General features: G+C 68.7%; 100 protein-coding genes (1 of these 100 only partly in view). 34 read left to right on the forward strand and 66 right to left on the reverse strand.

Translation table 11 applies throughout. The features are described from left to right. Window positions 1-546 precede the first annotated feature (546 nt). A complete protein-coding gene (gene pyc, locus ASG62_RS02185) occupies window positions 547-4,008 on the reverse strand; it encodes a pyruvate carboxylase (RefSeq protein ID WP_056694261.1) in 3,462 nt (1,153 codons plus the stop codon). Window positions 4,009-4,156: 148 nt separating this feature from the next. On the opposite strand from pyc, the gene ASG62_RS02190 reads away from it, so the two are divergent. Beyond that, complete coding sequence (locus tag ASG62_RS02190; RefSeq protein WP_056694260.1) at window positions 4,157-4,450, forward strand: ribbon-helix-helix domain-containing protein; 294 nt, start codon at window positions 4,157-4,159, stop codon at window positions 4,448-4,450. Window positions 4,451-4,519: 69 nt separating this feature from the next. On the opposite strand, the gene ASG62_RS02195 is transcribed toward ASG62_RS02190, so the two are convergent. From ASG62_RS02195 to ASG62_RS02210, 4 genes are all read right to left on the reverse strand, one after another. Next, window positions 4,520-6,091 (reverse strand): GMC family oxidoreductase, encoded by a 1,572-nt coding sequence (locus ASG62_RS02195; protein WP_056694257.1) that lies wholly within the window; start codon window positions 6,089-6,091, stop codon window positions 4,520-4,522. A gap of 97 nt (window positions 6,092-6,188) precedes the next feature. After that, window positions 6,189-6,743, reverse strand: a complete 555-nt coding sequence (locus tag ASG62_RS02200) for a twin-arginine translocation signal domain-containing protein (protein ID WP_056694255.1) — start codon at window positions 6,741-6,743, stop codon at window positions 6,189-6,191. Between the two features lie 70 nt (window positions 6,744-6,813). Next, complete coding sequence (locus ASG62_RS02205) at window positions 6,814-7,206, reverse strand: VOC family protein (RefSeq protein WP_056694937.1); 393 nt, start codon at window positions 7,204-7,206, stop codon at window positions 6,814-6,816. Between the two features lie 173 nt (window positions 7,207-7,379). Then, window positions 7,380-8,267 carry a DMT family transporter gene (locus tag ASG62_RS02210; RefSeq protein ID WP_056694253.1) on the reverse strand — a complete coding sequence of 296 codons (888 nt, stop codon included), beginning with the start codon at window positions 8,265-8,267 and terminating at the stop codon, window positions 7,380-7,382. 107 nt (window positions 8,268-8,374) lie between these two features. Here ASG62_RS02210 and ASG62_RS02215 point away from each other — a divergent pair, with 107 nt between their 5' ends. Then, window positions 8,375-8,908 carry a hypothetical protein gene (locus ASG62_RS02215; protein ID WP_056694251.1) on the forward strand — a complete coding sequence of 178 codons (534 nt, stop codon included), beginning with the start codon at window positions 8,375-8,377 and terminating at the stop codon, window positions 8,906-8,908. A gap of 18 nt (window positions 8,909-8,926) precedes the next feature. On the opposite strand, the gene treY is transcribed toward ASG62_RS02215, so the two are convergent. From treY to ASG62_RS02235, 4 genes are all read right to left on the reverse strand, one after another. Beyond that, window positions 8,927-11,632 carry a malto-oligosyltrehalose synthase gene (gene treY, locus ASG62_RS02220; protein WP_056694250.1) on the reverse strand — a complete coding sequence of 902 codons (2,706 nt, stop codon included), beginning with the start codon at window positions 11,630-11,632 and terminating at the stop codon, window positions 8,927-8,929. Next, window positions 11,629-13,506, reverse strand: a complete 1,878-nt coding sequence (gene malQ, locus ASG62_RS02225) for a 4-alpha-glucanotransferase (protein WP_056694248.1) — start codon at window positions 13,504-13,506, stop codon at window positions 11,629-11,631. Before malQ ends, treY begins: the two co-directional genes overlap by 4 nt. Window position 13,507: 1 nt before the next feature. Continuing rightward, the gene (treZ, locus tag ASG62_RS02230) at window positions 13,508-15,412 is read right to left on the reverse strand and encodes a malto-oligosyltrehalose trehalohydrolase (protein ID WP_056694247.1); all 1,905 of its coding nucleotides are present in this window, start codon (window positions 15,410-15,412) and stop codon (window positions 13,508-13,510) included. A 254-nt stretch (window positions 15,413-15,666) separates the two neighbouring features. Then, window positions 15,667-16,806 (reverse strand): putative zinc-binding metallopeptidase, encoded by a 1,140-nt coding sequence (locus ASG62_RS02235; RefSeq protein ID WP_056694246.1) that lies wholly within the window; start codon window positions 16,804-16,806, stop codon window positions 15,667-15,669. 213 nt (window positions 16,807-17,019) lie between these two features. On the opposite strand from ASG62_RS02235, the gene ASG62_RS02240 reads away from it, so the two are divergent. The 4 genes from ASG62_RS02240 (at window position 17,020) to ASG62_RS02255 (ending at window position 24,944) form a co-directional block, all read left to right on the forward strand. Continuing rightward, window positions 17,020-20,337, forward strand: coding sequence for a DUF2126 domain-containing protein (locus ASG62_RS02240; RefSeq protein ID WP_056694245.1), 3,318 nt, complete (start codon window positions 17,020-17,022; stop codon window positions 20,335-20,337). 47 nt (window positions 20,338-20,384) lie between these two features. Then, entirely contained in the window at window positions 20,385-22,766 is a 2,382-nt protein-coding gene (locus ASG62_RS02245; RefSeq protein WP_156381923.1) for a circularly permuted type 2 ATP-grasp protein, read from the forward strand. After that, window positions 22,763-23,677, forward strand: coding sequence for a transglutaminase family protein (locus ASG62_RS02250; RefSeq protein ID WP_244487558.1), 915 nt, complete (start codon window positions 22,763-22,765; stop codon window positions 23,675-23,677). Before ASG62_RS02245 ends, ASG62_RS02250 begins: the two co-directional genes overlap by 4 nt. A 112-nt stretch (window positions 23,678-23,789) precedes the next feature. Then, entirely contained in the window at window positions 23,790-24,944 is a 1,155-nt protein-coding gene (locus tag ASG62_RS02255) for a sensor domain-containing diguanylate cyclase (protein WP_200944678.1), read from the forward strand. Between the two features lie 15 nt (window positions 24,945-24,959). On the opposite strand, the gene glgB is transcribed toward ASG62_RS02255, so the two are convergent. From glgB to ASG62_RS02275, 4 genes are all read right to left on the reverse strand, one after another. Continuing rightward, window positions 24,960-27,191 carry a 1,4-alpha-glucan branching protein GlgB gene (glgB, locus tag ASG62_RS02260; RefSeq protein WP_082537166.1) on the reverse strand — a complete coding sequence of 744 codons (2,232 nt, stop codon included), beginning with the start codon at window positions 27,189-27,191 and terminating at the stop codon, window positions 24,960-24,962. Further along, complete coding sequence (gene treS / locus ASG62_RS02265; protein WP_244487577.1) at window positions 27,188-30,466, reverse strand: maltose alpha-D-glucosyltransferase; 3,279 nt, start codon at window positions 30,464-30,466, stop codon at window positions 27,188-27,190. Before treS ends, glgB begins: the two co-directional genes overlap by 4 nt. Window positions 30,467-30,590: 124 nt before the next feature. Then, window positions 30,591-32,642, reverse strand: coding sequence for an alpha-1,4-glucan--maltose-1-phosphate maltosyltransferase (locus ASG62_RS02270; RefSeq protein WP_200944676.1), 2,052 nt, complete (start codon window positions 32,640-32,642; stop codon window positions 30,591-30,593). 199 nt (window positions 32,643-32,841) lie between these two features. Then, a complete protein-coding gene (locus tag ASG62_RS02275; protein WP_056694241.1) occupies window positions 32,842-33,687 on the reverse strand; it encodes a fumarylacetoacetate hydrolase family protein in 846 nt (281 codons plus the stop codon). Window positions 33,688-34,098: 411 nt separating this feature from the next. On the opposite strand from ASG62_RS02275, the gene ASG62_RS27110 reads away from it, so the two are divergent. Then, the gene (locus ASG62_RS27110) at window positions 34,099-34,782 is read left to right on the forward strand and encodes a helix-turn-helix transcriptional regulator (RefSeq protein WP_244487557.1); all 684 of its coding nucleotides are present in this window, start codon (window positions 34,099-34,101) and stop codon (window positions 34,780-34,782) included. A gap of 172 nt (window positions 34,783-34,954) precedes the next feature. Next, window positions 34,955-36,685 carry a peptidoglycan D,D-transpeptidase FtsI family protein gene (locus ASG62_RS02285; RefSeq protein ID WP_056694239.1) on the forward strand — a complete coding sequence of 577 codons (1,731 nt, stop codon included), beginning with the start codon at window positions 34,955-34,957 and terminating at the stop codon, window positions 36,683-36,685. Window positions 36,686-36,902: 217 nt separating this feature from the next. On the opposite strand, the gene guaD is transcribed toward ASG62_RS02285, so the two are convergent. The 10 genes from guaD to uraH all read right to left on the reverse strand — a co-directional run bounded on the left by guaD (window position 36,903) and on the right by uraH (window position 49,876). Beyond that, complete coding sequence (guaD, locus tag ASG62_RS02290; RefSeq protein ID WP_082537219.1) at window positions 36,903-38,297, reverse strand: guanine deaminase; 1,395 nt, start codon at window positions 38,295-38,297, stop codon at window positions 36,903-36,905. Between the two features lie 148 nt (window positions 38,298-38,445). Then, entirely contained in the window at window positions 38,446-39,675 is a 1,230-nt protein-coding gene (locus tag ASG62_RS02295) for a urate hydroxylase PuuD (protein WP_056694237.1), read from the reverse strand. A gap of 228 nt (window positions 39,676-39,903) precedes the next feature. Further along, window positions 39,904-40,935 carry a BMP family ABC transporter substrate-binding protein gene (locus ASG62_RS02300; protein WP_056694928.1) on the reverse strand — a complete coding sequence of 344 codons (1,032 nt, stop codon included), beginning with the start codon at window positions 40,933-40,935 and terminating at the stop codon, window positions 39,904-39,906. 98 nt (window positions 40,936-41,033) lie between these two features. After that, window positions 41,034-41,960: an ABC transporter permease gene (locus ASG62_RS02305; RefSeq protein ID WP_056694235.1), complete on the reverse strand. Its 927-nt coding sequence runs from the start codon at window positions 41,958-41,960 to the stop codon at window positions 41,034-41,036. Next, a complete protein-coding gene (locus tag ASG62_RS02310; protein WP_056694233.1) occupies window positions 41,957-43,084 on the reverse strand; it encodes an ABC transporter permease in 1,128 nt (375 codons plus the stop codon). Before ASG62_RS02310 ends, ASG62_RS02305 begins: the two co-directional genes overlap by 4 nt. Beyond that, entirely contained in the window at window positions 43,074-44,615 is a 1,542-nt protein-coding gene (locus tag ASG62_RS02315; protein ID WP_056694232.1) for an ABC transporter ATP-binding protein, read from the reverse strand. Before ASG62_RS02315 ends, ASG62_RS02310 begins: the two co-directional genes overlap by 11 nt. Beyond that, on the reverse strand, window positions 44,605-45,510 hold the full coding sequence (gene xdhC, locus ASG62_RS02320; RefSeq protein ID WP_056694231.1) for a xanthine dehydrogenase accessory protein XdhC: 906 nt from the start codon (window positions 45,508-45,510) through the stop codon (window positions 44,605-44,607). Before xdhC ends, ASG62_RS02315 begins: the two co-directional genes overlap by 11 nt. A gap of 70 nt (window positions 45,511-45,580) precedes the next feature. Beyond that, entirely contained in the window at window positions 45,581-47,983 is a 2,403-nt protein-coding gene (gene xdhB, locus ASG62_RS02325) for a xanthine dehydrogenase molybdopterin binding subunit (RefSeq protein WP_082537163.1), read from the reverse strand. Between the two features lie 43 nt (window positions 47,984-48,026). Then, on the reverse strand, window positions 48,027-49,496 hold the full coding sequence (xdhA, locus tag ASG62_RS02330) for a xanthine dehydrogenase small subunit (RefSeq protein ID WP_056694229.1): 1,470 nt from the start codon (window positions 49,494-49,496) through the stop codon (window positions 48,027-48,029). Continuing rightward, entirely contained in the window at window positions 49,496-49,876 is a 381-nt protein-coding gene (uraH, locus tag ASG62_RS02335; RefSeq protein WP_056694227.1) for a hydroxyisourate hydrolase, read from the reverse strand. Before uraH ends, xdhA begins: the two co-directional genes overlap by 1 nt. 206 nt (window positions 49,877-50,082) lie before the next feature. Here uraH and puuE point away from each other — a divergent pair, with 206 nt between their 5' ends. Then, window positions 50,083-51,552, forward strand: a complete 1,470-nt coding sequence (gene puuE, locus ASG62_RS02340; protein ID WP_056694226.1) for an allantoinase PuuE — start codon at window positions 50,083-50,085, stop codon at window positions 51,550-51,552. Continuing rightward, the gene (locus ASG62_RS02345) at window positions 51,549-52,040 is read left to right on the forward strand and encodes an ureidoglycolate lyase (protein ID WP_056694224.1); all 492 of its coding nucleotides are present in this window, start codon (window positions 51,549-51,551) and stop codon (window positions 52,038-52,040) included. Before puuE ends, ASG62_RS02345 begins: the two co-directional genes overlap by 4 nt. Before the next feature lie 254 nt (window positions 52,041-52,294). Here the strand turns inward: ASG62_RS02345 and ASG62_RS02350 are convergent, their stop codons facing one another. Next, on the reverse strand, window positions 52,295-53,035 hold the full coding sequence (locus tag ASG62_RS02350; RefSeq protein WP_056694223.1) for a DeoR/GlpR family DNA-binding transcription regulator: 741 nt from the start codon (window positions 53,033-53,035) through the stop codon (window positions 52,295-52,297). 102 nt (window positions 53,036-53,137) lie between these two features. Here ASG62_RS02350 and ASG62_RS02355 point away from each other — a divergent pair, with 102 nt between their 5' ends. Beyond that, window positions 53,138-53,725: an NUDIX domain-containing protein gene (locus ASG62_RS02355; RefSeq protein WP_056694221.1), complete on the forward strand. Its 588-nt coding sequence runs from the start codon at window positions 53,138-53,140 to the stop codon at window positions 53,723-53,725. Here ASG62_RS02355 and ASG62_RS27960 read toward each other — a convergent pair. The 11 genes from ASG62_RS27960 to ureC form a co-directional block, all read right to left on the reverse strand. Beyond that, window positions 53,679-53,981: a type II toxin-antitoxin system RelE/ParE family toxin gene (locus tag ASG62_RS27960; RefSeq protein WP_200944687.1), complete on the reverse strand. Its 303-nt coding sequence runs from the start codon at window positions 53,979-53,981 to the stop codon at window positions 53,679-53,681. The genes ASG62_RS02355 and ASG62_RS27960 overlap by 47 nt on opposite strands. Window positions 53,982-54,025: 44 nt before the next feature. Next, complete coding sequence (locus tag ASG62_RS02365; RefSeq protein ID WP_244487556.1) at window positions 54,026-54,250, reverse strand: transcriptional regulator; 225 nt, start codon at window positions 54,248-54,250, stop codon at window positions 54,026-54,028. A gap of 74 nt (window positions 54,251-54,324) precedes the next feature. Then, on the reverse strand, window positions 54,325-54,840 hold the full coding sequence (locus tag ASG62_RS02370; RefSeq protein ID WP_056694215.1) for a GNAT family N-acetyltransferase: 516 nt from the start codon (window positions 54,838-54,840) through the stop codon (window positions 54,325-54,327). Window positions 54,841-54,903: 63 nt separating this feature from the next. Continuing rightward, a complete protein-coding gene (locus ASG62_RS02375) occupies window positions 54,904-56,241 on the reverse strand; it encodes an 8-oxoguanine deaminase (protein WP_056694213.1) in 1,338 nt (445 codons plus the stop codon). A gap of 4 nt (window positions 56,242-56,245) precedes the next feature. Beyond that, window positions 56,246-56,878, reverse strand: coding sequence for an urease accessory protein UreG (gene ureG, locus ASG62_RS02380; RefSeq protein ID WP_056694924.1), 633 nt, complete (start codon window positions 56,876-56,878; stop codon window positions 56,246-56,248). A gap of 8 nt (window positions 56,879-56,886) precedes the next feature. Next, on the reverse strand, window positions 56,887-57,573 hold the full coding sequence (locus tag ASG62_RS02385; RefSeq protein WP_056694212.1) for an urease accessory protein UreF: 687 nt from the start codon (window positions 57,571-57,573) through the stop codon (window positions 56,887-56,889). Continuing rightward, entirely contained in the window at window positions 57,554-58,039 is a 486-nt protein-coding gene (locus tag ASG62_RS02390; protein ID WP_056694211.1) for an urease accessory protein UreE, read from the reverse strand. The genes ASG62_RS02385 and ASG62_RS02390 overlap by 20 nt, the downstream gene beginning before the upstream one ends. Further along, the gene (locus ASG62_RS26930; protein ID WP_056694209.1) at window positions 58,036-58,401 is read right to left on the reverse strand and encodes an MliC family protein; all 366 of its coding nucleotides are present in this window, start codon (window positions 58,399-58,401) and stop codon (window positions 58,036-58,038) included. The genes ASG62_RS02390 and ASG62_RS26930 overlap by 4 nt, the downstream gene beginning before the upstream one ends. An 8-nt stretch (window positions 58,402-58,409) precedes the next feature. Next, window positions 58,410-58,859, reverse strand: coding sequence for a DUF29 domain-containing protein (locus ASG62_RS02400; protein ID WP_056694207.1), 450 nt, complete (start codon window positions 58,857-58,859; stop codon window positions 58,410-58,412). 5 nt (window positions 58,860-58,864) lie between these two features. Beyond that, window positions 58,865-59,338 carry a DUF29 domain-containing protein gene (locus ASG62_RS02405; protein ID WP_056694206.1) on the reverse strand — a complete coding sequence of 158 codons (474 nt, stop codon included), beginning with the start codon at window positions 59,336-59,338 and terminating at the stop codon, window positions 58,865-58,867. A gap of 9 nt (window positions 59,339-59,347) precedes the next feature. Next, window positions 59,348-61,060 (reverse strand): urease subunit alpha, encoded by a 1,713-nt coding sequence (ureC, locus tag ASG62_RS02410; RefSeq protein WP_056694204.1) that lies wholly within the window; start codon window positions 61,058-61,060, stop codon window positions 59,348-59,350. Window positions 61,061-61,264: 204 nt separating this feature from the next. On the opposite strand from ureC, the gene ASG62_RS02415 reads away from it, so the two are divergent. Then, window positions 61,265-61,714, forward strand: a complete 450-nt coding sequence (locus tag ASG62_RS02415; protein ID WP_057180262.1) for a hypothetical protein — start codon at window positions 61,265-61,267, stop codon at window positions 61,712-61,714. Window positions 61,715-61,849: 135 nt separating this feature from the next. Next, window positions 61,850-62,542: a hypothetical protein gene (locus tag ASG62_RS02420; protein ID WP_056694200.1), complete on the forward strand. Its 693-nt coding sequence runs from the start codon at window positions 61,850-61,852 to the stop codon at window positions 62,540-62,542. A gap of 95 nt (window positions 62,543-62,637) precedes the next feature. Here the strand turns inward: ASG62_RS02420 and ASG62_RS02425 are convergent, their stop codons facing one another. From ASG62_RS02425 to ASG62_RS02435, 3 genes are all read right to left on the reverse strand, one after another. Beyond that, window positions 62,638-63,474: a cyclase family protein gene (locus tag ASG62_RS02425; RefSeq protein WP_056694198.1), complete on the reverse strand. Its 837-nt coding sequence runs from the start codon at window positions 63,472-63,474 to the stop codon at window positions 62,638-62,640. 76 nt (window positions 63,475-63,550) lie between these two features. Beyond that, window positions 63,551-63,856, reverse strand: a complete 306-nt coding sequence (locus ASG62_RS02430; protein WP_056694195.1) for an urease subunit beta — start codon at window positions 63,854-63,856, stop codon at window positions 63,551-63,553. Window positions 63,857-63,861: 5 nt separating this feature from the next. Further along, a complete protein-coding gene (locus ASG62_RS02435; RefSeq protein ID WP_056694923.1) occupies window positions 63,862-64,455 on the reverse strand; it encodes a HupE/UreJ family protein in 594 nt (197 codons plus the stop codon). Window positions 64,456-64,772: 317 nt separating this feature from the next. Here ASG62_RS02435 and ASG62_RS02440 point away from each other — a divergent pair, with 317 nt between their 5' ends. Next, window positions 64,773-65,015, forward strand: coding sequence for a hypothetical protein (locus tag ASG62_RS02440; protein WP_056694192.1), 243 nt, complete (start codon window positions 64,773-64,775; stop codon window positions 65,013-65,015). A gap of 52 nt (window positions 65,016-65,067) precedes the next feature. Here ASG62_RS02440 and ASG62_RS02445 read toward each other — a convergent pair whose 3' ends face one another. The 7 genes from ASG62_RS02445 to urtA form a co-directional block, all read right to left on the reverse strand. Beyond that, window positions 65,068-65,370: an urease subunit gamma gene (locus ASG62_RS02445; RefSeq protein ID WP_056694189.1), complete on the reverse strand. Its 303-nt coding sequence runs from the start codon at window positions 65,368-65,370 to the stop codon at window positions 65,068-65,070. 40 nt (window positions 65,371-65,410) lie between these two features. Then, window positions 65,411-66,259: an urease accessory protein UreD gene (locus tag ASG62_RS02450; RefSeq protein ID WP_244487555.1), complete on the reverse strand. Its 849-nt coding sequence runs from the start codon at window positions 66,257-66,259 to the stop codon at window positions 65,411-65,413. A 292-nt stretch (window positions 66,260-66,551) separates the two neighbouring features. Further along, entirely contained in the window at window positions 66,552-67,247 is a 696-nt protein-coding gene (gene urtE, locus ASG62_RS02455) for an urea ABC transporter ATP-binding subunit UrtE (protein ID WP_056694186.1), read from the reverse strand. Window positions 67,248-67,457: 210 nt separating this feature from the next. Beyond that, complete coding sequence (gene urtD, locus ASG62_RS02460; RefSeq protein WP_056694920.1) at window positions 67,458-68,219, reverse strand: urea ABC transporter ATP-binding protein UrtD; 762 nt, start codon at window positions 68,217-68,219, stop codon at window positions 67,458-67,460. 101 nt (window positions 68,220-68,320) lie between these two features. Continuing rightward, window positions 68,321-69,493 (reverse strand): urea ABC transporter permease subunit UrtC, encoded by a 1,173-nt coding sequence (urtC, locus tag ASG62_RS02465; protein ID WP_056694184.1) that lies wholly within the window; start codon window positions 69,491-69,493, stop codon window positions 68,321-68,323. Between the two features lie 56 nt (window positions 69,494-69,549). Beyond that, complete coding sequence (gene urtB, locus ASG62_RS02470; RefSeq protein ID WP_056694181.1) at window positions 69,550-71,172, reverse strand: urea ABC transporter permease subunit UrtB; 1,623 nt, start codon at window positions 71,170-71,172, stop codon at window positions 69,550-69,552. A 237-nt stretch (window positions 71,173-71,409) separates the two neighbouring features. After that, complete coding sequence (gene urtA, locus ASG62_RS02475) at window positions 71,410-72,678, reverse strand: urea ABC transporter substrate-binding protein (protein ID WP_156381936.1); 1,269 nt, start codon at window positions 72,676-72,678, stop codon at window positions 71,410-71,412. Window positions 72,679-72,964: 286 nt separating this feature from the next. Between urtA and ASG62_RS02480 the strand changes: the two genes are divergently transcribed. The 4 genes from ASG62_RS02480 to ASG62_RS02495 all read left to right on the forward strand — a co-directional run bounded on the left by ASG62_RS02480 (window position 72,965) and on the right by ASG62_RS02495 (window position 78,004). Continuing rightward, window positions 72,965-76,354: an ATP-binding protein gene (locus ASG62_RS02480; RefSeq protein WP_056694173.1), complete on the forward strand. Its 3,390-nt coding sequence runs from the start codon at window positions 72,965-72,967 to the stop codon at window positions 76,352-76,354. Continuing rightward, complete coding sequence (locus ASG62_RS02485) at window positions 76,341-77,273, forward strand: response regulator transcription factor (protein WP_056694171.1); 933 nt, start codon at window positions 76,341-76,343, stop codon at window positions 77,271-77,273. The genes ASG62_RS02480 and ASG62_RS02485 overlap by 14 nt, the downstream gene beginning before the upstream one ends. Window positions 77,274-77,360: 87 nt before the next feature. Continuing rightward, window positions 77,361-77,600 carry an AbrB/MazE/SpoVT family DNA-binding domain-containing protein gene (locus ASG62_RS02490; RefSeq protein ID WP_056694167.1) on the forward strand — a complete coding sequence of 80 codons (240 nt, stop codon included), beginning with the start codon at window positions 77,361-77,363 and terminating at the stop codon, window positions 77,598-77,600. After that, window positions 77,597-78,004 carry a type II toxin-antitoxin system VapC family toxin gene (locus ASG62_RS02495; RefSeq protein WP_056694164.1) on the forward strand — a complete coding sequence of 136 codons (408 nt, stop codon included), beginning with the start codon at window positions 77,597-77,599 and terminating at the stop codon, window positions 78,002-78,004. The genes ASG62_RS02490 and ASG62_RS02495 overlap by 4 nt, the downstream gene beginning before the upstream one ends. 7 nt (window positions 78,005-78,011) lie before the next feature. Here ASG62_RS02495 and ASG62_RS02500 read toward each other — a convergent pair whose 3' ends face one another. From ASG62_RS02500 to ASG62_RS02525, 6 genes are all read right to left on the reverse strand, one after another. Continuing rightward, window positions 78,012-78,230, reverse strand: a complete 219-nt coding sequence (locus ASG62_RS02500) for a hypothetical protein (RefSeq protein ID WP_056694161.1) — start codon at window positions 78,228-78,230, stop codon at window positions 78,012-78,014. Between the two features lie 182 nt (window positions 78,231-78,412). Then, window positions 78,413-79,204 carry a formylmethanofuran dehydrogenase subunit C gene (locus ASG62_RS02505; protein ID WP_056694158.1) on the reverse strand — a complete coding sequence of 264 codons (792 nt, stop codon included), beginning with the start codon at window positions 79,202-79,204 and terminating at the stop codon, window positions 78,413-78,415. Continuing rightward, window positions 79,201-80,130: a formylmethanofuran--tetrahydromethanopterin N-formyltransferase gene (fhcD, locus tag ASG62_RS02510; protein WP_244487553.1), complete on the reverse strand. Its 930-nt coding sequence runs from the start codon at window positions 80,128-80,130 to the stop codon at window positions 79,201-79,203. The genes ASG62_RS02505 and fhcD overlap by 4 nt, the downstream gene beginning before the upstream one ends. Beyond that, the gene (locus ASG62_RS02515; protein ID WP_056694155.1) at window positions 80,118-81,755 is read right to left on the reverse strand and encodes a formylmethanofuran dehydrogenase subunit A; all 1,638 of its coding nucleotides are present in this window, start codon (window positions 81,753-81,755) and stop codon (window positions 80,118-80,120) included. Before ASG62_RS02515 ends, fhcD begins: the two co-directional genes overlap by 13 nt. Then, window positions 81,755-82,861, reverse strand: a complete 1,107-nt coding sequence (locus tag ASG62_RS02520) for a hypothetical protein (RefSeq protein WP_056694154.1) — start codon at window positions 82,859-82,861, stop codon at window positions 81,755-81,757. The genes ASG62_RS02515 and ASG62_RS02520 overlap by 1 nt, the downstream gene beginning before the upstream one ends. 137 nt (window positions 82,862-82,998) lie before the next feature. After that, window positions 82,999-83,376 (reverse strand): 4a-hydroxytetrahydrobiopterin dehydratase, encoded by a 378-nt coding sequence (locus ASG62_RS02525; RefSeq protein ID WP_056694151.1) that lies wholly within the window; start codon window positions 83,374-83,376, stop codon window positions 82,999-83,001. A 76-nt stretch (window positions 83,377-83,452) separates the two neighbouring features. On the opposite strand from ASG62_RS02525, the gene ASG62_RS02530 reads away from it, so the two are divergent. From ASG62_RS02530 to fae, 7 genes are all read left to right on the forward strand, one after another. Next, window positions 83,453-84,430, forward strand: coding sequence for a beta-ribofuranosylaminobenzene 5'-phosphate synthase family protein (locus ASG62_RS02530; RefSeq protein ID WP_056694149.1), 978 nt, complete (start codon window positions 83,453-83,455; stop codon window positions 84,428-84,430). Window positions 84,431-84,815: 385 nt separating this feature from the next. Further along, window positions 84,816-85,718, forward strand: coding sequence for an NAD(P)-dependent methylenetetrahydromethanopterin dehydrogenase (locus tag ASG62_RS02535; protein ID WP_056694145.1), 903 nt, complete (start codon window positions 84,816-84,818; stop codon window positions 85,716-85,718). Then, on the forward strand, window positions 85,715-86,875 hold the full coding sequence (locus ASG62_RS02540; protein WP_056694143.1) for an ATP-grasp domain-containing protein: 1,161 nt from the start codon (window positions 85,715-85,717) through the stop codon (window positions 86,873-86,875). The genes ASG62_RS02535 and ASG62_RS02540 overlap by 4 nt, the downstream gene beginning before the upstream one ends. After that, complete coding sequence (gene mch, locus ASG62_RS02545) at window positions 86,872-87,867, forward strand: methenyltetrahydromethanopterin cyclohydrolase (protein ID WP_056694139.1); 996 nt, start codon at window positions 86,872-86,874, stop codon at window positions 87,865-87,867. Before ASG62_RS02540 ends, mch begins: the two co-directional genes overlap by 4 nt. Further along, window positions 87,851-88,804 (forward strand): ATP-grasp domain-containing protein, encoded by a 954-nt coding sequence (locus ASG62_RS02550; protein WP_057180267.1) that lies wholly within the window; start codon window positions 87,851-87,853, stop codon window positions 88,802-88,804. Before mch ends, ASG62_RS02550 begins: the two co-directional genes overlap by 17 nt. 202 nt (window positions 88,805-89,006) lie before the next feature. After that, window positions 89,007-89,861: a triphosphoribosyl-dephospho-CoA synthase gene (locus tag ASG62_RS02555; RefSeq protein WP_056694137.1), complete on the forward strand. Its 855-nt coding sequence runs from the start codon at window positions 89,007-89,009 to the stop codon at window positions 89,859-89,861. 249 nt (window positions 89,862-90,110) lie between these two features. Beyond that, window positions 90,111-90,626, forward strand: coding sequence for a formaldehyde-activating enzyme (gene fae / locus ASG62_RS02560; protein ID WP_056506785.1), 516 nt, complete (start codon window positions 90,111-90,113; stop codon window positions 90,624-90,626). 461 nt (window positions 90,627-91,087) lie between these two features. Here fae and ASG62_RS02565 read toward each other — a convergent pair whose 3' ends face one another. Next, entirely contained in the window at window positions 91,088-91,765 is a 678-nt protein-coding gene (locus ASG62_RS02565) for a HisA/HisF-related TIM barrel protein (RefSeq protein ID WP_056694134.1), read from the reverse strand. A 108-nt stretch (window positions 91,766-91,873) separates the two neighbouring features. Between ASG62_RS02565 and ASG62_RS02570 the strand changes: the two genes are divergently transcribed. Then, window positions 91,874-92,899: a hydantoinase/oxoprolinase family protein gene (locus ASG62_RS02570; protein ID WP_082537162.1), complete on the forward strand. Its 1,026-nt coding sequence runs from the start codon at window positions 91,874-91,876 to the stop codon at window positions 92,897-92,899. A gap of 22 nt (window positions 92,900-92,921) precedes the next feature. Next, window positions 92,922-93,299: a YkvA family protein gene (locus ASG62_RS02575; protein WP_056694129.1), complete on the forward strand. Its 378-nt coding sequence runs from the start codon at window positions 92,922-92,924 to the stop codon at window positions 93,297-93,299. A 6-nt stretch (window positions 93,300-93,305) separates the two neighbouring features. Here the strand turns inward: ASG62_RS02575 and ASG62_RS02580 are convergent, their stop codons facing one another. From ASG62_RS02580 to ASG62_RS02620, 9 genes are all read right to left on the reverse strand, one after another. Then, window positions 93,306-94,136 (reverse strand): hypothetical protein, encoded by an 831-nt coding sequence (locus ASG62_RS02580; RefSeq protein ID WP_057180269.1) that lies wholly within the window; start codon window positions 94,134-94,136, stop codon window positions 93,306-93,308. A gap of 76 nt (window positions 94,137-94,212) precedes the next feature. Beyond that, window positions 94,213-95,055 carry an ABC transporter permease gene (locus ASG62_RS02585; RefSeq protein WP_056694123.1) on the reverse strand — a complete coding sequence of 281 codons (843 nt, stop codon included), beginning with the start codon at window positions 95,053-95,055 and terminating at the stop codon, window positions 94,213-94,215. Next, window positions 95,052-95,858 carry an ABC transporter ATP-binding protein gene (locus ASG62_RS02590; RefSeq protein WP_244487552.1) on the reverse strand — a complete coding sequence of 269 codons (807 nt, stop codon included), beginning with the start codon at window positions 95,856-95,858 and terminating at the stop codon, window positions 95,052-95,054. Before ASG62_RS02590 ends, ASG62_RS02585 begins: the two co-directional genes overlap by 4 nt. A gap of 51 nt (window positions 95,859-95,909) precedes the next feature. After that, window positions 95,910-96,533, reverse strand: coding sequence for a hypothetical protein (locus tag ASG62_RS02595; protein WP_164470478.1), 624 nt, complete (start codon window positions 96,531-96,533; stop codon window positions 95,910-95,912). Between the two features lie 93 nt (window positions 96,534-96,626). Beyond that, on the reverse strand, window positions 96,627-97,607 hold the full coding sequence (locus ASG62_RS02600; RefSeq protein ID WP_056694117.1) for a PQQ-dependent catabolism-associated beta-propeller protein: 981 nt from the start codon (window positions 97,605-97,607) through the stop codon (window positions 96,627-96,629). Window positions 97,608-97,726: 119 nt separating this feature from the next. Next, window positions 97,727-97,990, reverse strand: coding sequence for a PepSY domain-containing protein (locus ASG62_RS02605; protein WP_056694114.1), 264 nt, complete (start codon window positions 97,988-97,990; stop codon window positions 97,727-97,729). Window positions 97,991-98,304: 314 nt separating this feature from the next. Further along, window positions 98,305-98,934 carry a response regulator transcription factor gene (locus ASG62_RS02610; RefSeq protein WP_056694112.1) on the reverse strand — a complete coding sequence of 210 codons (630 nt, stop codon included), beginning with the start codon at window positions 98,932-98,934 and terminating at the stop codon, window positions 98,305-98,307. After that, window positions 98,931-100,277, reverse strand: a complete 1,347-nt coding sequence (locus ASG62_RS02615; RefSeq protein ID WP_056694110.1) for a HAMP domain-containing protein — start codon at window positions 100,275-100,277, stop codon at window positions 98,931-98,933. The genes ASG62_RS02610 and ASG62_RS02615 overlap by 4 nt, the downstream gene beginning before the upstream one ends. A gap of 54 nt (window positions 100,278-100,331) precedes the next feature. Continuing rightward, a complete protein-coding gene (locus ASG62_RS02620; protein WP_056694107.1) occupies window positions 100,332-101,588 on the reverse strand; it encodes an ABC transporter substrate-binding protein in 1,257 nt (418 codons plus the stop codon). A gap of 134 nt (window positions 101,589-101,722) precedes the next feature. Here ASG62_RS02620 and ASG62_RS02625 point away from each other — a divergent pair, with 134 nt between their 5' ends. The 5 genes from ASG62_RS02625 to ASG62_RS02645 all read left to right on the forward strand — a co-directional run bounded on the left by ASG62_RS02625 (window position 101,723) and on the right by ASG62_RS02645 (window position 106,376). Then, entirely contained in the window at window positions 101,723-102,244 is a 522-nt protein-coding gene (locus tag ASG62_RS02625; protein WP_056694105.1) for a DUF3280 domain-containing protein, read from the forward strand. Further along, window positions 102,241-103,314 carry a (5-formylfuran-3-yl)methyl phosphate synthase gene (locus ASG62_RS02630; RefSeq protein WP_244487551.1) on the forward strand — a complete coding sequence of 358 codons (1,074 nt, stop codon included), beginning with the start codon at window positions 102,241-102,243 and terminating at the stop codon, window positions 103,312-103,314. Before ASG62_RS02625 ends, ASG62_RS02630 begins: the two co-directional genes overlap by 4 nt. A 170-nt stretch (window positions 103,315-103,484) precedes the next feature. Next, window positions 103,485-104,123, forward strand: coding sequence for an amino acid kinase (locus ASG62_RS02635; protein ID WP_056694102.1), 639 nt, complete (start codon window positions 103,485-103,487; stop codon window positions 104,121-104,123). A 193-nt stretch (window positions 104,124-104,316) separates the two neighbouring features. Beyond that, window positions 104,317-105,711: a DUF6513 domain-containing protein gene (locus ASG62_RS02640; RefSeq protein WP_056694100.1), complete on the forward strand. Its 1,395-nt coding sequence runs from the start codon at window positions 104,317-104,319 to the stop codon at window positions 105,709-105,711. Between the two features lie 95 nt (window positions 105,712-105,806). Beyond that, a complete protein-coding gene (locus tag ASG62_RS02645) occupies window positions 105,807-106,376 on the forward strand; it encodes a DUF447 domain-containing protein (protein WP_056694098.1) in 570 nt (189 codons plus the stop codon). A 311-nt stretch (window positions 106,377-106,687) separates the two neighbouring features. On the opposite strand, the gene ASG62_RS25225 is transcribed toward ASG62_RS02645, so the two are convergent. The 5 genes from ASG62_RS25225 to ASG62_RS02670 form a co-directional block, all read right to left on the reverse strand. Next, complete coding sequence (locus tag ASG62_RS25225; RefSeq protein ID WP_320409305.1) at window positions 106,688-107,224, reverse strand: endonuclease domain-containing protein; 537 nt, start codon at window positions 107,222-107,224, stop codon at window positions 106,688-106,690. A gap of 87 nt (window positions 107,225-107,311) precedes the next feature. Further along, window positions 107,312-107,872 carry a PQQ-dependent catabolism-associated CXXCW motif protein gene (locus tag ASG62_RS02655; RefSeq protein WP_056694093.1) on the reverse strand — a complete coding sequence of 187 codons (561 nt, stop codon included), beginning with the start codon at window positions 107,870-107,872 and terminating at the stop codon, window positions 107,312-107,314. Between the two features lies 1 nt (window position 107,873). Beyond that, the gene (locus ASG62_RS02660) at window positions 107,874-108,728 is read right to left on the reverse strand and encodes a substrate-binding domain-containing protein (protein WP_056694906.1); all 855 of its coding nucleotides are present in this window, start codon (window positions 108,726-108,728) and stop codon (window positions 107,874-107,876) included. An 8-nt stretch (window positions 108,729-108,736) separates the two neighbouring features. Beyond that, entirely contained in the window at window positions 108,737-109,465 is a 729-nt protein-coding gene (locus ASG62_RS25230) for a c-type cytochrome (RefSeq protein WP_082537159.1), read from the reverse strand. A gap of 211 nt (window positions 109,466-109,676) precedes the next feature. Further along, the gene (locus tag ASG62_RS02670; RefSeq protein WP_056694091.1) at window positions 109,677-111,521 is read right to left on the reverse strand and encodes a methanol/ethanol family PQQ-dependent dehydrogenase; all 1,845 of its coding nucleotides are present in this window, start codon (window positions 111,519-111,521) and stop codon (window positions 109,677-109,679) included. 705 nt (window positions 111,522-112,226) lie between these two features. Between ASG62_RS02670 and ASG62_RS02675 the strand changes: the two genes are divergently transcribed. After that, window positions 112,227-113,192: a quinoprotein relay system zinc metallohydrolase 2 gene (locus ASG62_RS02675; RefSeq protein ID WP_082537158.1), complete on the forward strand. Its 966-nt coding sequence runs from the start codon at window positions 112,227-112,229 to the stop codon at window positions 113,190-113,192. A 109-nt stretch (window positions 113,193-113,301) separates the two neighbouring features. After that, window positions 113,302-113,622, forward strand: partial view of a quinoprotein dehydrogenase-associated SoxYZ-like carrier gene (locus ASG62_RS02680; RefSeq protein ID WP_156381928.1) — the beginning only. It continues 549 nt past the right edge of the window; only the first 321 of its 870 coding nucleotides appear in the window; it begins with the start codon at window positions 113,302-113,304; the stop codon falls past the right edge of the window.

Here is a 113,622-nt window from a genome sequence, read left to right on the forward strand (position 1 = left end):
GCCACCTCTGCCTGCAGGCATCTTCCCCGCAATAGGGGAGATCAGGCCAACCTCCCGGCGGCCGAGGTCCCGTCGCGGCCCAAGGCTCTTCTCGCGAAGGTCGAGACCGCGCAGAACCGCCAAAGCTGCCGATCTCCACCCTTGCGGGGGAGATGTCCGGCAGGACAGAGGGGGGTGCCTCCCGCAAACGCTTCAGTCGGAAACCATAGCGCGAGGCGGCCATCAACGTTCGTGCGAGGCACCCCCCTCTGCCTGCCGGCATCTCCCCCGCAAGGGGAGAGATCAGGCCGACCTCCAAGCGATTGCGATTCGTCGCCGGCGCAAGGGGACTTCGAGACCGAGCGCGTCCGACTCTTCGGACCGAAGGCGCAGCCCCTTGCAGAACCTGGTTCTTCTCCCCTGCGGGGAGAAGTGGCCGGCAGGCCGATGAGGGGCATGCCATCGGGTTGAGGATGCGCCGCCGCCTCGGGCGTCGCTCCCTCATCCCCGAGCCCGCCGAGAGCGCCGGACCTCTTCCGGCGCGAGGTCACGCTCCCCGTATACCCCTCAAGCCGCTTTGAACGACACCAGCAGGTCCTTCGCGTCGATCTGGTCGCCGACCTTGACGTTGACGGCGTCGATCGTGCCGTCGCGGTCGGCGTGGAGGGCGGTTTCCATCTTCATGGCTTCGATGGAAAGGAGCACGTCGCCGGACTTGACGTTCTGGCCGGGCGCGACGGCGAGGGTGGAGACGACGCCGGGCATGGGCGCGCCGACATGGTTCGTGTTGCCCGGCTCGACCTTGGGCTTGGCGGCGGAGGCGCCCGTCCGGTTGCGGTCGGGGACCTTCACCCGGCGCGGCTGGCCGTTCAGCTCGAAGAAGACGGTGCGCAGGCCCTTGTCGTTGGTCTCGCCGAAGCCGAGGCAGCGCACGACCAGCGTCTTGCCGCGCTCAAGATCGATCAACACCTCCTCCTCCTGCTCGATGCCGTAGAAATAGCTGGGCGTCGGCAGGCCGCTGACGGGGCCGTAAAGCTCCTGCGCGGCATGGAAGTCGGTGAAGACCTTCGGATACATGAGGTAGGAGGCGAAGGCCTGGTCGTCGAGCTTGGCGCCGAGCTTCTCCTCGATCTTGGCCCGTTCGGCCGCAAGGTCGGCCTCCGCGATCAGCGAGCCCGGCCGGACCGTGATCGGCGCCTCGCCCTTCAGCACCTTCTTCTGCAGCGCCTGCGGCCAGCCGCCAGCCGGCTGCCCGAGATCGCCGCGCAGCATGGAGACGACGCTTTCGGGGAAGGCGAGATCCTTGGCGGGGTCCTCGACCTCGGCCACGGAAAGATCTTGGCTCACCATCATCAGCGCCATGTCGCCGACGACCTTGGAGGACGGCGTCACCTTCACGATGTCGCCGAACATCTGGTTCACGTCCGCATAGGTCTGCGCGACCGCGTGCCAGCGCGTGTCGAGGCCGAGCGAGCGGGCCTGCTCCTTCAGGTTGGTGAACTGGCCGCCAGGCATCTCGTGGAGATAGACCTCCGAGGCCGGACCCTTGAGATCGCTCTCGAAGGCCGAATACTGGTGGCGCACGGCCTCCCAGTAGAAGCTGATCCGCCGGATCGCGTCCTGGTCGAGGCCGGGATCGCGCTCCGAGCCGCGCAGCGCCTCGTTCAAGGAGCCGAGGCAGGGCTGCGACGTGTTGCCGGAGAAGGCGTCCATCGCCGCGTCGATCGCATCGACCCCGGCATCGACCGCCGCCAGGATCGTCGCCGCCGCGATGCCGGACGTGTCGTGCGTGTGGAAATGGATGGGCAGGCCCACCTCCTCGCGCAGCGCCTTGAAGAGGACGCGCGCGGCGGCGGGCTTCAGGAGGCCCGCCATGTCCTTGACGCCGAGGATATGCGCGCCGGCCGCCTCCATCTCCTTGGCAAGGCCCACATAGTATTTGAGGTCGTATTTCGGCCGCGAAGCGTCAAGGAGATCGGCGGTGTAGCAGATCGCGCCCTCGCAGAGCTTGTCGGCCTCGCGTACCGCGTCGATCGAGACGCGCATGTTCTCGACCCAGTTCAGGCAGTCGAAGACGCGGAAGAGATCGACCCCGCCCTTGGCCGCCTCACGCACGAAGAGCTTCACGACATTGTCGGGATAGTTGGTGTAGCCGACGCCGTTCGAGCCGCGCAGCAGCATCTGGAGAAGGATGTTCGGAGCGCGCTCGCGGATCAGCGCGAGCCGCTCCCACGGGTCCTCCGTGAGGAAGCGCATGGCGACGTCGAAGGTCGCCCCGCCCCAGCATTCGAGGCTCAGAAGCTGCGGCAGCGAGCGCGCATAGGCATCCGCCACGGCGACGATGTCATGGGTGCGCACGCGCGTCGCCAGCAGCGACTGGTGGCCGTCGCGCATCGTCGTGTCGGTGACGAGCACCTGCGGCTGGGCGCGCATCCAGGCGGCGAAGCCGACGGGGCCCAGCTCCTCCAGCTTCTGGCGCGTGCCCGGCAGGATCGGCTGGTGGAAGACCGGCGGCACGGGCAGCGCCAGATCCTTGCTCGGCTTCGGCCGCGAGCGCGTCTCGGGATGGCCGTTGATCGTGACGTCGGCGAGATAGGTCAGGAGCTTCGTCGCGCGGTCGCGGCGCTTCACCTGCGCGAAGAGCTCCGGCGTCGTGTCGATGAACTTCGTCGTGTAGGAATTGTCGCGAAACTTCGGATGCGTGATGATCGCTTCGAGGAAGGTGAGGTTCGTCGCGACGCCGCGGATGCGGAACTCGCGCAGCGCCCGGTCCATGCGCGCGATCGCCTCCTCCGGGCTCGGCGCCCAGGCGGTGATCTTCTCCAGAAGCGGATCGTAGAAGCGCGTGATGACGGCGCCCGAATAGGCCGTGCCGCCGTCGAGCCGGATGCCGAAGCCCGTCGCGCCGCGATAGGCGGTGATGCGGCCGTAGTCGGGAATGAAATTGTGCTCGGGGTCCTCGGTCGTGATGCGGCACTGGAGGGCATGGCCGTTCAGCCGGATGTCCTCCTGGCGCGGCACGCCTGATTCCGGCGTGCCGATCGCGTGTCCGTCGAGGATGTGGATCTGCGCCTTCACGATGTCGATGCCCGTGACGACCTCCGTCACCGTGTGCTCGACCTGGATGCGCGGGTTCACCTCGATGAAGTAGAACGCGCCCGTATCGGCATCCATCAGGAACTCGACGGTGCCCGCGCCGACATAGGCCGTGGCCTCCGCGAGCTTTCGCGCGTAGCCGGCAAGCTCGCGGCGTCGCGTGTCGTCGAGATAGGGCGCGGGCGCGCGCTCCACGACCTTCTGGTTGCGGCGCTGGATGGAGCAGTCGCGCTCGAAGAGATCGACGACGTTGCCATGCGTGTCGCCGAGAATCTGCACCTCGACGTGCCGGGCGCGCTCGACGAGCTTCTCGAGATAGACCTCGTCCTTGCCGAAGGCGGCCTTGGCCTCGCGCTTGCCCTCGATGACCTCGCGCTCAAGGTCCTTCTCCTCGCGCACGGCGCGCATGCCGCGCCCGCCGCCGCCCCAGGAGGCCTTCAGCATGACGGGATAGCCGATCTCGGCGGCCATCCGCCGGACCTCGTCCATGTCGTCCGGCAAGGGATCGGTCGCGGGCACCACGGGCACGCCGACCTCGATGGCGAGATTGCGCGCCTGGACCTTGTTGCCGAGCCGGCGCATCGTGTCGCCGGTCGGGCCGATGAAGGTGAGGCCGGCCTCCTTGCAGGCGTCCACGAATTCCGGGCTCTCCGACAGGAGGCCGTAGCCCGGATGGATCGCGTCGGCGCCCGACAGCTTGGCGACGCGGATGATCTCCTCGATCGAGAGATAGCTCTCGATCGGGCCCAGATCCTTCTTCAGATGCGGCCCCCGCCCGACCTGATAGCTCTCGTCGGCCTTGAACCGGTGCAGCGCGAGCTTGTCCTCCTCCGCCCAGATGGCCACCGTCTTGAGACCGAGCTCGTTGGCGGCACGAAAGACGCGGATCGCGATTTCGGAACGGTTCGCCACGAGAATTTTGCGGATGGTCAAGCTCTAGCCCCCAGAAGATCAATACCCGGCTGCGAGCTAACGCCAAGTCGCAGACGGTTGCAATGCAGCACGGAAAGGAGATTGTCTGGAAGCGGGAATGGCGGAATATGGAATCGTTCCAGACGGGAGGCCGAGAGGGAGGATTGCCATGTGTCACGTATTTTCCGGGATTGCGGTCGCCGAATACGAGAGCGAGACGCGCTCGGTGCGTCTGGCCGGCTATTCCACCTCGATTCGCCTCGAGACCATGTACTGGCGCGTGCTGGAGGATCTGGCGCGGGAGCAGGGCATGACCCTGCCGCGCTTCCTCACCGTCCTCTACGAGGAGGTGCTGGAGATCCACGGCGAAGCGCGCAACTTCGCCTCGCTCCTGCGCTGCGCCTGCCTGCGCTCGGCCGAGATGGAGCGCGCCAAGAGCGTTCCGGTGCGCGTCGCGGCGTAGGCGGAGCCTTCAGCCGGCCGGCACCGGCGGGCGGAAAGGGGCGCCGGTCGAAGCGCCCCTTCCAGGGTCCTACAGCTCTCCGCGGCTCATCCGCGTCGCGATATGGTCGGCCTGGCGCAGCGCCAGCGCCACGATCGTCAGCGTCGGGTTCTCGGCGGCGCCGGAGGTGAACTGCGAGCCGTCGGAGACGAAGAGGTTCGAAACGTCGTGCGTCTGGCCGAAGCGGTTGACGACGCCGTCGGCGGCCTTCTCGCTCATCCGGTTGGTGCCGAGATTGTGGGTCGAGGGATAGGGCGGCGTGTGGATCGTGCGGATCGCGCCGATCGAATCGTAGATCGCCGAGCCCTGCTTGTAGGCGTGGTCGCGCATCGCCGTGTCGTTCTCGTGGTCGTCGAAATGGACGGAGGCGATCGGCATGCCGAAGACGTCCTTGTCGTCGGCGGCGAGCGTGATGCGGTTCTCCTCGCGTGCCATGTCCTCGCCGACGATCCAGAGGCCGGCCAGATTCTTGTAGTTGTCGAGCGCGTCCGAGAAGTCGCGGCCCCATTTCAGCGGGTCGAGGAAGGCGGCCATGAAGGGCAGGCCGAGCGACAGCGTCTCGAACTCGTAGCCGCCCGCAAACCCCCGGCTCGTGTCGTGCCGGGCCTCGTCGCGCACGATGCCGGCCATGGTCGTGCCGCGATACATGTGCACCGGCTTTTCGAAGAGCCCGTAGACCGAGCCGGTCGTGTGGCGCATGTAGTTCTTGCCGACCTGGCCCGACGAATTGGCGAGCCCGTCCGGAAACATCGTCGAATGCGAGTTGAGGAGCAGACGCGGGCTCTCGATCGAATTGCCGGCGACCGCGACGCCCCTCGCCTTCTGGCGCTGCTCGACGCCGTCGGCATCGGCATAGACGACGCCCGTCACCTTGCCTGCGTCGTCGTGCTCGATGCGAAGGACCTGGCAGGAGGGACGAACTTCGAGCTTGCCCGTCTCCTCGCCCTTCGGGATCTCGGCAACGAGCGTCGACCACTTGGCGCCGGACTTGCAGCCCTGGAAGCAGAAGCCGATCTGCAGACAGGACGAGCGCTCGTCGCGCGGCTCGGAATTGATCGCCATATGGCCGGTATGGACCTCCTTGTAGCCGATCTTCTTCGCGCCGGCCTCCAGCACCTTGAAATTGTTGTTGCCGGGAAGGCCGGGAATGCCGTTGGTGCGCGTCACGCCCATCCGGTCCTCCGCCTTGGCGTACCAGGGCTCCATCTCCTTGAGATCGATCGGCCAGTCCATGAGATTGGCGCCGGCGATCTCGCCGTAATGGGTGCGCGTCTTGAACTCGTGCTCCTGGAAGCGGAGCGAGGCGCCGGCCCAGTGGACCGTCGAGCCGCCGACCGACTTAACGATCCAGGCCGGCAGGTTCGGAAAGCTCTTGGTGATGTCCCAGGAGCCCGAGGTCAGGCGCTTGTCCGTCCAGGCGAGCTGGGCGAAGCTGTCCCATTCGTCGTTGATGAAGTCCCAGGTCTCGTGCCGCTTGCCGGCTTCCAGGATGACGGTGTCGATGCCCTTGAGGGCGAGCTGCGTGCCGAGCGTGCCGCCGCCGGCACCCGAGCCGACGATGACGAAGACGCTGGAATCGTTGAGATCATAGGGTGCAGGCATGGGTCGAATCCTCCCGGGGCACGGGTCTGCCATCCGTCTTGATGCGGATTGGCCGAGCCGGCTCTGTCAAAATGCGATGGGGTGAAGCCGTGGCGGTTCAGGCGAGCCAGGCGATATCGTCGAAGCCACGCTCGATGTAGCCGCCCTTGTCCGCCGAGGCGCCCTCGTAGCCGAAGATCGGCCAGAGATCCTTCTGGTTGTAGAGCCCGACCACGAGATTGCTGCGCACCTTTTGGAAGAAGGGCCCGTCCTCGATGGCCTTCAGAAGGGCGACGCGGTCCTCTTCCCGCGCGATCTTGGCGTAGGGGCTGCCGTGCGCCTCGCTCGCGGCCTTGTCGAGCGCGCCCATCCCGTCTTCGAGAAGCGTCAGCTGCTCGGGCGAAGAGCGCGCGGCCTCGTCGATGATTTCGACGGCGGTAGCGTAGAACTTGTCCTCGATCCGGTCGTGCGGATAGCAGTCGCGCGACATCTGGACGAGCGAGGCGAAGGTCTCCGGCTTCGTCGCCTTGGGCATCTGCGCCCAGGCCTTGCCGGACACGAGACCGTCCGCGCCGATCGTCATGGCGAGAAGCGTCGTGCCGGCCGCGGCCTTCAGGAAGCCGCGCCGGGACAGGCCGGATGGGGTCTGTCCTCTGAAATCGAGATGGGTCATGCGTTGGGCTCCTCCCGTCTGTCGGCCGCCCGTTCGCGCCTCCCAGCGCGGGCGGCCCATGCTTCGAAGTCTAAACGTATCGGCCGCCCCGCTGGAGAACCTCGATCTTGTAGCCGTCGGGGTCCTCGATGAAGAAGAAGCGGGCTTTGAGGCCGCTCCCGTGCTCGAGCTGCTTGATGTCCTTGGGCGAAAGGCCGGCCGCGACGAGCCGCTCCCGCTCCGCGTCGAGATCCTCGACCGAGACGGCGAGATGGCCGTAGCCGTCGCCGAGATCGTAGGACTCGCGGCCCTTGTTCACGGTCAGCTCCAGCTCGAAGCCGGTCTCGGGATTGGAGAGGTAGAGAAGCGTGAACCCGTCGAACTCGAAGCGATCGGCGACCGAAAGGCCGAAGGCGGTCTCGTAGAACGAAACCGACCGGGCCTCGTCCACGACCCGGATCATCGCGTGAATCAGCTTTGCCATGCTCTGCCCCTGCTGCGGCAACCCATGGCTGCCGGCCTCTTCGTCGCCTTGGTTGAATCGAAGACTAGGAGGGCGCCGGCCGGGCCGGGTAGTAGCATGATACGACAGGCTCTTTTCCGCTGCGCTCCCTCGCCGCAGGGAGCGCAGGCCAGGCGCGCCGGAGTGCCGCTGCGTCAGCCGCGGTTGCGCACGAGCGGGGTGCGCCAGGACCAGTGGAAGCGCTGCTCCTCGCGGATGAAGGTGAAGAGCCCGGCGACGCCGACCAGCGCCATGCCGGCCATGCCAATGAGGTCCGGCACCTCGCCGAAGAAGGTCGCGCCGATCACGGCCGCCCAGATGATCTGACTGTACTGCGTCGGCGCCACGCGGTTGGCGGGGGCGGCGCGCGTGGCGAAGACCTGGATGAGATGGCCGAGCCCGGCGCAGAGGCCGGCGCCGACCATCAGATGGAAGATGTCGGCCGAGGGCATGACGAAGGTCGGGATCATCAGGACGCCGTTGACGGCGATCGAGGCGACGATGACCGAGCCGATCAGCGTGATGCGCCGCTCGGTCGGCCCGAGCTTGCGAAGGACGATCACCGTGACCGCGCCGCAGAGCGCGCAGCCGACGGCCGCGATATGCCCCGGCAGGATCTCGCGAAAGCCCGGACGCACCACGAGAATGACGCCGAGCAGGCCGACGACGACCGCCACGCGGCGCTTCCAGCCGATCGTCTCCTTGAGGACGAGAGCCGACAGGATCGTGACGAAGATCGGCAGGAGGAAGATCAGCGCATAGGCTTCGGCGAGCGGCAGCGTGGTGAAGGCGACGACGGCCAGAAGCCCGCCGATCGTGCCGCTCGTCATGCGCACGGCGATCAGCTTGGGGTTCTGCGGCGTGAAGACCGCCCGCCAGCTATCCTCCGAGCGCTTGGTGAAGAGGGCCGGGATCAGCGCGAAGAGAGCGGTGAAGAAGGCGATCTCGAAGATCGGCAGCGACGGCCCGAGCGCCTTGATGAAGGCATCCGAGCAGGCATAGATGAAGTATCCGAGGAAGCCGAGAAGAATGCCGGTCTGCATGGGAAGGGGCCGTTCGTTGAGCTGCCATCGAATCGGCCCTGGCTACCCCATCGAGCTTGCCCGAGACAGAGCGGAACCGCCCGTCCGGTGAAAAAGGAAGGCGGCCCATGGCAAATGGTGGCGGACGACGCAAAGGGTTGAAGCATATCGGACTGCGCCAGATCGTGCTGGCCGGCGCCGGGCTCCTGGCCGTGCTGCTCGCCATCGGCTGGGCGACGCGCACGCCGCCCGGCGAGAGGCCCTATCTGAGGATCGCCGGCAAGGGCTTCCTCTTCAACTACCGGCTGGCGGAGGCCTCCTACGGCTTCACCGCGCAACTGCTTCGCCCCGTCGCGAACGCATCCGTCATCGAGGCGCGCTTCGAGGACCCGGTCGGCGGGCCTCCCATCCTCGTCACCGAGCGCCTGTGGCCGGCGAGCCGGCAATATGCCATCCGCACGCCGGGTCTCGCCGGCATTCGCAAGGATCGGCCCTATCGGGTGACGGTCCGGCTTCTGGAAGGCTGGGAGCACAAGCCGATCTTCCAGACCGAGTTCACCGTCACCTCCGACCTCGACGGAGCCGTCATGCCGAAAGCGCCTTTGACCATCGGCCCCGGCTATGCCCGAAATCCGGCCGCCGTCATCGGCGGCCGGACCTGAGCCAAATCCACACCCGGATCAGGTCGAGATCAGCAGCGCGAAGGGCAGATCGTTCGGCAGCTTTCCCAGCTCCAGCGCGGAGCCGACCTTCAGCGAGCCGCCCATCAGGCCGTCGTCGTAGTCGAGCCCGGCGAGCTTGCGCGGCAGGACCACGCGCGTGTCGCCCCAGCCGCCCTTGCCGGGTAGGAACCCGGCCCCGCCCTCGATCAGTGACAGGCAGAGGCGCGGCGCGACGGCGATGGCCGCGCGTCCCTCCGCGTCCGTCCGCGCGAAGGCGACGACATGAGCGGCCTTCTCGCCCGTCACCTCCAGCGGCACGTAGGCGCCCTTGGTGAAGAGCTCCGGCGCGCTCGCGCGCACCTTGAGCCCGGCCGCGGTGAGCTTGGCCTTCACATGCCCGTTGCGCCAATGCTCCAGCGCGCCGGTCATGGAATGGCCGTTCGACATGGTCTCCTCGCGGGCCGAGAAGTCGATCGCGCGGCGGTTGTCGGGATCGACGAGGCTGAGATCGTAGAACTCCGTGCCCTGGTAGATGTCGGGCACGCCCGGCGCCGCCATCTTGATCAGCGTCTGCGACAGCGAGGTCAGCGCGCCCGCCGCGACGAAGGGCTGAACCTTCTCCCAGAAATCGGCGAGGAAGGTGCCCGACTTCGCCTCGTCCAGCGCGGCGGCGACGAAGTCCTGCAGCGCGGTCTCGTAAGCTTCCGCCGGCGCGGTCCAGCTCGTGTAGCGCTTGGCCTCGCGCACGGCCTTCTCCATGAAGCCCGCGAGCCGCTTGCCGATCGCCGCGCGGGCGTCGGCATCCGCCGGGTCGAAATCGGCGGGCAGGACGCCGAGCAGGCCCTGGTAGAACATCCACTCGCTCGCCGGGTCCGGCGAGACGAAGCCGGGCTCGATCTCGATCCGGAACGGCGCCAGGGCCTCTGCGGCCTCGCGCACGATCTCGGCCCAGCGCCCGGGCGCCTCGCTCAACGTATAGAGCCGCGCGCGGGCATCCTCGCCGCGCTTGGTGTCGTGCGTGGAGGTCGCGAGCAGGCCCTCCGGCTGGTCCTCGACGCGGATCTCCATCGCCTCGTGGAAGGCCGAGACCGGCGCGCCGTAATGGTCGGGCTCGCCGCCGACCTCGTTCAGCGCGATCAGGCGGTTGTAGCGGTAGAAGACCGTGTCCTCCACGGCCTTCGCCATGACCGCGCCCGTCGTCTGCTGGAAGCGGCGGGTGAAGTTCAGGGCGCCGGCGACGTCGCGTCCGTCCTCGAAGTCGAGCTTGAGCAGGCGGCCGATGAAGTCGATCGGCTCGTCCGCCTCCACCTCGCGGCGCGATTTTGCGAGCGTCACGGCATCGTCGATGATCGCGACGTCCTTCTGCGGCACGCCCTCGACGCCGACATAGGTCCGGTAGACGGGAAGCGCGGCGGCGACCTCGACGATGGAGCGCGAGATCGTGTCCTGTCCGAGATCGCGCGTGGCGAGCCCGCGCGAGGCGACGCCGAGCGCCTCCGCCGAGAGATAGGCAAGTTCGCCCGCGAGGTTGCGCGAGAAGATCGAGCGCTTCTGACCGAGGATCATGGCGCGCAGATCCTCCTCCTGGCCGAGGAAGCCGGCATAGGCCTCCGTCATCGCCTCTTCCTGGGAGGAATCCACGTAGAGACCCGCGAGCGCGGTGATGAACTCGTAGCCGGTCGTGCCCTCGATCTTCCAGGAGGTGCGCAGCCGCTCCTCGCCGGTCAGGATCTTCTCGACATGGATCAGCGGCTCGCGCCGGACCGACTGGAAGGCCTGCTTCAGGTCTTCCAAATAGGCCTTCGGATCGGCGAGGCCGTCGACATGGTCGATGCGGATGCCGTCGAGCCTGCGCTCGCGGGCGAGCCGGATGACGGTGCGGTGCGAGTCGCGGAAGACGTGGCGCAGCTCCTGGCGCACGCCGATCAGATCGGCGATCTCGAAGAAGCGGCGATAGGTCAGCTTCTCGCGCGCCGTGCGCCACCAGGCGAGGCGCCAGACCTGCGCCTCGTGGAGATCGTGCAGCGCGGCCTTGTTGGCGTTCATCGCGGAGACGGCGGCGTCGAGCGCCGTGGCGAAGCTCGCCTCCGCCAGATGCTCGCGGAGCCGCTCGGTCAGTTCCTCCGCCTCGACCGGCGTCGCGACGGCGAAGCGGCGGATCAGCCGGTCGCGCTCGGGATGGTCGAGAAAGCCGAAGATCGCCCCCAGCGTGCGCGGATCGAGCGGCAGCTCGTAGCCGGCCGCGTCGAAGCGAAGGCGCGCGCGCTCGGTGTCGAGCACGACGGAGAGATCACCGGACGCCGCCGCCTCGCCATAGGGCTTGCCGAGCACCGGGATGAGCACCTTCTCGGCGTCCCAGGCGATGTCGAACGTGTGCGCATGGCGGCTGTCGCGGCCCCAGGCCAGCACGTCCTCCCACCAGGCGTTCTCCGGCGAGACGCCCATATGGTTCGGCACGAAGTCGAGCAGCAGCCCGATGTCGCGGCCCGACAGCGCGTCGCTCATGGCGAGAAAGCCCTCGTCGCCGCCGAGATTCTCCTCGAAGGCGTTGTAGTCGACGACGTCGTAGCCGTGGGTCGAGCCGGGCGAGGCCGAGAAGATCGGCGAGGCGTAGAGATGGCTGACGCCGAGGGTCTGGAGATAGGGCGCCAGCGCCCGGGCCGTCTCGAAGTCCGTCCCCTCCCGGAACTGGAGCCGGTAGGTGGCGATCAGGGTGCGGCTCATGCGCTCTCCGGTGTCTGATGAGGGCCCGGACGCTCCAGGCGAAGGGCTTCGGCGACGCTGCCGAAACCGCGATGGGTGGCGAGGTCTTCCAGCGGCACGGACTGGCGGATGCGCCAGTTCGGATATTCGTCCATCGTGCCCGGCAGGTTGGGCTGGCGGTCGGAGCCGACCATGTCCTCGATCTGCGCGGCGACGAGAAGGCTGGGGGACCGCGCGAGGAACCGGTGGACGGCGTCCGATAGGTCCTGCTCCAGCCGGCCCGGCAGCGGGTCCTCGCCGGTGGCGGCGCGGTCGTAAGGCTCGGGCAGAACCGTCTCCTCCTTCAGCGCCGCCAGAAGCAGGCGCCGGTCGCGCTTGCGCTCCTCGCGCTGCGTTTCCGTCCGCTCGGGGCTCTGGCGGCCGGTCTCGGCGCGAAGGCCGATGTCGATCGCCTGCCACCAGCCGGTCAGCGTCGGCAGGTCGTGGGTGGAGATGCAGGCCAGCGCGAGCTCGGGATAGGCCGAGGGCGGCAGGAAGGCGATCTCGCCGTGCCGCTCGAAATAGAGGACGCGGTAGGAGAGGACGCCCGCCTCCGTCATCACATGGCGAAAACCGGGTGGCACGGTGCCGAGATCCTCGCCGATGACGAGGCAATGGTTCGAGGTGGAGGCGCGGGAGACCGTGTCCACCATGCGTCCCAGCGGATAGCGCACATAGCCGCCGCCGCCGGAATTGCGCCCCTCCGGGATCAGCCAGAGGCGGGCAAGGCCCATCGCGTGGTCGATGCGGATCGCGCCGGCATGGCGCGTCAGCGCGTCGAAGGTCTCGGCCAGCGGCTCGTAGTTCCGGTCCGCCAGCGCTTTGGGCGAATAGGGCGCGATGCCCCAGTCCTGGCCGGAGGAGTTGAACATGTCGGGCGGCGAGCCGATGCGCGCCGTCTTCATGGTCAGCTCCGCGTCGAGCCAGGTTTCCGCGCCGTCCGACGCGACGCCGACGGCGAAATCGAGATAGAGCCCGATCCGCATCCCGGCGTCCCGCGCCCGGGCCTGCGCCTCGCCGAGCTGGCGATCGGCCGTGTACTGGAGCCAGACGTGGAAGAGGATGTCGTCTTCCGCCTCTTCGGCGAAGGCGGCGACGTCCGCCGAGGCGTGGTCGCGATAGGCCTCCGGCCAGGAGTGCCAGCCGGCATGGTGCCCCTCGCGGACCATCCGGGCCGACAGGGACTCGAAGAGCGCGAAGGCCCGCAACGAGTCCCCACCGCCGGCCATGAACCGATCGAAATCATCGTCGCCGACGATCGCCTCGCGCCCAGCGTCGAAGAGGGTGCGCAGCACGGCGCTCTTGATCCGCCCGATCGCGGCATAGTCGATGATGTCGCCGGACAGCGCCTCGAAATCCGCCGCCATCGCGGCCTTCGCCTCGTCGAGCGCCGCCCGGCCGCCCGGCAGCTTGTCGACCGCGATGTAGAGCGGATTGAGGAAGCGCCGGCTGGAAGGCGAGTAGGGGCTGCAGCGGGCGGCGTCCGCCATGAAGAGCGCATGGAGCGGGTTCACCCCGACGAAATCGGCCCCGACATCGGCCGCGATCACGGCAAGCGCGGCGAGATCCTCGAAATCGCCGATCCCGAGATTGCGGCCGGAGGACAGGCTGTAAAGCTGGCAGGCGATGCCCCAGGCCTTGTGGTGCCGCAGGGTCTCCGGCACCTCGCAGCGGCTCGTCGCCGGGTCGAGGTTCTCGTCGAACGTGCCGAAGGCCTCGCCCTCGGGGTCGACGCCGAGCGCCCGGAGCAGGGCGATCTTCGACGGATCGTCGATGACCTTGCGCTCGCCGAGTTCGGAAATGTAGCCGATCTGGATTCCGTGGCTTTCGGCGAGGCGGTCGAGCTTGTCGGTCATGTCAGCGCTTCTCGATCTGGAGACGGTCGGCCAGACGCACCACGACCGTGTAGCCGGGAAGCCTGCCGTCCTTCAGCATATCGACCGCCTCGGGCTCGCTTGCATAGATCGTCTCGCCGTCCGTCAGCTCGCTGCGCGCGATGTCCTCCGGCAGGCCCCAGGGCTCGTCGTCGAGATTGGCGAAGAGATGCAGCGCCTTGCCGTCCGCCAGCGTCCAGCAGACCTCGAAGGCCCGCGAGTCGGAGACGTGGTAGGAGCCCGCATGCGGCGGCGCGCCCTTCAGATGCGGCACGATCTTCTCCTGGCGCAGCTTCAGGAGCTTCTTGTTCTCCTCCCAGGCGAGCCGGTAGGTCGGCCGCATCCGGCCGCTCCAGTCGAGGCGCGAGGCCTCGAAGGTGGAGAGCTTGTTCGGATCGGGGATGAGGTCGCGCGTCGAGTCCTTCTTGAAGGCCGCGAAGGTCTTGAACTCCTCGCGCCGCCCCTTGGACACGGCCTCGCCGAGTTCGCCGTGGAAGTCGGTGAAGAAGCAGAAGGGCTGCGTCTCCCCGTATTCCTCGCCCATGAAGATCAGCGGGATCTGCGGCGAGAGGAAGAGGATGGCCTGCAGACACTGCACGGCGCGGCGCGAGGCGAGATCGGCGAGGCGGTCGCCGAAGGCGCGGTTGCCGATCTGGTCGTGGTTCTGGATGAAGTTGACGAAGGCCGTCGGCGGCAGGTGGGCGGAGGGAAAGCCGACGTCGCGGTCGCGGTGCGGCGAGTGCTGGCCCTGGTAGGTGAAGCCTTCGGCGAGCGTGCGCGCGATCTGCTGGGTCGAGCCGCGCGAATAGTCGGCGTAGTAGCTCTCGTTCTCGCCGGTCGCGAGCGCATGGGCGCAATGGTGGAAGTCGTCGTTCCACTCGCCACTGACGAGCTTGGGCGCGTCCTTCTCGTTGCGCTCGATATGCCAGGTGATGTTGCGCGCATCCTCGGTGGTGAGATGCACATGGCGCTCGGTGATCGTCTCGCGCACCCGGGCGGCGAGCTCGCGCACCAGCTCCACGTCGGTCGTGTCCTCGATCGAATCGATCGCGTCGAGGCGCAGGCCGTCCAGCCGGAACTCGTTCAGCCAGTAGAGCGCGTTCTCGATCATGAACTCGCGCACGGGCTTCTTGTCGTAAGCGATGGCCGCGCCCCAGGCCGTGTGGATCTCGGGGTGGAAGAACTCCTCGGCATAGGCGCCGATGTAGTTTCCGTCGGGTCCGAAGTGATTGTAGACGACGTCGAGGAAGACCATGAGGCCGCGCTCGTGCGCCGCGTCCACGAGCCGCTTCAGCCCCTCGACGCCGCCATAGACCGTGTGCGGAGCGTAGAGGAGCACGCCGTCGTAGCCCCAGCCGCGCTGGCCGCCGAACTGGGCGACGGGCAGAAGCTCGATGGCGGTGATGCCGGTTTCCTTGAGATAGTCGAGCTTCTCGATGATCGCCTCGAACGTGCCCTCCGGCGTGAACGTGCCGGTGTGCAGTTCGTAGAAGACGGTCTCCTCCCAGGGGCGCCCCTTCCAGTCGGCGCTGCGCCAGCGATAGGCCTCGGGATCGACGAGAACCGACAGGCTGTGCACGTCGCCGACCTGCGCACGCGCCGCCGGATCGGGCACGACGATGCCGCCGTCGATCCGGAAGCCGTAGGGCTGGCCGATGGCGATCGCGTTCGTCTCGAGGCTCCACCAGCCCTCCTCGCCCTGGACGAGCGAGCCGACGGACACGGGCTCGGCGCCTTCGCCGGAGTCAGCCTGGGCGCCGCCCGACGTGACGAGCTCGATCGAGGCGACGGTCGGCGCCCAGAGGCGGAACTTGGCGCCGTCGGCCGTGATCCTCGGCCCCCAGGACGTTTCCTGGAAGAAGGTCCGGTCTTGGTTGTTGGTCAGCATCGATGTCCCTTTCATCGGTGGCCGGCTAGCGATCACCCGAAGGCGGGCGCGACGGGAGCTTTCGACGACCTTCGTCCCGTCCGAAGGTTTCAGTCGTCGAGAGGTTCCCCGTCCGGTCGCGGCTCTGGTCGCTATACGGCGGTGTTCCCGTCTAATTGGGGCGCGGTCGTCGCCCGGCATGGGCGGTGGCGGCACGACTTCGCGTCGCACGCATCTGTCGAGCGGCCGTTCGAGCCGCCCGATCCGTCACTCCGTCAGGCGGCGGCGGGCACGGTGCCGCCGGTCTCCTCGGCCGCTTCCTCCAGCCCGCCCGTCGCATGGCCGGAGCCGACGCGGCCGTGGACGAGATCGTGGATGAAGCCGATCTTGGCGATGACGGTCGGCGAGAGCACAAAGGGATAGACGTCCTTCTGGCCCATGGAGCGGTTCAGCGAGTTCAGCGCGGAGGACAGCGCGTACCAGGCCTCGGAGATCTGATCGATCGTCGTCGAGGAATCGAAGACCGTGAAGTCGAGATCGGTCGTCAGGATGCCCTCGCGGTCGAGGCGCGGATGGAGCGTGATGCCCCAGGAACCGCCGGTCTCCAGCGAATCGACGATGTGGAGATAGTGCGCCCAGGTCTCCGCGAAGTCCTCCCAGGCATGGGCGCCCGCATAGGCCGAGACGAAGTCGTCCTGCCAGTCGGGCTTCGGGCCGTTGGCGTAATGCGCCTTCAGCGCCTCGCCGTAGTCCACCGTGTCGTCGCCGAAGACCGCGCGGCACTCTTCGAGCACGCCGCCGTCGCGCACCAGCCGGTCCCAGTACCAATGGCCGACCTCGTGGCGGAAATGGCCGAGCAGCGTGCGGTAGGGCTCGCCCATGGCCGTGCGCCGGCGCTCGCGCTCGGCATCGTCCGCCTCGGCGAGCGAAATGGTGATGAGCCCGTCCTGATGCCCCGTCAGGACCTTCTCCTCGCTCGTCGGATCGTCGCCGAGAAACTCGAAGGCAAGGCCCTCGGGATGCTCGTTCCGGTCGGGCAGCGGCAGGTCGAGGCGCAGGAGCGTGTAGATCAGCCGCTGCTTGGCGAATTCCATGCGCTGCCAGAGCATCATGTTCTCGGGGCGCGACAGGTCGGGGATGACGCGGTTGTAGCGCGAGGCGAGCGACAGGCGCTCCGGGCTGTCGGCGGGAAGCAGCCAGTTGCAGACGGCATATTCGTAGTTCGCGCAGTACTTCCACTTGGAGCCGTCCGACTTGCGGCCGACCGAGGTCCAGAAGCCCGTCTCCGCGTCGGGCTCCAGCGCGAGCATGCGATTCGTCAGCGGCTCGTAGCCGATCGCATGCTGGCAACGCTCGCATTTCGTGTTGTTGAAGAACACGACATTGTCGCAGGACGGGCACGAAAAGAGTTTCATCGGAAGGCCTTTTGGGGCGCTCTGAATCGGCGCGGAGGAGTTTGTGGCTAATGCGAGGCGGATTTGTCGGTTCCGCTCCTCTCGTGTGCATTGCAAAAATACTTTGACAGGACGGGGCCCGGCGCATCTCTATCGGGATGCCGGGCGAGACCCTATGGTCGCGCGAAACCAGCCGCTTCCCCGCGCTCCCGCAGCGCTGACCGAAGAGTGCCGATGTCGATCCTCGCAGCCGTCCATCATGTCACGCACTACACGTACGACCGGCCGGTCAATCTGGCGCCGCAGACGGTGCGTCTGCGACCCGCGCCGCATTCGCGTACGCGCGTTCCATCATATTCGCTGAAGGTCACGCCCGAGAACCACTTCGTCAACTGGCAGCAGGACCCGTTCGGCAACTACCTCGCCCGCTTCGTGTTTCCGGAGAAGGCGACGGAGTTCAAGATCGAGGTCGACCTCGTCGCCGACATGACGGTCTACAATCCCTTCGACTTCTTCGTCGAAGACTATGGAAGCGCCTGGCCCTTCGAGTACGAGGAGGGCCTAAAGACCGATCTCCTCGCCTATCTCGGGCCTGAGGAGGCCGGTCCGCGCCTTGCCGAGTTCCTGCGCGATCTCGACCGGTCGGAGACCCACACGGTCGACTTCCTCGTCGGGCTGAACCGGCTCCTGTCGCAGAAGATCGGATATCTCATCCGCATGGAGCCCGGCGTGCAGACGCCGGAGGAGACGCTGGAGCGCGCGTCCGGCTCCTGCCGCGACACGTCCTGGCTGCTCGTCCAGATCATGCGCCAGCTGGGTTTCGCCGCGCGCTTCGTCTCGGGCTACCTGATCCAGTTGAAGCCCGACCTCGTCGCGCTGGACGGGCCGGCCGGCACCACGGTGGACTTCACCGATCTCCACGCCTGGGCCGAGGTCTATCTGCCCGGCGCCGGCTGGATCGGCCTCGATCCGACCTCCGGCCTCATGACGGGCGAGAGCCACGTTCCGCTGGCCGCGACCCCGCACTACCGCTCGGCCGCCCCGATCTCGGGCGCGGTGGACTATGCGGAGGTCGAGTTCGCCTTCGAGATGACGGTCGACCGCATCGCCGAGCGCCCGCGCGTCTCCGCCCCCTTCGACGACGAGAGCTGGGCGGCGCTCGACGCGCTCGGCGAACAGGTCGATGCCGAGCTGATCGCCAACGACGTCCGCCTCACCATGGGCGGCGAGCCGACCTTCGTCTCGATCGACGATTTCCAGGGCGACGAGTGGAACGCCTCCGCCACGGGCCCGACCAAGCGCGCGCTCGCCGACGATCTCATCCGGCGCCTGCGCGACCGCTTCGCGCCCGGCGGCTTCCTGCATTACGGCCAGGGCAAGTGGTATCCCGGCGAGACGCTGCCGCGCTGGACCTTCTCGCTCTACTGGCGGCGCGACGGCAAGCCGATCTGGCGCGACGTGAACCTCGTCGCGCGCGAGAAGGCCGATAGCGGCGTCACCGTCGAGCAGGCGGAGCTTCTGGTGCGCGATGTCGCGGAGGCTCTCGGCGTTCCCGCCGACAACGCGGCGCCCGCCTTCGAGGACCCCGCCTACTGGCTGGTTCGCGAGGCGCAGCTGCCGGAGAATGTCGAGCCGACCGATTCCAAGCTGGAGGACCCCGAGGAGCGCCTGCGCCTCTCGCGCGTCTTCGACCGGGGCCTCAACAAGGTCTCGGGCATGGTCCTGCCCATCCAGGCCTGGCAGTCCCAGGCCTTCGGCATCCGCTGGATGTCGGAGCGCTGGGGCACGCGGCGCGGGCACATCTTCCTGACCCCCGGCGACAGCCCGGTCGGCTATCGCCTGCCGCTGGGCTCCCTGCCCTATCTCGCCCCCGCGCGCTATCCCTACACCCATCCCGCCGACCCGACCGAGGAGCGCGGGCCCCTGCCGGACCCCAAGGATCTCGGCCGCAACCAGCGCCGCATCGAGGCGCACGACACGCCGATCTGGAGCCCGCCCCAGCAGGTGAGCCAGGAGATCTTCGGCTCGGTCCGCACCGCGCTCTCGGTCGAGCCGCGGGACGGCAAGCTCTTCGTCTTCATGCCGCCGCTCGAGACGGTCGAGGCCTATCTCGACCTCGTCGCCGCGGTCGAGGCCTCGGCGGAGGACCGGAACCTTCCGATCGTCATCGAGGGCTATCCGCCGCCATACGATCCGCGCATCAACGTCGTGCGCGTCGCGCCCGATCCGGGCGTCATCGAGGTGAACGTCCATCCCGCGACGTCGTGGAAGGAGTGCGTCTCGATCACGCGCACCGTCTACGAGGAGGCGCGCCAGTCGCGGCTGGGCACCGACAAGTTCATGATCGACGGCAAGCATGCCGGCACCGGCGGCGGCAACCACGTCGTGGTCGGCGGCGCGACGCCGAACGATTCGCCCTTCCTGCGCCGGCCGGACCTTCTGAAGTCCTTCGTCCTGCATTGGCAGCGCCATCCCTCGCTGTCCTATCTCTTCTCCGGCCTCTTCGTCGGCCCGACGAGCCAGGCGCCGCGCGTCGACGAGGCACGGCACGACCAGCTCTACGAGCTGGAGATCGCGATGGCGCAGGTGCCGCTGCCGGGCGAGGGCCTGCCGCCTCTGCCCTGGCTGGTCGACCGGCTCTTCCGCAACCTTCTCGTGGACGTGACCGGCAACACGCACCGGTCCGAGATCTGCATCGACAAGCTCTATTCGCCGGACGGCCCGACCGGCCGCCTGGGGCTGGTCGAGTTCCGCGGCTTCGAGATGCCGCCGGACGCGCGCATGTCGCTCGCCCAGCAGCTCCTGATCCGGGCGCTCGTCGCCAAGTTCTGGAAGGAGCCGCAGACCGGCCGCTTCGCGCGCTGGGGCACCACGCTCCACGACCGCTTCATGCTGCCCGCCTTCCTCTGGCAGGACTTCCTCGACGTTCTCGCCGATCTCGGCCGCTCGGGCTTTCCGATCCGTTCGGAATGGTTCGAGGCGCAGTCCGAGTTCCGCTTCCCCTTCTGCGGGAAGATGGAACGCGAAGGCGTCGAGCTGGAACTGCGGCAGGCCCTGGAGCCCTGGCACGTCATGGGCGAGACCGGCGCCATCGGCGGCACCGTGCGCTTCGTGGATTCCTCGGTCGAGCGGCTTCAGGTGAAGCTCTCGAACTACGATCCCGGCCGCCATGCCGTCACCTGCAACGGCCGCTTCGTGCCGCTGACGCCGCTCGCCGGCACGGGCGCGGCGGTGGCGGGCGTACGGTTCAAAGCGTGGCAGCCGGCGTCGGGCCTCCACCCGACGATCCCCGTCCACGCGCCGCTGACCTTTGACATCTACGATCGCTGGTCGAAGCGCTCGCTCGGGGGTTGCGTCTATCACGTCGCCCATCCCGGCGGCCGGAACTACGACACGTTCCCCGTCAACGCCAACGAGGCCGAGGCGCGCCGTCTGGCACGCTTCGAGGAACTCGGCCACACGCCGGGCTTCTACGAGCCGCTCCGGGAGGTGCCCGATCCGTCCTTCCCGATGACGCTCGACCTCAGACGTCCGTCCGGCCTCGCCCTTTGAGCGCAGCGCCTGTCGAAGAAACGAAGACGAAGGCCGGCAAGGACGCGATGGCCGCGTTCCTGTCGGCCTATCGCAGGCAGCCCGGCGTCTACGACGAGATGCTGGACGAAGCGGGCGAGATCCGCCCCCACTACCGGCCGCTGATCGAGGCGCTCGCCGCCATGGCCCCGGCCGAGCGCGCGGCGCGCTTCCGCTCGTCGCGGCAATACTTGCGCGAGGCCGGCGTCTTCTACCGCGTCTACGGCACGGGCTCCTCGGAGGACGACCGCGGCTGGCCGCTGGCCCATCCGGCCCTCGTCATCGAGCCGAAGGAATGGGCCGAGCTCGAAGCCGGCCTCGTCCAGCGCGCGAGCTTTCTCGAAAAGCTCGGCGGCGACCTCTACGGCACGCGCTCGCTGATCGCCAAGGGCCACCTGCCCGCCGCCCTCGTCGGCCGCAACCCGGAATTCCTGCGCCCGCTCGGGCGCCAGGGCCTGATGGGCAAGCCGTTGATCCGCTTCATCGCGGTCGATCTCGGCCGTGGGCCGGACGGGCGCTGGTGGGTGCTCGGCGACCGCACGCAGGCGCCCTCGGGCGCAGGCTTCGCGCTGGAGAACCGCGTCGCGACGTCGAGGGCCTTCCCGGAGATCGCCGCGGAGCTGAAGGTCCAGCGCATCGCGGGGTTCTTCGGCAAGTTCCGCGATTCGCTCTTTGCGCTGAACGGCAGCGGCATCCAGTCCCGCATCGGGCTTCTGACGCCGGGCCCCGCCAACGAGACCTATTTCGAGCACGCCTATCTCGCGCGCTATCTCGGCTTCCTGCTTCTGGAGGGCGGCGATCTCGTCGTGCACGGCAGCTCGGTCGAGGTGCGCACCGTCGACGGCTTCAAGCCGCTGCGCGTCCTCTGGCGCCGGCTCGACGCCGATTTCGCCGACCCGCTGGAACTCTTCCCGAAGAGCTATATCGGCACGCCCGGCCTCGTGCGGGCGGTGCGCTCGGGCGAGGTCGAGGTGGTCAACGCGCTGGGCTCGGGCATTCTGGAGACGCGCGCCCTCCTCGCCTTCCAGCCGAGTCTGGCCGAGGCGCTCCTCGGCACGGGGCTGAAACTTCCGACGATCGCCACATGGTGGGGCGGCACGCCCGCCGCCAAGGCCTTTCTGGAAAAGCAGGCCGAGCGCCTGTCCTTCGACAGCGCCTTCCCGCCGGGCGCCAGCGCCGCCGGCCCGGTCGCGCGCAGCCGGGAGGCGCTGCGGGCGGAGCTTTCGCTCGACGCGCTCGGCGTCGTCGGGCAGGAGGTCGCCGCCCTTTCCACCGCGCCCGTCTTCGTCGGCGACAGGCTGGAGGCGCGCCCGGTCGCGCTGCGCGTCTTCCTGGCGCGCAACGAGGACGGCTGGCACGTCATGCCGGGCGGCTTTGCCCGCGTCGCGGACGCGACGAGCGCCACCGCCGTCTCCATGCAGGCGGGCGGTCGCTCGATCGACGTCTGGGTGGGATCGCAGACGGAGGCGCAGCCGATCACGCTGCTCGGGCCGCCGCAGGCCCGCTTCATCCGCCGCGTGCCCGGCGCGCTGCCGGCCAGAGCCGCCGACAATCTCTACTGGCTCGGCCGCTATGCCGAGCGCGCGGAGGTCGCGACCCGCCTTCTGCGCCTTCACGCGGCGCGAACCGCCGTGGCGAGGCCCGGCCTTCTGGAGGAAGCGGTCAAAACGCTTCTGGCGCAGCTCGGCGTCGACATCGCGGAGGAAAAGCCCGCGCGCGGCCTCCTGACGCTCGTTCGCGGCGCCTTCGACATCGCCTCGCGCATCCGCGACCGCTTCTCGCCGGACGGCTGGCGCGTCCTCGGCGAGATCGTAGAGCTTCTGTCGGACAGTCTCGAGGGAGAGAAGCCGAGCGATCTCGCCGACGTCACCAGCGCCGTCCTGACGCGCCTTGCCGGCTTCACAGGACTGGTGCGCGAGAACATGTACCAGTTCGCGGGCTGGCGGTTTCTCTCCTGCGGCCGCTCGCTCGAGCGCGCGCGCTCGACCGCGACCGTCGCCTCGCGCCTGATCGGCACGGATGCGCCGGAAGGCGCGCTCGAGGCGCTGCTGGAATTCGTCGACAGCCGCGTGACCTACCGCCGGCGCTACTCCGTGACGCTCTCGCCGCAGACGGTGCTGGATCTGGCCGTGCTCGATCCCCTCAACCCGCGCTCCGTCGCCTTCCAGGTCAATGCCCTGAAGGAGACGATCGGCCAGCTTCCGGGCGTGCAGCCCGGCGCCTCGCTCGACCAGCTCTCGCGCCGCATCGCGCGGCTGCAGGTCCGGCTCGTGACCGCCGGGCCGGTGGAGGTGGATCAGGCCTTCCTCGACCGCATCGCCAGGGATCTCGGCGAAATCTCCGATCTTCTCGGCCAGCGCTACTTCGCGGCGGGGCCGGACACGGTCCATCAGGGGCTCGACCACGAATGAGCATTCGGCGCGATCCCAAGGCCATGGTCTACGACATCACGCTGAAGTTCGGCTACGACTACCCCTCGGCGGTCAAGGACGCGCGGCACATCCTGCGCCTTCGCCCGCGCGAGACCAAGCGCCAGCACGTCGCCTCGAAGGTGGTGCGGGTCGATCCCGAGCCGGACGAGACGGTGCGCGAATCCGACTTCTTCGGAAACGGCGTCGATCACCTGCGCCTCTACCGTCCGCACGAGTCCCTGAAGATCGAGATGCGCGCCCGCATCGCGGTCAAGACGCACGAGCCCGATCTCGGCGCGACGCCGTCGATCGCCGCGCTTCGCAAGGCGGGGCTCCTCTGCCGCGATACCGGCGCGCAGAGCCCGGTCCACTTCCTCGGCGCGAGCCGCATGCTGCCGGGCTCGCCCCTCGCCACCGCCTTCTACAAGGAGCGCCTGCCCGATCCCGACGAGCCGGCCGGCCCCGCGCTCCTGCGGCTGACGAAGGAGACCTACGAAGCTTTCACCTACGCCTCCGGCACGACGACGATCGAGACGCCGGTGGACACGGTCATGACGACGCGCAAGGGCGTCTGCCAGGACTTCGCCCATGCGATGATCTCGGGCCTTCGCGGCGCCGGCATTCCGGCCGCCTACGTCTCCGGTTTCCTGCGCACGATCCCGCCCAAGGGCCAGCCGCGCCTGGAAGGCGCCGATGCCATGCACGCCTGGATCGCGGTCTGGCTCGGCGAGGAGACGGGCTGGGTCGGCTTCGATCCGACCAACGGCGTCGCGGCGGCGGGGGACCATATCGAGGTCGCCATCGGCCGCGACTATGCGGACGTCGCGCCGATCGGCGGCGTGATCGTCACATCCGGCCCCCAGCGCCTCACCCATTCGGTCGACGTCGCGCCGGTCGAGGAAGCCGGCTAACGAGCCGTTAGCGCACTTTAACCACAGACGCCGAAATGCCGACCCGGGTAAGAAAGTATTGGCGTCTCGGCTGCGAAAACAGGGGTGACCGAACAAGAAGCTGACGATGCGTATGGACGTTCCCACCCTCTACGGCCTGACGGTCGGAACGCTGTGCCTTGCGGTCGCGATGACGCTGTGGGAGCGCAAGGCCCATCCCGGACGCGCCGGCCCGCTCGGCATCTGGGCTTCGGCCTACGCGGCCTTCGCCCTCGGCTGCATGGTCATGATGAACCGCTCGTCCTTGCCCGGCGTGCTCGGCATGGCGCTGACGAACGTCATCATGGTCACGGGCTACCTGCTCGTCCTTCACGGCGCGATCCGGCTCGACGGACGGGGCCGCCCGCTGCTTCTGACCTTGCCGCTCGTCGCGATCAGCGTCGTCTGGACGGAGTTCGGCGCGCGCTACGGCGACGCCTTCTGGCAGTTCGGCGGGTCGCTGCCGATCCTCCTCGTCAGCTTCGCGACCGCCATCGTGCTCGCGCGCAGCAGAGCCTTGAAAGGGCTGCGCTCCCGGCCGCTCGCCATCGCCGTCCATCTCGTCCACGGGCTGTTCTATCTCGGCCGCTTCGCCGTGATGCCCTTCCTCGCCGAAGCCTTCGGACCGGAAGCGCTCGCGCTCTCGGCCAAGATCACCATGTTCGAGGCGGTGCTCTATTCGGTGGCCATGCCGGCGGCCTTCCTGGCGCTCGTGCGCGAGGAGGCGCAGGACCGGCTTCTCGCGGCCTCGCAGACGGACTACCTGACCGGCCTCGGCAATCGGCACGCCTTCTTCGAACGCGGCGCCGCGTTGATGCGGGACAAGAACGCGCTGACGCTGCTGGCCTTCGATCTCGACCATTTCAAGAGCATCAACGACCGCCATGGCCATGCCGCCGGCGACGAGGTCCTGAAGCTCTTCGCAGACGTCGCCCGCGCGGGGCTCGGCTCGAACGCCATTCTGGCGCGGCTCGGCGGCGAGGAGTTCGCGGCGCTCCTTCCGGGCATGGGCGCGAACGAGGCACGGCCTCTCGCCGAGGCGCTCTGCCGGTCCTTCGCGATGGAAGCCGCGAAGGCCGAGGGCCTCGCCATCCGCGCCACCGTCAGCGTCGGGCTGGCCGAACGCGAGCCCGAGAGGCCGGACCTGCAGCGCCTTCTCTCGGCCGCCGATCAGGCGCTCTATCGCGCCAAGTCGCTCGGCCGCGACCGGGTCGAGGCGGCGGCCCCCGCCATCGCAAGGGCCGCCTGAACCTCGATCCCGCGATCAGCCGGCGACGAAGACGACCGTCGCCAGCGGCGGCAGCGTGATCGAGAGCGAGTGCGACCGCCCGTTCGCGCCGATCTCGTCGGCCTCCCATCCGCCCATATTGCCGGTGTTCGTGCCGCCGTAGATCTCGGCATCGGTGTTCATGCGCTCGGTCCAGGTGCCGCCATGCGGCACGCCGACACGATATTCGTGGCGCACGACGGGCGTGAAGTTGGAGACGACGAGCACCGAGCGCCCCTCGGCATCCTTGCGCAGGAAGGCGATGACGCTTTCCGCCTCGTTCTGCGTGTCCACCCATTCGAAACCGGCGGGATCGCAGTCGAGCTGATGCAGCGCGGGGATCTCGCGGTAGAGCGTGTTGAGATCGCGCACGAGGCGCTGCACGCCCTGATGCTCGGGCTGGTCGAGCAGGTGCCAGTCCAGCGAATAGTCGTGCGCCCATTCGCGCTCCTGGCCGAACTCGCCGCCCATGAAGATCAGCTTCTTGCCGGGATGGGTCCACATCCAGCCGAAATAGGCCCGGAGATTGGCGAACTTCTGCCAGCGGTCGCCCGGCATCTTGCCGAGGAGCGAGCCCTTTCCGTAGACGACCTCGTCGTGGGAGAGCGGCAGGATGAAGTTCTCGGAATAGGCGTAGACCATTCCGAACGTCATGTGATGGTGGTGATAGCGCCGGTTGATCGGGTCTTCCTGCATGTAATGCAGCGTGTCGTGCATCCAGCCCATGTTCCACTTGAAGTGGAAGCCGAGGCCGCCCGAATAGGTCGGGCGCGACACGTTGGGGAAGGAGGTCGATTCCTCGGCATGGGTCGAGGCGTTCGGATAGAGCGCGCCGACGCGCTCGTTCGTGTCCTTCAGGAAGGCGATGGCCTCCAGGTTCTCGCGCCCGCCGTGAATGTTGGGCTCCCACTCGCCGTGCTTTCGCGAGTAGTCGAGATAGAGCATGGAAGCGACGGCATCGACGCGCAGGCCGTCGATGTGGAAGCGGTCGAGCCAGTAGAGCCCGTTCGAGACGAGGAAGTTCTTCACCTCCGTGCGCCCGTAGTCGTAGATCAGCGTGTTCCAGTCCTGGTGGAAGCCGCGGCGCGGGTCCGGATGCTCGTAGAGCGCCGTGCCGTCGAAGCGCGCGAGACCGTGGATGTCGGTCGGGAAATGGCCGGGCACCCAGTCGAGAAGAACGCCGATTCCCGCCTGGTGCAGGGCGTCGACGAGCCGGGCGAAGCCCTCCGGCGAGCCGAAGCGCGAGGTCGTCGCGAAGAGGCCGATCGGCTGGTAGCCCCATGAACCGTAGAACGGATGTTCGGAGACCGGCATCAGCTCGACGTGGGTGAAGCCCATGTGCTGGACGTAAGGCACGAGCTGCCCGGCGATCTGGTCGTAGTCGAGAATGGCATTGCCGTCGCCGCGCCGCCAGGAACCCAGATGCACCTCGTAGATCGAGATGGGCTTGGAGGCGTCCTGCCAGTCCGGCCCTTGCGCCTGGAAGTCGGCGTCCTTCCATGCGTGGCGCACGAGGCCTTCCACGATCGAACCCGTCGCGGGCGCCTGCTCGTGATAGAAGCCGACCGGGTCCTGCTTCAGCGGCTGGAGGTCGCCGTGGAGGCCGACGACCTCGAACTTGTAGATCTCGCCGCGCCCGATGCCCGGAACGAAAAGCTCCCAGCACCCGCAATCGTGGCGAAATCGCATGACGTGGCGCCGGCCGTCCCAGCCGTTGAAATGGCCGACGACGGAGACGCGCTGCGCATCCGGCGCCCAGACGACGAAGCGCACGCCCGAAACGCCGTCCATCTCGAACGGATGCGCGCCGAAGGCCTCGTAGAGGCGGTTGTGGGTGCCCTGCGCCAGGAAATAGGCGTCCTGTTCGCCGAGGATCGGGCCGAAGCGATAGGTGTCCTCCTCCTCCCACGCGATGCCGCCATGCGTGTAGCGCAGGCGATAGGCGGAGCCTCGGGAAAGGCCCGGCACGAGGCCGGAATGGAACCCGCCCTCGGAGGGCTCCAGCTCCGCAAGGACCGCGCCCGACGCGTCGATCACGACGGCGGTTTCCGCGCCCGGCCGGAAGACGCGGACGACGAGGCCGCCCTCGGCCTCGTGCGGGCCGAGCAGGGAGAAGGGATCGCGATGCCGGCCTTCCAGAATGGCGCGCAGCGCGCCCTCGCCGGGGCGATGGGCGTCGCTGGCCGTCGGGGCGGACGGTTCGACGGCGCGGCTGGGTGTCATGCTCATGAGAGGACCTGTCGGTTTTCGAGGAGCGTCGTGATGCCGCGAAGAGGAATGGAGAGCCAGGTCGGCCGGTTCGCCGCCTCGTATTTCAGCTCGTAGAACGCCTTTTGCAGGATGAAGAGGTCGAGAAGCCGGCTGGCGCCCTCCTCCGCAGCGTCGATGCCGGAGGCCTCGCTCCAACTGGCGAGGAAGCTCTTGGTGACGTCGGCCTTCCAGGACTCGGTGATGCCGACGAGCTTCTCGAGCGTCGCCTCGTTGCCCGGTCCCGCCTTGTCTAAGGCGGCGAAGGCGGCATAGTCGAAGGAGCGCAGCATGCCGGCGACATCGCGCAGCGGCGAGGATTTCGCCCGGCGCTCCTCCAGCGAGGCCCCCGGCTCGCCCTCGAAGTCGAGGATGACGACGTCGTTCTTCGACACGAGGACCTGACCCAGGTGATAGTCGCCGTGGATGCGGGTGCGCAGACCCGTGAGCCCGGCGGCCGCGAACCCGTCGAACCAATCGTGGATCGCCGAGCGCGCTGCGACGAGCCGCGAGGCGTCCGCGGCCAGCTGCTCGGTCCCGTAGGAGCCGAGCCGCGCCAGAACGTCGAGCGCGCTCTCGGCCTCGGCCCTTGCGGTCTCGACGAACCGGGCGAGCGAGGCTTCGTCGATCGGCTCGGGGTCGAAGTCGGGATCGCCGGTGACGGTGGCGAGCGCACGGTGCATCTCGCCGGTCCGCCGGCCGATGATGTTGCCGGCGTCGATGCGCGTCTGGAGCGGCACGCCGCCCTCCGCCTCGGCGGCATCGCCCATCTGGTCCGTCAGCGGCTCCGTCGCATAGGCGTTGTCGCGGAGATAGCGCGCGAGCCCCTCCGTCACGACCGCCCAGGCATCGCCCTGGTTCTCGATCCGCTGGAACAGGGCGGCGACCGCCGCGCGCGTTCCGTCCTCCCGCTCCAGCTCCACCGAGCCGAGCAGCGCGGGCGCGGCGGTGAAGTCGGTCTTCTCGGTGAGGAAGCGCGTGACCTCCAGTTCCGGCTGCTGCCCGTCGCGCAGGCGGCGGTAGAACTTGAGAATGCCCGTCGAGCCGATCGCGACGGAGGTGTTGGACTGCTCGCCGCCGAGCGGAGCGATTCCTTCCGCCGGCTCGGCCGCGGCCGCCGCCAGCGCTTCGGCGGCGCTCGCGGATGCGTGGACGTGCAGCTTCGAGGTGCCGAGGTCGAGATCGGCGCCCTTGGCGATCATGTCGACGAAGAGCTTGGAGAGCGCGGCGTCGCGCGTGCCGTCGATGATGACGCCGAGGCGCGGGCCCTGGCGCAGCTTCATCAGCGTATAGGGAAGGTTCGGCCGGTTGGCCGCCGCCTGCGGCTCGCCCCAGCGCGCCGAGAGCGGCAGGAAGTAGCGTCGCTCGCCGGCCCGCGTCTTCATCACCGCCTCGGCCAGGAGATGGCGCGGCTCGCCGGGCGCGGGCGCGCCGAGAACGACGAACTCGGCGGTCGCCTTGCCCTCGTCCTTGCCGGAATACCAGCGCTGGCCGCCGACGAACTTCGGCAGCACGGTCTCGATCTCGCGCCGGTTCTGCGTGTTCAGCGTGGTCTTCAGATCGCCGAGCACGACGACGGTGGAGAATTCCGGCAGCGGCTCGGGGACGGGGCGCACGAGCGGGCCGCCGAGGGCAGCGCCCGACACGTCGAACCAGAAGAAGCCGAAGGCCGGCAGCGTCAGCACGTAGGGCGCCTCGCCGATCGCCGGGAAGGGCGAGAGGCCCAGCATCTCGACGGGCGCAACGCCGGCGAAGGCCGAAAGGTCCAGCTCGACCGCCTGTGCCGTTGAGGACAGGTTCGCCACGCAGAGGATCTTCTCCTCCTTGTGCTCGCGCAGGTAGGCCAGCACCTTCCGGTTCGACGGATAGAGGAAGGAGATGGCTCCGCGTCCGAAGGCCTCGCGGGTGCGGCGCACCTGCACGAGGCGGCGCGTCCAGTTCAGCTGGCTCGCGGGATTGTTCGACTGGGCCTCGACGTTGACGGCCTGGAATCCGTAGATCGGGTCCTGGATCGGCGGCAGGTAGAGCCGCTGCGGGTCGGCGCGGGAAAAGCCGCCGTTCCGGTCCGCCGACCATTGCATCGGCGTGCGCACGCCGTCGCGGTCGCCGAGATAGATGTTGTCGCCCATGCCGATCTCGTCGCCGTAATAGAGCGTCGGCGTGCCCGGCATCGACATGAGGAGGGCGTTCAGGAGCTCGACCTTGCGCCGGTCGTTGCCCATCAGCGGGGCGAGGCGCCGGCGGATGCCGAGGTTGATGCGCGCGCGCGTGTCGGCCGCGTAGGTCGACCAGAGATAGTCGCGCTCCTCCTGCGTCACCATTTCGAGCGTCAGCTCGTCGTGATTGCGCAGGAAGATCGCCCACTGGCAGTTCTCGGGGATCTCCGGCGTCTGGCGCATGATGTCGGTGATCGGGTGCCGGTCCTCCTGCGCCAGTGCCATATACATGCGCGGCATCAGCGGGAAGTGGAACGCCATGTGGCATTCGTCGCCCTCGCCGAAATAGGGGCGCGTGTCCTCGGGCCACTGGTTGGCCTCGGCCAGCAGCATGCGGTCGGGATAGTGCTTGTCGAGATCGGCGCGGATCGCCTTCAGGACGACGTGCGTCTCGGGCAGGTTCTCGTTGTTCGTGCCCTCGCGCTCCACGAGATAGGGGATCGCGTCGAGGCGCAGGCCGTCGACGCCCTTGTCCAGCCAGAAGTGCATGACGTCGAGCACCTCCTCCAGAACCTTCGGATTGTCGAAGTTGAGGTCCGGCTGATGCGAGAAGAAGCGGTGCCAGAAATACTGACCCGCCACCGGATCGTAGGTCCAGTTGGAGGTCTCGGTGTCGGTGAAGATGATGCGGGTGAGGTCGTAGCCCTTGTCGTCGTCCGCCCAGACGTAGAAGTCGCGTTCCGGCGAGCCCTTCGGCGCGTTGCGCGCGGCCTGGAACCAGGGATGCTGGTCCGACGTGTGGTTGATGACGAGTTCGGTGATGACGCGAAGCCCGCGCTTGTGGGCCTCCTCCACGAAGCGCTCGAAATCCTCCATCGAGCCGTAGGACGGGTTCACCGAGCGGTAGTCGGCGATGTCGTATCCGTCGTCGCGCAGCGGCGAGGGATAGAAGGGCAGGAGCCAGATCGCGGTGACGCCGAGACCGCTGATATAGTCGAGCTGCGTCAGCAGCCCCCCGAAATCGCCGATCCCGTCGCCGTTCGAATCGACGAAGGTCTTGACGTGCAGCTGGTAGATGATCGCGTCCTTGTACCAATCCATCGCCGCCGGATTGGGGCCGGCGGTGGGATCGGTGGGCGTGAGGGCGACGTGCTCGTTCATGACGACTCGCTTGTATTCTGAGGACGGCGGCAGGGGATCGAACGCTCGGGCCGGGGCCCTCGCCTTAGACGGAGAGCCGCAGAACGATGTAGGGCTGGATGGCGGGATCGAGACCCCAGTACTGGATTTTTCCGGTCCAGGAGAACGTCTCGCCGCTGACAAGGTTCTTCACCTTCACCGTCCCGTCGTCGGGCAGGCCGAACTCCCAGAGCGGGACCTCCAGATGGCCGCCCTGGAACTCGTGCGGGTCGAGCGTCACGATGAAGAGCAGGAGCTCCGAGCGGTCGGGCGCCCACTTGCCGTAATAGAGAATGTTGTCGTTGTAGAGATTGTAGAAGACGAGGTTGCGGAAGGACCGCATCGCCGGCTCGGATTGGCGGAGCTTGTTGAAGAAGGCGAAATCGTCGCGGATATGGCCGGGCGCCTTCCAGTCGAAGGCGCGGATCTCGTACTTTTCGGAGTTGAGATACTCTTCCTTGCCCTGGACGGGCAGATATTCGCAGAGCTCGAAGCCGGAATAGACGCCGTAATTGCCGGCGAGCGTCGCCGCCAGCGCCGCGCGGATGCGGAAACCCGGCCGCCCGCTCGTCTGGAGATAGCGCGGGTTGATGTCCGGCGTGTTCACGAAGAAGTTCGGCCGCATGTACTCGACGCATTCGGTTTGCGTCAGCTCGGTCATGTACTCGGTCAACTCGTACTTCGTGTTGCGCCAGGTGAAGTACGAATAGGACTGGTTGTAGCCGACCTTGGCGAGCCGCTTCATCGGCTTCGGCCGCGTGAAGGCTTCCGCCAGGAAGATCGCGCCCGGCTCCACCTTGCGGATCTCGTCGATGATCCACTCCCAGAAGGGGAAGGGCTTGGTGTGCGGATTGTCCACGCGGAAGATGCGCACGCCCTTGTCCACCCAGAACAGGAAGATGCGCAGGAACTCGAACCAGAGATCGGGAATGGCGTCGCGGTAGAAGTGGACGTTGACGATGTCCTCGTACTTCTTCGGCGGGTTCTCCGCGAACTTGATCGTGCCGTCCGGCCGCCAGTCGAACCATTCGGGATGCTGGCGAATCCACGGATGGTCGGGCGAGCACTGGATGGCGAAGTCGATCGCGATCTCCATGCCGTGCTCGCGCGCGGCCGCCACGAGCCGGGCGAAGTCCTGGAAATTGCCGAGTTCGGGATGCAGCGCGTCGTGGCCGCCATCGGCCGAGCCGATCGCATAAGGTGAGCCCGGATCGTCCGGGCCGGGGGTCAGCGTGTTGTTCTTTCCTTTGCGGTTGGTCTTGCCGATCGGATGGATCGGCGGGAAGTAGAGGACGTCGAAGCCCATCTCCTGGATGTCGGGCAGGCGCTTGATGACGTCGTCGAACGTGCCGTGGCGATCGACCGAGCCCGACTGCGATCGCGGCATCAGCTCGTACCAGGCCGAGAAGCCGGCGGCCTCGCGGTCCACCCAGACCGGCACGTCAACATGATAGCGCGTCAGATGCGTGCGCACGTCCGTCGCCGCGATGGTCGCGATCGTCTCGGGCGCCCGCAGCAGCTCGTACTGCCCGAGCTTGTCGCCCTTGGCGGCGAGCGCGTCGAGCCTGTCCAGAAGCTTCGCCAAGTCCGCCTGCTCTGCCTTCGTGCCCCGGCCGGACTCGGTGCAGAGCCCGAGCAGCGAGCGCGCCTCCGACAGTTCCAGCGCGATGTCCTGCCCGGCATCGCGCTTCTTGCGGGACTCGTCGCGCCAGGTCGCCAGGAGATCGCGCCAGGCGATGACCGTGAAACGGTGATGGCCGGGCTTCTCGAAGGAGAAGCTCGCCCGCCAGCGGTCGTTGACGACGAAGTCCATCAGAACCTCGGTCTCCGCCGAGCCGTCCGCCGGCCCGTAGAGAACGGCCGCCGCGATCACCTCGTGCCCGTCGGTAAAGATGTCGGCCTCGACCGTCAGCTCCTCGCCTTCCAGCCGCTTGGCGGCAAAGCGTCCCCCGTCGATCTCGGGCGAGACGCCCTCGATGGCGAGGCGCGAGGCCGCCAGATGGCGCAGCCGCGCCTCGCTGGCCGCTCTCGCATCCGCGGGACCTGCGGTCGTTTCGGACGGCTTCGCCCTCTGGGGAGCTTCGATGGCATCGGCCATGAACGGACCTCTTGGGATCGGACTTCGATGGGAAGAAGGCCGCCGGACGGCGCCTTCGATGATGGCGTGTGGACGAGGAGCCCGCATCCGAAACCGCCGAGCCATCGGCAGGTTGCGTTTGCGATGCAAAAAGCCTTCCGTGCGGTGCACGGGGCCGCCCCGGCTGGCCTGCCGCGTCCGCCGGGGCGAGCGCGTCGTCTCAGGGCGTCGCGCGAACGGTCTGGCGCTGCTCGCCGAGGCCCGCACCGCCCAGCGAGACTATGTCGCCCTCTTTCAGGAAGGTCGGCGGCTTCATGCCCATGCCGACGCCGGGCGGGGTGCCCGTCGTGATCACGTCGCCCGGCATCAGGCGCATGAAGCCGGAAATATACGAGATCAGCTTGGCGACGCCGAAGATCATGGTGGCGGTCGAGCCGGCCTGCCGCTCGTCCGAGCCGACCTTCAGCCAGAGATCGACGGCCTGAATGTCCGCGATCTCGTCCGGCGTCACGAGCCAGGGGCCGAGCGGGCCGAAGGTCGGCGCGCTCTTGCCCTTCACCCACTGGCCGCCGCGCTCGGTCTGCCAGGCGCGCTCCGACACGTCGTTGCAGAGGCAGAAGCCCGCGACATGGCCGAGCGCCTCGGCCTCCGACACGTTGAACGCGGCCTCGCCGATGACGATGGCAAGTTCCACCTCCCAGTCGAGCTTGGTCGAGCCCGGCGGGATGAGGATGTCGTCGCGCGGCCCGACGATGGAGGAGACGGCCTTGGAGAAGAGGATCGGCTCAGCGGGGATCGGCGCGCCCGTCTCGGCCGCATGGTCGGCATAGTTCAGCCCGACCGCGACGAAGTTCGTTGTGCCCGCGACGGGAGGCCCGAGGCGCGAGGCGGGATCGGCCTTCGGCAGGCTCTTGGGATCGATCGCCGCGATGCGCGCGAGGCTGGCCCGGGACAGGGTCGAGCCGGAGAGGTCCTCGATTTCGAGGGACAGATCGCGAAGCACGTTGTCGGCGTCGATCAGCCCGGGCTTCTCGTCGCCCGCGGCGCCGAATCTCACCAGTCGCATGCACGTCTCCTTGGCTTTTTCGCCGCTGCGCCGAAAGGCGCCCGAGCCATGAGATAGCTCACGCGAGGGATTTGTCTCCTCGTTTCGACGCCGCCGAGCCCGGCTCGGGATGGCGCTAAGCCTTTGTCTCCTCCGCGAAGTTGCGCCCCCGCGCTCTTCGCGGCGCACCGGAAGAGCAGTCACTGAACATCTGGTCAAACGACAAGAAGCGTCGCGCGAGCAAGGACTTGGCGACAGTTAGACGCAAGGCGTCATGGCTAAGGATTGGACAACGGTTCCGCTCGGTCACGTCCGGCGCGCTTGGAGTCGGACGGAAAGGGCCTGCATTCGGTGACGACGATGACCATGAGATTTTCCTCGACCGAAGCTGCGCCCTTGCCGATGTCGCCACACCAGGCCGCCCCGGACACGATGGACGCACCTTCTCCCGGCCCGCCCCTGCAGGTCGACGACGAGGAGTTTCAACGCCTCTCCGAGGTGCTGACGCTCTACCACGCCAAGCGCGCGCTTCGCCGCGTCGCCGAGCGCAACGCCTATCCGGCCTTCGCGCTCCTGTCGGTGAAGACCGGCGGCAACGCGATCAGCCTCGACATGGTGACGTCGAACTGGCCGACGGACCCTTGCGACACGCTGCGCGAGGCGGCCGGGCCGGGCGCGGAGCTGCGCACGAGGCTCGCCGAAGCGATCTCGCCCTTCTACCTGACCCCCGACCAGGCGGCCCTCATCGCCGCGCCGACGCCCTTCGTCCTCTGCCTTCCCGTCTACAACGATGTCGGACGGGGCGCGCTCTTCTTCGCGTCCGAACGGGACGACGGGGACGACGCCCATGCGGCCCTGCACCTCTATGCGATCTACATCTATGCCCGCGTCTGCGCGCTGACGCGCCCTCGCCTTCCCGCCACGGCGCTCGCCCCGCGCGAGATCGACTGCCTGCGCTGGAGCGCGGCCGGCAAGACCTCCGGCGAGATCGCCGCCATTCTCGGCGTGTCCGAAAACACGGTGAACTCCTATCTCGCCGCCGCCGCACAGAAGCTGAACGCGGTCAACCGCGTGCAGACCGTGGCCCAGGCCATCCGCCTGGGCCTCCTGCCCTAACAGCAAAACGGCCTGCAACGCGCCGGGTGCAGGCCCCGCCGCCAATCCTTCAAGATTCCTTCACCGCGTTCACGACTCCTTAAGCACGCGCGGTCGAAAAACGGACGAAGGGCGGGGGAATCGTCCTTCGCGCGGGCCAAGACCGCGGCTGGACGACATTCCCGGAGGCGGCATGCTGAACCTGAAATCGCTCCCGATCCGTCTTCCCAAGCGCCTCGGCCGCGCCAAGGCGGCGCCCGAGGCCGCGATCGCGCCGGCGGGCTTCCTGCCGCGCAAGCGCGGCCAGAAGTCCCGCTTCCTGCTCGCCACCGGTCTCTTCTGCACGATCTACGCCGTGATCGGCGGCCGGCTTCTCTTCTTCGGCGCGACGGAGACGAGTTCGAGCGGCATGCTGGCCTCGATCGCCGGCCCCGTCACGCGGCCCGACATCGTCGACCGGCACGGCAAGGTCCTCGCGATCGACATCAAGACGGCCTCGCTCTTCGCCGAGCCCAAGCGCATCGTCGACGTCGACGAGGCGACCGAACTCCTGCGCACCGTCCTGCCCAATCTCGATCCCGAGACGCTCTACCGCAAGCTCTCCAACTCCAAGCAGGGCTTCGCCTGGCTGGAGCGCAAGCTCACCCCCCGCCAGCAGCAGCAGATCCTCTCGCTCGGCCTGCCCGGCATCGGCTTTCGCACGGAGAAGCGCCGCTTCTATCCCGGCGGCTCGACGGCGGCCCATATTCTGGGCCTCACCAACATCGACAATGCCGGCATCGCCGGCATGGAAAAGTACATCGACGACAGCGGCTTCTCCGATCTCCAGGCGAACGGGCTCGCCGGCGGCGACCGGCTGGAGCCGGTCAAGCTCGCCATGGACCTCTCGGTCCAGCACATTCTGAACGACGAGATCGTCGGCGCGATGAAGCGCTACCGTGCGGTCGCGGCCGGCGCGGTCGTGCTCGACGTCGAGACCGGCGAGATCATCGCCATGGCCTCCGCCCCGACCTTCGATCCCAACGAGCCCGGCGACGCGCTGAAGAAGGAAAACCTCAACCGCATCTCGGCCGGCACGTTCGAGATGGGCTCCACGTTCAAGATCTTCACCACCGGCATGGCGCTGGATTCGGGCAAGGTGAACATGAACAGCCGGATCGACACGACGCCCTTCCGCGTCTCCGGCCACACGATCAAGGAGTTCCACAACAAGGGCTCCTCGCTCACCGTCCCCGAAATCTTCAAATACTCCTCCAATGTCGGCTCCGCGCGCGAGGCGGACATGGTGGGCGTCGAGGGCCACAAGGAGTTCCTCACTCGCCTCGGCCTCCTCTCGCGCATCAAGACGGAGCTGCCCGAGACGGCGATGCCGACGCAGCCGAAGACCTGGAAGAAGATCAATTCGATGACGATCTCCTTCGGCCACGGCGTCTCCACGACGCCGCTGAACACGGCGGTCGCCGCGGCCGCCCTGATCAACGGCGGCTGGTACATCCCGCCGACCTTCCTGCCCCGGACCAAGGCGGAGGCCGACGCGGTGAAGACGCGCGTCGTCAGCGAGAAGACCTCGGCCGACATGCGCGAGATCTTCCGCATCAACGGCATCGAGGGCTCGGGCCGGCAGGCCAACGTCCCCGGCTTCCATGTCGGCGGCAAGACGGGCACCGCCGAGAAGGTCGAGAATGGCCGCTACAACCACTCCAAGCGCTTCAACGCCTTCGTCGGCGCCTTCCCGATCGAGAAGCCGCGCTATGTGGTGCTCACCATCGTCGACGAGCCGCAGGTCGAGCCCGGCAAGCCCAACGCCCAGGCCGGCTGGAACGCCGCCCCGATGGTCGGCAACATCGTCCGCCGCTCCGCCGCGCTTCTCGGCGTCAACCCCGACTTCGGCCCGGTCGGCAAGGCGCTGATGGTGAAGTTCTAAAGCGAGGCGGAGGCGAAGGGTCAAACGGCCGCGCTCCACGGCACCCCCCTCTGCCTGCCGGCATCTCCCCCGCAAGGAGGGAGATCAGGCTTACCTCTGCCGTAACGAGTTCGATCTGCCGCCAAAGCTGCCGATCTCCCTCCTTGCGGGGGAGATGTCCGGCAGGACAGAGGGGGGTGCCTCCCTCAGACCTCCCCAAGCCCCGATCGACCCGCTTTTACTGCTGATCCCCCAGCGGATCGAACCCCGGCTCGGCGAGGCTCGGCGCGTCCGGCCGCTCCGGCAGGGACGGCCCGTCGAAGTTCTGCCGGTCGTGGCGCTTCACGCCGGCCGCATAGGTCGCGACCACCGAGCGGTCGTCGCCCATGGTCAGAAGAACGAAGAGCTCCTCCGCCAGCGTCTCGCAGCGGCCCATGCGCCGGCGCATGGCCGGCGTCGCGCCGGTGTCGAGCACGACGAGATCGGCCTCCAAGCCGGGCTTCAGCGAGCCGATCCTCGCCCCCAGCCCCATCGCCTCGGCATTGCCGGCGGTCATCATGTGGAAGGCCTCGAAGGCCGGCAGTGTCTGCCCCTTCAGCGCCAGGACCTTGTAGGCCTCCGCCCCCGTGCGCAGCATGGAATAGCTGGTGCCGCCGCCGATATCGGTGGCGAGCCCGATCCGCGCGCCGGCCGCCGCGACCGCCGCCCGGTCGAAGAGGCCGGAGCCGAGGAAAAGGTTCGAGGTCGGGCAGAAGACCGCCGTCGCCCGCCGCTCGCCGAGCACGGCCAGCTCGCGCGCCGTCAGATGGATGCAGTGCCCGAACAGCGCCTTCTCGCGAACGAGGCCATGCGCCTCGTAGACGTCGAGATAGTCGCGGGCCCAAGGGAACAGCTCCGCCACGAAGGCGATCTCGGCGAGGTTCTCGGAGAGATGCGTCTGAATGTGCATGTCCGGAAACTCGGCGGCCAGCGCCCCCGTCGCCTCCAGCTGCGCCTTCGTCGAGGTCGGCGCGAAGCGCGGCGTGATCGCGTATTCGAGCCGCCCCTCGCCGTGCCAGCGCTCGATCAGCGCCTTCGACTGGTCGTAGCCGGACTGCGGCGTGTCGAGCAGCGCCGCCGGCGCGTTGCGGTCCATCATGACCTTGCCCGCGACCATGCGCAGATCGCGGCGCCGAGCCTCCGCGAAGAAGGCGTCGACCGAGACGGGATGGCTCGTGCAGTAGACCGCGGCCGTCGTCGTGCCCGAGCGCAGGAGTTCGTCGACGAGGAAGACCGCCGCCTCGCCCGCGACCTCGGGATCGCCATAGCGGCTTTCCTCGGGAAACGTATAGCGCGCCAGCCATTCCATCAGTTCGGCCCCGTAGGAGCCGATCACCTGCGTCTGCGGCATGTGGAGATGGGGATCGACGAAGCCGGGCATCACGAGATGCGGCCGGTGGTCGATCACGCGCGCGCCCTCGGGCAGGCCGGCCAGCAGCTCGGACGCCGCGCCGATCGCGGTGATCCTGCCGTCCTCCAGGCGAAGAAGCCCGTCTTCCACAAAGACCGGCGCGCCGCCCTCGGCCACGGGCTCGAACGAGATCAGCCGGCCGCGGATCGCGGTGACGGTGGATGGGGCGGGAAGAATGGTCATGATGTCGGCTCCGACGAAATCGCTCTCACGATGGACGGAACTCACCCCATCGACGACGAAGACTCCCGCGGTCGAAACCCGGAAGACGTCCCTCCGGTCGGCTCGACACCCGTTGGGCGCGAGAGGACGAGGGACGGAGACCCTCTATCTAGCTGATTCCCAACCACTGCGCGAGCACCTCTCGCTCGGCCGGCTCGAGGCCGGTGATGTTGCCGGGCGGCATGGCATGGCTGCGAACCGCCTGCGCCGAGATGCGGGCGGCGTTGAAGATCATGTCGTCCGGCGTCTCCAGATAGACGAGCTTGGGCGCATGCGAGAGGCCCGGCCAGAGCGGCTCGCGCTGGTGGCACATGGAGCAGCGCGACTGCACGATGCCCTGAACCTCTTCGAAATCAGGCGAGGCCGCGAGCGCGACCTCCGGGTCCTTGCGCCATTCCCGCGCCGCGCCTTCCACCGGCTCCGGCGCGGAACGCCAGCCCGGCGAGCCCGACAGGGTGATGACGGCGGCGAAGAGAAGACCCGCCACGACCCAGCACCACCAGAGCTTCTGGTGCGTCTTGTGGAACGTGTTGAAATAGTGCCGGATCACCGCGCCCATCAGCAGCACGAGGCCGGCGATCGCCCAGTTCCATTCCGTGGCGAAGGCCAGCGGATAGTGGTTGGAGAGCATGAGGAAGACGACGGGCAGCGTCAGGTAGTTGTTGTGGAGCGAGCGCTGCTTGGCCTCCGCGCCGAGCCGCGCCTCCGGCACCTTTCCGGCCTTCAGGTCGGCCACCACGATGCGCTGGTTCGGGATGATGATCATCGCGACGTTCGCCGTCATGATCGTCGCGATCATCGCGCCGGTGTGGAGCATCGCGCCCCGGCCGGAGAAGAGCTGCGAGAAGATGTAGCTGGCCAGGACCACGTAGAGGAAGAGCGCGGCGAGCAGCACCGTGTCGTTCTTCTTCAGCGGCGACTTGCAGAGATAGTCGTAGACGACCCAACCGAGCGCGAGGCCCACGACGCCGATCGCGGTCGCGCTCCAGGGCGAGAGGTCCGCGCGCTCGGGATCGATCAGATAGAGCTCGGCGCCGAGATAGTAGACGAGGAAGAGCAGCGCGAAGCCCGACAGCCAGGTCGCGTAGCTCTCCCATTTGAACCAGGTCAACTCCTCCGGCATATGCGCCGGCGCGACCATGTATTTCTGGATGTGGTAGAACCCGCCCCCATGCACCTGCCACGCCTCGCCGCCGACGCCCGGCACCGGCTCGCGCTGCCGGCGCAGGCCGAGATCGAGGGCGATGAAGTAGAAGGACGAGCCGATCCAGGCGATGGCGGTCACGACATGCAGCCAGCGCACGGCGAACTGCAGCCATTCGGAAATGTAGGTGCCCATGGGCAAGGCCTCGCAGCGGGTTCGCCATTGAACAGGTAAGCGACGGCGGGAGGCACCCCCCTCTGCCTGCCGGCATCTCCCCCGCAAGGAGGGAGATCAGGCTGATCGCAGACGTCGAAACTGACGATCTCCGTCTTTGCGGGGGAGATCGCGGCCCCCTCGACAAGGGCTCGGAAGGCCAGAGGGGGGTGCCTCGCACCCGCCCCCGAACCCGCTGGGCGCCGCCCCTTACGACGCGACGCCTTCCACGTACCAATCCATCTTCAGCAAATCGGCGTCCGGAACGACCGTGCCCGCCGCGATCTTCTCGGCGCCGGACTGGTCCTTGATGGGGCCGGTGAAGATGTTGAAGGTCCCCGCCTTCGTGTCGTCCACGACCTTCTGCGCGGCCGCCTTCACGTCCTCCGGCATCTTGGCGTTGAAGGGGCTCATCTCGACGAAGTCCTCCTTCATGCCGCCCCAGACGTCGCCGGGCTTCCAGCTGCCGTCGAGGATCGCTTGAACGGAGGAGACGTAGTGCGGCCCCCAATGGTCGACGATCGCCGTCATATGGGCGTTGGGCGCGAAGCTCGTCATGTCCCAGGCCTGACCGAAGGCGATGGCGCCGCGCTTCTCGGCCTCCTGCAGCGGACCCGGCGAATCCGTGTGCTGCGTGATGGCGTCCGCGCCCTGGTCGATCAGCGCGGAGGCGGCCTGCGCCTCCTTGGCGGGATCGTACCAGGAGTTCACCCAGACGACCTGCGTGGTGAAGGCCGGGTTGATCTTGCGGGCGGCGAGCGTGAAGGCGTTGATGCCCATCACGACCTCGGGGATCGGGAAGGAGGCGACGTAGCCGCCCTTGCCCGACTTCGACATCATGCCGGCGATCGTGCCGAGCACGGCGCGGCCTTCGTGGAAGCGCGAATTGTAGATGCCGAGATTGGCGCCGGTCATGTAGCCGGTCGCATGCTCGAACTTCACGTCCGGGAACTGCTTGGCGACCTTCACCGTCGGCTGCATGAAGCCGAAGGACGTGGCGAAGACGATGTCGTTGCCCGCCTGCGCAAGTTGGCGGATGACGCGCTCGGCGTCGGGCCCTTCCGCGACGTTCTCCACGAAGCTCGTCTCGACCTTGTCGCCGAGCTTCTCGACCAGGAACTTGCGGCCCTGGTCGTGGGCGAACGTGTAGCCGAAGTCGCCGACGGGGCCGACATAGACGAAGGCGGCCTTGACCTTCGCCTTCGGCTCCTGCGCGAAGACGCGCGTCACCATGCCGGGCATGGCGGAGGCGGCAAGCAGCGTGGCGCCCGTGCCCATCAGGCGGCGGCGTGTCAGATCGATCATGGAAGTCTCCTCTCGAAAGGCGGGATCGTGAAGCGTCAGGCGCTCGCCCGGAAGGGCTGGCCGAGGCAGGCGGGGGCCGCCGTCGCCCGTCCCTTGCGCCCGATCGAGATCAGGGCGAGGACGAGGATGGTGGCGAGATAGGGAAGGCTGGACAGGAATTCGGGCGCCAGCATGGAGAAGCCCGCGGCCTTGGCCTGCAGCTCCAGCGTCAGCACCGCGCCGAAGAGATAGGCGCCCAGAAGCAGCCGCGCCGGACGCCAGGAGGCGAAGACGACGAGCGCGATGGCGATCCAGCCGCGCCCCGCCGTCAGCCGCTCCGCCCACATGGGCGTCAGCACCAGCGAATAGTAGGAGCCCGCAAGCCCCGCCATGGCCCCGCCGAAGAGCACCGCGAGATAGCGCACCTTCAGGACGGGATAGCCGATCGAATGAGCGGCGCTGTCGGATTCGCCGATCGCCCGCAGCACCAGCCCGGCGCGCGAATGCTTGAGGAACCACCAGACCGCGACGGTGAGGACGAGCGCCAGATAGACCAGCGGCGAATGGCCGAAGACGAGGCGCAGAACGGGATCGGCAGCGAGCTCCGGCGGAAAGAGCAGCCCGAGCGTTCCGGTCGTGATGCCGACGAAGGGCGCTCCCGCGAGCGCCGAGACGCCGGTGCCGAAGATCGTCAGAGCCAGCCCGGTCGCGACCTGATTGGCCGTCAGCGTCAGCGTCAGATAGGCGAAGATCAGCGAGGCCGCCGCGGACGCCCCCATGGCCGCGACGGCGCCGAGCGCGGGCACGCCGGTCGTCACCGAGACGGCGAAACCCGTCACCGCGCCGATCAGCATCATGCCTTCGACGCCGAGATTGAGAACGCCCGACTTCTCGACCACCAGCTCGCCGAGCGCCGCGATCAGGATCGGCGTCGCGGCGGCCGCGACCGTCATCAGGATGGAGACGAGAAGCGCGGTCGTCATGCGGCGGCTCCCTCGCCGGCGGATGCGTTGGCGGACGATGCCGGTGCGGCGGCGACGGGCGCGGACGGGCGATCCGTCGTGATCCGGTAGCGCACCAGGATATCGGCCGCGAGTAGGAAGAAGAGCATCATAGCCTGGAAGACGCCGGCGGCCGCCGCTGGCAGGCCGATGGTCGTCTGCGCGGTCTCGCCGCCGACATAGGTCAGCGCCAGAACCAGCGCGGCGAGAAGAATGCCGCCCGGATGCAGCCGCCCGAGAAAGGCGACGATGATCGCGGTATAGCCGTAGCCCGTCGGAAAGGCCGGCACCATCTGCCCGAAGGGCCCGGCGACCTCGAGCACGCCGGCCAGCCCCGCGGCCGCCCCGCCGAGCGCGAGCGCCAGCCAGACCGTGCGCTTCTCGTAGAATCCGCCATAGCGCGCCGCATCCGGCGCCAGGCCGACGACGCGGAGCTGAAAGCCCGTGACCGTGCGCGCGATGAAGAACCAGACGGCGAGCCCGAGCGCGGCGGCGATCGGAATGCCGATATGGATCAGCGTTCCCGGGATCGCGATCGGCAGCGTCTGCCATTCGGAAAAGAGCACCGTCTGCGGGAAGTTGAACCCCATCGGGTCCTTCCAGGGCCCGCGCATCAGATAGTAGAGAAGCTGGATCGCGACGTAGTTCAGCATGAGGCTGGACAGGATCTCGTTCACGCCGAGCTTCGTCTTGAGAAAGGCGGGGACCGCCGACCAGACGATGCCGCCCAGGACACCGCAGACGATCATGGCCGGCAGAATCCAGGCGCCCGTCATCTCGTGCGTGGCGAGCGCGAGGCCGGTGCCGGCGAGACCGCCCAGCACATACTGCCCCTCCGCCCCGATGTTCCAGACATTGGCCCGAAAGCCGACCGACAGCCCGATGGCGATGATCGCGAGGGGCGCTGCCTTCACCAGGAGGTCCTGCCAGCGATAGGCCGAGAGGAGCGGCGAGACGAAGATCTGCCAGATCGCGCCGAGCCCGTCATAGCCGAGCGCCGTGAAGACGACCGCGCCCGCGACGACGGTCGCCAGAACCGCGATGACCGGCGAGGCCAGCATCATCGCGCGGCTCGGCACGAGCCGCTTCTGCAGCTTAAGCCCCATGCGGCACCGCCTCCGGCAGGACGGCGCCCGGAGCGGGCTCGGCGCCGTGCACTCCGCCCATCAGGAGCCCGATCTCCTCGATCGAAACGCCCTTCACGTCCATCACGCGCGACAGGCGCCCCTCGTTGATCACCGCGATCCGATCGGAGAGTTCCAGAAGCTCGTCGAGATCCTGGCTGATGACGACGATCGCGGCACCTTTGGCGACGAGGTCGATCATGGCTTGGCGGATGAAGCCGGCGGCGCCGGCATCGACGCCCCAGGTCGGCTGGGAGACGACGAGCACGGTCGGCGCCTGCCCGATCTCGCGACCCATGATGAACTTCTGCAGATTGCCGCCGGAGAGGCTGGAGGCCAGCGCCTTGGGCCCCGTCGTGCGCACGCCGAAGGCCTCGATCACGGAACTGGCATAGGCGGTCGCGGCGCCCGGCTTCAGGAAGCCGCGCGAGCTGAGCGAACGCCGCGTGCGGGCCGAGAGGATGGCGTTTTCCATGAGCGACATGCCGGGCACGGCGGCATGGCCGTTGCGCTCCTCCGGCACGGTGGAAAGTCCGCGCCGGCGCCGCGCGGTGACGCCGAGATGGCCGATGGGGGCACCGTCGATCGCGATCGTGCCCGACGACGGCTTCTCGCCGGCGAGCACAGCCACCAGCTCGTTCTGCCCGTTGCCCGCGACCCCGGCGATGCCAAGGATCTCGCCCCCGCGCACGCTGAACGCGATGTCCTTCAGCGCCGTGCCGAAGGGCTCCGCGCCCGGCGCGGACAGGCCGGAGACGGCGAAGCGCTCGGGCCCGTAGACGCGGGCCTCCTTCGAGGACAGGTCCTTCAGCGCCCCGCCGATCATCATCTCGGCCATGGAGCGCGTCGTCTCCTCGCGCGGATCGCAGGTGGCGACGACCTTGCCGAAGCGAAGGATCGTCGCGCTCTCGCAAAGGGCTTTGATCTCGCCGAGCTTGTGGGAAATGTAGAGAATCGAGCAGCCGCCGGAGCTCAGCTTTCTCAGCGTCTCGAAGAGCTTCTCCACCTCCTGCGGCGTCAGGACCGAGGTCGGCTCGTCCATGATGAGGAGCTTGGGATCGGTCAGCAGCGCGCGCACGATCTCGATGCGCTGGCGCTCGCCGACGGAGAGCGTGTGCACGTCGCGATGGGGATCGAGCGCGAGGTCGTATTGCGCCAGCACCGAGCGGATGCGCGCTTCGAGCTCCCGGCGCGGGGGCGGATTGTCCATGCCGAGCGCGATGTTCTCCAGAACCGTCATCGCCTCGAAGAGCGAGAAGTGCTGGAACACCATGCCGATGCCGAGCCGGCGCGCCTCGCGCGGGCTGTCGATGACGACCTGCTTGCCGTCCCAGAGGATGGCGCCCTCGTCGGCGCGCTGCACGCCGTAGATGATCTTGACCAGCGTCGACTTGCCCGCCCCGTTCTCGCCGAGCAGCGCATGGATCTTGCCGGGAGCGACGGAGAAGGACACGTCGGAATTGGCGACGACGCCCGGGAAGCGCTTGGTAATATGGGCGAGTTCAAGTCGCATGGGGCGCCGCTGATGCTGAAATGGTCGAACCCTCCGTCTGCCCACTATTGCATCGGCGTTTCGACTTCGCCAAGGGCGCCCCGACATTTTCCTCGCGTTTCGCGAGCAGAACCTGCGCCAGTTCCGCGACCGTCAGCGCGGCGATGACCTCGGGCCGCTTGTCGCGCAGGGCCGACCCGCCGATCGGCAGCGTCAGCCCGGCGATCAGGCTCTCCCGACCCGCCTCGCGCAAGCGCCGCAGAAAGGTCGCGCGCTTCGTCGCCGAGCCGATCATGCCGACATAGGCCGCGTCGCCCCGCGCCAGAGCCGCCTCGGCGATCAGGAAATCCAGCGCGTGATCGTGCGTGACGACGACATAGGCCGTGCCGGGCTCGGCCTTCGCGACGGCCTCCTCCGGGACCGCGAGCGCCCGCGCGTCGAGCCCCTGCGGCAGGTCCGCCAGCCGCTCCGGCCGCGTGTCGACGACTCCCGTTCGAAACGGCAGCAGCATCAGCGCCCGCGCCAGCGCCTGCCCCGTATGCCCCGCCCCGAAGACGAGCACCGCCGGCAACCGCTTCAGCCGCTCCGCCTCCCGCGCCTCCTCGGCCGCGAGCAGCGCTCCGTCGGCGCGGGCAAGCTCCAGCCGCACCCGCCCGCCGCAGCACTGGCCGATCGCCGGCCCGAGCGGCACGTCGAGCCGGGCCGCCCCGCGCCCCTCTGCCACCATCGCCCGCGCCTCGTCGATCGCCATCAGCTCCAGCCGCCCGCCCCCGACCGTCCCGACCGCCGCGTTCGCCGTCACCAGCATCGCCGCGTCGGTCTCCCGCGGCGTCGAACCGAGCGCCTCGGCGACGCGGACGAGAACCGCAGGGGTGCCGGCGGCGACGGCCGAACGGAGGGCGGGGAGGACGGTCATCGGATAGCGGAACGGTCGGAGGGGCCGTCGGCGGGAGGCACCCCCCTCTGCCTGCCGGCATCTCCCCCCATCACCGCCCCCGCACCGCCTCGACGGCGGCGAGAATGCGCTCCGGCGTCGCGGGCGCGTCGAGATCGGGGAACGCCCGGCCCTCGCCGGCCGCCAGAACCGCGTCCGTCAGCGCCGAGAAGACCGAGATCGCCAGCATGAAGGGCGGCTCGCCCACCGCCTTCGAGCGGTAGATCGTCTCGGCGCGGTTGCAGCCCTTGTCCCAGAGGGCGATGCGCAGGTCGTCCGGGCGGTCGTTGGCGGTGGGGATCTTGTAGGTGGAGGGCGCGTGGGTGCGAAGGCGGCCGGCTTTGTCCCACCAGAGCTCCTCCGTCGTCAGCCAGCCCATGCCCTGGATGAAGCCGCCCTCGATCTGGCCGAGGTCGAGCGCGGGATTCAGCGAGCGGCCGCAATCGTGGAGGATGTCGGCGCGCAGAAGCCGGTTCTCGCCGGTCGCCGTGTCGATCGCGACCTCCGCGCAGGCGGCGCCATAGGCGAAGTAGTAGAAGGGCTTGCCGCTCGCGGTCTCGCGGTCGTAGCTGATGCCGGGCGTCGCGTAGAAGCCCGTGGAGGACAGCGACACGCGCGCCAGATAGGCCTCGCCGACGAGGTCGGAGAAACTCTTTTCCTCGTTGCCGATGCGCACCCGGTTCGGCAGGAAGACGACCTGATCGGCCGGCACATGGTAGCGCTCGACGGCATAGGCGACGAGCCGGTCCTTGATCGTGCGGCTCGCGGCCTGCGCGGCCATGCCGTTGAGGTCCGAGCCGGAGGAGGCCGCCGTCGCGGACGTGTTCGGCACCTTGGCCGTCGTCGTGCCGGTGATGCGGATGCGATCGACGTCGATCTGGAACTCCTCGGCGACGACCTGCGCGACCTTGGTGAAGAGCCCCTGCCCCATCTCCGTGCCGCCATGGTTCAGCGCGACGGAGCCGTCCTTGTAGACATGGACGAGCGCCCCGGCCTGGTTGAGGTGGCTCGTCGTGAAGGAGATGCCGAACTTGACGGGCGTCAGCGCCAGGCCCTTCTTCAGGACGCGGTTCTCGGCATTGAACGCCGCGACCGCCGCGCGCCGCGCCCGGTAGTCCGACGAGGCCTCCAACTCCTCCACCATCTCGGCGATGACGCTGTCCGTCACCTCCATGTGGTAGGGCGTCAGCGCGCCGCCCTCGGCCGGATAGAAATTGCGCTTTCTCAGATCCAGCGGATCGAGCCCCAGCTCGAAGGCCGCCTTGTCCATGGCCCGCTCGATGCCGACCATGCCCTGCGGCCCGCCGAAGCCGCGAAAGGCGGTGTTGGAGACCGTGTGCGTCTTCAGCCGCCGCGAATGGATGCGCGCGGCCGGCAGCGCATAGGCGTTGTCGGCGTGGAACATGGCGCGGTCCGCGATGGCGCCGGAAAGGTCCTTGGAATAGCCGCAGCGGATGAGATGCCCGACATCGGCGCCGACGATCCGCCCTTCTTCGTCGAAGCCGAGATCGTAGCGGATGCGCGCCTCGTGGCGCTTGCCCGTCATCTCCATGTCGTCGTCGCGGTCGAGCCGGCACTTCGCCGCCCGCCCGGTCCTTGCCGCCGTCAGCGCGGCGACGGCGGCGAAGAGCGCCGGCTGGCTCTCCTTGCCCCCGAAGCCGCCGCCCATGCGCCGGATCTCCACCGTCACCGCATGGTCGCTGAGGCCGAGGGCCTTGGCCACGTTGTGCTGCACCTCGGACGGATGCTGCGTCGAGGAGCGCACGGTGACGTCCCCGTCCTCGCCGGGAATGGCGACGGCGATCTGCCCTTCCAGATAGAAGTGGTCCTGCCCGCCGAGCTCGAGCGTGCCGGACACGCGCTTCGCCGCCCCCGCCAGCGCCGCTCCGACATCTCCGAGCCGCATCTCGTGCGCCGGAAGAAGATCGGCGCCCGCCGCATCCGCCAGCCGCTCCGCCTCGTCGATCGTGATCGCGGCGGGCAGATCCTCGTATTCGACCCTGGCGAGCTTCGCCGCCCGGCGCGCCAGATCCAGCGTCTCGGCCGCCACCGCGAAGATCGACTGGCCGACATATTCGACATGGCTTTCGGCGAAGATCGGATCGTCGCCGAAGACCGGGGAATAGTCGTTCTTGCCGGGAATGTCGGCCGCCGTCAGCACCAGGGCCACGCCCGGCGCGGCGCGCACGGCGGCAAGGTCCATCGAGACGATCCGCGCATGGGCCCGCGCGGACATGGCGATGTAGCACTGCAGCGTGCCCGGCAGTTCCGGGTCGTCGTCGATGTAGCGGGCCGCCCCCGAGACGTGCTTGGCCGCGCTGTCATGGGCGAGCCGCGCCGCCACGCCCCCGGCGATCGCCTCCTTGATCGGCGGCAGTCCATGGTCGAGATCGGGCACGATCGTGCCGGCCTCACCGCGATCCTGGATGCGGGTCTCGCCCAGCTCTTCGCTCATCGCCCCCCTCCGCTCAACCGACCTTCGTTCGATGCACCATCGCTCATGCGATCTCGAGAATACGCGAGCGCGGCGCGCCGGCGGCTTCCTGCCCGAAGCGGACGAGAAGGTTCCTCGCGACCGTCAGCCGATAGGCGGCGGAGGCGCGCATGTCGTCGAGCGGCGTGAAGTCCTCGGCCAGCGCCTCCGCCGCGCGGCGGGCCGCCGCCTCGTCGAAGGGCTTGCCCGTCAACACCGCCTCCGCGCCGGCCGCGCGCTTCGGCGTTCCCGCCATGCCGCCGAAAGCGAGCCGCGCCTCCGCGACGAGCCCGTCCTCGATCGTCAGGCGGAAGGCCGCCAGAACGGCGGAAATGTCGGAATCGAAGCGCTTGGAAATCTTGTGGCAGGCGAACGTCTGGTTCCCCGAAAGGACCGGCACTTCCAGCGCGGCCACGAACTCCGCCTCGCCCCGGTCCTGCCGGCCATAGGCGATGAAGAAGTCCTCCAGCGGCAGCACGCGCGCCACGTCGCCCTGGCGCAGATAGACCTTGGCGCCGAGCGCGATCAGAACCGGCGCCATGTCGCCGATCGGCGAGCCGTTGGCGATATTGCCGCCGATCGTGCCGGCATTGCGGATTTGCCGGCCGGCGAAGCGGCGCACGAGTTCGCCGATATCGGGATGGATCTCGGCGAGCCGCTGATGCGCCTCGGTATGCGTCACGCCCGCGCCGATGAAGAGCGCCCCCGGCCCTTCCTCGATCAGGCGCAGATCGGCCGCGCGCGAGACGTCGATGAGAACGGGCAGGTCGCGATGCTGCTTCGTCACCCAGAGCCCGACATCCGTCGCGCCCGCGACGAGCAAGGCTTGCGGGTGTTCGACATAGGTGTCGGCCAGTTCGTCGGCATCCCGCGGCGAGAGCCAGAGCCCCTCCGCCGTCTCGTAGCGAAAGGGGCCGGTGCCGCGCAGGGCCGACAGGCGCGCCGCCGTCTCGGCATCCTCGATGGCGCTGTCGGGCACGGGAAGCCGCGCCAGATCGAGCCCGGCCTCGACGATCGGCCCGTAGCCGGTGCAGCGGCACAGATTGCCCGCGATCGTGTCCTTCACGCCCTGCCGGTCGCCCCGGCCCTCCCGGTCGTGGAGCGCGCCGTTCAGCCAGCCCGCATGAAGCTGCATGACGAAGCCCGGCGTGCAGAAGCCGCATTGGCTGCCATGCCGCTCCACCAGGGCGGCCTGCAGCGGATGCGGGCCGTTTCGGCCGAGATGCTCGATCGTCTCGACCGCGCGCCCGTGCAGCGAGGGCAGGAACTGGATGCAGGCATTGACGGCGCGGCGCTTCAGCCCGCCCGCCCCGTCCGGCTCGCAGAGGAGCACCGTGCAGGCCCCGCAGTCGCCCTCCGCGCAGCCTTCCTTCGTGCCGGTCAGGTGCTCGGTCCGGCGGAGATGCTCGAGGATCGTCACCGTCGGCTTCACGCCGGAGACGCTGCGCTCCTCGCCGTTCAGGAGAAACCGGATCGGTTCGCTGGCCAAGCTCATCAGCTGCCTCGATAGGTGGAGAAGCCGAAGGGCGAGAGAAGCAGCGGCACATGGTAATGCGCGGCCTCCGACATGCCGAAGCGGATCGGGATCTCGTCGAGGAAGAGCGGCTCGGCGAGCGCCGCGCCCTGCGTCGCGCGCAGATAGGCGCCGGCCTCGAACACGATCTCGTAGGTGCCGGGCCGGAAGGCCTCGCCCGCCAGAAGCGGCTCGTCGCAGCGCCCGTCCGCATTGGTCCGCGCGGTCAGGATCTCCCGGCGCCTCGCCCCCTCGCCACTGCCCTCGATCGCGTAGAGACGCAAGGTCATCGCCGCCGCGGGCCTGCCGAGGCCGGTGTCGAGAACATGGGTGGTGAGCCGTCCGGCCGCTGCGTCCGCCATGCCTCTCCTTCGAAGATTTGACCAAGTGGTCAGGAGAGGATGCACCGCCGGAGCGACTCTCGTAAAGTGGAAAGGTTCTGGAAAGCGCGGCTTGCTCCTCAACCGTGCCTTGCCTAGCGTGGCGACCGCCGAGCCGCCGCGACGATCCGCCTCTCCGGCCGCGCGCGACGCTCCGGCCGCTCGATACGCCGTTCAAGGATGCCCGCATGACCGCCCCGTCCACCCGCTATCCCCGTGACCTCAGAGGCTACGGACGCCATGCGCCGGACCCGCAATGGCCCCTTCCCGGCGGCGAGGGCTCGGCGAAGATCTGCGTGCAGTTCGTGGTGAACTACGAGGAGGGCGGCGAGAACGCGATCCTCCATGGCGACGCCGCCTCCGAGGCCTTCCTGTCGGAGATCGTCGGCGCCGCGCCCTGGCCGGGCATGCGCCACATGAACATGGAATCCATCTACGAATACGGCGCGCGCGCGGGCTTCTGGCGGCTCTGGCGCATGTTCACCGAGCGGAACCTGCCCGTCACCGTCTACGGCGTCGCGACCGCCATGGAGCGCGCCCCGGAGATCGTCGCCGCCATGCAGGAGGCGGACTGGGAGATCGCCTCGCACGGGCTGAAATGGGTGGAGTACAAGGACGCCACGGCCGAGCACGAGCGCGCCCATATGAGCGAGGCCATCGCGCTCCACACCGCCATCACGGGGGAGCGCCCGCTCGGCTGGTACACCGGCCGATCCTCGCAGCACACGCTCGATCTCGTCGCGGAGGAGGGTGGCTTCCTCTATGCCTCCGACGCCTATGCCGACGACCTGCCCTATTGGCAGGATACGGCCCACGGCCCGCTCCTGATCCTGCCCTACACGCTGGATTCCAACGACATGCGCTTCGCGACCGCCGGCGGCTTCAACTCGGGCGACCAGTTCTTCGCCTATCTGCGCGACGCCTTCGACGTGCTCTATGCGGAGGGCGAGGCGGGATCGGCCAAGATGCTGAACATCGGCCTCCACTGCCGCCTCGTCGGCCGCCCCGGCCGGGCCGCGGCGCTCGCCCGCTTCCTCGACCACATCGCGGAAAAGCCCGGCGTCTGGGTCGCCCGGCGCATCGACATCGCCAGGCACTGGCGCGAGCGCTTCCCCTATGCCCCCGGCCTTCGCCCGAGCCGGATGGACCGCGGAAGCTTCCTCGCCCGCTTCGGCGGCGTCTTCGAACACTCGCCTTTCCCAGCCGAGCGGGCCTTCGACAAGGGCCTGCACGACGCCCATGACAGCCCGGCCGGCCTGTCCGGCGCGCTGACCACGGCCTTCCGGCAGGCGAGCGAGGCGGAGCGGCTCGGCGTCCTGAAAGCCCATCCCGATCTCGCGGGCCGGCTGGCGCTCGCCGGCGACCTCACGCCGGATTCGCTCTCCGAACAGGCCTCCGCCGGTCTCGACCGCCTGACGCCGGACGAACTCGCGCGCTTCACCCAGCTGAACGAGGCTTACGTCGCGCGCTTCGGCTTCCCCTTCATCATCGCGGTCAAGGCGATCCGGCCGGCCGGCGCCGGCAAGGCAGAGATCCTGAAGGCGTTCGAGACCCGCATCGGCAACACGCGCGACGCGGAAATCGCCACCGCGACGCGCGAGGTCGAGAAGATCGCGCGCCTGCGCATCGAGGCCCTTTTCGAGAAGGGCGCGGCATGAGCCGCATCCTCACCGTCGAGCCGCTCACGATCGAGGCCTTCGAGCCCTTCGGCGACGTGATCGAGCCCGACAATGCCCGCGAGATCCGCCTCATCAACGGCGGCACGACGACTCGCTTCCACGACCTCGCCCCCGTCGACGTGTCCGCCGAGGGCGGCCGGCCGCTGATCTCGATCTTTCGCGGCAAGCCTTTCGCCTTTCCGCTCGCGATCTCGATGATGGAGCGCCATCCCCTCGGCAGCCAGGCCTTCATGCCGCTCTCCCCCCGCCCCTTCCTCATCGCCGTCGCCCCCGACGAGGCCGGCCGCCCCGGCCCGCCGCGCATCTTCCTCGGCCAAGGCCGCGGCATCGCCTACGCCCGCAACACCTGGCACCACCCGCTGATCGCGCTGGAGGACGTGTCGGACTTCCTCGTGGTCGATCGCGGGGGCGATGGGATCAATCTGGAGGAGGCGGATTACGCCGAGGCGTTTCGGGTGGAGGGGTAGGAGCCGCCAGAACTTGGAAGACGGTCGAGGTCGGCGGGAGGCACTGCGTCCGATGTTGGCGGGAGGCACCCCCCTCTGGCCTGCCGGCCATCTCCCCCGCAAGGGGGGAGATAAAGCAGCTTTTAGGGCGGATCGAACTCGCGGAGGCCGACGCTAGGCCGATCTCCCTCCTTGCGGGGGAGATGTCCGGTAGGACAGAGGGGGGTGCCTCGCACCGCCCTCACCTCAGATCGAGGCTAACGCCCACCCTTCGATCACGCCTCCACCACCGTCACCCCCACCGACCGCAACCCCGGCGTCCCCCGCTCCACGATCACCGCGTCCACCGCTTCCCATCCGACGACCTTGTGCGCCGAGACCGCGCCGATCTTCTCGCGGGAGCCGAGAACCACCGTTTCCGCGGCTTGAGTGGAGAGCAGGCGCTTGATCGCGGCCTCCTCGGCGTCGCCCGTCGTCAGGCCGATCTCGGGATGGATGCCCGTGACGCCCATGAAGTAGAGGTCCGCGCGCACCCGGCCGATCGCCTCGGCGGCGGCCGCGCCGACCGCCACCATCGAATGGCGGAAGAGCCGGCCGCCGATCGTCTCGACCACGAGCCGGGGGTGGCGCGCGAGCTCCAACGCGACGGCGGGGCTGTGCGTGACGACGGTCGCCTCGAGGTCGGGCGGCAGATGACGCGCGATCTGGATCGCCGTCGTTCCACCGTCGAGAAATACGACCTGTCCCGGCCGCACCATCTCGGCCGCCGCCCGGCCGATCGCGATCTTGCCCGCCGGGGAAACGCTCTCTCGGATGTCGAGCGGCGCCAAAGCCGGCGAGGCCGGCAGCGCGCCGCCATGCACCCGCTGCAGCAGCCCCTCGCCGGCCAGCTCGCGCAGATCGCGTCGGATCGTGTCCTCGGAAAGCCCGAGCTCCTCGCTCAAAGGCTTGGCGAGCACCCGCCCCTCCCGCCGCAGACGGTCGAGGATCAGGGCCTTGCGCTCTCCCGTCAGCATGTCATCACCCTCCTGCACGAATTTTCTTGACTCTGCATGTTATTGCACGAGACTATACGAGTATCAAGATTTCAGGCGTGATCGTGCAAGAGAGGAAACGGGATGGGCATCGCGGATCGCGTCGAGGTGGAGAGGGTCGAGACTCTGTCGGACGACTGGTACGTCCTGAAGAAGACGACCTTCCGCTACCGGCGAAACGACGGCACTTGGCAGCGCCAAAGCCGCGAGACCTACGACAGGGGCAACGGCGCGACGATCCTTCTCTACGATTCCACGAGGCGCACCGTCGTCCTCACCCGCCAGTTCCGCTATCCCGCCTTCGTCAACGGCCATGACGGTCTTCTGGTCGAGACGCCGGCCGGCCTTCTCGACGATGCGAGCCCGGAGGACCGCATTCGCGCGGAGACGGAGGAGGAGACCGGCTTTCGCGTCGGCCCTGTCAGTTGCATCTTCGACGCCTTCATGAGCCCCGGCTCCGTCACCGAGCGCCTCTACTTCTTCGTCGCGCCCTACGAGTCGAAGGACCGCGTCGGCGCGGGCGGCGGGCAGGCGGAGGAAGGCGAGGACATCGATCTCCTCGAGCCGACGATCGACGAGGCCCTCGCCATGATCGACGCCGGCACCATCCGCGACGGCAAGACGATCATGCTCCTCCAATACGCGGCGCTGCATCTCTTCGCCCGATCGTGAGATCGCATCCCGTCGGGGCGAAGCTCTCCGGCCCGTCGCGGGCGGTATGAACGACGGCGAGGATTTCGACCACGGTCGTGACCCGATAGACGACGATGGAGGGCGTTCCCGCCACGACGAGTTCGCGCGCCGCCTCCGCGCGGCCCCGGCGGCCGGCCATTGGATTGTCCGCAAGCAGCCGGTCGGTGCGACCGATCACGAGGTCCGCCAATTTGTAGGCTGCGAGCGGCCGATCCCGCGCGATGAAATTCTGGATGCGGTCGAGATCGGCAAGCGCCGGCCTCGTTCAGAAAACCCGCATTAGCCCGGCCGGTATTTGTGGAGGACGCGCTCCACCTCGCTAGGGCTCGCGAAATCACCCCGGTCGGCAGCGGCGATGCCTTCGGCGACCTTGTCGAGAAACCGCTCCTGCCATTCCAGCGAATGACCATGCTCCAGCGCGTCCGCCACGATCTCCGCAGCCGAAAGGCTCGATCGAGCGGCGATCGCATCGACCCGGGCTTTCAGCGCGGAAGCAATCTTCACGTCGGAGTCCATCGCAAAAGGATGGCACGCTCGCCCCGACCGAGCAAGACAGGCCAAGACCCGGTCGGCCGACCTCACGAATCTTTCGCCCGCTCCATCATCTCGAACGGCACGTCTCGATAGATCGTCGACCCGAAACGGCGATAGCCGAGCTTTTCGGCGACGCGCAGCGAGGACGCGTTGTCCGGCCGGATGATGCAGACGGTCCGCGCGGCGCCATGCGTCTCGGCGAACCAGCGATGGGCCACCGCCGCCGCCTCGCCGGCATAGCCCTGTCCGTGATGCGCCCCGGCGAAGACCCAGGCCGCTTCCGGATCGGGATCGAAGCTCGGGCCGAGCCCGCGGTGGAAATCGGCAAGGCCGGTCTCGCCGACATGCCGCCCGCTCTCCCGCTCGAAGACCGCAAAGAGCCCGTAGCCGAACAGCGCCCAATGGCCGGCATAGCGCAGGAGCCGGTTCCAGGCGTCTTCTCGCGACATCGGCTGGTTGCCGAACAGCGGCACGACGGCGGGATCGGTCGTCAGCGCCACGTAGGCGTCGTAGTCGCCGAGCGAATAGGGGCGCAGAAGCAGGCGCGGGGTCTCGATCATCAGGTGGGAACACCAAAGGTTGCGCTCATCGGATTACACGCCTTCGATCGCCGGCCGTCGACCTCACGCGAACCTCTTCGCCGCCGCCCCGTGCTCCGCGCGCAGCCGCGCCACGTCCACTCCGACCGGCATCCCGTCCACCACGCGCCAATCGCCCTTGACCATCACCCGGTCCGCCCGCGTGGCGCCGCAGAGGACGAGAGCGGCGATCGGGTCGTGGGCGCCGGAGAAGCGCAGTTCGTCGAGGGTGAAGAGGGCAAGGTCCGCCTGCAGCCCCGGCGCGATGCGGCCGATGTCGGCCCGCCCGAGGCAGGCGGCCGAGCCTTCCGTGGCAAGGCGCAGGACGGAGCGCTCGGTCACGGTCTCGGCCGACGTCGTGCGCAGACGCCCGACCATCAGCGCGTGTCGCGCGGCCTCCATCAGGTTGGAACTGTCGTTCGAGGCGGAGCCGTCCACGCCGAGCCCGACCGGGCTGCCCGCCGCCTCGAGGCTCTCCACCGGGCAGAAGCCGGAGGCGAGCACGGCGTTGGAGGTCGGGCAATGGCAGACGCCGACGCGGTGCCGCCCGAGCCGGGCGCATTCCTCCGTCGTGAAGTGGATGCCGTGCGCGAGCCATGTCCGGGGGCCGAGCCAGCCGACCTCTTCCAGATAGTCCACCGGCCGGCAGCCGAAGGTCTCCTCGCAGAAGCGGTTCTCGTCCTCGGTCTCGCCGAGATGGGTGTGGAGCCGGCAGTCGTGCCGCTCGGCGAGATCCGCGCTCGCCCGCATCAGGCTCTTCGTCACCGAGAAGGGCGAACAGGGCGCGAGCGCGATCTGGATCATCGCCCCGTCCGAGCGGTCGTGATAGCGCCCGATCAGCCGTTCGGAATCGGCGAGGATCTCGTCCTCGTCCTGCACCACGCTATCGGGCGGCAGGCCACCGTCCTTATGGCTCAGATTCATCGAGCCGCGCGTCAGCGTCACGCGGATGCCAAGGGCGCGGGCCTCTTCCGCCTCGATGTCGATGCCGCTCTCCAGCCCGTTCGGGAAGAGATAGTGATGGTCGGCCGCCGTCGTGCAGCCGGACATGAGGAGTTCGGTCAGAGCCAGCCGCACGGAGAGGCGGAAGCTGTCCGGATCGAGCCGCGCCCAGATCGGGTAGAGGCTCTGGAGCCAGGGAAAGAGCTCCCTGTCGATGGCGGCGGGATGGGCGCGCGTCAGCGTCTGGTAGAAATGATGATGCGTGTTGACGAGGCCGGGCAAAACGACATGGCGCGAGGCGTCGAAGGTCTCGTCCACCGGCCGGCTTGGCCCGGCGCCGGCGGCGACGAGTTCCGCGATCCGCCCGTTTTCCACGACGATGCCGCCCTCCGCGCCCTCGGCGAGAACGGCGAGCGGGGCTTTGATGAAGAGGCGCGCCATCCCGTCAGGCCGCGGCGGCAATGGCGCGCAGGCCGCCCTGCTCGGCCAGGAAGTCGAGCACGTCGGACACGCCGACCCGGCGCGAGAGGTCGGTGAAGAGCGTCGCGCGGCCCTGCCGGCCCTTGGCGGCGTCGGCCCGCATGCGCTCCAGGTCGGCGCCGACGTAAGGAGCGAGATCGGTCTTGTTGACGAGGAGAAGGTCTGAACGCGTGATCGCCGGGCCGCCCTTTCGCGGGATGTCGTCGCCCTGGCAGACCGAAATCACGTAAATCGAGAGATCGACGAGATCGGGCGAAAAGGTCGCCGCGAGATTGTCGCCGCCCGATTCGACCAGCACGAGGTCGAGATCGGCATGGCGCTCGCGCAGCGTGCGGATGGCGGCGAGGTTGATCGAGGCATCCTCGCGGATCGCCGTGTGCGGGCAGCCGCCGGTCTCGACGCCGATGATCCGGTCGGCCGAGAGCGCCTGCCGGCGCACCAGCGCCTCGGCATCCTCCACCGTGTAGATGTCGTTGGTCACGACGCCGATCGACCACTGGTCGCGCGCCGCCTTGCAGAGCATCTCGACCAGCGTCGTCTTGCCGGAGCCGACGGGGCCGCCGATGCCGACGCGAAGGGGGCCATTCGGGTTTGCGATCGGCGCGGTCATGAGCGGAACAGCCTCGTGGAGAGCGTTTCGTGCCGCATGGCGGCGATGTCGGAGAGGATGGCGGACGAGCCGAGATCGTCGGGCGTCGATGCCGCCGCCCGCTCGGCAGCGGAAAGGATGACCGGCTCCAGCCGGTGGAGCGCGCGCATCGCCGCGCTCTGCCCGAGCGGCACGAGCCGCGTCGCGGCGGAGACGAGATTGGCCGCGAACCCATGCGCGAAGGCGCCGAGCGCCTGCGGCAGCGCGATGCCGCTCCGCGCCGCGAGCTGCGCCACCGCCAGCGGATAGGCCAGGCCCTCGACTGCATCTGCCGGGGCCGAGGCCCAGGGCGCCGAGCTGCGCTGGAACGCATCGCCGAGCGACAGCGTCTCGTCGCGGCGCTCGGCCGAGCCGCCGAGCGCGCGGGCGAGTTCCGCAAGGTCCCGAAGCCTCGGCGCATCCCCCGCCGAGGCGGCCTGATGGGCTTGCGCAAAGAGCACGAGATCGTTCCAGCCGGACCCCTCGGTCAGGAGCAGCGCGATCCAGTCCGCGACCCCCTCGCCATCCGTGATCCGCCGCTCGGCGATCGCCGATTCCAGCCCGTGGGAAAAGGCGAAGGCGCCAATGGGAAAGGCCGGCGAGAGCCAGGTCATCAGGCGCAGGAGCGAAAGATCGCCCGCCGCCTCAGTGGTCATGGCCGCCATGGGTTTCCGGGCCGCCATGCGCATGGCCGTGGCTCGCCCCGCCGCCATAGGCGCCGCCCTCCGGATCGAAGGCCGCGTCGATCTCCTCGACCAGCGCGCCGAGCCCTTCCAGCATGGTGCGAAGCACGGGCTCGCGGCGGATGAGAAGGTGGTCGGCGAAGATCTGCGCGGCATGGTGGCGATTGCCGAGATGCCAGGCGAGCGTCAGGAGATGCGTCGCGTTCTGCCCGCGCACGACATAGAGCGGCTCGGGCCTCGCCACGACGCGCAGGACGCGGCCGTCGTCGAGCACCAGCCCGTCGCCCTCGCCGAGCCGCAGGGTTTCCGGCAGGTCGAGGAGGAAGGCGATCCCGCCGTCGGAGACCATCGCCATGCGCCGGCGATGACGCTGCGTCTCGTCCAGCGTGATCGTGTCGGCGGCCTCGAACCCTTCCGCCTTCGAGCGGACGTGCGTCGCGTGGATCATCTCGCCACCTTGCAGGTCACGGCCGGTGCGTCGGCCTTGCGTTCGTCGAGAATGTCGGCCCGGCTGCCACGCGTCCAGAAGACGGACGACCCCGACACGTATTTGGCGCCGGATGCCGAGAGCACGGACACGTAGACCCGCGGCTTCCCCGCCGCGATCTCCACCACCGCCAGCGACTGGTCGGGCAGGTTGTAATAGACGACCTTCGGCGCCGAGCCGTCGCTGCACGCATAGGAAACGCTCTGACGATCGAGCGTCCCCGGCAGGTCGAGCGTGATCTCGGCGGCGGAGGCGGGGAAGGGCACGGTGCCGAGAACCCATGCGAGCGTTGCAATCCGAACCCAGGCTGCGGGCCACCGCAAAGCCGGCCTCACGCCATGGCCTCCGGATAGAACTCGATATCGAGAATGTCCTCGATCGTGAACGGACAGTCCGCCGGGAAACTTCCTTCGACGAGGCCGGTATCGCCGGAAGCCGTCAGCCGGGCCAAAGCATACTCGTCCAGATAGACTTCCGATGGGTAGGACTTGAGGCTCGGGCTCTGCCGAAGACGTTTGGCAATGCGGGTCCGCTGTTCGAGGATCGTCGCCTTCCAATTGTTGCTGCGCCGCTCCGGTTGGAACTGCCATTTCAGGAGATGGGCGATCAGAACCGCAAGGCGGCCTTCGATCTCGTTGCGGACCGCATCACCCAAGCCTTCGATCTCCTCGGCTGTTCCGTCCCAATCGATCCCGTTATGAGCCCGCGCCCGCAGCTTCCCCGCCTGATCCTGCGTCCAGGCGTAGAAGTCGGAGGTATAGAGGAGCTGCTGCTTGAGCATTTGCGTCACGACAATGGGCCTTCCGGAAAGAACTCGGGGTCGAGAATCTCGCCGATCGTGAAAGGGCATTCCTGAGGAAAGCTCGAAGCCGGCAGCCGCGTCTCCTGAAGGGCCTTGGCTACGGCCAATCGATACGCACCCGCCAGCACCTCCTGCGGAAAGACGGCAAGGCTCGGACTATCCTCCAAGACCATGGCCAGCCGATCGCGCTGCTCGTCGATCGTGGACCGCCAGCCGCTCTTGCGCTTCGCTGTCTGGTACTTCCACTTCAACAGATGCAGAATGAGAGCACGCAGCCGGCTCCGGATTTCGCGCTTCTCGCTGGCGCCCACGCTCTCGATCTCCTCGGCGGCGTGCTCCCAGTCGACATCGCCGCGATTGTCGAAAGAGGCCCGCGCCCGCAGCTTCCCCGCCTGATCCTGCGTCCAGGCGAAGAAGTCGCGCTCGTAGAGACTGTCGGTCTTCAGGGAAGGTGCCATGGGGCGAGTTTAGAACAGGAAATAGCGCTGCGCCATCGGCAGGATCTCGGCGGGTTCGCAGGTGAGAAGCTCGCCGTCGGCGCGCACCTCGTAGGTCTCGGGATCGACCTCCACCGTCGGCATCGCGTCGTTCAGCTTCATCGAGGCCTTGGAAATGCCGCCGCGCGTGTTCTCGACGGGCAGGAAGGTCTTCTCGCAGCCGAGCCGCGCGCGAAGGTCGGTGCCGAGCGCGGCCTTGGAGACGAAGGTCGCGCCGATCGCGCCGATCGCCTTGCCGAAGGCGCCGAACATCGGCCGGTAGTGCACGGGCTGCGGCGTCGGGATGGAGGCGTTGGGATCGCCCATGGGGGCCGCCGCGATCATGCCGCCGAGCAGCACCATGGCCGGCTTCACGCCGAAGAAGGCGGGGTCCCAGACCACGAGATCGGCGCGCTTGCCGACCTCCACCGAGCCGATCTCCTTCGACAGCCCTTGAGCGATCGCCGGATTGATCGTGTATTTGGCGACGTAGCGCCGGGCGCGCAGATTGTCGTTGTCGCCGGTCTCGCCGGCCAGACGCCCGCGCTGGCGCTTCATCTTGTCGGCGGTCTGCCAGGTGCGGATCACCACCTCGCCGACGCGGCCCATGGCCTGGCTGTCCGAGGAGATCATCGAGAAGGCGCCGATATCGTGGAGGATGTCCTCGGCCGCGATCGTCTCGCGCCGGATGCGGCTTTCGGCAAAGGCGATGTCCTCGGGGATCGAGGCGTCGAGGTGGTGGCAGACCATCAGCATGTCGAGATGCTCTTCGAGCGTGTTCTTCGTGTAGGGCCGCGTCGGGTTGGTCGAAGAGGGCAGGACGTTCGGCAGCCCGCAGACGCGGATGATGTCCGGCGCATGTCCGCCGCCCGCCCCTTCCGTGTGGAAGGCGTGGATCGTGCGGCCCTTCAGCGCCGCGATCGTGTGCTCCACGAAGCCCGATTCGTTCAGCGTGTCCGTGTGGATCATCACCTGCACGTCGTGCTCGTCGGCGACCGAGAGGCAGCAGTCGATCGCGGCCGGCGTCGTGCCCCAGTCCTCGTGCAGCTTCAGCGCGGCCGCGCCCGCCAGCACCATTTCCTCCAGCGCGGCGGGCCGCGAGGCATTGCCCTTGCCCGACAGCGCGAAGTTCATGGGAAAGGCGTCGAGCGACTGGAGCATGCGCGCCAGATGCCAAGGGCCGGGCGTGCAGGTCGTCGCCAGCGTTCCGTGCGCCGGGCCCGTGCCGCCGCCGACCATGGTGGTGACGCCCGAATAGAGCGCCTCGTCGATCTGCTGGGGGGCGATGAAGTGGATATGCGCGTCGATGCCGCCGGCGGTGACGATCTTGCCCTCGCCCGCGATCACCTCCGTGCCGGGGCCGACCACGACCGTGACGCCGGGCTGCGTGTCGGGATTGCCGGCCTTGCCGATGACCGCGATCCGCCCGTCGCGCAGGCCGATATCGGCCTTGTAGATGCCGGTATGGTCGAGGATCAGCGCGTTCGTGATGACGGTATCGACCGCACCCTCGGCCCGGCTCGCCTGGCTCTGGCCCATGCCGTCGCGAATGACCTTGCCGCCGCCGAACTTCACCTCCTCGCCATAGGTGGTGAGATCCTTTTCCACCTCGATGAAGAGCTCGGTATCGGCCAAACGCACCCGGTCGCCGGTCGTCGGGCCGAACATGGCGGCATAGGAGGAGCGGGCGATACGGGCGGCCATGGCATCTCTCTTACGGTGGAAGGGCGAGGGCCGCACGAGCTTCGAAAAAGCCGCGCGACACCCGTCGCCCTCTGCTGCAACGCGGCGGATCGGACCGCAAAGCGCCGGGTTTGTCAAAGCGATAAGAAGGCCCATCTGAAGAGAATGACCATGGATATCGCGATCGGCCCCGCGGGAGGCCGGACCGACACAGGAGAGCCTCCCTTGCGCCACCGATCCTCCACCGCCGCGCGCGCCGCGGCGACGCTTCTCGTCCTCGCCGGCTTCTCGGCCGAGGCCGGCGCCCAGGCCTTCGGCCCCGGCCCGCCCGGCATCGCGGTCGGCAGTTCCATGTCGGGCAAGCGCATCGTCGGCGCGCCGCGCGCGACCGGCGGCCCGCGCATTCCCAATGCCGACGTCTTCGGCGACGAAGTGGAGGAGCGCCGGTTCGGCCGGGACTACGACGACAGCTATCTGCGGCCGGAAATCCGCACCTTCGAGCGCGATTCCTCCACCGAGCGGCGCGCCATCGAGGGCCGCTCCTCGCTCGGCGGCGTCGGTGCCGGCGTCTTCGCGCGCGACGGCGCGACGGGGATCGGACGAAGCGCGGTGACGCGCCCCTCGTCCAGCGGGCGGGCGAAGATCGTCTTCACCAAGCCGCGGACGACACGCTGACCTGCAGGCGGTAAAAGGGGGAACGTCTCGCGCGTGCTGGGAGTTGGATGAGACGGGAGGCGGAGCTTGAGGCTTTGCTTCGATCCATTTTTACGAAGGGCCGGCATCCAACGTTCGGCCGAAGGGACGATCACCATGAGCCGGACCATCGCAACCCTCGCACTTTCCCTCGCCCTCGCGGCCAGCCCGGCCTTCGCCCAATCGTCGGGCGGCGGCGGCGGCTCCTCGGGCGGTAGTTCCAGCACGGGCGGCGGCGCGTCGGGCTCGGGTTCGTCCTCGGGCATTTCCAGCGGCTCCAGCGCCGTGGGCGGCTCGGGCAGCGGCCTCGGCGGAACCTCCACGACGGGCTCCTCGGCCACCACGCTCCCGCTGTCGCCCTCCACGTCCGGCGTGTCGTCGGGCTCCGGCGTCACGTCCGGCACCGGGATTTCAGGCTCGGGCAGCGTCGGCACGGGCTCGGCGGGCGTCGGCTCGACCGGCATCGGCGGGGCCGGAAGCTCCAATATCGGCATCTCGACCAGCGCCCCGGCGACGATCGGCGGCACGGTCGGCTCCTCCGACACCCAGGCGCGCGCCAACGAAGGCTCCAGCGGCATCAATTCCACGAATGTCGACGGGATCGCGCGAAGCGGCAATCCCGGCGCCGCGACGACGCTCGGCGGGGCCGGCTCGGCGACGACCGGCAGCGCCTCGCCCGGCGGCCTTTCCGGCGCCGGAACGGAAGCCGAGTACAACATTCCCCGGCCGCGCATCGCCGTCGACGTGCAAGGCATCCGCAATGCGCTGGGCGCGGATTCGTCGGCCACGCCTAAGCGCAACGGCGACTGAGGCTTTAGCCTCTCACGGCCAACCCAGACGAAGTCCGGGCCATCGGCCCGGGCTTTACGCTTTGATGGAGAGGCGTTGCGAGCGCCCGGCCTTTCTCAGGTCAGCGCGAAGACGCGCGCCGGGCCACCCGTCCCACCCCGATGCTTCGGCGCTCCGACGACGATCGTCGCGCCCTTGGCAGGCAGGGCGTCGAGGCCCGCGAGGCATTCCAGTCCCCAGCGCCCGGACGGCAGCCAGGTCTTGTGGCCGATGAAGTCGGGCGAGGCGCCGAAGTCGAGCGAGAGCGTATCGACGCCGATGCCGACCGCCGTCGAGTCCTCGATCAGCATGGTCAGGGCCTCGACGTGGAAGCCCGGGAAATGCATGACCTTGGCCTCGTCCGCATTGCGGAACTTCGGCGTCGCCACATGCTGCGACCAGCCCGATTTCATGGCGACGCAGCAATGGGCGGGAAGCTCGCCATTCGCCGAGATCCAGGCCTTGATATCGTCCGGCGTCACCTGCGCATCGGGATTGGCGGACGCCTTTTCCCGGATGTCGATCACCGCGAGCGGAGCCATGAGCTTCTCGACCGGAATTTCCGCGACCGACAGGCCGTCGGCGCTGAAATGCAGCGGCGCGTCCATATGCGTTCCCGTGTGCTCGTCGATCGTCAGGACGAAGAGATTGAAGCCGTCCTTCTCCAGCCCGAACTTGCGCTCCATCGCAAAGCCCGGCTCGCCCGGAAAGGTCGGAAACTCGGAAGAGAGTTCATGGGTGAGGTCCGAAATGGTCGAGACCGTCACGGGCTCCGCCGCCGGTGCGGCCGCCGCCGCCGGCCGCGCGCCCATTCCCAGAAGCCCGGCCGCCCCCACCGCGGCGCCGAGGCCGAACAGCGAGCGCCGGCTCAGCATCGAGGCCTTGACCTCCTCCATCACGCAGGCACCGCACATGTCTCTCTCCCTTTTCCGATGATCGTCGAGGCCGAGAAGGCCGCCGCCCGCCCCGGCGCCTTGGCTCGCGCGCCTGCTACAGCGCGCCCATCACCTGTCCGTTGAAACCGTAGACCTTCCGCTCGCCGCGAAAGGGCACGAGCGTGACCTCCCGCGTCTGGCCGGGCTCGAAGCGCACGGCGGTGCCGGCGGCGATGTCCAGCCGGTGGCCGCGCGCGGCGGCGCGGTCGAAGGTCAGCGCCGGGTTGGTTTCGGCGAAGTGGTAGTGCGAGCCGACCTGCACCGGCCGGTCGCCCGTGTTGGAGACTTCGAGCACGAGGGTGAGAAGACCCTCGTTCAGGACGATCTCGCCCGCTTTCGTGATCACTTCGCCGGGGATCATGGAGCTCAGCCCGCCATGAGGGCGAGGCCGGCGATCGCCGTGCCGGCGCCGAGAATGCGCGCCAGCGCCCCGCCGACCGAGCGACCGAAGCCGGCGCCCGAGGAAAGCGCCAGACCGATGCCGATGCCGGCGAGATGCAGGAGCGCGGTCGCGGCGAGGAAGCCCGCGGCGAAGGAAAGCGCGCCGGCCGAGCCGAGTTCGCTCGCATGCGCATAGCCGTGGAAGAGCGCGAAGGCCCCGACGAGCGCGGCGCCGGCGGCGACCGGCAGGCGCACGGCGGCCGCGACGAGAAGGCCGAGAACGACGACGGAGGCGGCGATCATCGGCTCGACGAAGGGCAGCGAAAGCCCGGTCTGGCCGAGGAGGAAGCCGAGCGACATGACGCCGACGAAGGCGGCCGGAACGGCATAGGTGCCGCGCCCGCCGATCTGCGAGGCCCAGAGGCCGACCGCGACCATGGCGAGGATGTGATCGGCGCCGAAGAGCGGATGCGACAGGCCCGCCATCACGGACCCGTGCTCGGCGGGATCGAGATGGGCGAAGGCGGGCGCCGATGCGGCAAGAAGCGTCACGGCGGCAAGGGAAAGGCGTCTGATCATCATGTCCTCGTTTCGAAAGACGGCGGCGTCCCGGATGGGGTCACGCCGGCGGCGGGGAATCGCTTCCGTTCGGAGCAGCCTTCTCCCGCGACGCTGCTTATAGTGAAAGCCCCGTTCGCCCTTGTCAAAGCGCTTAACGGCCGGGAAGGGCTGCGGCGAACTTATGGCGCGATGTCTCGAACTCGACATGCCGGGGAAACAATCCGGACACCCTGATCTGGCATCGTCTTCTCACGAACCCGAAACCGCCGCGAATCATCCGACCCACGACGGCCCCGGCCTTACGAAGACGTCCCACGGACACCACGGGCACTACGATGTCACAGACGAAGCTCGCCCTTCTCGCCTCCTCGATCGCCGCAACGCTGGTGCTGGCCTTGGCCGCGCCCGCCGGCACGGCGACGCCGAGCCTGATCCGGCACGTCCATCTCAACGGCGTCTCCGGCCCCGCCTATTACTCCGTCGTCGAAGGCGGCTATCGCCCGGTCGTGGTTCGCGCGGCGAGCGCCGAACCGAAGACCGAGCAGGTCGCCGAGATCACGCCCGCCGCCGCCGACTGACGGACGTTCACGCCGGAAGACGCCCGCCAGGAAGCCGAGGCGCCCCGAAAGATCAGCGGATCGGCTCGTGCACCGTCACGAGCTTGGTGCCGTCCGGAAACGTCGCCTCGACCTGGATGTCGTGGATCATCTCGGCAATGCCCTCCATCACCTGACCACGCCCGACGACATGCGCCCCCGCCTCCATGAGGTCGGCCACCGAGCGCCCGTCCCGCGCTCCTTCCACGACGAAATCGGTGATGAGGGCGATCGCCTCGGGATGGTTCAGCTTCACGCCGCGCGCGAGGCGCTTGCGCGCGACCTCCGCGGCCATGGCGACGAGAAGCTTGTCCTTTTCGCGCGGCGTCAACTGCATGAACGGGCCTTTCGGATCGTGAATCTGAACCAGTGATCTCTCAGGTCGACCATATGCGGGGAAGCGGGCCGTCCGCCAGAGCGGCGAGCACGGGAACGAGCCGGCGTCGCAGCGCGAGGCCGCCGGATGCGACCAGCCGGACGAGGATCAGCCCGTCCACGAGGCTCGCCCCGCCGGCATCGCCGACGATCGCGCGCAAGGCGGCCAGCCGCGCTTCGGGCGCAGCGCCCTGGAAGAGAATGGTGGAAAAGGCGCGCGCCCCGCAGAGCGAAGCCGCCCGGGCCGCGACCTGCGACACGGGCCCGGAGAGCCGCAGATCGTCGGCGAAGACGAGCCGCCCCTCCCGCCGGATGCGCCAGCGGTCGCGGATCTCGCCCGTCACCACGCTCTCGCCCATCGTCTCGCGTCCCAGAATCACGCTTTCGCAGAGGATCACGGTGCTCGACGCCGCCATGTCCACCTCCAGCCGCCGCCTGAGCGCCCCGCCGTCGAAGAGGATCGTTTCCTGCGGTACGAAGAGAAACCGGGCATCGGCGCCGACATGCGCCTGCGTTTCCACCGAAGCCGCATCGCCGAGCGTGCGATAGACCCGCTCGCAGGCCTGCGTCGTCACGGTCAGGCTGGAGGCCTCGGCGAGCGTGAAGCCCTGCGACAGCCGATCGCCGCCCGCGAGCCCCCCGCAGGAATTGATGAGGATCGCCTCCGCGCCGAGACCCTCGTGAACCGTCGGAAAGCGCAGCTTCAAGGCTCCCGCCTGATGCAGCCGCCGCAGCCGCGTGCGCCCCGCCACCACCGCCACCTCCGCCCGCGCCGCGCCGACGGCACGCTGCATGCGAATGGGGGCGGCGTTGGCCGGAGAGACGGCGTCCGACGAGAGCGGGGCGTTCACGGGGCGATCGAGCGTTGGAGCGGGGATCGAGAGCGACCGTGAGGTGCGCTGCGCGGAGGTCTGCGCTCGACGGCGCCCCCCTCTGGTCTGCCGACCATCTCCCCCTCAGGTGGGGAGATCAGGCTTGTCGCGACCCTTTGCGATTTCGATCTCCCTCCAAAGCTGCCGATCTCCCCCCTTGAGGGGGAGATGGTCGGCAGACCAGAGGGGGGCGCCTCGAACCGCCCTGCGAACAGACCCCGCAATCCCGACACAACCATCACCGACACACCCAACGCATCGGCCCCGCCTATCACACCGTAAGATGCTTGCGCACCTCGGGATCGTCCAGCCCTTCCGCCGGGCCGTCGAAGACGATCTCGCCGCGGTCCATGATGTAGACCTTGTCCGCCAGCTCGCGGCAGAAATCGAGATACTGCTCGACGAGCAGGATCGCGAGCCCCGTGTTCTCCTTCAGATAGCGGATCGCCCGGCCGATATCCTTGATGATCGACGGCTGGATGCCCTCCGTCGGCTCGTCCAGGACGAGAAGGCGCGGCCGCGTCACCAGAGCCCGGCCGATCGCCAGCTGCTGCTGCTGCCCGCCCGACAAATCGCCCCCGCGCCGCCCCAGCATCGTCTTCAGCACCGGAAACATCTCGAACACATGAGGCGGGATCGTCCGATCGCTGCGCTTCAGCGGCGAAAACCCCGTCTGCAGATTCTCCTTCACCGTCAGAAGCGGGAACACCTCCCGCCCCTGCGGCACGAAGCCGATGCCCTTCCGCGCCCGCGCATACGGCGCGTCCCGCCCCAGAACCTCGCCCCCCAGCGAAATCGTCCCCGACCGGATCGGCTGCTGCCCCACGACCGCCCGCATCAGGCTGGTCTTCCCCACCCCGTTCCGCCCGAGAACGCAGGTGATCTGAGCCTCCTTCGCCTCGATCGAAACACCCCGCAACGCCTGCGCGGCCCCGTAGTAGAGATCGACATTGGACACGGTCAGCATGGCTCGGCCTTCGGTTGCGGGATGGCGGGGCTGCCGCCCCGGGCCCGGCCCGGGACGGAAGTCCCGGACCCTACTTTCTTTTTGTCTCTCAAGAGGGGCCGACGGCCCCTTTTGAGAGACAACACGAGAATGGGTTCCAAGGGACGACCGTCCCTTGGCAGGGGTCAGGGGACGGCGTCCCCTGTCTCCCACGGCGAAACCGCGCCATGCCTACCGTCCGAGGTAGACCTCGACGACGCGGGGGTCGGCGCTGACGGCGTCGAGGGTGCCTTCGGCGAGGACCGAGCCTTCGTGGAGGCAGGTGACCTTGACGTCGAGGGCCCGGACGAAGTGCATGTCGTGTTCGACGACGACGACGGAGCGGGTTCGGGCGATGTCCTTGAGGAGGCGCGCGGTTTCCTCGGTTTCGGCGTCGGTCATGCCGGCGACGGGTTCGTCGACCAGCAAGAGCTCGGGGTCCTGGGCGAGGAGCATGCCGATTTCGAGCCACTGCTTCTGGCCGTGGGAGAGGTCGGCGGCGAGGCGGTCGCGATGCTGGCCGAGGCGGGTGAGGCCGAAGATCTCGTCGATCTTGTCGGCCTCGCCTCTGGTGTTCCGATGAAGGAGCGCGGAGAAGACGCCGCGCGAGCCGGCCATGGCGAGGCGCAGGTTGTCCTCCACGGTGTGGCTGTCGAAGACGGTCGGCTTCTGGAACTTGCGACCGATGCCCATGGAGGCGATCGCGGCCTCGTCGTGGCGGGTGAGATCGACGTCGCCGCGGAAGTAGACCTCGCCGGTGTCGGGGCGGGTCTTGCCGGTGATGATGTCCATCATCGTCGTCTTGCCGGCCCCGTTCGGCCCGATGATCGCGCGCATCTCGCCCTTCTGGATGACGAGGGAGAGGCCGTTGATCGCCTTGAACCCGTCGAAGGCCTTGGTGACGCCGTCGAGATAGAGGAGGGTTTCGCGGCGGGCGCTGCCTTCGGCCTCGATGCGGGCGCGTTCGAGGGCGCGCTGGGTGGCGTAGGGATGCGGCGAGACGAAGGGCTCGGCGCGTTCGGGAACGTAGGCGGCGGTGAGTTCGGCCATGTCGGTCACTCCGCGGCGCTGGGGGCGGCATCGCCCGGCATGGTGGAGGCCGGCGAGGTGCCGATCCCGCGCTCGGCCTGCCGGGCTTTCAGGCGCTCGCGGCCGGAGGTCCAGCCGTGATCGATCGTGCCGACGATGCCGCGCGGCAGGAAGATCGTGACGAAGACGAAGAGCCCGCCGAGGACGAAGAGCCAGTAGTCGGGCGCGGCGGCGGTGAAGACGCTCTTGCCGGTGTTGACCAGCAGCGCGCCGAGGATGGGGCCGAGGATCGTGCCGCGCCCGCCCACCGCCGTCCAGACGACGACCTCGATCGAGTTCACCGGCGCGAACTCGCCGGGATTGATGATGCCGACCTGCGGCACGTAGAGCGCGCCGGCGATGCCCGCCATGACGGCCGAAAGCGTGAAGGCGAAGAGCTTCACATGGTCGGCGCGCCAGCCGAGAAAGCGCGTGCGGCTTTCCGCGTCGCGCACCGCGATCATCAGCTTGCCGAGCTTGGAGCGCGTGACGACGCCGGTGACGACGACGCCGAGCGCCAGAGCGAGGCAGGAGGCGACGAAGAGGCCGAGGCGGGTCGAAGGCGCCTGCAGGGAATAGCCGAGCAGTTCCTTGAAGTCGGTGAGGCCGTTATTGCCGCCGAAGCCCATGTCGTTCTGGAAGAAGGCGAGGAGCAGCGCGTAGGTCAGCGCCTGCGTGATGATCGACAGATAGACGCCGGTGACGCGGGAGCGGAAGGCGAAGTAGCCGAAGACGAAGGCGAGGAGGCCGGGCACGAGGACGACCATCAGCGCCGCGAACCAGAACTGGTCGAAGCCCTGCCAGAACCAGGGCAGTTCCTTCCAGTTGAGGAAGACCATGAAGTCGGGCAGCTCGGCATTGCCGTACTGACCCCGGCTGCCGATCTGGCGCATGAGATACATGCCCATCGCATAGCCGCCGAGCGCGAAGAAGGCGCCGTGGCCGAGCGAGAGGATGCCGACATAGCCCCAGACGAGATCGAGCGCGAGCGCCAGGAGCGCGTAAGTGAGATACTTGCCGATCAGCGGCACGGCATAGGGCGGGATGTGGAAGAGGCTGGTCTCGGGCAGGCCGGCGGCCAGCGGCACGAGGATGGCGGCAGCGAGCAGCGCGGCCACGACGAACCAGACGCGGGGCCCGAGAAACTTGGCGAAGAGCACCTATCGGCTCCTTGTCCTGGAGGAACGGCGGGCGAAGCGGTCGAGGGAGAGGCCGGTCATGCGTCCACGAACCTCCCCTTCTGGGCGAAGAGACCGCGCGGGCGCTTCTGGATGAAGAGGATGATGAGGACGAGCACCACGATCTTGCCGACGACGGCGCCGGCATAGGGTTCGAGGAACTTGTTGAGGATGCCGAGCGACATGGCGCCGACGAGCGTGCCCCAGAGGTTTCCGACGCCGCCGAAGACCACGACCATGAAACTGTCGATGATGTAGCCCTGCCCGAGATCGGGCGAGACGTTGTCGATCTGGCTGAGCGCGACGCCGGCGATGCCCGCGATGCCGGACCCGAGCGCGAAGGTCATGGCGTCGACGAAGGGAGTGCGGATGCCCATGGCGGAGGCCATCTTCCGGTTCTGCGTGACGGCGCGCATCTTGAGGCCGGCCGAGGTGCGGTTCAGCGCGAAGAGAAGAGCTGCGAAGACGGCGAGCGCGAAGAGGATGATCCACATCCGGTTCCAGGTGACGGCCATCAGCCCGACCTGGAAGGAGCCCGACATCCAGGACGGGTTGCCGACCTCCTGGTTCGTCGCGCCGAAGTAGAGGCGCACGGCCTGCTGCAGGATCAGCGAGACGCCGTAGGTCGCGAGCAGCGTCTCCAGCGGGCGCCCGTAGAGGAAGCGGATGAGGCAGCGCTCCATCAGGAGCCCGACGCTTCCGGCGACGAGGAAGGCGAGCGGCAGCGCGATGGCGAGCGAGTAGTCGAAGAGGAAGGGCGCATGGCTGCGGATCGCCTCCTGCACGACGAAGGTCGTGTAGGCGCCGAGCATGATCATCTCGCCATGGGCCATGTTGATGACGCCCATCACGCCGAAGGTGATGGCAAGACCGATGGCGGCCAGCAGCAGGACCGAGCCGAGCGAGATGCCGTACCAGATGTTCTGCGCCTGGCTCCAGGCCGCGATCCGGCCCTCGATCGCCTCGGCGGCGCGGGTCGCGGTCGCGGTCAGCGTCGCGTCGCCGCCGGCGCGGATGCCGGAGAGGACGGCGAGCGCCTGACGGTCGCCCCGGGCCGAGACGGTCTCGATGGCGGCGAGCTTCTCCTCGGTGGAGAGGTCGGATTTCAAGACGGCGGCCGCGCGCGCCTCGGCGAGCTTGGCCTTGATGTCGGGCACCGTCTCCTCGGCGAGCGCGGCGTCGAGGATGCCGACCTGCTCGGCGCTGGCGGAGGTGAAGAGGTTCAGCGCGGCGGAGCGGCGCACGCCCTCGTCCGGCGAGCGCAGCGTCAGGGAGCCCATGGCATCGGCGACGACGTTGCGGGTGGAGTTCTTGACCTTGACCTTTTCGAGGTCGCCCTTGGGAGCGGTGCCGGCCGGCTCGCCGGTCAGCGCGTCGAAGATCGAGAGCGGATCGCCGCCCCGGGCGATCACGACGGAATTGTCGGCCTTGCGATAGTAGAGCTCGCCCGCGGCCAGCGCGTTCAGCGCGTTCGCGACCTGAAGGTCGCCGGTCGCGGCGAGCTTCTTCACGGTCGCCTCGGTCTCGGAAAAGCTCCGCTTGCCCGCGAACTCCGCGATGATGGCGGCGGCCCCGCTCTCCTGCGCCGCGGCCGGACGGCCGGGCAGCGAGAGGAGGACGAGGGCGAGAAGGAGGAGGAGCCGCTTGACGGTCAAGGTCATGGAAAAGCGCCGATCCGCGAGGGAGTGCCGCCCGAGGGAGGCATCTTTGGAAAAACGGGGCGACGCCGAAGAAAGCGCCGCCCCGAAGGGACGATCCGGAGGTTTGGGAGCCCGGACGGATCGCCTGGGAGAAGGGGTGGTTCGGCCGTTGAAGAGACCGGGATTTGGAAGTCGGCGCCTTACGGCGCCCGCAAGCTTCATCCCGCCGCCGCTCGGCGGCGGGACCGATGAGCCGGCTTACTTCGCCGCGACCGCGCCCGCGCCGCCGCACTTGCCGGTGGCGGTGTTGAAGTTGCCGCAGGACATCGGAGCGCGCCAGTCGGAGATGAGGGGCTTGGATTCCGGCAGGTAGTCGGACCACTCGTCGCCGAGCACGAGGCCGGGCGTCTCGTAGACGACCTCGAACTGGCCGTCTTCCTGGATCTCGCCGATGAGAACGGGCTTGGTGATGTGGTGGTTGGCGCCCATGGAGGAGAGGCCGCCCGTGAGGTTCGGCACGGAGACGCCGACCATCGCGTCGATGACCTTGTCGCTATCGGTCGTGCCGGCGGCCTCGACGGCCTTCACCCACATCTGGAAGCCGATGTAATGGGCCTCCATCGGGTCGTTGGTCACGCGCTTGTCGTTCTTGGTGAAGGCCTTCCACTTGGCGATGAACTCGGCATTGGCCGGGTTGTCGACGGACTGGAAGTAGTTCCAGGCGGCGAGGTGGCCGACGAGCGGCTTGGTGTCGATGCCGGCGAGTTCCTCTTCGCCCACCGAGAAGGCCATGACCGGAATGTCCTCGGCCGTGATGCCCTGGTTGGCGAGTTCCTTGTAGAAGGGCACGTTCGCATCGCCGTTGACGGTCGAGACGACGCCGGTCTTCTTGCCCGAGGAGCCGAACTCCTTGATGGCCGCGACCTCGGTCTGCCAGTCGGAGAAGCCGAAGGGCGTGTAGTTGACCTTGATGTCCTCGGCGGCGACGCCCTTGGACTTCAGGTAGGCTTCGAGGATCTTGTTGGTCGTGCGGGGATAGACGTAGTCGGTGCCTTCCAGCACCCAACGCTCGACGCCTTCCTCCATCATGTAGTCGACGGCCGGGATCGCCTGCTGGTTCGGGGCGGCGCCGGTGTAGAAGATGTTGCGCGAGGATTCCTCGCCCTCGTACTGCACGGGATAGAACACGACGGTGTTCAGTTCCTCGGCAACCGGCAGGATGGATTTGCGCGAGACCGAGGTCCAGCAGCAGAACACGGCCGCGACCTTCTGCGCGGAGACCAGATCACGCATCTTCTCGGCGAAGAGCGGCCAGTCGGAAGCGGGATCGACGACGACGGCTTCGAGCGGCCGGCCGAGGAGACCGCCCTTGGCGTTCTGCTCGTCGATCATCATGAGCATCGCGTCCTTCAGCGTCGTCTCCGAGATCGCCATCGTGCCCGACAGCGAATGGAGGACGCCGACCTTGATCGGCTCGCCCGAGGGCTTGGTCTGCGCCATCGTGCCCGTGACGGAAGCCGAGATCATCGCGCCGGCGGCGAGACCCTTCAGCCAGTGCTTGCCCGAGAAGAAACCCATATGTCGAAACCCCCTGCCGTGATCCGGTTGGCGGCGCCATGCTGCACCGCCGTAGCCGGACCTTCGGCCAGAGGGTTGACGAGTGGTATACGTCGATTGACGTAGCTGACCCGAAGCTTGCCGGAAAAGCTCCGGCGAGCGGCGCGTGCCCCGGCCCTTCCTCGCGCACCGGGACGGTCGCGCCGCACGGAATGATTCTTGCTTCTTTCCGGGAAGGATAGGCAAGAAAGGTCCCATGGCAGGACGGCAGCGCATCCTTCCCGTTCGGCGGGACTACAATCGCTGGGTCGCGAACCAGACGCTGGAGGACTACGCCCTCCGCTTCACCGCCAAGAGCGCCCGCCGCTGGACCGCCCAGCGCGTCTCGCAGACCGCGATCGGCGCGATCTCCTTCCTGGCGCTGGAGGCGGTGGGCGGCGCGATCACGCTGTCCTTCGGCTTCGTCAATGCCGCGTGCGCCATCGTCGTCGTCTCCGCGATCCTGCTCCTCACCGGCATTCCGATCAGCCGCTATGCCGCCAAATACGGCGTCGACATCGATCTCCTCACGCGCGGCGCGGGCTTCGGCTATATCGGCTCCACCGTCACCTCGCTGATCTATGCGAGCTTCACCTTCATCCTCTTCGCGGTGGAGGCCTCGATCATGACGGCCGCGCTGGAGCTGGCCTTCGGCGTGCCGCTCTGGCTCGGCTACATCGTCTCCGCGCTCGCCGTGATCCCGCTCGTCACCCACGGCGTCTCCTGGATCAGCCGCTTCCAGCTCCTGACGCAGCCGCTCTGGATCGTCCTGAACGTCCTGCCGGTCGGCTTCATCCTCTGGAAGGACGCGGGCTCGCTCGCCGCCTGGACGGCCTTTCCCGGGCTGGAAGCCGCCGGTCTCGGCCTGCCCGACGGGTTCGACCTCCTGAAGTTCGGCGCGGCCTCCGCCGTCATCCTCGCGCTCATGCCGCAGATCGGGGAGCAGGTGGACATCCTGCGCTTCCTGCCCGCGCGCAAGGGAAAGCCCGAAGCCTCCTGGCGCTTCGCCCTCTTCGCCGCCGGCCCCGGCTGGATCGTGCTCGGTGCGCCGAAACTCTTCTTCGGCTCCTTCCTGGCGGTGCTCGCGCTGCGCGCGGGCCTTTCGCCGGAACACGCGGTCGAGCCCGCCTATATGTACGACGTCGCCTTCTCCTACGTTCTGCCCTCGCCGGGCGCGGCGGCCGTGCTCACCGCCGCCTTCGTCGTGGTAAGCCAGCTGAAGATCAACGTGATGAACGCCTATGCGGGCTCGCTCGCCTGGTCGAACTTCTTCTCCCGCCTGACGCACAGCCATCCCGGCCGCGTCGTCTGGCTGGTCTTCAACGTCGCGATCGCGCTTCTCCTGATGGAGCTCGGCATCTACGGCGCGCTGGAGGTGACGTTCGGCCTCTTCGCCAATGTGGCCGTCGCCTGGCTCGGCACGCTCGTCGCCGATCTCGCCATCAACAAGCCGCTCGGCCTCTCCCCGCCCGGCATCGAATTCAAGCGCGCTCATCTCTACGACGTGAACCCGGTCGGGCTCGGCTCGATGGGGCTCGCCGCCCTCGTCTCGCTCACCGCCTTTTCCGGCGCCTTCGGCGCGGCGGCGGCCGCGCTCTCGCCCTTCCTGGCGCTGGCCGTCGCGCTCCTCGCCGCGCCCGCCATCGCCTATGCCACCGGTGGCCGCTACTACCTCGCCCGCCGCCCCCGCGCCGAATGGGCGAACCGGATCGAGATCGACTGCTCCATCTGCGAGCACGCCTTCGAGCCGGAGGACATGGCCTATTGCCCCGCCTATGCCGGGCCCATCTGCTCGCTCTGCTGCTCGCTGGATGCGCGCTGCGGCGATCTCTGCAAGCCCCATGCGCGGCTGGAGGCGCAGGTCGCCGGCGCCGCACACGCCATCCTGCCCGCGCGCGCCGCCCGGCGCATCGACAGCCGGCTCGGCCACTATCTCGGCAGCTTCGCGCTTCTCGCCGGCATCATCTCCATCGTCCTCGGCCTCATCTACTATCAGGCGATCACGGCCAGCCCGAACGACCGCGAGATCATCGCCAAGGCGCTCTGGGCGGCCTTCTTCATCCTCCTCATCGTCGCCGGCATCGGCACCTGGTTCGTGACGCTCGCACGCGAGAGCCGGCGCGTGGCGCAGGAGGAATCGGCGCGCCAGACGGTGCTCCTCCTGAAGGAGATCGAGGCGCACCGGCGCACGGACGCCGCGCTCCAGAAGGCCAAGGAGACCGCCGAAGCCGCCTCGCTGGCGAAAAGCCGCTACGTCGTCGGCATGAGCCACGAGCTGCGCACGCCGCTGAACGCGGTCCTCGGCTATGCCCAGCTTCTGGAACGCGACGAGGCGATCCCTCTTGAGCGCCGGCGCGGCGTGAAGGTCATCCGCCGCTCGGCCGAGCATCTCTCCGGCCTGATCGACGGGCTTCTCGACATTTCGCGCATCGAGACCGGCCGGCTCCAGCTGCAGCGCGGCGAGGTTCGGCTCGCCGACTTCCTCAGCCAGATCGTCGACATGTTCCGTCTCCAGGCCGAGGCGCGGGGCCTTGCCTTCACCTATGTCCGGCCGGACGTCCTGCCCGAGACCGTGCGCACCGACGAGAAGCGCCTGCGCCAGATCCTGATCAACCTCCTCTCCAACGCCGTGAAATACACCGAGACCGGCACGGTCGGGCTGGAGGTGAGCTATCGCAGCCAGATCGCGACGCTCGCCGTCACCGACACCGGACCCGGCATCGCGCCGGACGAGATCGGCCGCATCTTCGATCCGTTCGAGCGCGGCTCGGCGACGCTCGGCGCCACGTCCGGCCTCGGCCTCGGCCTCACCATCACGCGCCTTCTCGCCAATCTCATGGGCGGCGACGTCAACGTGCGCTCGGTGCCCGGCGAGGGCAGCCGCTTCGAGGTCCGCGTCATGCTCTCCTCCGTCGCCGGCCCCGCCAAGCCGCGCCCCGGCACGGCGCTGCCGCGCGGCTACGAGGGACGGCGGCGCACGATCTTCGTCGTCGATGACGACGAGGTGCATCGCGAACTGATGCTGGAGGTCCTGCGCCCGCTCGGCTTCATCGTCCTCACCGCCGCAGACGGCCCTTCCGCGCTCGACCTCGTCTCCGGCCTTGCACCCGACCTCTTCCTCCTCGACATACAGATGCCCGGCATGAACGGCTGGACGCTGGCGCGCGCCTTGCGCGAAGCCGGGCAGGACGGGGCGATCCTGATGCTGTCGGCGACGCTCGGCGAACCGCCCGTCTCCGCCGTCGGCGAGCCACCGGCCCATCCCGCCGCGCAGGGCGCGCTGTCGAAGCCCGTGGACCTTCGCGAGCTCGTCACGCGGCTCGGCGATCTCCTGGCGCTCGACTGGACGCAGGAGCCGCAGGCCGCAGAGGAGGCCGAGCCCGCCGCCCTGTCCGGTCCCGTCGCGCCGCCCCCGCCGGCCGATCTCGCCGAGCTTCTGCGCCTCGGCCGCATCGGCTATGTCCGCGGCATCGAGGTGAAGCTCGCAGCCCTCGAGGCGGACGCGGCGCTGGCGCCCTTCGTGGAGGCCATGCGCGTCCACGTCCGGGGCTTCGATCTCAAGCGCTACGTGGCGGAGCTGGAGGCCATGGCGAATGTCCGATCCTGACCGTCCCCTTCGCATGGCGCGCGACATCGTCCTCGTGGTCGAGGACAGCGCCGATACGCTGCGCATGCTGACCGAGGCGCTGGAGGGCGCGGGCGCGACCGTGCTCGTCGCGCTCGAAGGCGCGCAGGCGCTCTCCATCGCCGCCGAGATCACGCCCGACATCGTGCTGATGGACGCGATGATGCCCGGCATGGACGGCTTCGAGACGACGCGGCGGCTGAAGGCCGATGCGGGCCTCGCCCATGTGCCCGTCATCTTCATGACAGGCCTCTCCGAGACCGAGCATGTGGTGAAGGGCCTGGAGGCCGGCGGCGTCGACTACGTGACGAAGCCCATCGTGCCCGACGAGCTTCTCGCCCGCATCCGCGTCCATCTCGCCAATGCGCGGGCCGCCCAGAGCGCCAGAGCCGCCCTCGACACGGCCGGCCGCTTCCTCCTCGCCGCCGACCGTGACGGCCATGTCCTCTGGTCGACGCCCCAGGCGATCCGCCTGCTCAACGCCGCGCTCGCCACGACCGAGGAGAGCTTCGTCCTGCCGCAATCCCTGATCGCCTTCCTGCGGTCCGGCGCCGATGCCGGTCCCGCGCCGGCCTCCGCGACGATCGAGGGCGGCGAGGGCCGCCGCCTCGTCTTCTCCTTCCTCGGCAAGGTCGGCGAGAACGAGCACCTCTTCCGCCTGACCACCGAGGAAGAGGGCGGCGAGACGGCGAAGCTGCGGCTGAAATTCCAGCTGACGGCCCGAGAGGCCGAGGTCCTCCTCTGGATCGCCCGCGGCAAGCCCAACCGCGACATCGCCGAGATCCTGTCGCTGAGCCCCCGCACGGTGAACAAGCACCTCGAAACGGTCTTCTCCAAGCTCGGCGTCGAGAACCGCGCCTCGGCCGCGATCCTCGCGATCCGGACGCTGGGGGAGGCGTGAGGGCGGGGGAGGCGTGAGGGGGCCGTAAGCTCGCAGAAGGGGCGCGGGCTTGCTATGTTGAGGCGGAACGAAGGCTGGAGAGCCGCCATGCGAATGCACATCGACAGCACAGGCAAGACGACGTTGCCTCAGCGCATTTTGGACCATCTCGGCTTAAAGGCAGGCGACGATATCGAGTTCAAAGTCGATGCGGAGGGGCGCATCTATCTTCAGCGCGCCGATCTCGATCCTCCTGCGGCAAGAGATGGTCTCGATCGCATTCGTGGAATCATGAAAAACGGTTTGAGCACGGACGACATCATGAAGATGACGCGTGGTGAGGAGTGACGGTCCTCGTCGACACGAACGTTCTTCTCGACATCGTATCCAGCGATCCGATCTGGTTGGAATGGTCCATCACGCGCGTCCGCGAAGCGCTTGGGAGCGGCGCCGTCGTGATCGATTCGGTCATCTACGCTGAACTTTCCGTCGGACTCGACAGCGTCGAAGCTGTCGACGCGGTGCTTTCGGAAACCGGTGTCACCATGGTCGAAACGCCTCGTTTCGCTCTCTTCCTCGCCGGCAAGACCTTCCATGAGTACAAGAAAAGAGGTGGCCCGCGAACCGGCGTCCTGCCCGACCTCTTTATTGGTGCACATGCCAGCGCGGCCCGCATCCCTCTGATCACACGGGACGCGAGGCGCTACCGTTCTTACTTTCCGGATCTAAAATTGATCACGCCCCACCAGTAGGCGTCCCTCAAATCCCCTGCTTGCGGTCCTCCGGCCAGGCGCATGTCCAGCTCTTCACCGTCCAGTCCTGATGGTTGCCGGCCCATTCCGCGACATAGGGGCTGGAGAGCATCATGCATTGGGCGAGCGTGCCGCGGCTCTCGTAGTAGAGATGCTCTTCCTTGCAGGTTGTGGGGCTGGCGGCCATGCACACCGACAGGACGAGATCGATCATCGCGCCTTCCATATCCTTCTCCCAAAGGTCAGGTCGTGAACGGTGCCCACCGCGCCCGCCGATCGCCCGGCGGATGTCCTTTCATGATAGCGCCGGGCCGCCGGAGCGCCCATCACAAAGCCGGGACCGCGGCGCCATGGCGCGGCCGTCAGTCCTCCACCGGAGGCGCAAGGGCCCCGGCCTTGCCCCGGCCGTCAGGCCGGCACGAAGACCTCGCCCATCGACGACACCGCCGTATCGCCGGCCAGACGCCGCATCGGGCGGCCGTCGAAAATGTCGGGAAAGGCCCGCGTCAGAAGCCGGAGCACAATGAAGTCCTGCGGGCCGTTGTCGAGGAAGGTCGGCCCGAGCGGCTCCGCGCCGCCGGTGAAGACCAGCGTCCCCCGCTTCATCAAGGCGCCCGCGCCCCGGCCGGCCCGGCCCTTGCAGAGAAGGCTTCCCGCGATCATCCGGCAGCCGGCATTCGGGCCGCAATCGCCGGTGATAAGGATTGTGCCCCGCCGCATCCGGTCGCCCGCCCGCGCACCGGCCGAGCCGGAGACGCGGATCGTGCCGCCCGCTAGGCCCGCCGCCTCGCCGAAGCCGGGTCCGCCGAGATCGTCGCCGGCATCGCCCGAGATCGACAACACGCCGCCGCGAAGGCCCGATCCCGCGAACGCGCCGACCGAGCCGCGAATCTCGAGAAGGCCGTCCGCCATGCGCCGCCCGACATGGATGCCGGCATCGCCCTCGACGAGGATCGCGCCCCCGTCCAGCGCCTCGCCCAGCCGGTCGAAGCGCTCCGAGCCGCCGTCGAAGCGGATGTCCGCCGCATCGTCGCCGGTGACGGCAAAGACGTCGCCGACATGGAGCGGATGGCGCGTCGTGCCGATGGCGAGCCTCTCGATCCCGCGCGCGCCCAGCCCCGCGAGCTTGGACGGCACGAGGCCGGAGAGGTCGAGCCGCTCGGCCGGCTCGGCTTTCAGCGTGAAGGTGAGCCCGCTCATGGGAGGAGATCCTTCAGGTGGAAGTGGTGCGGCCCGAGATTGCCGCCATAATTGCCGGCCCCGACCCGAAGACACCCGTCCTCCGGCCCGAGATTGATCACGGCCTTCAGCCCCGCGCGCATGGCGTCGGCGACGATGCCGGCGGTCAGCCCGTCGATCACGATCTCCAGGACCGAGCCGATCTCTTCCGTCAGCTGGCTGTTCGTCACGCCCTTCAGCGTCGGGCAATAGGCGTCGTTGGTGGAGGCCATCATGCCCTTGTACTTGCCGCCGACCTTGGAGCCCGAGCGCACCACGCCGCCGGGAAAGGGCATGATCGCGCCGGACACGGCGTGGATCGCCTCGACGGCGGCCTCGGCCGCGCGCAGCGCGCGGGCCGCATCGCGCGCCAGGAAGAGGAGATTGCCGCCGCCGACGGCCTCCTCGGTCATGCCCGTCTTCGCCTCGCAGAGGAACTCGCCCTCCATCACCGGCATCCGCCAGTAATGTTTGCCGGCGAACTTCTTGGAGATCTGCCAGCCGTCCGCGAAGTAGCGGATGGCATTGCCGAGATCGATCTCGCGCGATCCCTCCAAGCCCCGGTAGCAGGCCGAGGAGGGGCTGGTCAGAATGCACTGGCCAAGGCGGGTCACGAGTTGCTTTTCCAGCATGTCCGGCGACATGCCGAAGATGAGGATCATCGCGCCCGGCCGCCCGTCCGGCGTCTCCTCCGGCGTCAGCAGCCGGTCGATGCCGGCCTCGCAGCCGCAGGCGATGACGGAGGTCGCAAAGCCCGTCATCGAGCGCGCGGCCTCCAGCACCCATTTCTCGTTCGCCGCCGTCACGACGATGCCCGATCCCGCCATGGGAAAGGCCTCGGCGAACGTGTCGTCGATCGCAACGCCGTTGCGCACCATTGCCGGCGCCATCGTGCTCACCTGCGCCATGCCACCTCCCCGAACGGATGCGCCGCGCCGACGGCCGCTTCGGACACGCCGAAGAAGCGCGAGGGCAGGCCGAAGCGGTCCTCGTAGAACCGGTCGAGCCGCTTGCTCATCGAAGCCTCCGTGCGCGTTTCCAGGGAGAGCGTGCGTCCCATCCGGCGGTTCACGACGATGCCGTCCTCCACGACCTTCACGCCGTCCTTGAAGAGAAGCGCTGCCCGGCCGAACTGTGCCGCCTTGTCGTCCGATGCCGCATAGACCGCGACGTCGGCGACCTGACCCGGCGCGAGCCCTCCGCGGTCGGACAGGCCGAGAAGCTTGGCGGGCGCGGCGCGCGTCATGATCGCGATCTCCCGCAACGTGTATTCCCGGTCGAGTTCGGCAAGGCGCGTCGCCTTGACCACGGCTTTGGGCAGCGCATCCAACCATCGGCGGCGCACCTCGCGGTCCATCAGCAGCGCGAAGAGGTCGGGATAGGCCGTGAAAGGCGCGCCGTTCGGGTGGTCGGTGGTAAAGAAGACGCGCCAGGGGTCCTCGATCAGGAGGAACAGCTCCAGCCCGATCGCCCATTGCAGCGCGTTGTAGAAGCTCTTCGCCTTGTAATCGATCGGCACGACGCCGCCGCCATTGCCCTCGCCGTCGACGATGACGCTCTTCTTCGGGCTCGCCGTCGCACGCCCGGCGAACTGGCGCAGCGCGTCGGAGGAAACGGTGACGGTCTGGCCGAACATGACCTGACCGATATCGACCGTCACCTCGGGCCGCGCATTGACGATCTCGGCGAGCCGCGTGCCCTCCGAGGAGAAGCCGCGCTTGCCGCCCGCGCCATAGCCGTAGAACTGGATATGGGCGAAGTGCAGCGGGAGGCCTTCGGCCGCCTCCATCGTGGCGACGACCGAGTCCGAGCCTGTACCGGGCACGCCGAGATTGTTGCAGTGGACATGCAGCGGATGCGGCACGCCGAGGCGCGTTACCGAGGCCTGCAGGCCCTTCACGATGGCGCGCGAGGAAACGCCGTAATCGGGCACCACGTCGTCGAAGGAGAAGGTGCGCACGTTCTCCTTGAAGGCCGCCGAGCCCCCGGCATTGATCGTCTTCACGCCGAGCGCCCGCGTCGCCGAGACGACGCTCGCCACATAGTCGTCGATCGCCTGCTCGCTCTCCCCGTCGCGCAGCATGGAGAGGAGCATGTCGTCATTGCCGAGAACGACGAGCGTGCCCTTGTCGATGATGGGAATATCGGCAAGCTCGAGATGGGCGTGGAGCGCCGAGGACGGGCTCATCGCCGGCTCGACGACGGTCGTGAAGCCCATTTCGGCATAGCGAAGGCCGGTCTCCTCGGTCGTCCAGCCGACCTTGGAAAGCTTGGTGTCGGACGGCCGCGCCAGATGCGCCTTGTGGAACTCCGGCAGGAGCAGGCGCGCGGTGTTCACATGCCCGCCCGCGATGTGGGAATGGATGTCGATTGCCCCCGCCATCACGATGCGGCCGGTGCAGTCGATGACCTCCTCGGCCGTGCCCTCCGCCGACGCCTCGGCGATCCGCCCGTCCTCGATATGGAGATCGCGGATCTCGTCGATGCCCTGCACGGGATCGACGACATGGCCGCCTGTCAGTCGAATGCGCATCAGGCGGCCCTCCCGGCGGCGAGAAGAGGTTCGAGCGCGTCCGCGAGAGCGGCGAGAACCTCCCCCGCGCTCTTTCGGTCTGAGGTCTCGGTCGCGCCGGGCGTCGAGGCGAAGCTCGCCAGCCGCTCGTCCCAGAGAGCGCCGGTGCCCTCCCCGGCCGGCGCCACCTCGAAGGCGATCGCGGCCCCGTTCGGCGGCTCCGAGGCGATGGAGATCACCGGCACGCCCCCGCCGGGCAGGCCGAGCGAGACGCCCGCCCGCGCATCGACATGGACGGCGAGATCGCATTCGCCGGAGGCCAGAAGCCGTCCCGTCTCGAAGAGAAGCGGATCGTGGACGGCCTCGCCGCGCGCGAAGCTCACCCGAAGCGGATAGCCGGAGAGCCAGGTCGCGACCTCCGCCGCGCCATGCGCCTCGCCGGCCTCGCCGAGCGGCACGGCGCTCGCGCGGGTCGTGGCGTTCAGCTCGGAGACGAGCGCGGTCAGCGATTCGATGGCGATTGGATCGAGCGCCCCCGCCGACCAGACGACGGTCGCGAACTGCGCTCCCGCGAGCCACGCGCCGAGCTCGACGACCCTCTCGGCGCCGGGCGCCGCCCGATCGAACCGGCGGCCGGCCAGGCTGGCGCGCACCATGCCGACGAAGCCGGCGATCTCGCCCGCCGCCACCGGCAAGGGATCGACCGACACGCCCGAAAGGCTGGAGCCCTCGCCCCCGCCGAGCCACACGACCTGCCGGACCGCGCCCGCCGCCCGGCCGAGATCGGGCGCGCCTTCCAGGAGAAAGGCGAGCAGCTCCGGCGCCGTCTCGGCGGCATCGGCGCCGACGAGGAGCACGCGGTCCGCGCGGCGCCGGAGTTCGGCGGGCACGCCGCGAAAGAGCCCGGCTCGCCGGAGGATGTCGAGATTGCGGTAGAGCACCGTCGAGCGCGCATGGTCGAGCACGCCGCCGGCCGTCTCGGCCAGCCGGACGGCGGCGCGAACGCCTGCGACGTCGGTGGCGAGCCCCGTGATCAATGGAAGGCGGCTCGATGCGAGCCGGAGCGCGGCGGCCGAGACGGCCTCCGCGAAGGGGGCCGGAGCCCCGTCGATCCATGCCTTGCCCAAAACGAAATCGCTTTCTGGCGCCCGCGGCCAGTTAAATGGAATGCGCGCGCCGCGCAAACCCCGTCGGCGAGGGTTTGCGCAGGAAATCGATCGCCCGGCCGGTCGCGGGGCATCCATCTGAGGCCCGAGGGCGCCCCCTACTTGTCGTGCTTGATATAGGCGAAGCGCGGATCGTCCGGCGTTCCCGTTAGCGCGCCGCCCTCCTGGCCCGGCTGCCAGCCGACGACTTCCTCGATCTTCCGGGCCAGCTCGAAATCCTTGTCGGTCACGCCCTTGGCCGCGTGGTTCATCAGCCGGACCTCCACCCAGGCATAGGAGGCGGTGAGGTCGGGATGGTGGAAGGCGGCCTCGGCGAGATGGCCGATCGTGTTGATCACCATCAGCGTCCCCTTCCAGGAATGGGTCTTGTAGGTCCGCCGTATCCAGCCGTCCTCCAGGCGCCAGGCCGGCAGCTCGGCCTCCAGGCGCTTGAGGATTTCGGAGGGCTCGTAGGTTGTTTCCTTAAGGGCCGCCATGGTTCTTCTCTTCTCCCTTGCCGGTTCGCATTCGATCGGAATAATAGGCAATAGGGCACAGGAAGGCAGGCATTTCTTGGCAGCGAACGTCATCAGCGTCTCCGCACCGGCCCGGTTGCATCTCGGCTTCCTCGATATGCATGGCGGCCTCGGCCGCCTCTTCGGCGGAATCGGCATGGCGCTCTCGGCGCCGGCGACCCGGATCAGCATCTCTCCCTCCGACCAGACGATCGTCGAGGGCCCCGACCGCACGCGCGCCCGCTGGCATCTGGAAGCCATGCGCTCGCGGCTCGGTATCGACCAGCTTCATCATCACCTCGTCATCGAGGAGACGATCCCCCATCATTGCGGCCTCGGCTCGGGCACGCAGCTCGCGCTTGCCGTCGCCGCCGCCCTTCGCACGCTGGAGGGGATCGACCTCGATCCCGAAGGCGACGCGGCCTATCTCGGCCGGGGCGCGCGCTCGGGCGTCGGCGCCGGCTTCTTCCTCGAAGGCGGCGTGCTCGTCGACGGCGGCAAGGGCCGGGGCGACAGCCCGCCGCCCGTCATCGCCCGGCTGCCCTTCCCGGCCGCCTGGCGCGTGATCCTCGCCTTCGATCCGGCCAGCCAGGGCATGCACGGCGGAGCCGAGACGGATGCGTTCAAGGCGCTCCCCCTCTTCCCCGAGCGCGATGCGGCCGATATCTGCCGCCTCGTTCTCATGCAGGCGCTACCGGGACTGGCGGAAAGCGACATCACCGCCTTCGGCAGGGCCATCGCCGAGATCCAGATCCGCGTCGGCCGCCATTTCCAGCCGGCCCAGGGCGGCATCTACTCCTCGCCGCGCGTCGCGGCCGCCATGCAGCGCCTCACGGTGGCCGGCGCGCACGGCGCCGGGCAAAGCTCCTGGGGCCCGACCGGCTTCGCCTTCGCGGCGAGCCAGGCCGAGGCCGAGGCGCTGGTCGCCCAGCTGGACGGGGACCGCGAGGGCGCCGGGCTCGACATCCGCATCGTCGAGGGCCGCAACACCGGCGCCACCGTCGAGCGCCATGCGGAGCTGGCGAACGCCCGCTGAGCGCTTCGAAAAAACGGGGCGCCATGGCACCGCCCGAGACCGATCGCCCGGATACGGGAGCGGCATGGCGGGCGCGGCCGGGGTCCGCGAAACTCTCGGATCGCGCGGCCCGAACATTCGCCCTAAGATCGATTCCGATCGCGGGGACGATGCTGTAGAAGGTCGGCGTCGCCGAGCGATCGGCAGACGGGGAGGCGCCGAGAACCGGCGCTTCGACGGACCGCCCGGGCGGTCCAGACCACGCCCTCGAAGGGCCAAGCGCCGGGCCAGCCGCGCGCCACCGCCGGCATGTCAGCCGGCGGATCGGAGGGAGATCACGAAAAAGGACGACAGGCGTTCCGCGAGGCCTCGAACGGTCCGGGGCCCGCGTCAGGGGAGAACGAGCATGCCCAAGAAGATTCTTCATATGCTGACGCCGCACAAGCATGTCAGTCCCTTCGACGTGAACATGGCGGCCGATGCCGGCTACGAGCTGATTCTGCCCTACGAGTCCATCGAGCTGACCGAAGTCGCCGATCTCGTGCAGGACGCGATCTTCTCCCGCCCGCCGGCTTCGGGCACCTCCACCACCATCTTCTTCGGCGGCGACGACGCGATTCTCGCGCTCGACATGATGGAAGCGGCCAAGAACGCGCTCGTCGCGCCCTTCGGCGTCCATGTCTTCGCCGATCCGCAGGGCTCCTTCACGACGGCGGCGGCCATGGTCGCCTATGTCGAGAAGCTTCTCGTCGCCAAGAAGGGTGGCGGCCTCGCCGGCCGTCGCGTCGCGGTCTTCGGCGCGACCGGCGTCGTCGGCTACTGCTCGGCGGTGATCGCCGCGCTCGAAGGGGCCGAGGTCACGCTCGTCGGCCATAGCGGCGTCCAGCGCGTGCGCGAACGCGCCGCCCAGATGAAGGTCCGCTTCGGCGTCGAGGTCGGCTCCGTCAACGGCAAGAGCGACGCGGAGAAGGCGGCCGTGCTCGCCAACACCGATATCGTCCTCAGCGCCGCCAAGGCGGGCGTGCGCGTGCTCGGCGCCAAGCTGATCGCGGACGCGCCCCATCTTCTCGTCGCCGCCGACGTCAACGCCGTTCCGCCCGCCGGCATCGAGGGCGTCGGCGTCTTCGACAACGGCGTGCCGATCCCGGGCAGCCAGACGCTCGGCCTCGGCGCGCTCGCCATCGGCAACGTCAAGTACCAGACCGAAGCCGGCCTCTTCCGCCGCATGCTGGCCTCGGAGGACGAGGTCCTGGCGCTCGACTTCCGCGACGCCTTCAAGCTCGCCCAGACGCTCGTTCCCGACCTGTGAGCACCGCCCTCGCGTCGAAGGAGACGCCCGCCGGCGATCTCCTCATCGCCACCTTTTCCGGCCGCTCGCTCGCCGCCTCCGCGCGGCGCGCGGGCTATCGCCCGCTCGTCGCCGACCTCTTCGCCGACAACGACCTTCGCGACGTCGCGGCGGATCTGCGGATCGTGCATGGCGACTTCGTCAGCGGCTTCGACGGCGGCGACCTCCTCGCCGCGCTGGCGGAACTCGCGCACGGTCGAAGCCCGGTCGGCGTCCTCTGCGGCCCCGGCTTCGAGGACCGCCCGGACCTTCTGGACGCCATCGCCGCCCGCTGGCGCCTTCTCGGCAACACCGGCGAGACCGTCCGCCGGCTGAAGGACCCCCGGCGCTTCGCCGACCTCTGCGGAAGGCTCGGCATCGCCCATCCCGAAATCCGCATGGAGCCCCCGCCGGCGGACGATGATCCGAAGGTCTGGCTGATGAAGCGCGTCGGCGCGGCCGGAGGCCTTCACATCGGCTATCTCGGCACCCGCGAGCCCGCGCCGGACCGCTACTACCAGCGCTTCGTCGAGGGGAGCCGGCGCTCCGCGCTCTTCGTCGCGAGCGGCGGCCGAGCCCGCGTCCTCGGCTTTTCCGAGCAATGGCCGAGCCCGAGCGAGACCGAGCCCTTCCGCTATGGCGGCGCCTGCGGGCCGATCGAGCTTGCCCCCCGCGTCTCCGCCGCCATGGCCCGGGCGATCGAGGGCATCGCGGCCGAGCTGCCGGCGCTGGTCGGGCTCGGCAGCGCCGATTTCATCGTGCCGGACGAGGGCGAGCCTTTCCTCCTGGAGATCAATCCCCGCCCCGGCGCGACGATGGACGTGTTCGAGCGCGAGGGCACGCCGGCGCTGGTCGAGCTGCATCTCTCCGCCTGCGAGGGGCGCCTGCCCGACGCGCCGCTCCGCCCCGAGACCGTTCGCGCCGCGGGCTTTGCCTATTGCGACGCGGACGAGGTGACGATCGGCACCGTGGACTGGCCGGACTTCGTGTCCGACCGCCCGGTGCCGGGCACGGTGATCCGGCGGGGCGAGCCGCTCTTCACCCTCAAGGCCGAGGGCGCCGGTGCCGACGATGCCATCACGCTCTTTAGCGCGCGCCTGTCCCAGTTAAAGACGATGATCGAGGAGCCCGTCCTATGACCACTGAGCCGACGCCCCGCCGCAGGGCATCCGCGCATCGTCTCTCCGTCAACCGCAGCGCCGAGCCGCTGGTCGAGCAGATGGCCTACGATGCCGACCGGCTCGGCTGCGCCGTCTCCACGGGCGCGGCCGGCGAGCGGCTGATCGATGCCGGCGCGAGCGTGCCGGGAAGCCTGGAGGCCGGCCGGCTCCTCACCGAGATCTGCATGGGCGGGCTCGGCGACGTCGCGATCGAGGCGGGCGGGCGGCTGCGCTATCACCCGTTCCAGCTGAGCGTGCGCACCTCCCAGCCCGTCATCGCCTGCCTCGGCAGCCAATATGCCGGCTGGCAGCTGACCAGCGAGGATGGCGGCGGCTACTTCTCCATGGGATCGGGCCCCGCCCGCGCGCTCGCCGGCAAGGAGACCGTGCTCGACGACATCGCCTATGCCGACCGCTGCGGACAGGCCTTTCTCGTGCTGGAGACCGGCAGCCCGCCGCCCGAAGAGCTGGTGCGCCGCATCGCGGGCGACTGCGGCGTCGCGCCGAGCGACCTCACCATCCTCTATGCCCCGACGCAGAGCCTTGCCGGATCGGTGCAGATCGTCGGCCGCGTCGTCGAGGTGGCGCTCCACAAGGCTCACGTCCTCCATTTCGACATGACGCGCATCGTGTCCGGCCTCGGCTCCGCGCCCCTGCCGCCGCCCCATCCCGACTTCGTCACCGCCATGGGCCGGACCAACGACGCCGTGATCTACGGCGGGCGCATCCTCCTCCACGTCACGGGGCCCGCGAGCGACGCGCGCGATCTCGCCGAAGCGCTGCCGAGCCGCAATTCCAAGGACTACGGCACGCCCTTCGCGGACATCTTCCGCGCCTACGAGGGCGACTTCTACAAGATCGACCCGAACCTCTTCAGCCCCGCCGAGGTCGCGGTCGTGGCGCTGGAGACGGGCGAGACCTTCCGCGCAGGCGGCATCGCTGAGTCCCTCGTCGATGCCTCCTTCGGCTGATCGCGCGGCCGGCCCCCCGGCCCCGCGCATCGCCCTCGTCACCGCGGCGATGGACCGCCACGCGCGCGACATGCTGAAGGCCCTTCGCGCCGCGGGGGCGGAGGCGTCGGCCGTGAAGCTCTCCGACGTCGCCTATGACAGCGAGGCCCCGTCCGGCCTCCTCGTTCCCGGCTTCGGCACGGACCTGCCCGACGCCGTCTGCGTGCGCACGATGGACGGCGGCAGCTTCGAGCAGGTGACGCGCCGGCTCGGGCTTCTCCATGCGCTCGGCCGGCTCGGCGTCCTCGTCTCCAACGACGCGCCGGCCATCGAGGCCTGCGTCGACAAGTCGATGACGAGCTTCCGCCTCGCGCGCGCCGGCATTGCGAGCCCGCGCAGCTTCGTCGTCGAAAGCCGCGAGGCGGCGGCCGATATCCTCGCCTCCGAGAGCGGCCCCCTCGTGTTGAAGCCGCTCTTCGGGGCGCAGGGCAAGGGCCTTGCCCTCATCCGCACGGCCGACGACCTGCCGGAGCCGGATGCCGTGTCCGGCGTCTACTATCTCCAGCGCTTCGCCGGCCATCCGACCGAGGGCACCTATAGCGACTACCGCATCCTCGTCTCGGCCGGCCGCGCCGTCGCCTCCATGCGCCGCCGCTCGACCGGCTGGATCACCAACATCAAGCAGGGCGCCGAAGGCCTCGCCATGCCGCCCGATCCCGAGCTGGAACGCCTCGCCGAGCGCTCGGCCGAAGCCGTCGGCGCCGATTTCTGCGGCGTCGACCTCCTGCGGGACGCGGATGGAGCGGCGCAGGTGATCGAGGTCAATTCCATGCCGGCCTGGACCGGCCTCCAGGCCGCGACCGGCCTCGACATCCCCGCCATCCGCGCCCGCGATCTCCTTGCCACGCTGGCCGCCCGGCGTCTGGCGGAGGCGCCGCGTCTGGCGCTGGCGGTTTGAGGGCTCAGGCGGTCCGGGCGGGTGCGAGGCGCCCCCCTCTGGCTTGCCAGCCATCTCCCCCTCAAGGGGGGAGATCGGCAGCTCGACGGAGGGAGAGCGACCTGCGACCGTCCCACCGCCTGATCTCCCCCCTTGAGGGGGAGATGCCGGCAGGCAGAGGGGGGCGCGACACCCGCCATCCTCTCGATGCCCGTCTCCCCTCATGAGCCCCCTCTCCCCCCAAACCATCGCCGCTCGCTACATCGCCGCCTGCGAGGCCGAGCTGGACGCGCTGAAGCCGGGCAATGTCCACCGCATCGCGGGCGGGCACCGGATGGAGGTCGAGGCCTTCGAGACCAGCGCCCGCGTCTCCGCCCCCCACATAACCGGAGAGAGCCGCTCCCTCGGGCGCCGCGTCCTCGGCGCGGTCCGGGCGACGCGGGAAGCGGTCGGCGAGAACACCAATCTCGGCATCCTCCTCCTCTGCGCCCCCCTCGCCATGGCGGCCGAGCGCGGCGGCGACCTGCGCGCGGGCGTCGCCGAAGCGCTGGCCGGGCTCACCTCGGCGGATGCCGCCGACGTCTTCGCCGCCATCGCGCTGGCCTCGCCGGGCGGGCTCGGATCGGCCGAGAACGCCGATGTGCGCGAGCCGCCGAACGTCGGACTGCTCGACGCCATGCGAATCGCTGCGCCCCGCGATCGCATCGCCCGCGCCTATACCGACGCGCTGGCCGACGTCTTTGCCATCGGTCTGCCCAGTTTGGCCGGGAGCGAGAGGCCGGACCTCGCCCCCGCGACCCGATGTTTCCTGGCCTTCGCGGCACGATTTCCCGACAGCCACATCGCCCGCAAATATGGAAGCGAACGGGCCGAGCTGATCCGCGGGCGCTTCGAGACCCTGACCAAGCAACTGAAAGCGAACGCCAATCCCGAAACGGCGCGAGCGGCTCTTCTCGATCTCGACCACGCGTTGAAGAGCGAGGGCGTCAATCCCGGCACGTCGGCGGATTTCACCGTGGCCAGCATTTTCGCCATGAGTCTTTCGGGCGGCTTGAAGATTGACGAGGCGGATGGTTGACTGCGCCGCGTCGGAAGGCCGAAAGGCTTGCCGTCCGCTATCTGGCCAACCGGTCCCACGGGATGCCGCGAACAAGGATAGCCGAGCGTCGAACGAGGAAGCCTGCCGTTCCGGGGAACCGGGCAGCAGTGGCGACATTGCCGAAAGGTGGAGTTCCGGTCGAAGACCGCCCCGGAGGGGTGGCGGATTTCGGCAGGTTCGGCGCAACGCCAAACGAGTTTGGACGAAACACTTAGGAGGAACATGGCCATGGCGATCATCAACAAAGTAATGGTGGGCGAGTCTCTCGTCGGAGACGGCAACGAGGTCGCCCACATCGACCTCATCATCGGACCGCGCGGCAGCGCCGCGGAAACCGCTTTCTGCAACTCGCTCACGAACAACAAGGACGGCTTCACGTCGCTCCTCGCCGTCGTCGCGCCGAACCTGCCCTGCAAGCCCAACACCTTGATGTTCAACAAGGTGACGATCAAGGGCGCCAAGCAGGCCGTGCAGATGTTCGGACCGGCCCAGACGGGCGTGGCGCGCGCCGTCGCCGACTGCGTCGAGCAGGGCATCATCCCGGCCGCCGAGGCCGACGACCTCTTCATCTGCGTGGGCGTCTTTATCCACTGGGAAGCCGAGGACGACGCGAAGATCCGCGAGTACAACTATCAGGCCACGAAGGAGTCGATCGAGCGCGCCATCAAGGGCACGCCGACCGCTGCCGAGGTCGTCGCCAAGAAGGGTTCGGCAACGCACCCCTTCGGCGGACCCACGACCTAGACAAGAGACCATCCCGAAGCAGAACAGCCGGCGATGAAGGCCGGACTGCTCCGGCGATTGGCCGCCATCTTCGGATTCCAGTAGGCCGCAAGGCTCCTCCAGGGGAGCCGGCCCTGGATGGGGACATGACAGGAAGAAGGGGCCGCAAGGCTCCTTTTTCATGCAGGGCGCAGCGCAGCGGCGACCAGCGGCAACCAGCGGCGGACGATCCATCGTCGCGCCCTTCGCAGCGCTCCCCGTCGTCGCAGTCAGCCCCGCTCAGCACATCGCTATACGTTCGTCATTCTCGGGCCCCGTCCCGAGAATCCAGGCGCGGCGGCGTCCCACGTCTGCGGTGCACGGTCTGGATTCTCGGGACGGGGCCCGAGAATGACGGCGGTGGGAGAAAAGCGTCGGCGCAAAGCCGTGACTTCCAAGCGGAGCGCGCGCGGGCAGACCGACACGCCGCCGCCGGACGAGGTCTACCGCCGCAGCCGCCCGTCGTGCAGCGCGGACGCGACCAGCGCGCCGGATATCCCCTCGGCCTCCAGCCGCGCCAGATCCGCCCCGTCGCGCACGCCGCCGGCCGCGAAGACCTGCCGCTCCGGCCCCGCCAGCGCCCTCACCTCGGCCAGCCGGGCGAAGTCCGGTCCGGCGCCGCTGCCGACCTTGGCGAGCGTCATGGCGATCACCCGCGCCGGCCAGAGGTCCGGCCGCTCCAGCACGCCCTTCGGTCCGACGAAGCTCGTCCCGCGATAGTCGAGCGACAGCGCCCAGCGGTCCTCGCCCGCCAGCGCTTCCAGAACGTCGACCGAGAGAAGCGTCTCGCTGCCGATCACGACGACGGTCCGCTCGCGGGCGAGAAGCGCGCGCGCGCCATCCGCATCCGCCACCCCGGCATCGATCCAGAAGTCCGTCCCGGGAAAGGCGCCGGACAGGGCGTCGAGCACCCCGGCCTGCACGCCCCGCCCCTCGATCGCGTCGAGATCGGCGACGTAGATGGCGGAAAAGGGGCCGAGGCTCTGCAGCCCTTGCGCAACGGCCACGGGGTCCGGCGTGTCGGAGAGCGGCGTGACGATCGGCCGGTAGCTCGCCCTGTCGCCGAGATGGCCGCGCACGACGAGGCCGCCCATCAGGTCGAGCACGGGGATGATCTGCATGGGCGGCACCGCCGAGATCGCGCGAGGTTGGTCTTTTCGAGGCGAGGGCTCTATAGGATGAGCATGGACCGGGCCTTGCCCGCGATGCAACGATCAGAAGCAGGACCCATGACGAAGACGCTGGGATGGGATGTCGGCGGCGCGCATCTGAAGGCCGCCCTCTGCGAGGGGGGCGAGATCGTCAAGGTCTGGCAGGAGCCGACCCCCCTCTGGAAGGGCCTCGACCATCTCGACGCCTCGCTCGAAAGCATCCTTACCAAGGCCGGTCCCGTCGAGCGCCACGCCGTCACCATGACGGGCGAGCTGACCGACATCTTTCCCCATCGCAAGGCCGGCGTCGAAGCCCTGTCGAAGATTCTGACCGGCCGCCTCGGCGAGACCTTGCGTTTCCACGCCGGCGACAAGGGCTTCGTCGCCGCCGAGTCCATTCCCGACCAGTGGGACCGCGTCGCCTCCGCCAACTGGCACGCCTCGGCCGCCCTCGTCGCCGCGCGGATCGAGGAGGCGCTCTTCCTCGACATGGGATCGACCACGACCGACATCGTGCCGGTCAAGGACGGAAAGGTGGCGTTCGGCGGCTTCACCGATGCCGAGCGGCTCGGGGCGGGCGAACTCGTCTACCAGGGCTACACGCGCACCGCCCTCATGTCGGTCGCGAGCCACGTTCCGAACGAGGGCCGCGTCACGCCCATCATGGCCGAGTTCTTCGCCACCATGGCCGACGTCCAGCGCATTCTCGGCGTGCTCGACGAGTCCGACGACCAGCATCCGACCGCCGACGGCCAGGCGAAGACGGCCGAAGCCTCGCGCGCGCGGCTCGCCCGCATGATCGGCCGCGACGCCTTCGACGCCGCGCCCGGCACGCTGGAGCGCACGGCCGAGGCCTTCGCCGAGGCGCAGATCCGCCGCATCCACGACGCCGCCCTCCTCGTCTCCTCGCGCGGCACGCTCAGTGAGGATGCGCCCGTCGTCATCGCCGGCGCCGGACGCCCGGTCCTGCGCCGCCTCGCGGCCCGCCTCGACCGCGGCGTCGTCGACTTCGCCGATCTCGTCGAATGCCGCTCGTCCCTGCGCGACGACGTCTGCCGCGCCGCCCCCGCCGTGGCGCTCGCGCTCTTGGGCGCTGCGGCGTAGCCCTTTCGGGCAAGGCAAGGGCATGACGTCCTGGATCGCTTCCGCCAAGACCTGGGCACGTCGGATCAAGCAGGACGTGGTCGCGCTGTGGATCGCGGCGCGCGACGCGCGGACGCCTCTCGCAGCCAAGCTCATGGCAGGCGCCGTCGCCGCCTATGCGCTCTCGCCGATCGACCTCATACCGGATGTCATACCGGTTCTCGGCTATCTCGACGATCTGCTGATCGTCCCGCTCGGCATTCTTCTCAGCGTCCGCCTCGTTCCGCCTCTCCTGATGGCGGAGTTCCGAGAGGCGGCCGCCGCACGATTGCGGAAGCCGGTCAGCCGAGCCGGTATGGCGATCGTCGTCGCGATCTGGCTGATCGCCGGCGCGGCCATCCTGGTCCGGATGGTCCGGTGAAAAGCGTCAGAGCACCTTCGCCAGCGCCCGCCCCAGCGCGAACAGCCGCTGCTCGATGAGGGTCGGCACCTCGCAGACATAGGTCAGCGAGCGGCGGCGCTCCTCGAAGATGCGGGTGTCCCAGGCCAGCGCTTCCTGCGCGTCGGCCGCCTTGGCGGCGTCGCCGCCGCTGCGCAGCGCGCTCAACGCCGCGATCTCCTCGCGCAGCTTGGTGGCCAGATCCTGCTGCTTGGCGCCGTAGCGCTCGATGCCGCGCATGATCTGCGAGCGCTCGCCGTTCAGCTGGGCGAAGAGATCGGCGAAGATCGCGGTCGCGGCCGCGCCGCGCCGGTCCTCGGGCAGCGCCGTCACGAACTCCACCGCCTTCGCCTCCGCCTCCGGCAGCGGCACGCGGCGCTGGGAAAGCGTGGCGACCAGCGCACGCATCGCATCGCTGCGCGGCGCGGCTTCGGCCGTGTCGAGGTCCGGCCCCGTCCAGACCTGGCGTTCGTCCACCCGCTCGATGCGGCGCTGGACGCAGGGCCAGTCGTGCGGATGGTTGCCGCCGGTCGTCAGCCGCGTCGTCGATGCGCCGCCGGGAATGACGAAGGTCTGGCTCGGCGCGGCCGAACCGGTCGAGGGCACGGGCGCTCCAGCCGGAGCCCCGGCGGGCGCGGGCGTCGGAGACGGCGCAGCGGGAGCCGCGGGCATGGCGGGCGCGGCACCCGTCGGCGCGGGGCCGGGCAGCACGAACCCGTCCGGAATCTCGCGCGGCGCGGGTGCCTGTGCTGCGGCCGAAACGGCCGAGCTTGCCAGGAACAGCGCGGCCAGAGCGAGGGATCGAGCGGGTCGGATCATCGTGGAGGACTCCGTTCCTGAAAAGGGTTCGGCTGAAGTCAGCGCGGCCCGAAGCGTTTGGCCCGATGGCGGTTCCTCACCCGCGCTTGCGGTTGATCAGCCCGCGCGAGGGATCGTAGGCGAGGATCGCGCCGCCGAGAAACAGCACCGTGCACCCGAGAACGACGGCGAGCGCGGTGAGGTTCATCTGCCCGTAGAGGGCGAAGCGGATGAGCTCGACGGCATGGGTGAACGGGTTCACGAGGCAGATCTTGTAGAGAAGCGGCGAGGATTCCTGCACGCGCCAGAGCGGGTAGAGCGCGGAGGACGCGAAATACATCGGGAAGATCACGAAGTTCATGACACCCGCGAAGTTCTCCAGCTGCTGGATCAGCGAGGAGAGGAGCATGCCGAGCCCGCCGAGCATGAGGCCGGAGAGAACCAGCGCCGGCAGGACGAAGAGATAGCCCATGACCGGCGGCTTCACGTCCCAGAACCAGGCGATCGCGAAGAAGACGTAAACCTGCACGATCGACACCGCGACGCCCGCCGCAAGCTTCGAGACGATCAGGAACCAGCGCGGCATGGGGCTGACGAGCAGCGTCTTCATCGAGCCCGTCTCCCGGTCGTAGACCATGGAGAGCGAGGACTGCATGCCGTTGAAGAGCTGGATCATGCCGATCAGCCCCGGCGTGATGTAGACCTCGTAGAGAATGTAGGTCTGATAGGGCGGCACGATCGAGACGCCGAGCACCTGCCGGAAGCCCGCCGCGAAGATAAAGAGCCAGAGGAGCGGGCGCACCAGAGCCGAGACGAAGCGCTCCCGCTGGTGCAGGAAGCGCAACGCCTCGCGCCAGACGATGCCGGAAAAGCAGATCGCATATTGGCGGAGGGTGAAACCCTCGCGCGGATAAGGACCGCGTGTCGTGACGGCGCTCATGGATGCAGCTCCCCCTCCGAAACGTGGGGCGGCTCGCGCATCAGGCCCGTCAGCGAGGCGAAGGCGTCGCGGATCGAGACGGCGTCCTGCCGCTCCACGATCTCCGGCACCGAGCCTTCGGCGAGCACGCGGCCCTTGTGGAGCACGACGACCCGGTCGCCCTCCTCGATCTCGTCGATGAGATGCGTCGCCCAGAGAACGCTGACGCCCTCCTGGGCGACGAGCCGGCGCACCTCCGCCACGATCTCGGCGCGCGAGCCGATGTCGAGGCCGACGGTCGGCTCGTCGAGGAGGATGAGGCGGGGGGCGTGCATGAAGGCGCGCACGATCTCGACGCGCCGAAGCTGGCCGCCGGAGAGATGGCGCGCCTTCTCGCCCAGCCGGTCGAAAAGGTCGCTGCCGCCGAGGATCTCGGCGGTGCGGCGCTTGGCGTCCGCCCGGGAGAGGCCGTGCAGCGAGGCGTGATAGGCGAGATTCTGCCGGATGGAGAGGTCGAGATCGAGGGTTCGCGCCTGGAACACGACGCCGAGCCGCCGCAGCGCCTCGCCCGGCGCCTCCGACAGGGACCGACCGAGGATGCGGATCTCGCCCTCGCGCGTGTCGAAGAGCCGGGTGATCAGCGAGAAGAGCGTGGACTTGCCCGCCCCGTTCGGCCCGAGCAGCGCGGTGAAGGAGCCCTGCGGCACCGTGAAGGACACGTCACTCAGCGCCCGGCGCGCGCCGTAGGCATGCCCGACATGGGACACGTCGAGCGCCGGAACACCGGCGCCCGACAGGTCCGGCCTCTCGCCGGTCCCGATCAATCTCGCATCATCCAAACGAAGCCCCTCCCGAAGGCTCCGGACGGCAAGACTTCATGGCACGACCGTGATCGTGCCCTTCATGTCCTGCGCGCCCTCCAGGCCCTCGATATACCATGTGAAATTACCGGGGCGAACGGTGTTGAACTGGATCTGGATCGTGCCCTTGGCATCGTATTCGAGCCAGGCCGGCGGGCCCGCCATGTGGAGTTCGAGATCGCTGATGACGATCTGGTTGAACCAGACGTTGCGGAAAAACTCGGGCGCGTGGAGCTTGTATTCCAGGCTGCCGGCCGAGGAGATCTTCCAGCGATAGGCCTGCCCCGCGCGCAGCACGAAATGCTTGCGGTTGACGGAGAAGTCCTTGTCGGCCGAGCCGAGCACGAGATCGGGAATGTCCTGGCTGGACTTCGACAGGTCGGGCAGGCCGAGCTGCTTGGCGTTCATCGCGCTGGCCGGCATGCCGGCCATGGGCGCTTCGGCGGGCGCCATGGGCGAGGCGCTCGTGTCGATCGGGGCCGCGGCGGCGCCGGTCTCGGCGGCGCCCGCGGCCGCATCGTCGTCGTCATCGTCGTCGTCCGCGGCCTGCGCGACGACGAGCGTCTTGGCGGCGGCGGAAGCCGCCACCGGCGCGAAGGCGAGGCTCGTCGCCATCAGCGACAACCAGAATGCTCTCATGTCCTGTCCTCCCGAATGCTGTCTTGGCGGCGAAGCGGGGCCTCCACCCCGTCCCGCCCGGCCGGATCGGCCATTTTTTCTGTTCGTGCCCCGTCAGCCCGCCGGAACGTCCGCCACCGCGACGCCCCAGGGCTGCTGCCCCACCTGCACCGACTTGATCACCTCGTCGTCGGCGACGTCGACGATCGAGATGTCGTTGGAAATGCCGTTGGTGGAGAAGAGGTGCTTGCCGTCCGGCGAGAAGGCGAGCTGCCAGACGCGCTGGCCGACGAGGAGATAGTCGAGCACCTCGAACGTCTTGCCGTCCACGACCGCGACGCGGTTGGCGGGCCCGAGCGCAACATAGGCCTTCGAGCCGTCCGGCGTCAGCCGCACGCCGACCGGCTGGATCGTCTCGGAGGAGAGGCCGGGAATCTCGAAGGTGATCTTGTGCTTGATCTCCTTGGTCGCGTTGTCGATCACGCTGACCGTTCCGCCGATCTCGGCGGAGACCCAGATCTCGGAGGCGTCCTTCTTGTATTCGGCAAAGCGCGGGCGCGAATCGACCAGGACGTTGGCGACGATCTGCTGGCTCTCCTTGTCGATGAAGTGAGCCATGTTCGTCGTCTCCGACGTGTTCACGATCGTGTTGCCGTCCGGCGAGATGCCCATGCCCTCCGGCTCCACGCCGACCGGGATCTCCACGACGCGCGCGCCGCTTTCCAGATCGATGACGGTGACGAGATTGTCGTCCTCGTTGGCGACGTACATGCGCGTGCCGTCGGGCGAGACGACCATCAGCTCGGGGTCGGGCCCGGAGGGAAGCGTGCCGATCTTCTCGTAGGTCTTGGTGTCGTAGACCTCGATCGTGTCGTCGTCGCTGGCGCAGACATAGACCTTCGTGCCGTCCGGGCTCGTCACGATGCCGCGCGGGCGCTGGCCGGCCTTGATCGTGTGGATGATCTCGAAGCTCTCGCCGTCGAGAACCGTGACGTCGTTGCCCTTCTCGTTGGAGACGAAGATCTTGTAGGCGAAGGCGGGGCCCGCCGACATCAGGACGGTGCCGGCCAGGGCCGCTGCGATCAGGTTCCTCATGCATCCTCCCGGGTCGGAGAGGCCGATGCGGCCCCTCCTCCTCATTCTTCCTGTCGTCCCCGCCCGCCTCCCAGCGAACGGGGATCTCTGCCCTCGGGCTCCGAAGAGGAGCCTTCGTCTTACTCGTCGCTGGTCAGGACGGTGATCTTGAAGTCGCCGTTCAGCTTGATGTCGTACTGGCCGATCTCGCACTGGGCGTCGTCGATCTCGTAGAGATTGGCGCTCTCCTTCTCGATCTCCTCGGCCTTGCAGCCGATCTTGGCGATCTCGGCGGAAACCTTCGCGGCTTCCTCGGGCGATGCGGCGATCTCCTCCTTGGCGAAGGCGGCGCCGGCGCCCATGGAGAGAGCGAGAACGAAAGCGAGGGCGGACTGTCGGATCATGATGCTGCTCCGTAAAAAGGCGGCCTTCGCAAACGAGACCGCTCGATAGTTAGCCGACCAATTCGGCAGTGCAGCAATGCCCGTCCATTCGATTCGAAGCTAGTGCGAAGGCGAAAAAGGGGCCCGGCGAAGGGCCGGCCTCGATGCGTTGGGAGCGATCGAAGCCGGCCGCTATGCCTCGGAGAAGCGGCCGGGCGCCGGCCCGTCTTGGGAACCGGGCGGCGCCGCGGGCCGTCCTCGTCTCTATGGCTATCCCGCCCCGCGCGCCCCCGCCATGGGAGAACTTCCCGTCCTCCCATCGGGCGGCGAAGCGCTCAGAGATCGCCCCGGTCGATCAGCCGCCCGCCTCGCGTCTCCACCGCGAAGCGGATGAGATCGGAGGTGCGCTCCACGCCGAGCTTCTCCTTGATGCGGGTCGACGTGTTGGCGATCGTCTTGTAGGCGACGCCGAGCCCCTCCGCGATGTCGGAGAGGCTCTGCCCCTCGCCCAGCATGTGGAGGATCTCCAGCTCGCGCGTCGAGAGCTTGCGGGCCGGCGTCGGCGCCTCCGCGCTGGAGCCTTGCGTGTCGGCGTCCACATGCGCCTCGCCGTTCATCGCCTTGCGGATGGCCAGAATCAGCTCGTCGGAGGGCGCGCTCTTCGAGACGTAGCCGAGCGCCCCCGCCCGCTGCGCCGAATGGGCGTAGACGAGGTCGGAATACATGGAGAAGACGACGATCCGGGCTTTCGGATCGTCCGCCCGCAGCCGCCGGATCACCTCCAGCCCGCTGCCGCCCTTGAGGTTGATGTCGAGCACGACGATGTCGGGCCGCATCTTGCGGAAGGCGTCCAGCGCCTCGAAGGGCGTCTCGGCCTCGTAGACCGCCTCGGCGGGCAGCGCGGCGAGGAGCCGGCGCACGCCCTCGCGCACGATCACATGGTCGTCCACCACGAGCACTCTCATTCGGCGGCCTCCCGAGCCCGATCGGTCGTTCGCGGCAGCTCGCCGAAGAGGCTGACGCCCGCGGGAAGCCCGACCTCCGCGACCGAGAACCGCCCGCCCAGCCCCTCCACGCGCTCGCGCATGCCGAGCAGCCCGTAGCCGCTCCGCTCGCCCTCCGGCCGCTGGAAACCGCCGCCGTCGTCGGTGACGCGAAAGGTGACCGCGTCCGCCGTCTCGGCGACGCGGATCGTCACATGGCGCGGCCGTCCGTGGCGCAGCGCGTTGTTCACGCCCTCGCGCACGGCGCGCACGATCAGCGCCTCGACGACCGGCCCCGGATCGCAGTCGTCCACCTGCAGCGCGAAGTCGATGGCGGGATGGCGGGAGCGCGCGGCCTCCACCAGATGGTCCAGCGTCTCGACGAGGCCGAGGCCGGGCAGGATGCCGGGCCGAAGCTGCCCGAGAATGCGCCGCACCTGAAGCCGCGCATGGCCCGCCGCCTGCCGGATCGCCTCCGTGCGCTCGACGATCTCGGCCGGCTCGCCCCCCGCCTCGACGAGCCGCTTGACGCTGGCGGCATCGACGTCGACGGCGAAGAGGAACGGCCCGACATCGTCGTGGAGATCGCGCGCCAGCTCCGCCCGCTCCTCGTCGGCGAGGCGCGACAGCTGCTCGGCCAGCCGCTGACGGTCGCGGGCCAGTCCCTCCAACCGCTCGGCCATGGCGTTCACGCCGCGCGCCAGCCGCGCCACTTCCGGCGTGCCGGAGACGGGAACCCGCGTTCGCGTGTCGCCGGAGCCGATGCGGTGGAAGGCGCTGGACAAGGCGCCGAGCGGGCGAAGCGCGCGATCGACGACGAGAAGGCCGAGGCCCGCCGTGATCAGCGCGAAGAGAAGGAGAAGCGCCAGGTCGAGCGCGAGGCCGCTCCAGATTTCGGCGATCTCGTTGGCCGGCATCACGACGACCATGGCCGCGACGATGGGCGCGGCGCGCGGCGACATGGGCAGGATCGTCGTGTCCTGCGCCGGCGCGAGCAGCCGTTCCAGGAAGGCCGGGGCGCGGGTGCCGGGCTCGGCCAGGGCGGACTGCATGCGCACCTGCCCGAAGGCGTCGATCATGAGGATGCGCACATGCCGGTCGCCGTTGAAGGTCGAGACCAGCGAGGCGATGTCGGCGGAGACGTTGGAGGAGGCCGGCAGCGCCGCGATCAGCCGCGTCACGGCGTTCACCGCGACGCCCCGCGCCGCGCCGAGCTCGGCCTCCACCTCGTCCCTGGCCTTCCAGTAGCCGAGCGCGGCGCCGAGAACGAGCACCGCGACCATGGCGCCGGCGAGCGTCGCGGCGAGCCTTCCGAACAGGGACAAGAGACGCTTCGCCTTCCGTGAGGCCGGTGGTTGGAGCCGGTGGCTGGAGCCCGGCTAGAACGCGCAGCGCGTCTCCGGCCGGTCGGTGCCCAGCGTATCCAATTCGGACGCCTGGTGCAAAAAGCCCTCCTGCGGCGAGGCTGAGACGACGGAGGTCTCGTCGCCGAGAAGCACGGGCTGACGCAGCTGCCAGTTCCAGTCGCGGAAGGTCAGGCGCTGGCCCTTGAAGGCAGCGACCGTGAAGTCCTTGCCCTTGATGAAGGCGTCGATGGTGGCGGGATCGACCGACTGCGTGCGCGAGGCGGCCTCGCCGAGAATACGGATCGCGGTCCAGACCTGCATGTCCTTGGCCTGCATGCGCCGTCCCGAGGCCTTCTCGAAGCGGTTCTGGATCTGCGCCCCGCCCCATTGCTCGCTCGCCGGATGCCAGGAAGCCGGGATCAGCCCGGCCGTGCCGGCGACGGGGCGCGGCACCCAGGTGCGCCAGGGGATGTAGGAGCCGAAGACCTCGCTCTCGTCGGCGACGAGCACCACGTCGTGCTCCGGCAGCCCCTGCAGGAAGACCGGGATCTGCCGCTGCACGAGCGCCTGTCCCGAATCGGTGGCGCGCGCGCCGCCCTTGTCCTCGAAGATCCGCTCCTCCAGGATCGTTCCGCCGAACTTCTTGGCCGAGGCCTTCATCGCCTCGGCGAAGAGCTTGTCCTTGTCGTGGCTCCCGGTGATCAGCACCCAGTTCCGCCACTGCTTCCACATGAGATACTGCGCCAGCCCGTCGGTCAGCATGGAGCGCGTCGGCGCCGTGTGCAGCATGTTCGCCCGGCAGTTCTCCTCGCGCAGGCTGTCGTCGGTCGCCCCCGCATTGAGAACGAGCGCCCCCGAGCCCTTCACCGCGTCGGCCACCTTCAGCGTGTCCTCGGCGGAGAGATCGGTCACGATGTAGTGCACGCCCTCGGCCGCCATCTTCTGCACGGCCGGCATCACGTCCTCGCCGGGTTTCAGCGTCGCGACGTCCAGCGCGAAGGACTGGCCCATGAAGGAGCCGGTCGTGTTGTTGTCCGCGATCGCCACATCGGCCCCGGCAATGCCGATATCAGCGGGCGGAATGTCGAGCACGGAGAGCGCCAGCGTGCGCTCGTAGGTGCGCAGGAAGCCGACCTTGACCACCGCCATCGCCTTGGCGCCCGGCGCCTTGGCGGCCGGAACGGCCGGCGTCGTCGGCGCGGCCGGCGCCGTCTGGGCGAAGGCGGGGCCGGATAGACAGGCGGCCAGAAGCGCGCCGGCGAGCGGTCCCGTGAGGCGGGTCAAGTTCATGGTGATCCTCCCGTTTCCGCTCCGTCCCGGGCAAGCCGGGCATGCGGGCGGAATTCTCTTTATCCCCTCGGACGATAGCGCTAGAGCAGCGGTGGGCGCCGAGGACATCCATGCCGAGGAGGAACAAAATCCCCATGCGAGTTCAAGGCGGAACTATTCCCGTTCTTTGCGCCGTCCTCTTCGCCTGGCCCGTCGCGGCCGCGGAGAAGACCGTCGCGGTCTTCGACTTCGAGCTGATCGACACGAGCCTCGAAGGCGAGCTGAACGGCGTCGATCCCAGGCAGACCCAGCGCCTGACCCTGCTCGCGCCGAAGCTGCGCGCCGATATCGACGCCGAGCCGGAGCTCGGCCTCGTCGACACCGGCCCCGTCGCCGCCCGCGCCAAGGAGCAGGCGCTGCTCAAATGCGAGCGCTGCGCGATCGATCTCGGCCGGGATCTCGGCGCCGACATCGTCGTCACCGGCACGGTGCAGAAGGTCTCGAACCTCATCCTGAACATCAACGCCTACGGGCACGAGGTCGCGACCGGCAAGCTCGTGGCGCAGGGGAGCGCCGACATTCGCGGCAACAACGACGAGATGTGGGTGCGCGGCGTCGCCGCCCTCTGGCGCAACACGCTGAAGAAGCAGTTCCAGGCCGTCGAGGCCGCCCCGTGAGCGCCTTGCCGACCCCGAGTGGAACGACCGGCTTCCTCGCCAGCGTCACCGGGCCCGAGGAGGCCGGGATCGCGCTCGAGGGGGGCGCCGACATCATCGACCTGAAGGACCCCGCGAAGGGCGCCCTCGGCGCGGTGACGCCGGACGTGCTCCGGGCGACGCTCGACCTCGTCGCTGGCCGCCGCCCGGTTTCGGCCGTCGCGGGCGACCTGCCGATGGAGCCCGGTCTCGTCTGCGCCGCGGTCGCGGAGCGGCGGGCCGCCGCCCATGTGAAGATCGGCCTTTTTCCCGCCAGCGCCGAGGCGCGCCGCGCGGTCGTCGCCGCCCTGTCCGACGAGGCCGCGAAGACCTCGCTGATCGCCGTCCTCTTCGCGGATGGCGACCCCGACCTCTCGCTCCTCGCCGATCTCAAGGCCGCCGGCTTTTCCGGCGCCATGATCGACACGATGAACAAGGGCGCGGGCGGGCTGCTCAAGCACCTGCCGACCCACGAGCTCGCCCGCTTCGTGGAATCCTGCCGCGCCTTCGGCCTGATGAGCGGGCTCGCCGGCTCGCTGGAGCCGCCGGACGTGCCGCGCCTGGCGGTGCTGAGGCCGGACTATCTCGGCTTTCGCGGCGCGCTGACGACCGGGCCCCGTTCCGGTCCGATCGACCTTGCCGCCGTCTCGGCCATGCGCGCGCTGATCGACACGGAAGCCGGCCGCGGGATCGACATCAAGAGCGCTCCGACCGACCGCATCTTCGTCCGCGACATGGTCGTCGAGATGGAGATCGGCGCCTACGGCTTCGAGCGCGGCCGGCGCCAGAGCGTGCGCTTCACGGTAGAGGGGGACGTCGTGCGCGCCATCCGGCGCGACGATGCGATGGCGAGCATCTACTCCTACGACATCATCATGGATGCGGTCCGCGATCTCGTCGCGCGCGGCCACACCGATCTCGTCGAGACGCTGGCGGAGGATCTGGCCGAGACGCTTCTGAAGGACCGGCGCCTGCGCCGCGTCACCGTGCGGGTAGAGAAGCTCGATCTCGGCCCCGGCGCCGTCGGCATCGAGGTCGTCCGCCCCGCCTGACGAAACCCCTCCAGCTTGTGCGATGCAGCATCGATTTTCCAGACATTTCGGGAACTTGGACCGCCGGATCGCACTTGCCCCATTGTCGCCGCAGGCATGGCGGTTGTATGTCGAGTGAGCGCGTCGGACGGCGTTTCGCCCAGTCCGGCACATCGGTGAGGGCACGCACCATGGACGGAATTCTGGTGGTCAAACTGGGCGGCAGCTGCGCGTCCTCCCCGGACTTCAACCGCTGGCTCCAGGCGATCGAACGGGCGAGCCGTCCCGTCGTGCTCGTGCCGGGCGGCGGGCCTTTCGCCAATGTCGTGCGCCGTTACCAGCCCCGTCTCGGCTATGACGACGAGGCCGCCCATCACATGGCGATCCTGGCGATGGAGCAGTTCGGCCGCGCCCTCGTCAGCCTCGGCGAACGTCTCGTGCCCGCAGCTTCGCTCGACGAGATCCACGCCGCCATCGCGGCCGGAAAGATCCCCGTCTGGATGCCAGCCGCCACCGCGCTCGCCGCGCCCGAGATCGCGCAGGATTGGACCGTCACCTCCGACAGTCTCGCCGCCTGGCTCGCGGCCGGTCTGCCGAAGGCCTCGCTGCTCCTCATCAAGCAGATCGACGTGCCGAAGGACACGACGCTGGACGCGCTGGCCGGCGCCGAGATCGTGGACGCCTCCTTCCTCGCCATGCTCCATCCCACCATGTCCGTCTCGATCGCCGGCCCGGCCGACGTCGTACTCGCCGGCCACCAGTTCGCCGACGGCGCCATTCCCGGCCATCCCTTCACCGCCGAGCGGCGCATGCCCGTCGCGGCGGAGTAGCCTCGCCTCGATGCGGCGCCCTTGCCGCATCGGCCGGAGGTCGAAATTCGTGGGACAGGTCCTGGATATCTGCTAGGTCGAAGACGGCGCCGAGGGCGCCCGCGAACCGGCCACCCGCCGGATCGGCCCCTTTCGAGCGCATGGGAGCGTCAGCTCCGTCGATCCGGCGTTCGAGCCATCCGCATGGGACCCTATGCCGGGCGAGCGACTTCTCTTTCTGACCGGGCATCTGGCCGAGCCGCGCCTCAGGCGTGTGCTCGAAGGGCTCGGCGAGACCGAGTTCGACTGGGCGATCGAGGACATCGGCGTGAAGGTCGCGGCCCTCATGACGGGCGAGATCATCGAGCGCCGGCTGAAGCGCCCGGTGGAGGCGAGCCGCGTGGTCGTGCCCGGCCGCTGCCGTGCCGATCTGGACCGCCTCGCAGAGCTCTTCGGCCTGCCCTTCGCGCGCGGCCCGGACGAGCTGTCCGACCTGCCCGCCTATCTCGGCCGCCGCGGCGCCCCGCCCGACCTGTCGCGCCACGACATGCGCATCTTCGCCGAGATCGTCGACGCCTCCGCCCTCTCGCTGCCGGACCTCGCCGCGCGCGGCGCCGCCCTTCGCGCGGCGGGAGCCGACGTGATCGATCTCGGCTGCCTGCCCGACACGCCCTTTCCGCATCTGGAAGACGCCATCGCCGAGCTGAAGCGCCTCGGCCTTGCCGTCAGCGTCGATTCCGCCGACCGCTCGGAGCTGACGCGCGCGACGCGGGCGGGCGCGGACTATCTCCTCAGCCTCACCGAGGAGACGCTCGACATATCGGGCGAAGGCGGCGCGGTGCCCGTGCTCGTGCCGGCCGTGCCGCACGACATGGCCTCGCTCGACCGCGCCATTGCGGAAGCCGCGCGGCGGGGCATCCCCCATCTCGCCGATCCCATCCTCGACCCCATCCATTTCGGCTTCTCCGCCTCGCTCTCGCGCTATCACGCGCTGCGCCAGCGCCATCCCGAGACCGAAATGCTGATGGGCACGGGCAACCTGACCGAGCTGACCGATGCCGACACGTCCGGCATCACGGCCATGCTTCTCGGCATCTGCTCGGAACTGTCGATCCGCAATCTCCTCGTCGTCCATGTGAGCCCCCACACGCGCCGGACGGTGGAGGAGCACGACGCGGCCCGCCGCCTGATGTTCGCGGCAAGGGCCGACGGCGCCCTGCCGCGCGGCTACGGCGCCGGTCTCCTCCAGGTCCACGACACCAGCCCCTTCGCCGCGACGCCGACTGAGCTGGCCGAGCAGCAGGGCGCCATTCGCGACCGCAACTGGCGGATCGAGACGGCGGTGGACGGCATCCATCTCTACAACCGCGACGCCCATCACGTCGCGACCGACGCCTTCGAGCTCTTCCCCCATATCGAGGTCGGCGAGGATGTGGGCCATGCCTTCTATCTCGGCGCGGAGCTGCAGAAGGCCGAGATCGCATGGCGGCTCGGCAAGCGCTACGCGCAGGACGCTCCGCTGGAATTCGGCGTCGCCGTGCCCCTTCCCGAGACCGACCGCACGCGGCTGGAGGCGGCCGGCCACACGCTGAAACCGAAGACCGGCTGACCTTTCACCCCAGGCATCCCACCGCCCCCGCCGGCAGGGCGCGGCGGGGAGCCTGACCCTTGCGGCCGACGACGCCTTTCGAAAGGACCCGAGCGATGCCCTACATCCGCGAAACCATCCTCACGACGGTCGATGCCGCGGGTGCCGTCCACATCGCCCCGCTCGGCATCATCGCCGAGGGCGAGTTCTGGATCATCGCCCCCTTCCGCCCCTCGAAGACGCTGGACAATCTCGTCGCCACCGGCATGGCGATCGCCAATCTCACCGACGATCCGCTGATCTTCGCGGGCTGCCTGACCGGCCGCAAGGACTGGCCCCTTCTCCCCGTCGAAGGCTGCCCCGTGCCGCGCCTGGAAGCCGCCCTCGCCCACGACGTGCTCACGGTGGAAGACGTCGCCGAGGACGCGACCCGCCCCCGCTTCCGCTGCCGCGTCTCCGCCTCCGCCACCCACGCCCCCTTCACGGGCCTCAACCGCGCCAGAGCCGCCATCCTCGAAGCCGCCATCCTCGTCAGCCGGCTGCACATGCTGCCGGCCGAAAAGATCGAAGCCGAGATCGCCTATCTCAACATCGCCATCGAAAAGACCGCCGGCGATCGCGAGCGCCAAGCTTGGTACTGGCTGATGGAACGCATCATCGCCCATCTGGCGACGCTTGAGGCTTAGGCAGCGGGTGAATCACCCCTGCAGTCGGCGAGAAGCCTGATGTCATTCTTCTCGATCGAGCCGGGCGCTATCTGCGCCGATCTCCTGGCGGCCGAAAAGGGTGGGAGTAAAATGCTCCGGCGCTTGCGGGAGGCACCCCCCTCTGGCCTGCCGGCCATCTCCCCCGCAAGGAGGGAGATCGGCAGTTTTGCCGGCGGAGCGAAACCAGGAACCGCTTCCGCCTTGATGCGAACGTCTGCGATAAGCCTGATCTCCCTCCTTGCGGGGGAGATGCCGGCAGGCAGAGGGAGGTGCCTCCCGCGAACGTTCGATCACCCTCCTCGCTCAAGTTCGCATACGACCGCCAGAACATGAGCGCACACGCCTTCGACGTCTTTCAGAACATCATCGTTCCAAAACCGCAGAACCAGCCATCCCGAACGCTCCAGGTCCTTCGTGCGCTCGACGTCTCGAATGATCTCGCGGTGCCGTCCATGCTGCGAGCCGTCGATTTCGACGACAAGCCGGTGCGACGGACATGCAAAATCAACGATGAAGCCGGCGATCGGAAACGGACGACGGAAGCCGATGCCCTCCAAGCGATGGGCTCGAACGGCGCTCCAGAACCGCGACTCGGCATCCGTCATGACCATCCGCATGCGGCGAGCCTGGGCGCGGCGGCCAAGCGGAACGGTATCGTGGCTCATCGAGACATGATTGAGTTTTGAAAGACGGATGTCGATCCCGGGTCGGCGGGAGGCACCCCCCTCTGGCCTGCCGGCCATCTCCCCCGCAAGGAGGGAGATCGGCAGCTTTGCCGGTCGCCCGAACCGGAAGCCGCTCCACCATGACGCGAGCGTCCGCGACAAGCCTGATCTCCCTCCTTGCGGGGGAGATGCCGGCAGGCAGAGGGGGGTGCCTCGTGCCGACGTTCGGCAAAAGCTCCAGTGCCAGCCCTACTCGTCCGGCCGCGCCTCCGGCTCGCGGGGCTCCAGCGGCAGGCCGGCTTCCGACCACCCGTCGGTTCCATCCGGATACCAGTGGACGCGCGTATAGCCCATCGCCAGGGCGCGCTTGGCGGCGTTCCAGCTCATCCAGCAGTCGCGAAGGCAGTAGAAGACCAGCGGACGCGCCGTGTCGCCATTCGTCGCGCGGGCGAGGCCGTCGCGGAAGTAGGCTTCCATGATCGGCGCGAGCTGGCCGTAGCCGGTGTCGACGAGCCAGATCGAGCCGGGAATGTCGCGGCGTTCCTTGGGGTGCCAAAGCGTGCCGGCAGGCAGGCCCTTGGGCTTGGGGGCGCGGGGCAGCGTGTCGACGAAGACGGCGCTCTTCTCCTCGAAGAGCCGTTTCGCTCCGGCGGTGTCGACGACCTCGGCGCCGTCCAGCGTCGCGGGGGTCGGGGAGCGGTAGTCGTCGGTTCGGTAGCCGGCGGGTTCCGGCGGGGCGGCGATCGCCGGGCTCCCGGCAAGGCCGCAAAGGGCGAGCGCGGCGGCGAGGAACACGCCGCGCCGGACCATGTCAGCCGCCCTTCCGGGAGGCGATCGGCTTGTTCGTCTCGTCGAGAAGGGGGATGCCGAAGGAGAGGAGGATCTCGTCGATCTCCGCCTGGTTCTCGCGGATCACCGTGTTCAGGCGGCGCTTCCACTCCTGGTCGGAGGGACGCACGCCCATCGTGATGCGGAAGATCATGGCGGGCCCGCCCTTCGGCTCCTTCACCAGCGGCGTCACGGTGTAGCTCTTGCCGGATTCGCGCGCGTAATAGCCCGCCATCGGGCCCCAGAGCACGGCGGCGTCGATCTCGCCCTTGCCGAGGTCCTCGATCATCTTCTGAGCCGAGTTCTCGTAGCGCGTGTCCACCATGAGCTGGTAGCCCTTGGCCCGGCCCATGAGGCCGGCGCGCGCGAGATAGGTGCCGGGCGGCGTGCCAGCGACGACGCCGACCTTCTTGCCCTTGAGGCGCGGGTCCTCCAGCACGTCGACGCCGTCGAGATCGCCGCCCTTCGGCACGACCAGCGTATAGGCCGTGCGATAATAGGCGTTGGTGTTCTGAACGAGCTCGTCGCCCTGCGGATAGCTGAGGATCACGTCGCAATTGTTCGAGCCGAGCGTCATGCGCACGAAGCCGGTCGCCTGCGGAAAGAAGCTGTAGGCGACGGACTTGCGGTCGAGCTTGCCCGCCAGATAGGTCGCCAGCGCGTTCTCGAAACCCTCTTTCTTCTCGTTGGAGAAGGGCAGGTTCGACGGATCGGCGCAGACGCGCAGGACGTTCGGATCGACCAGCTCGATCGTGCCGCCGAAGTCCCGGTCCTGCGCGGCGACCGGCAGGGCGGCCGCCAGGAGCGCCAGCGTCGCGCCGACGAGGCGGCGGAACATCGTTGCCATCAGAACCCGAGACACGCGTTCTCGGCGGCCTGGGCTTCCTTATTGGCGGCCGGCTTCTTCGGCTCGCCGCGCGGCACGACGCCGTCGGCCCGGCCGCGCAGATAGACGTAGATGCCGTCGAGGAAGCACATCACGTTGAGGTCTTCGCCCCAGGCCGGCATAATCGAGTTGACCGGGTGCCACTTGTTCTGCTGCCCGTTCACGATGATGCCGGAGAAGTCGTAGTAGTTGATGCGCGTCAGCGAATCCGTGAGGTTCGGCGCGAAGGACGAGCCCATGCCGTCCGGCCCGTGGCACTGCATGCAGTTGGCCATGAACTTCTTGTAGCCGCGCCAGGTGTAGTAGTCGAACGTGCCGTCGGCGTTCTTGGCGTAGACGGGATTGCCGGCGCCGTCGACGAACTTGCCGCCCTCGCCGGGCACGGGGTCCGCGCCGCTCGCTGCCGTGTCGGCCGATTTGTGTCCGCCGGCTGCAGGGGCCGCCGCTGCCGCGGCCGCCGGAGCTGCCGGTGCCGGCGCTGCCGCCGCGGCGGGGGCGGCCGGTGCGGGCGCTGCCGCTGCGGGTGCCGCCGGAGCCGGAGCCGGAGCCGCTGCCGGAGCCGCGGGCGCCGGTGCGGCGGCCGGGGCCGCCGGAACGATCGTCGCGGGTGTGCCGGCGCTCTGCGCCAAGGCCAGCGTGGACAGGGAAACGGCGAGGAGGCCGGCGAGAGCAAGAACGCTACGGGTCATCGATACCTCATTCTGATCCGGATCGGGCCGCGGTACGGTTCCGGCGCCTCGGCTTCGACGCCGGCTGCGTCGAACGGGGCCGGAGCCGAGGCGAGAGAAGCCGCCTGTCCGAGACATGAAAGGGACCCGGCGACCGCATGGGTGGCACGTCGGGTCCCCCGAAGACGAAAGGCGCGGCTCCCTCGATCGGAAGCCGCGCCTCTTTGGAGACTTACTTCGAGGCGGTCTGGTTGGGGACCGTGAAGACCGTCAGCTGGCCGCCGAGCGCGGTGTACTTGGAGAGCGAGGCATAGCCGCCCACCGCGCCGAGACCGGCATTGGGGTCGGTGAGGCCGGCCGCGAGGCCGATGCCCGCCCAGCCGCCGATGCCCGAGAGCACGGCCACGTACTGCTGGCCGGAATTCTCATAGGTCATCACGTTGGCGATGATGCCGGACGGGGTCTTGAACTTGTAGAGTTCCTGGCCCGTCGTCGCGTCCACCGCCTTCAGATAGCCTTCCAGCGTGCCGTAGAAGACCACGTCGCCGGCGGTCGCGAGCGCGCCGGACCAGACCGAGAACTGCTCGGGCAGCGACCAGACGATCTCACCCTTGCCCGCGTCCCAGGCGATGAAGTTGCCCATGCCGCCATGGCTGTTCGGGGCCGGATACATCGAGAGCGTGGCTCCGACATAGGGCTGGCCGGCCGTGTAGGCGACACGGAAGGGCTCGTAGTCCATGCAGACGTGGTTGGTCGGCACGTAGAAGAGCTTGGTCTTGGGCGAGAAGGCCGCCGGCTGCTGGTCCTTGGTGCCGAGCGCGGCCGGGCAGATGCCGGTCGAGTTCACGTCCTCGCCGTTCTGCTCGGTCGAATACTGCGCGACCACCTGCGGCCGGCCGTACTGGTCCGAGTTCTTATCCATGACGACTTCCGTCGCCCAGTTCACGGCCGGATCGTACTTCTTGGCGACGAGCAGTTCGCCCGTCTCGCGGTCGAGCGTGTAGGCGAAGCCGTTGCGGTCGAAATGGGCGAGGGCCTTGCGGGTCGTGCCGCCGACGTCGATGTCCGCGAGGATCATCTCGTTGATGCCGTCGAAGTCCCACTCGTCATGCGGGGTCATCTGGTAGACCCACTTGGCCACGCCCGTGTCGGCGTCGCGGGCGAAGATCGTCATCGACCACTTGTTGTCGCCGGGACGCTGCGAGGGGTTCCAGGTCGAGGGGTTGCCCGAGCCGTAATAGATGAGGTTCAGCGCGGGATCGTAGGAATACCAGCCCCAGGTCGTGCCGCCGCCGATCTGCCACTGATCGCCTTCCCAGGTCTTCAGCGAGGAGTCCGGGCCGACCGGCTTGCCGAGCGAGGTGGTCTTGGCCGGGTCCATCAGCATTTCTGCGTCGGGGCCGGTCGAATAGGCGCGCCAGGCCTTGGTGCCGTCCTTGAGATTGTAGGCGGTGATGGAGCCGCGCACACCGAACTCGCCGCCGGAAATGCCGATCAGCACCTTGTCCTTGACGACCATCGGAGCGGCCGTGCCGGTCTCGCCCTTGGTCGCGTCGCCGTTCTTGATGCTCCAGACCTGCTCTCCGGTGTCGGCCTTCAGCGCGACGACCGTCGTGTCGGCCTGGTGGAGGATGATGAGGCCGGCGGAGCCGCCTTCGCCGGGCGCATAGGCGACGCCACGGTTGACCGTGTCGCAGCACATGACCGGGATGACGTTCGGATCCTGGACGGGCTCATACTTCCACTTGATCGCGCCGTCGTTCTTGAGGTCGAGCGCGTAGACGATGTTGGGGAACGGCGTGTGCACGTACATCGTGTCGCCGATCACGAGCGGATTGCCCTCGTGGCCGCGCAGCACGCCCGTCGAGAAGGTCCAGGCCGGCACCATCTCCTTGACGTTGGTCTTGTTGATCTTGTCGAGCGTGGAATAGCGCGTGTTGGCGTAGTCGCCCGTCGGCATCGTCCAGTCCGCCGGGTTCTTCGCCAGTTCGGACAGCGCCTCGTTGGCGGACACGACCGATCCCAGTCCCAGGAGCAGCGTGCAGCCAAGAGCGGCCTTCGTCAGAGTCTTCAACATCGTTTCCTCCCAAGAACCGTGTCATGTCGGCCCACGCGAGCAAAATTGCGCACGAGTCACCGTTCGATCTCATATGGGGAAGGTTCCCGGCAGCGTGTCACGACCGCCAATAGGGGTCTTGGTGGGCACCGTTGATATCGCCCTACCGTGGCCTTCGAGATTCGCGGGTGCTCCCAACACCTGCGACCTTGAAGCCGGAAACCATGCAGCGACGCTAAGCTGACTGCGAGGACGACGCAAGCGCGGCCACCTATAAATCATATATGCGATGCAGCATCCGCCTGCCGCACCGCAATACCTCTATTGAACTGATTGACACCTCTATTGACGGCTTCAAGCTTTTTTTACGATTGAGGGAACCGATCTTGATCAAGCCAAGCAAATGGCGGGAAAAAATGGGTTAAGAACGGGTATACTATGTCGCAGAGTCCGAAATGATAAGCGGTTTCAACGGTGAAGCCCGAGGATTTCCGACCTCGCGAGGGCGGAGGGGCGAACTTGCGCGGCAATGTGTTGTCGATCGTCCGCCGGAAACTTTCCAAGGCCCGTCCGTTCCGCAAGCCGGCCGGCGCCGCCGGAGGCCGGTGCGAACGCTCACAGGGCGCTGACGATCGCGTCAGCGTGGACCACCCTTCGTCCTGGTATCATTCTAAAGTCTGAGACGCGGACCCGCCCGGCGGGTGGCGAGGCCGGGAGGGCCCGACGATGATTCGACGCCGCACGTTGCTCGGGGCCCTCGGCTGGCCGCTCGTCTCGGCCTTTGCCGCCAAGGCCGGGGCGTCGGAGAGCGGCGCCCCTGCCTCCCCGCCCTTTCCGGCCCCGACCTTCCAGGAAGTGGCGGAGGGCGTCCATGTCCGCGGCGGGCCGATCGAGGAGATGACGCCGGCAAACGGCGGCGAGATCGCCAACCTCTCCTTCGTGATCGGGCGGGAGGCGGTCGCGGCGATCGATTCCGGCGGCAGCCCCGCCGACGGCGCCGCGATGATCGCTGCGATCCGCAAGGTCACGGACCGGCCGATCCGCCATCTCTTGGCGACCCACATGCATCCCGACCACATTTTCGGCAACCAGGCCTTCAAGGCGATCGGCGCGGAGATCATCGGCCACCGCAACCTCCCCGCCGCCCTCGCCGCACGCCGCGAGAGCTATCTCCTTTCGATGCGCGAGGAGATCGGCGCCGAGGCGATGGAGGGGCTCGTCGTCACCTTGCCCGACACGGTGGTCGAGGACACCCGCATCCTCGATCTCGGAGGGCGGCACCTCACGCTGAAGGCCTGGGGCACCGCGCACACCGACAACGACCTCACCGCCTTCGACGAGGCGAGCGGCCTTCTCTTTGCGGGCGACCTCGTCTTCATGGAGCACCTGCCGGTGATCGACGGCAGCCTGAAGGGCTGGCTGGCGCAGACGCCGGACCTCCAGGCCTTGCCGGCACGCGCGGTGGTGCCCGGCCACGGCCCCGCCACCGCGCCCTGGCCGGCGGCGATCGGCGCGCAGACCGCCTATCTGGAAGCGCTCGCCGCCGACATCCGCGCCGCCCTCGCCAAGGGCCGCACGCTCGGCGAGACCGCCGAGACCGCCGGGCGCGCGGAGGCTGCGCATTGGAAGCTCGCCGAAGCCTATGCGAGCCGCAACGCGACGGCCGCCTTCGCCGAGCTCGAATGGGAATGAAGCAATAGCTCCGCGCCGCCGGAGTTGATCGCGGGCGATCTTGCGGTGGACCGGCAACGGCCCCACACTTCCATTCATAGGGCACCAAGACCCGATCGGGAGAAGAGCCATGCACGCCATGCGATGGGAAGCCCTCGGCCGCCCTGGCCTCGGCCGGCGAAGCCTTGCAGCCGCGCTCGCCGCGACCGTCCTCTGCGCCCCGCTCCTCGCCGGGCCGGCATCGGCGGCCTCGCAGACGCCCGAACAGGCGGCGGCCGCTGCCGAGTCCGCCTGGCCCGGTCTCGTGACCGACGTGTTCGACGACCGGCCGATGCAGGACGGCGCCGGCATCGTCACGCTGGAGGCGCCCAAGCGCGCGAGCGACCCGGCCGTCGTGCCCGTGAAGCTGACGCTCGACCCCGCCCGCAAGATCCGCAAGGTGACGCTCGTC

Origin of the sequence: Aureimonas sp. Leaf427 (assembly GCF_001425485.1) — a bacterium.
Taxonomy (GTDB): Bacteria; Pseudomonadota; Alphaproteobacteria; order Rhizobiales; family Rhizobiaceae; genus Plantimonas.

Bases quoted from the DNA above. Each gene is read 5' to 3' on its own strand.
- ASG62_RS02190 (WP_056694260.1), top strand. From the start codon at position 4,157: ATGTGTCACGTATTTTCCGGGATTGCGGTCGCCGAATACGAGAGCGAG.
- ASG62_RS02195 (WP_056694257.1), bottom strand. From the start codon at position 6,091: ATGCCTGCACCCTATGATCTCAACGATTCCAGCGTCTTCGTCATCGTC.
- ASG62_RS02200 (WP_056694255.1), bottom strand. From the start codon at position 6,743: ATGACCCATCTCGATTTCAGAGGACAGACCCCATCCGGCCTGTCCCGG.
- ASG62_RS02205 (WP_056694937.1), bottom strand. From the start codon at position 7,206: ATGGCAAAGCTGATTCACGCGATGATCCGGGTCGTGGACGAGGCCCGG.
- ASG62_RS02210 (WP_056694253.1), bottom strand. From the start codon at position 8,267: ATGCAGACCGGCATTCTTCTCGGCTTCCTCGGATACTTCATCTATGCC.
- ASG62_RS02215 (WP_056694251.1), top strand. From the start codon at position 8,375: ATGGCAAATGGTGGCGGACGACGCAAAGGGTTGAAGCATATCGGACTG.
- treY (WP_056694250.1), bottom strand. From the start codon at position 11,632: ATGAGCCGCACCCTGATCGCCACCTACCGGCTCCAGTTCCGGGAGGGG.
- malQ (WP_056694248.1), bottom strand. From the start codon at position 13,506: ATGACCGACAAGCTCGACCGCCTCGCCGAAAGCCACGGAATCCAGATC.
- treZ (WP_056694247.1), bottom strand. From the start codon at position 15,412: ATGCTGACCAACAACCAAGACCGGACCTTCTTCCAGGAAACGTCCTGG.
- ASG62_RS02235 (WP_056694246.1), bottom strand. From the start codon at position 16,806: ATGAAACTCTTTTCGTGCCCGTCCTGCGACAATGTCGTGTTCTTCAAC.
- ASG62_RS02240 (WP_056694245.1), top strand. From the start codon at position 17,020: ATGTCGATCCTCGCAGCCGTCCATCATGTCACGCACTACACGTACGAC.
- ASG62_RS02245 (WP_156381923.1), top strand. From the start codon at position 20,385: ATGGCCGCGTTCCTGTCGGCCTATCGCAGGCAGCCCGGCGTCTACGAC.
- ASG62_RS02250 (WP_244487558.1), top strand. From the start codon at position 22,763: ATGAGCATTCGGCGCGATCCCAAGGCCATGGTCTACGACATCACGCTG.
- ASG62_RS02255 (WP_200944678.1), top strand. From the start codon at position 23,790: ATGGACGTTCCCACCCTCTACGGCCTGACGGTCGGAACGCTGTGCCTT.
- glgB (WP_082537166.1), bottom strand. From the start codon at position 27,191: ATGAGCATGACACCCAGCCGCGCCGTCGAACCGTCCGCCCCGACGGCC.
- treS (WP_244487577.1), bottom strand. From the start codon at position 30,466: ATGGATTGGTACAAGGACGCGATCATCTACCAGCTGCACGTCAAGACC.
- ASG62_RS02270 (WP_200944676.1), bottom strand. From the start codon at position 32,642: ATGGCCGATGCCATCGAAGCTCCCCAGAGGGCGAAGCCGTCCGAAACG.
- ASG62_RS02275 (WP_056694241.1), bottom strand. From the start codon at position 33,687: ATGCGACTGGTGAGATTCGGCGCCGCGGGCGACGAGAAGCCCGGGCTG.
- ASG62_RS27110 (WP_244487557.1), top strand. From the start codon at position 34,099: ATGGACGCACCTTCTCCCGGCCCGCCCCTGCAGGTCGACGACGAGGAG.
- ASG62_RS02285 (WP_056694239.1), top strand. From the start codon at position 34,955: ATGCTGAACCTGAAATCGCTCCCGATCCGTCTTCCCAAGCGCCTCGGC.
- guaD (WP_082537219.1), bottom strand. From the start codon at position 38,297: ATGACCATTCTTCCCGCCCCATCCACCGTCACCGCGATCCGCGGCCGG.
- ASG62_RS02295 (WP_056694237.1), bottom strand. From the start codon at position 39,675: ATGGGCACCTACATTTCCGAATGGCTGCAGTTCGCCGTGCGCTGGCTG.
- ASG62_RS02300 (WP_056694928.1), bottom strand. From the start codon at position 40,935: ATGCCCGGCATGGTGACGCGCGTCTTCGCGCAGGAGCCGAAGGCGAAG.
- ASG62_RS02305 (WP_056694235.1), bottom strand. From the start codon at position 41,960: ATGACGACCGCGCTTCTCGTCTCCATCCTGATGACGGTCGCGGCCGCC.
- ASG62_RS02310 (WP_056694233.1), bottom strand. From the start codon at position 43,084: ATGGGGCTTAAGCTGCAGAAGCGGCTCGTGCCGAGCCGCGCGATGATG.
- ASG62_RS02315 (WP_056694232.1), bottom strand. From the start codon at position 44,615: ATGCGACTTGAACTCGCCCATATTACCAAGCGCTTCCCGGGCGTCGTC.
- xdhC (WP_056694231.1), bottom strand. From the start codon at position 45,510: ATGACCGTCCTCCCCGCCCTCCGTTCGGCCGTCGCCGCCGGCACCCCT.
- xdhB (WP_082537163.1), bottom strand. From the start codon at position 47,983: ATGAGCGAAGAGCTGGGCGAGACCCGCATCCAGGATCGCGGTGAGGCC.
- xdhA (WP_056694229.1), bottom strand. From the start codon at position 49,496: ATGAGCTTGGCCAGCGAACCGATCCGGTTTCTCCTGAACGGCGAGGAG.
- uraH (WP_056694227.1), bottom strand. From the start codon at position 49,876: ATGGCGGACGCAGCGGCCGGACGGCTCACCACCCATGTTCTCGACACC.
- puuE (WP_056694226.1), top strand. From the start codon at position 50,083: ATGACCGCCCCGTCCACCCGCTATCCCCGTGACCTCAGAGGCTACGGA.
- ASG62_RS02345 (WP_056694224.1), top strand. From the start codon at position 51,549: ATGAGCCGCATCCTCACCGTCGAGCCGCTCACGATCGAGGCCTTCGAG.
- ASG62_RS02350 (WP_056694223.1), bottom strand. From the start codon at position 53,035: ATGCTGACGGGAGAGCGCAAGGCCCTGATCCTCGACCGTCTGCGGCGG.
- ASG62_RS02355 (WP_056694221.1), top strand. From the start codon at position 53,138: ATGGGCATCGCGGATCGCGTCGAGGTGGAGAGGGTCGAGACTCTGTCG.
- ASG62_RS02370 (WP_056694215.1), bottom strand. From the start codon at position 54,840: ATGATCGAGACCCCGCGCCTGCTTCTGCGCCCCTATTCGCTCGGCGAC.
- ASG62_RS02375 (WP_056694213.1), bottom strand. From the start codon at position 56,241: ATGGCGCGCCTCTTCATCAAAGCCCCGCTCGCCGTTCTCGCCGAGGGC.
- ASG62_RS02385 (WP_056694212.1), bottom strand. From the start codon at position 57,573: ATGGCGGCCATGACCACTGAGGCGGCGGGCGATCTTTCGCTCCTGCGC.
- ASG62_RS02390 (WP_056694211.1), bottom strand. From the start codon at position 58,039: ATGATCCACGCGACGCACGTCCGCTCGAAGGCGGAAGGGTTCGAGGCC.
- ASG62_RS02400 (WP_056694207.1), bottom strand. From the start codon at position 58,859: ATGCTCAAGCAGCAGCTCCTCTATACCTCCGACTTCTACGCCTGGACG.
- ASG62_RS02405 (WP_056694206.1), bottom strand. From the start codon at position 59,338: ATGGCACCTTCCCTGAAGACCGACAGTCTCTACGAGCGCGACTTCTTC.
- ureC (WP_056694204.1), bottom strand. From the start codon at position 61,060: ATGGCCGCCCGTATCGCCCGCTCCTCCTATGCCGCCATGTTCGGCCCG.
- ASG62_RS02420 (WP_056694200.1), top strand. From the start codon at position 61,850: ATGAGCCGGACCATCGCAACCCTCGCACTTTCCCTCGCCCTCGCGGCC.
- ASG62_RS02425 (WP_056694198.1), bottom strand. From the start codon at position 63,474: ATGTGCGGTGCCTGCGTGATGGAGGAGGTCAAGGCCTCGATGCTGAGC.
- ASG62_RS02430 (WP_056694195.1), bottom strand. From the start codon at position 63,856: ATGATCCCCGGCGAAGTGATCACGAAAGCGGGCGAGATCGTCCTGAAC.
- ASG62_RS02435 (WP_056694923.1), bottom strand. From the start codon at position 64,455: ATGATCAGACGCCTTTCCCTTGCCGCCGTGACGCTTCTTGCCGCATCG.
- ASG62_RS02440 (WP_056694192.1), top strand. From the start codon at position 64,773: ATGTCACAGACGAAGCTCGCCCTTCTCGCCTCCTCGATCGCCGCAACG.
- ASG62_RS02445 (WP_056694189.1), bottom strand. From the start codon at position 65,370: ATGCAGTTGACGCCGCGCGAAAAGGACAAGCTTCTCGTCGCCATGGCC.
- urtE (WP_056694186.1), bottom strand. From the start codon at position 67,247: ATGCTGACCGTGTCCAATGTCGATCTCTACTACGGGGCCGCGCAGGCG.
- urtB (WP_056694181.1), bottom strand. From the start codon at position 71,172: ATGACCTTGACCGTCAAGCGGCTCCTCCTCCTTCTCGCCCTCGTCCTC.
- urtA (WP_156381936.1), bottom strand. From the start codon at position 72,678: ATGATCTCGGCTTCCGTCACGGGCACGATGGCGCAGACCAAGCCCTCG.
- ASG62_RS02480 (WP_056694173.1), top strand. From the start codon at position 72,965: ATGGCAGGACGGCAGCGCATCCTTCCCGTTCGGCGGGACTACAATCGC.
- ASG62_RS02485 (WP_056694171.1), top strand. From the start codon at position 76,341: ATGTCCGATCCTGACCGTCCCCTTCGCATGGCGCGCGACATCGTCCTC.
- ASG62_RS02490 (WP_056694167.1), top strand. From the start codon at position 77,361: ATGCGAATGCACATCGACAGCACAGGCAAGACGACGTTGCCTCAGCGC.
- ASG62_RS02500 (WP_056694161.1), bottom strand. From the start codon at position 78,230: ATGGAAGGCGCGATGATCGATCTCGTCCTGTCGGTGTGCATGGCCGCC.
- ASG62_RS02505 (WP_056694158.1), bottom strand. From the start codon at position 79,204: ATGAGCGGGCTCACCTTCACGCTGAAAGCCGAGCCGGCCGAGCGGCTC.
- fhcD (WP_244487553.1), bottom strand. From the start codon at position 80,130: ATGGCGCAGGTGAGCACGATGGCGCCGGCAATGGTGCGCAACGGCGTT.
- ASG62_RS02515 (WP_056694155.1), bottom strand. From the start codon at position 81,755: ATGCGCATTCGACTGACAGGCGGCCATGTCGTCGATCCCGTGCAGGGC.
- ASG62_RS02525 (WP_056694151.1), bottom strand. From the start codon at position 83,376: ATGGCGGCCCTTAAGGAAACAACCTACGAGCCCTCCGAAATCCTCAAG.
- ASG62_RS02535 (WP_056694145.1), top strand. From the start codon at position 84,816: ATGCCCAAGAAGATTCTTCATATGCTGACGCCGCACAAGCATGTCAGT.
- mch (WP_056694139.1), top strand. From the start codon at position 86,872: ATGACCACTGAGCCGACGCCCCGCCGCAGGGCATCCGCGCATCGTCTC.
- ASG62_RS02550 (WP_057180267.1), top strand. From the start codon at position 87,851: ATGCCTCCTTCGGCTGATCGCGCGGCCGGCCCCCCGGCCCCGCGCATC.
- ASG62_RS02555 (WP_056694137.1), top strand. From the start codon at position 89,007: ATGAGCCCCCTCTCCCCCCAAACCATCGCCGCTCGCTACATCGCCGCC.
- fae (WP_056506785.1), top strand. From the start codon at position 90,111: ATGGCGATCATCAACAAAGTAATGGTGGGCGAGTCTCTCGTCGGAGAC.
- ASG62_RS02565 (WP_056694134.1), bottom strand. From the start codon at position 91,765: ATGCAGATCATCCCCGTGCTCGACCTGATGGGCGGCCTCGTCGTGCGC.
- ASG62_RS02570 (WP_082537162.1), top strand. From the start codon at position 91,874: ATGACGAAGACGCTGGGATGGGATGTCGGCGGCGCGCATCTGAAGGCC.
- ASG62_RS02575 (WP_056694129.1), top strand. From the start codon at position 92,922: ATGACGTCCTGGATCGCTTCCGCCAAGACCTGGGCACGTCGGATCAAG.
- ASG62_RS02580 (WP_057180269.1), bottom strand. From the start codon at position 94,136: ATGATCCGACCCGCTCGATCCCTCGCTCTGGCCGCGCTGTTCCTGGCA.
- ASG62_RS02585 (WP_056694123.1), bottom strand. From the start codon at position 95,055: ATGAGCGCCGTCACGACACGCGGTCCTTATCCGCGCGAGGGTTTCACC.
- ASG62_RS02595 (WP_164470478.1), bottom strand. From the start codon at position 96,533: ATGAGAGCATTCTGGTTGTCGCTGATGGCGACGAGCCTCGCCTTCGCG.
- ASG62_RS02600 (WP_056694117.1), bottom strand. From the start codon at position 97,607: ATGAGGAACCTGATCGCAGCGGCCCTGGCCGGCACCGTCCTGATGTCG.
- ASG62_RS02605 (WP_056694114.1), bottom strand. From the start codon at position 97,990: ATGATCCGACAGTCCGCCCTCGCTTTCGTTCTCGCTCTCTCCATGGGC.
- ASG62_RS02610 (WP_056694112.1), bottom strand. From the start codon at position 98,934: ATGAGAGTGCTCGTGGTGGACGACCATGTGATCGTGCGCGAGGGCGTG.
- ASG62_RS02620 (WP_056694107.1), bottom strand. From the start codon at position 101,588: ATGAACTTGACCCGCCTCACGGGACCGCTCGCCGGCGCGCTTCTGGCC.
- ASG62_RS02625 (WP_056694105.1), top strand. From the start codon at position 101,723: ATGCGAGTTCAAGGCGGAACTATTCCCGTTCTTTGCGCCGTCCTCTTC.
- ASG62_RS02635 (WP_056694102.1), top strand. From the start codon at position 103,485: ATGGACGGAATTCTGGTGGTCAAACTGGGCGGCAGCTGCGCGTCCTCC.
- ASG62_RS02640 (WP_056694100.1), top strand. From the start codon at position 104,317: ATGCCGGGCGAGCGACTTCTCTTTCTGACCGGGCATCTGGCCGAGCCG.
- ASG62_RS02645 (WP_056694098.1), top strand. From the start codon at position 105,807: ATGCCCTACATCCGCGAAACCATCCTCACGACGGTCGATGCCGCGGGT.
- ASG62_RS02655 (WP_056694093.1), bottom strand. From the start codon at position 107,872: ATGGTCCGGCGCGGCGTGTTCCTCGCCGCCGCGCTCGCCCTTTGCGGC.
- ASG62_RS02660 (WP_056694906.1), bottom strand. From the start codon at position 108,728: ATGTTCCGCCGCCTCGTCGGCGCGACGCTGGCGCTCCTGGCGGCCGCC.
- ASG62_RS25230 (WP_082537159.1), bottom strand. From the start codon at position 109,465: ATGACCCGTAGCGTTCTTGCTCTCGCCGGCCTCCTCGCCGTTTCCCTG.
- ASG62_RS02670 (WP_056694091.1), bottom strand. From the start codon at position 111,521: ATGTTGAAGACTCTGACGAAGGCCGCTCTTGGCTGCACGCTGCTCCTG.
- ASG62_RS02675 (WP_082537158.1), top strand. From the start codon at position 112,227: ATGATTCGACGCCGCACGTTGCTCGGGGCCCTCGGCTGGCCGCTCGTC.